This is a genomic window from Aeromicrobium sp. Leaf245 (assembly GCF_942548115.1).
Lineage (GTDB): Bacteria > Actinomycetota > Actinomycetes > Propionibacteriales > Nocardioidaceae > Aeromicrobium.
Genome location: NZ_OW824151.1, coordinates 392572 through 502426, shown reverse-complemented (window position 1 = coordinate 502426; position 109855 = coordinate 392572). Strand labels below are relative to the sequence as shown.

The window sequence follows — 109855 nt, the reverse complement described above, 5'->3', positions numbered from 1 at the left end:
CTTCCCGGCGGGCAGCACCGAGCTCACGCCCGACGCCGCCGAGAGCTGCGACTTCGAGACGCCGACCGAGTACGTCTGCACCATGAAGGACGGACTGACGTTCGCCAACGGCAACGAGCTGACCGCCTCCGACGTGGCGTTCTCGTTCAAGCGGATCGTCGACATCAACGACCCGAACGGTCCGGCGTCGCTGCTGGGGGCCATGAAGGGCGTGGAGGCGCGCGACGACAAGACCGTCGTGTTCACCCTCGCGGCCCCCAACGACGTGACGTTCCCGCAGGTGCTCGTGACCTCGGCCGGACCGATCGTCGACGAGGAGACCTACCCCGCCGACAAGGTGCTCGACGACGACGCCGCCGTGAAGGCCCAGGGCTTCTCCGGTCCGTACACGATCGGGTCGTACACGAAGAACGAGCTCGCCGAGTTCACCAAGAACGAGAAGTACGACGGCGCCTACGGCGAGCCCGAGAACGACGCGGTCACCCTGACCTACTACTCGGACTCCAACAACCTCAAGCTCGACGTCCAGAACGGCAAGATCGACGTGGCGTGGCGCTCGCTCACCCCCACCGACATCGCCAGCCTGGAGAAGGCCGACGGCGTGGAGGTGCACCAGGGCGACGGTGGCGAGCTGCGCTACATCGTGTTCAACCTCAAGACGATGCCCGGCGACGACGACGAGCAGAAGACGGCGATCCGCCAGGCCATGGCCAGCTCGATCGACCGCGCCGAGCTGTCGGAGCAGGTCTACAAGGGCACGTTCACGCCGGCCTACTCGGCCGTCCCCGACGGTCAGCCCGGCGCCACGGAGCCGTTCAAGGAACTCTACGGCGAGAAGCCCGACGCGGCCAAGGCCAAGAAGTTCCTCGACGACGCCGGCGTGGACACGCCCGTCGACCTCAAGCTGCAGTACAACCCGGACCACTACGGCTCCAACTCCGACCAGGAGTACGCCATGGTCAAGCGGCAGCTGGAGGCCACGAAGCTCTTCACGGTGGACCTGCAGTCCACCGAGTGGAACACCTACTCCGAGGAGCGGGTGAAGGACGCCTACCCGATGTACCAGCTGGGCTGGTTCCCGGACTTCCCGGACCCGGACAACTACCTGACGCCGTTCTTCGCGCCGAACAACTTCCTGCAGTCCCACTACGAGGACGACACGACGACCAAGCTGCTCGACACCGAGCGGACCCAGGCCGACGAGGCCGAGCGTGAGAAGACGCTCGCGCAGGTCCAGGAGCGGGTCGCCCAGCAGGTGCCGATCCTGCCGCTGCTGACGGGTGCCCAGGTGGCCGTGGCCGGCGACGACGTCGAGGGCGTGGACGACACGCTCGACGCGGCGTTCAAGTTCCGGTTCTCGTCGCTCTCGAAGGGCTGACGCAGACGGAGGGGTGGGCCGGACCGTGACCTCGGTCGGGCCCACCCCCTTCCGCGTGCCCCTCCCCGGTGACACGAGCACCGTGACGCCGACCCTGTGACACCGCACGTCCCTGCACGACCCCACTCCCCGAGGAGTCCCATGTCTTCCGCCGAGGTGCTCGCCGCAGGCGAGCCGCCCGCCACCCCGTCATCGGGGCCCGCGCCCGCTCGCCGCCGGGGGCTGCCGCCCCTGGCGCGCTACCTGCTGGTGCGTCTGGCCCTCGTGGTGCCGATGATCTGGGTGCTCGTCACCCTCGTGTTCGTGCTGCTGCGGGTGATCGGCGACCCGATCACCGCAGCCCAGGGCGGACGCCTGACCCCCGACCAGATCGCCCAGCGCAAGGCCGACGCCGGCCTCGACCGACCCATGCTCGTGCAGTACTGGGAGTACGTGTCGGGTCTGGTGCGCGGCGACTTCGGCACCACGCTCACCGACAACCAGCCGATCTCGCAGATCCTCAAGGTCAACGGCGCGGCGACCCTCGAGCTCACCCTCTACGCCCTGGTGGTGGCCTTCGCGATCGGCATCCCGCTCGGCCGGCTCGCCGCCCGGTACCGCGACCGCCTGCCCGACGTGACCCTGCGGCTGTTCGCGATCGTCGCCTACGCGGCGCCGGTGTTCTTCGTCGGCCTGCTGCTCAAGCTGGCGTTCACGCCGTTCGGCTGGCCGTCGTCCGGTCGGGCCTCCACGACCACGCTGCTCACCCTGCAGGACGTGAGGCCCCGGACGAACATCCTGCTCGTCGACGCCATCTTGTGGGGTGACCCGGGCTACGTGCTCGAGGTCCTCCAGTACGCGCTGCTGCCGGCGCTGGCCCTGGGTCTGCTGACCGGAGGCGTGTTCCTGCGTCTCGTGCGCATCAACCTGCTGCAGACGCTGCGCGCCGAGTACGTGACCGCGGCCCGCGCCCGAGGGATCTCCGAGGGTCGTGTGGTGCGCAAGGTCGCGTTCCGCAACGCCCTCGTGCCCGTCGTCACCGTCATGGGCATGCAGATCGCCATGCTGCTGGCCGGCGCCGTGCTCACCGAGACCACCTTCGAGTGGAAGGGCATCGGCTACATGCTCGCCGAGTACCTGAAGGCGCGAGACTTCCTGGCCGTGCAGGGCATCGTCACGCTCATCGCGCTCGTGGTCTGCCTGGCCAGCTTCCTCATCGACGTCATCGTGGCGCTCGTCGACCCGAGGGTGCGGTTCTGATGGCGCGGGCGAGGAACCTCGTGCCCGGTGTGGTGCGGCAGAGCCACGGCCTGCAGCGCTTCATGCTGCTCCTCGGCTTCGCGATCGTGATCGCGTTCATCGTCGTCGCCGTGCTCGCGCCGTGGATCGCGCCGTACGGCTTCAACGACGACCGCGGTGCCGACGGCGTCGTGTTCGGCACGCAGCAGGCACCGTCGGCCGCGCACTGGTTCGGCACCAACGTCGGCGGCACCGACGTGTTCTCGCGCGTCGTCTACGGCACCCGCACCGCGGTCATCGTCATCGCGCTGGCCGTGGTGCTGTCGAGCCTCGTCGGCGTGCCGCTCGGTCTGGTCTCGGGCTACCTCGGTGGCTGGCTCGACCGCGTGCTCGTGCTCGTGATGGACGCGCTCTACGCCTTCCCGTCGCTGCTGCTCGCGATCGTCGTCTCGATCGTGCTGTCGGGCGGGTCGAGCGGGGCGTTCGGCGGCATCATGTCGGCCGCCATCTCGATCACCGTGATCTTCGTGCCCCAGTACTTCCGGGTGATCCGCAACGCCACGTTGTCGGTGAAGACCGAGCCGTACGTCGACGCCGCGCGCGTGGTGGGCGTGCGGACGCCGCGCATCATGTTCAAGCACGTGTTCAGCAACGTCGCGCAGAACCTGCCGATCATCGGCACCCTCAACGCCTCCGAGGCGATCCTCACCCTCGCCGGCCTGGGGTTCCTGGGCTTCGGCATCGAGCCGTCCGCTGCCGCGGAGTGGGGCTACGACCTCAACAAGGCGCTGCCCGACGCCACGAATGGCATCTGGTGGACGGGCGTGTTCCCCGGCCTGGCGATCGTGCTGGTCGTGCTGGGCGTGACGCTCGTGGGCGAGAGCCTCAACGACGTGCTCAACCCGCTGCTGCGCACGCGCGGTGGTGACGGCGGATCCGGAGCCACCGAGTCCGAGATCGAGCTGGACGAGCAGGCCTTGGCCGAGCTCGACGCCAGCGGCGGCGTCGAGGAGGTGCCCGACGACGTCCGCAGGGCAGCGGTCCTCTCGCTGGGGGACCTCACCGTCTCGTTCGCGACCGACGGTGGAGCCGTGCGTGCCGTGCGCGGCCTGTCGTTCGACGTCGCGCCGGGCGAGGTGCTGGCCGTGGTCGGCGAGTCCGGGTCGGGCAAGTCCGTCACCGCGCGTGCGGTGCTGGGACTGCTGCCGTCGACGGCGACGGTCTCGGGATCGGCGATCCTGCGGTCGGGGCAGGACCCGTCGCGTGGCGGGACGGCCCCTGTGGGCACGGAGCGGGAGCTGGTCGGGCGCAGCGCCAAGGAGCTGCGGCCCATCCGCGGTGACGAGGTGTCCATGGTGTTCCAGGAGCCGTCCACCGCCCTCGACCCCGTGCGCACCGTCGGCTGGCAGATCGTCCAGGGCATCCGCGCCCACCGCGACGTCAGCGCCAAGGCCGCCCGCGCGCGGGCCGTCGAGCTGCTCGAGATGGTGGGCCTGCCCGACCCCGAGCAGCGTGTCGACTACTACCCGCACCAGCTCTCGGGCGGGCAGAAGCAGCGCGTCGTCATCGCGATGGCCATCTCGTGCGACCCCGACGTGATCGTGGCCGACGAGCCCACGACCGCGCTCGACGTGACCGTGCAGGCGCAGATCCTCGACCTGCTGCTCAGCCTGCGCGACCGGCTGGGCACCGCGATCGTGCTCATCACCCACAACATGGGAGTCGTCGCCGACGTGGCCGACCGCGTGGTGGTCATGTACCGCGGTCGGCTGGTCGAGACCGCACCTGTCGACCGGCTGTTCGCGGCCCCGCGGCACCCCTACACCCGGGCCCTGCTCGACGCGGTGCCGCACCTCGGCCGCGAGGACGGTCCGTCGCTCGTGTCCGAGGAGGCCGACGCCGTGCTCGACGTCGACGACCTGGTCGTCGAGTTCCCCGGGCGTCTCGGGCAACCGGCGTTCACCGCGGTCGACCACGTGTCGCTGCAGGTGCGTCGGGGCGAGGTGCTCGGGCTGGTGGGCGAGTCGGGTTCCGGGAAGTCGACGATCGGACGCACCGCGGTCGGGCTGCAGCAGCCCACGAGCGGGACGATCTCGGTGTCGGGCACCACGGTGTCGGGACTGTCCGACGCGCGGCTGCGGCCCCTGCGGTCGCGCTTCGGCTTCGTGTTCCAGGACCCGGCGGCCTCGCTCAACCCCCGGATGAGCATCGGCGACTGCATCGCCGAGCCGCTGCGGGTGCAGACCGACCTGTCCTCCGCCGACGTGGATGCGAAGGTCGCGTCGCTGCTGGAGTCGGTCGAGCTGCCCGCGTCGTACGCGACGCGGTTCGGCCACGAGCTGTCCGGTGGCCAGCGCCAGCGCATCAGCCTGGCCCGCGCCATCGCGTTGGATCCCGACCTGCTGATCGCGGACGAGCCGACGTCGGCGCTGGACGTGTCGGTGCAGGCGCGGGTGCTCGAGCTGTTCGCCGAGCTGCAGCAGCGGGTGGGCTTCGCGTGCCTGTTCATCAGCCACGACCTGGCCGTGGTCGACTCCCTCGCGAACCGCGTGGCAGTGCTCCAGCACGGCCGTCTCGTCGAGGTCGGCCCGCGCGAGGACGTGCTGCGTCGTCCGCAGCAGGACTACACCCGCCGCCTCATCGCGGCCGTCCCCGTTCCAGACCCCGTCGAGCAGCGGGCCCGCCGCGCGACCCCCACCCCCTGACCGGGTGAGAGATTCCCAGGTCGACCTGGGAATCTCCGACCACGCACGGCTTCCTCACGTCTGCTCGGATTGCTTTCCGTGTCTTCGTGAGGAAGCCGCGCGCGAGTGGTCCGCCGTTCCGGTCGGCGGGTGCAACGCCGCACCCCGGGTGACACTGGAGCGATGAAGCCGCTGACCTCTGCACGCTCGACCCTCGGAGCGACGATCTTCGCGCGAGTCGCGGGCGACGAGGGGCCGGCCCGACGCGAGCGGATCATGTTCGCGCCCGGACCGCGCCGATTCGCTCCCGACTCCGCGATCGCGACGGTCCACGGCGACGCGTCGATGTTCGTGGGTGGCATCCGTGCGCTGCTGCTGCAGTCGCTGCACCCGCTCGCGATGGCAGCGGTCGACCAGCACTCCGGCTTCCGCGGCGACCCTTGGGGCCGGCTCCAGCGCACGAGCGGCTTCCTCGCGGTCACGACCTTCGGCACCGACGCCGACGCAGCGCGGGCCATCCGCGCGGTGCGCGCCGTGCACGACACGATCGAGGGCGTCGCACCCGACGGCCGGCCGTACCGGGCCTCGGACCCGCACCTGCTGCGCTGGGTGCACGTGGCCGAGGTCGACAGCTTCCTGCGCGCCCACGACCGGTACGGACACCAGCCGCTGGACGCCGAGGGGCGCGACGCCTACGTCCGCGAGGCCGCCGTGGTGGCACGCGAGCTCGGGGCGAGCGACGTCCCGGAGTCGGTCGCCGAGCTGGAGGCCGCCCTCGAGGCGTTCCGGCCGGAGCTCGAGAGCACCGAGGCGGCCCGACGAACCGTGCGGTACCTGCTCGTCCACCCGCCCGTGCCGCTGGCCATCCGCGTCCCGTACGGCGTGCTCGCCGCGGCCGGCGTCGGGCTGATGCCGCGCTGGTCGCGCTGGCCGCTTCGCCTGCCCTGGCTCCCGGTGGCCGAGGCGAGTGCCGTCCGGCTGGGCGGCGAGGTGGTGACCCGGTCCATCCGCTGGGCCATGACGCCGCCCGAGCACCCGGTCGAGGCCTGACCCCGGTCTGCTGCACGGCTTTCCCACGTCTGCACGGAAAGCAACCCGTGCAGACGTGGGGAAACCGGGCGGACCGGGAGATTCCCAGGTCGACCTGGGAATCGCCGGGACGTGCGGTGATCGGGGGGCCTGGCAGGATCGGAGGGTGGACCAGAAGAGCTTCGAACCTGACGTGATCGTGGTGGGTGCCGGACTGGCGGGGCTGGTGGCGACGCACGAGCTGGTGCTGGCCGGCCGCAGCGTGCTGGTCGTCGAGCAGGAGAACCGGTCGAACCTCGGCGGGCAGGCCTTCTGGTCGCTCGGCGGGCTGTTCCTCGTCGACTCCCCGGAGCAGCGGCGCATGGGCATCAAGGACTCGCCCGAGCTCGCCCTGCAGGACTGGTTCGGCTCCGCAGCGTTCGAGAGCCCGGCCGACGACGCGACCGGGCACGACGCCTGGGGCCGACGCTGGGCGGAGGCGTACGTGCACTTCGCGGCCACCGAGAAGCGCCAGTACCTGCGCGACCTCGGCCTCAAGGTCCTGCCGATCGTGGGCTGGGCCGAGCGCGGCAGCGGCAGCGCGAGCGGGCACGGGAACTCCGTCCCGCGGTTCCACCTCACGTGGGGCACCGGTCCCGAGGTCGTGCGCGTGTTCGCCGAGCCCGTGCTGGCAGCCGAGCGCGCCGGGCGGGTGCGGTTCGCCTTCCGCCGCCAGGTCGACGACCTGGTCGTCGAGGGCGGATCGGTGGTCGGCGTGCGCGGCACCGAGCTGGAGCCGGACGAGTCCGACCGTGGCGTCGCGTCGTCGCGCACCCCGGTCGGCACGTTCGAGGAGCGCGCCGCCGCCGTGGTGGTCACGTCCGGCGGCATCGGCCACAACCGCGACCTGATGCGGGAGTCCTGGCCCACCCACCGCCTCGGGCCCGCGCCGGAGCACATGATCCTCGGCGTGCCCGCCCACGTGGACGGCCGCATGCTCGCCATCACCGAGTCCGCCGGCGGACGCGTGGTCAACCGCGACCGCATGTGGGCCTACACCGAGGGCGTGCACAACTGGGACCCGATCTGGCCCGACCACGCCATCCGCATCATCCCCGGCCCGTCGTCGCTCTGGTTCGACGCGACCGGGCACCGTCTCCCGGCGCCGAACTTCCCGGGGTTCGACACGATGGGCACGATGAAGGAGATCCTGGCGACGGGCCACGACTACTCCTGGCTCGTGCTCACCCAGTCGATCATCGAGAAGGAGTTCGCGCTGTCGGGCTCGGAGCAGAACCCCGACATCACCGGCAAGGACCTGAAGTTCCTCGCCCAGACGCGGCTCGCGAAGGGCGCACCGGAGCCGGTCGAGAAGTTCAAGCAGCACGGCGAGGACTTCGTCGTCGCGCACACGCTGGCCGAGCTGGTCGAGGGGATGAACGCGAGGAGCCGCGGCGGGGCCACGATCGACCTCGCCACGCTGGAGCAGCAGGTGGTGGAGCGGGACCGTGAGATCGACAACGCGTTCAGCAAGGACTTGCAGCTCATGGCCGTGCACAACGCGCGGCGCTCGCGCACCGACAAGATCGTGCGCGTGGCCAAGCCGCACAAGATCCTCGACCCCGAGCACGGTCCGCTGATCGCCGTCCGGCTGAACATCCTGTCGCGCAAGACGCTGGGCGGGCTGCAGACCGACCTCGAGTCCCGCGTGCTCGACGACAGCGGCATGCCCGTGCCCGGCCTCTACGCGGCCGGCGAGGTCGCGGGCTTCGGCGGTGGCGGGGTCCACGGACACAACGCCCTGGAGGGCACCTTCCTCGGCGGGTGCATCTTCTCCGGCCGTGCGGCGGGGCGATCGCTCGGACGACGTCTGTCCTGAGGCCCCCTCGACGAGCTCGGGGAGCGGCGTGGGGTGGTCCGACTGGCTGGCCACGGCGGAGTGGAGCAAGATGGACGGACCACCACCGAAGGAGGGTCCGACGTGAACAAGCTGCTCATCGCGGCTGCTGGCGTCGCCGGCTACGTGCTCGGCACGAAGGCCGGCCGCGAGCGCTACGACCAGATCCGTACCCAGTCCCAGAAGGTCTGGAACTCTCCCACCGTCCAGAGCGGCGTGGACCATGCCGCCGACGCCGCCAAGAGCGCCGCCGGTGCTGCCGGCAGCGCTGCCGCCGACGCCGCGTCCAGCGCCGCGAGCGCGGCCGGCTCCAAGGTCGTCGACGCGGTCAAGAGCCACCGGTCCGACGACGCGTCCTCCGACGGCGTCTCGGCCGACCCGGCCGACCCCTCGTTCGCGATCGACGAGGTCGCCGACCCCCAGCTCGACGCCGACCTGGCCGAGGCCGACACCGAGGTCCCGAGCTCGCCCTCGGTGACCACGCCGCCCACGGCGGCCGACCTCGCCGAAGACCGCCTGGGTCGCCCGTGACCGCGGCGCCGCAGGACGAGTCCACCGGCCGCCTGATCGCGCAGGCCACCGAGGACATCTCGACCCTCATCCGCGCCGAGATGGCCTTGGCCAAGGACGACCTCGCGCAGGCCGGCAAGCGGGTCGGCGTGGGTGCCGGCCTGTTCGGCGCCGCCGGCGTGATCGCGCTCTACGGCCTCGGCGTGCTGCTCAGCGCCGCCGTGCTGGGTCTGGCCAACGTGACCGACCCGTGGCTCGCCGCGCTCATCGTGGCGGTCGCCCTATTCGTGGTGGCCGGCGCGGCCGCCCTGCTGGGCAAGAGCAACGTCTCGAAGGTCGCGCAGGCTCCTGCCGCGCGCGTCGAGAGCGTGCAGGCCGACGTCGCCGCAGCGAAGGGGAACCCGTCATGAGCGAGCGCGACCAGCTGGAGGCCGAGATCGCGGCCACCCGAGAGCACCTGGCCGAGACGGTCGACGCCCTGGGCGACAAGCTCGACGTGAAGTCGCGCGCGCAGGACGCCGTGGCCGAGGCCGACAAGGGCCGTGTCGCGGTGCTGGCCGGGGCCGCCGTGGCCGCGGTGGTCGGCATCGTGCTGCTGCGTCGCGGCTGAGCCACCTCGCTCAGGTCGCACGCACCCGCTCGACGAACTCGAGCACCCGCGAGCGCAGGTCGTCCACCCGCAGGTCGGGCGCGCCCGTGACCGACTTCTCGTGCGGCTTGAGCGGTCGGCGTACGCGCTTCCAGCAGGCGAGGTCGCCGCACACGTACTGCCCGACCGTGTCACCGGCCCGGCCCCGTGCGCCCGCCCGTCGGGCGACCAGCAGCCGCGCCGTGGACGTGCCGTCGTCGGTGCGGCACCAGTCGCACAAGGTCGTCCGCGCCGGCCCGGCGGACGTGCCGACCCGCAGCTCGATGCCCACGGGCTCGTCACTGATGTCCTCACCCAGCACCACGTAGGCGCGCTGCGGGGCCTTGGCGTCGACCCAGCCGAGGTAGTCGCGCTCCTCGAGGCGGTCGGGCGGCCACGGCGCGGGCAGCGTCATGGAGGCGACCTTGCTGCGCGAGCTGTTCACGAAGCAGGCGCGGACCTGGTCGACGGAGAGCGGTTGCATGGTGCGTCCCTTCATTGCTTCCTAACACCCTTAGGTATACACCTAGCGGTGATAGGTTGGTCGCGTGCCCCGTGCCGGACTCACTCGCTCGCTCGTCCTCGATGCCGCCGCCGACCTCGCCGACCAGGTCGGCTTCGAGGGGGTGACGCCGTCCGCCGTCGCGCGCGCCGTGGGCATCCGCACGCCGAGCCTGTACGCGCACGTCGACGGCGCCGGGGCCCTGCGCGACGGCATCACGGTGAGGGCGCTCGACGAGATGGCCGACGCGGCGTCGAGGAACGTCGCCGGCCGCTCCAGGGGGTCGGCGCTGCGCGCCCTGGCCGACGCCTACCGCGACTACGCGCGCGTCCACCCCGGCCGGTACGCAGCGACCCGACGCCGGCTGGCCCCCGGCCACGACGGCGTCGAGGCGGGGCGACGCCACACCGAGCTGCTCGCCTCGGTGCTGCGGGGCTACGGCCTGCCGGAGGAGGACCACGTGCACGCCGTGCGGCTGATCGGCAGCACCGTCCACGGGTTCATCGCCCTCGAGGCCGCCGGGTCCTTCGACCACAGCGACCCCGAGACCGACGTCAGCTGGGACCGAGTGGTCGACGTTCTGCATGGCGCACTCGACGCCTGGCCCGCCGTCTGAGCCCGCGACAGGCTCAGTGGCCTCGGTCGATCCAGTCCTGCAGCTGGGGCGCCTCGTCACCGATCCGCGTGTCGTCGCCGTGGCCGGTGTGCACGACGGTGTCGTCGGGCAGCGTCAGCAGGTGTTCACGGATGGACGCGACGATCGTGTCGAAGCTGGAGTAGCTGCGTCCCGTGGCACCGGGCCCGCCGTTGAACAACGTGTCACCGCTGAACAGGACGCCGAGGTCCTCGCTGTAGAGGCAGGTGCTGCCGGGGGAGTGGCCCGGGGTGGCGACGGCCCGCAGCGTGCTGCCGGCCACCTCGAACGTCGTGCCGTCGGTGAGGTCGTGGTCCGGTCGCACGTCGGTGCCGTGCTCGGCCTCCCACAGCATCGTGTCGGCCGACGGGAACCAGATGGGGGCGCCGGTGAGCTCGCGCAGCTGCACCGAGGCGTTCAGGTGGTCGTTGTGACCGTGCGTGAGCACGATGGCCCGCACCGTGCGACCGTCGACCGCCGCGGCGATGGCCTCGGCGTCGTGCGGTGCGTCGACGACGACCACCTCGCTGTCGTCACCGACGATCCACACGTTGTTGTCGACGTCCCAGCTGCCGCCGTCGAGCGCGAACTGCCCCGACGTGACGACCTTCGTGACCCGTGCCGACATCAGATCATCACCACCGAACGCAGGACGTCGCCGCCGTGCATCTTGTCGAACGCGGCCTCGACGTCGTCGATGCCGATGCGCTCGGTGACGAAGGCGTCGAGGTCGAGCCGGCCCTGGCGGTACAGGTCGACGAGCATCGGGAAGTCGCGGCTCGGCAGGCAGTCGCCGTACCAGCTGGACTTGAGCGAGCCGCCACGGCCGAACACGTCGATGAGCGGCAGCTCGGGGACCTTCATGTCCGGCGTGGGCACGCCGACCAGGACCACGGTGCCGGCGAGGTCACGGGCGTAGAAGGCCTGCTCCCAGGTCTCGGGGCGGCCGACCGCCTCGATCACGACGTCGGCGCCGAACGTGTCGGTGAGCTCCTGCACCTTGGTGACCACGTCGTCCTTGGACGCGTCGATCGTGTGCGTGGCACCGAGGGCCGTGGCCTGCTCGAGCTTGCGCGGGTCGAGGTCCACGGCGATGATCTTGGCCGCTCCGGCCAGACGTGCTCCGGCGACCGCGGCGATGCCCACGCCGCCGCAGCCGATGACGGCCACGGAGTCACCGCGACCCACGTTGCCGGTGTTGATCGCCGCGCCGATGCCGGCCATCACGCCGCAGCCGAGCAGCCCGACGGCGGCCGGGTCGGCCTCGGGATCGACCTTGGTGCACTGGCCGGCAGCCACGAGGGTCTTCTCGGCGAAGGCGCCGATCCCGAGCGCCGGAGAGAGCTCGGTGCCGTCCTCCAGCGTCATCTTCTGCTCGGCGTTGAAGGTGGAGAAGCAGTACTGCGGGCGGCCCCGCTTGCAGGCCCGGCAGTCACCGCACACGGCACGCCAGTTGAGCACCACGAAGTCGCCCGGGGCCACCTCGGTGACACCCTCGCCGACGGACTCCACGACACCCGCGGCCTCGTGGCCGAGCAGGAACGGGAACTCGTCGTTGATTCCGCCCTCGCGGTAGTGCAGGTCGGTGTGGCAGACCCCGCAGGCCTGGACGGCCACGACCGCCTCACCGGGCCCCGGGTCGGGCACGACGATGTTCTCGACGGTGACGGGTGCGCCCTTGCTGCGGGCGACGACGGCCTTGACGGTCTGCGGCATCGGGTTCCTCCTGGGGGTGGCGTGGCTCACCGCCGACGCTAGCGGAGGCGTGGGCGGCTCGCTCGGTCCCGCTGGGCGGGAGTCGAGGTCTGCCGTGCGGGACGGCCCGAACGGGCCTACCGTTCAGGCACCCACGCGACCGGCGCGTGCGGTCGAAGGAGCGTCCCATGCGCATCGTCCTGCTCATCCTCGTGGTCGTCGCCGTCATCTACCTCGTCCGGATGCTGATGGCCAAGCGCTGAGCCACCTGTTCAGATCCACCCGCTACGCTCCGGCCAGCGACGACGGAAGGACCACATGGGCGTCATCGACCACGGCAAGACCCTCGCGCTCGAGGTGCTCGGCTGGATCATGGTCCTGCTCGGCCTCGCCGCGATCTTCCTCCCCGGGCCCGGCCTGCTGCTGCTGTTCGGCGGCCTGGCCCTGCTGTCGCAGCGCTACGAGTGGGCGCGCCGACGCGTCGAGCCCGTCAAGGACGCGGCCCTGCGCACCGCTGCGCAGGGCGTGCAGACCTGGCCACGGGTCGCGCTGTCGTTGCTCGGCGTCGTGTGGCTCGCGGGGCTCGGCGTCGTGTGGGGGCTGCGTCCGCCGGCCCCCGACTGGTGGCCGCTGCGCGAGTCCTGGTGGCTGCTCGGCGGCTGGGGCACCGGCGCCACGCTCATCTTCTCCGCCGCCATCGCGCTCGCCACGATCGTCTACAGCTTCCGCCGCTTCCGCGGCCGCCCGATGGCCGACGTCGAGCGCGAGATCGCCGAGACCTAAGCCGGACCGAGCCTCAGGCGGGCCAGTCGACGAGGTCGTCGAACCGGCCCTCGTGCTTGCGCAGCCACCCCGCGACGTAGGGGCAGTGCGGCACGATGCGCAGGCCCGCGGCGCGCACGTCGTCGAGGGCGAACTGCACCAGCACCGACGCGAGCCCACGCCCGCCGTAGGCGTCGTCGACCTCGGTGTGCACGAAGTCCCGATGGGTGATGGTTCCGTGCGGCTCCAGCTCGCGGTAGTCGGTGTGGCCGATCACGTCCTCGCCGTCGACGAGCTCGTAGCGGTGCCGCTCCGGGGCGTGGCGGACGACGATGCCGTCGTGCTCGACAGGGAGGCTCATGGATGCTCGCTCTCGCTCGGTGGGTCAGCTGCGGGGTCGGATGCGGGCGTTGGGCAGCTCGGGGGCGGGGAGGGCACGCTCGGGGTCGCCCTCGGGCAGGCCGTACGGACCGTCGGACGAGGCGCCGGCCGCCTTGCCGTCGATCTCGTCCATCCACGCGGCGCGGTACTCCACGACGTCGTCGTGGCTGCGGCCGACGAAGTTCCACCACATGACGATCTGCTCGCCGAACGGCGGCCCGCCGATGAGCAGCACCCGGCTGTCCTCGCTCGCGCGCAGCGTGATGCGGTCACGGCCGGGGGCGAGGTAGCCCAGCTCGTCCTTCGCGATCGGGTCGGCGTCGGCGAGGACGGCGCCGGTGTCGACGAGCACGCCGTGCTCGAACGTCGGGTCGACGTCGAGCTGCAGCACCGTGCCGGCGTCGAGGCGCAGCTCGGCGCCCAGCAGCGGGGTGTGGGTGGAGATCGGGGACGTGGAGCCCAGCAGGCTGCCGAGGAACACCTGCGCGCGCCAGGAACCTCCGTCGGAGCTGCCCTCGAGGGTCGGTGGGGCGTAGTGCTCGAAGGTCTTGTCGACGAAGCGCGCCTCCTGCGGCAGCGCCACCCAGAGCTGGGCACCGTGCAGCACCGTCGTGTCGTGCGTGGAGCGCTCGGAGTGGCTGATGCCGCGGCCCGACGTCATGAGGTTGAGCTCCCCGGGTCGCACGTCGGCGTGGAACCCGGCGCTGTCGCGGTGCTCGATGGTCCCCGAGAACAGCCAGCTGACGGTCTGCAGCCCGGTGTGCGGGTGGGGCGGCACGTCCATGCCGCCGGACTCGGACACGTCGTCCGGTCCGTAGTGGTCGAGGAAGCACCAGGCGCCGATGAGGGAGCGCTGACGCTGGGGCAGCGTGCGGCGCACGGTCATCGCGCGCGGCCCGCCGAGCGGCACGTCGCGCGGGGTGAGGACCTGCAGCTCGGCGGCGGAGTCCTCGCCGCACACCAGCTCGTCGGGCGATGTCTCGGTGTTGCTCATGGGCTGCTCCACCCCTTCGTCGTGACGGTGCGGTGTCGCGTCACCGGTCGTCGCCAGAGTAGCTCCGCGTAGTCTGTGCAGGTGACAGAGCGCGAGCCCGACCCCTCGCGCCGCGCGAGCTCCACCGCCGTGGGTCGCCACCGCGCGGCGAGGCAGCGTGCCATGCGTCGACGTCGCCGCCGTGCGGCAGCGCTCGGCGGATCGGTGCTCGTCACGCTCGTCGTGGTGGTGCTGGCCGCCGTCCGTCCGTCGTCGGACGAGCCCGCCGCCTCGGCCGCCACGAACGTGTCGTGGGCCGACGACGCCGTCATGCCGACGCTGACACCGGCGCCGAAGCCCACCCCCACGAGGACCACACCCGCTCCGGAGCCGACCGACTTCCCGCAGAGCGGCGAGGGCACGTTCGCCACGGCCGCGGTCGCCGACGTGGCGGGGGCCGGCTCCGGTCGTAACCGACGCTACTCGGTGGAGGTCGAGGCAGGCCTGCCCCAGGACCCCGACCGCTTCGCCCGCCAGGTCGCACAGGTGCTCGGCGACGAGCGCGGCTGGCGCTCCGACGGCTGGTCGTTCGAGCAGGTCGAGGGCGGGGGCGACTTCCAGGTGATGCTGGCGAGCCCCGACACCGTCGACCGGCTGTGCGCCCCGCTGCTGACCCGGGGCGAGGTGTCGTGCCGCAGCGGCTCGCGGGTCGTGCTCAACGTCAAGCGCTGGGCGCTGGGCGTCCAGTACTACGGCGACGACCTCAGCGGCTACCGCACCTACCTCGTGAACCACGAGGTCGGGCACGCCCTCGGCAAGTACCACGTCGGCTGCCCGGCACCCGGGGCGAAGGCGCCCGTCATGCTGCAGCAGACCAAGGGCCTGCAGGGCTGCGTGAAGAACCCCTGGCCGTAGTCGCCGACCGCCGGTCCCCGTGCGTCAGGTCCCGTGCTCGCCTAGCGTCGTGCGCATGCGCCGAATCGTGATCAGGCGGAGCATCGCGCTCGACGGCTCATCGCCCCCAGCGCTGCAGGACGACCACTCCGGAAATGATCCACGGCCATGAATCTCAAGATCCTCATCAGCGCGCTCGTAGCGATCGTCGTCGTCGCGACGCTCGACCACGTCATGGGTGTCGACGACCGAGTTCTTCAGGTCGTCGCCTTCATGGGCATCGCCTTCGTCGGTGGGACGCTCGGCGATCGGGTACGACGACGCCGGCGTCATGAAGACCCGAACGGACCCGGGAACCTTACGTGAAGACCGCCGGCAACGCCTGAGGACGAGTGACAGTCGGCGTCACCAGTCGACGCTGTGGCACTCCGGTGCGCGGGCGCCCTCGACCTGCAGGGTCGCGTGCTCGACGTCGTGGCGGTCGCGCAGCGCCGCCCTGGCGTCGGCGAGGATCACGTCGACGTCGGCGCTGCCGTCGGCGACGAGGTGGGCGGTGGCCACGTTCATGCCGGAGGTGAGAACCCAGACGTGCAGGTCGTGCACGTCGCCGACGCCCTCGATCGCCCGCAGGTCGGCGACCACCTCGTCCACGTCGAGGCCCTCGGGGGCGTGCTGGCCGAGCACGGCGAGGACCTGTCGTCCGAGCATCACCCCCCGCACGGCCACGAAGGCCCCGATGGCCAGGGCGACGCCGGCGTCCCACCCGGTCTGCCCCGTGGTGGCCACGAGGACACCGGCGACGACCACGCCGACGGACCCGGCGGTGTCGGCGACGACCTCGAGGTAGGCGCCGCGCATCACGAGCGACTCACCGGCGCCCGCGCGAAGCATCACGAGGGCGACGACGTTCACCACCAGCCCGAGCGTGCCGACGACGATCATCGGCCGGGTCTGGACCTCGACCGTGGAGCCGACCCGGGCCAGCGCCTCGACCACGACGTAGACGGACACCCCGAGCATGACGAGCACGGCGAAACCCGACGCGAACACCTCCGCGCGGTAGGAGCCGAACGTCCGTCGTCCGGTGGTGTCGGGCCGGGTGGCCACCTTGGTGGCGGCGAGCGCGGCACCGAGCGTGACGACGTCGGCGGCCATGTGACCGGCGTCGGACAGCAGGGCGAGGGATGACGCGAGGATGCCGTAGACGAGCTCGACGACGAAGAACGCGGCGATGATGACGAACACCACGGTCAGCCGCCCGCGGTGCCGACCGCTGGCGGGTCCCCCGGCGTGACCGTGCGCATGGCCGTGACCCATCAGGCCGCTCCGGTCGGCTCGGTCGCGTCGGGGCCGGTGGTGCGGTCGAGCAGCAGGCTGCTCGCGCGCAGCAGCGCCTCGGTGGCCTCCGGGTGGGCCAGTCGGTAGTAGGACGAGCGGCCCTCGTGGCGCACGTCGAGCAGGCCGCAGTCGCGCAGGCACGCCAGGTGGGCCGAGACCGTGGACTGGGCGAGCCCCAGGTGGGCGGTCAGCTCGACCACGCGGTGCTCACCGAGCCGGAGGTGCTCGAGGATCCGCAGCCGGCCGGGGTCGGCGAACCCGTGGAGCAGCCGGGCGACGAGGTCGGTGCCGTCGGTCCCGCCGTCGAGGTCGGCGTGCCGGTGCTGCTCGTGGGTCCGCGCGCCCGCTCCGGTCCGCCGGGTGACGTGGCCGTCGGACGGGTGATGCTTCATCGCCATACGACGATGATAGCGCCGTCCGGCGCTGATGCGCCACCCTCGACCCACCTGCCACGAGCCGTACTGCGTCCCGTCGCTCAGGCGAGCGCTACTACAGTGCGTCGTAGCCGACCTGTTCCCGCCGCCGCTCCTGGAGGTAGCCCGTGCGCTCGTTCGTCCTCGGTCTCGTCGCGACCCTTGCGTTGCTCGCCGTGCCGACGCCGGCCCTCGCGCACGCGTCCGTCGAGTCGTCCGACCCCGCCGAGGGCGCCATCCTCAGCGCGCTGCCGCAGACCGTCTCGGTGACGTTGAACGAGGAGATCGGCAGTGGCGCGGTGCTGCGCGTGCTCGACTCCTCGGGCACCCGGCTCGACGACGACGAGGTGACGGTGGCCGGACGTCGGGTCCTCGTGGGCGTGCGCACCGCCGACGCCGAGCCCGGCGCCTACCGGCTCGTCTACCGCGTCGTCTCGGCCGACGGCCACGCCGTGAGCGGCCAGGTCGGATTCACGGTGAGTGCCGGCGCGAGCGCCTCGGAGCCGTCGGCGTCGGCCGGCACCTCCGGCAGCTCCCAGGACGACGTGACCATCACCGAGGTCGAGGACGAGCCCACGCAGAAGTGGGCGCCGCTGTGGGTCCTGGGCTTCCTCGTGATCTCGTCGGCCCTGATCGTCTACATCGTCAAGGCCGGCCTCACGTCGGCCGACGGCGAGGACGAGGCCTGAGCCGGTCCGTCAGCCCCACGCCGAGGTCGGCTGCAGCACGGCCTCGCTGAGCGCCTCGGTCCGCAGGTGGGTGACCTGCTGGTACTCCGGGTCCGCGACCATGCGGGCGAAGGCCGCGCGCGAGGGGTAGCGGACCAGGAGGACGGCGTCCCAGGCCTGACCGTCCTCGGCGACGAGTGCGGCGTGGCCCCGGCCGGCGTACACGACCTCGCCGCCCACCCGCGGCAGGAACGTCGAGACGACGGCCCGGGAGTACTCGGCGTACAGCTCGCGTCCGCCCGGGGCGAAGCGCAGCAGGTTGAGCATCACGACCGGTCCCTCGTCGTCGGCCGCGAGGAAGGCCTTGAGGTCGGAGCCGGTGGGGTCGACGGCCATGGGTGGTCCTCTCGTCGGGGTCGGTCCAGTGTGCCCAAGGGTCAGCCCAGCACCAGGTCAGCCCAGCACCAGGACGACGGCCAGGGCCATCAGCAGCGAGTCGATGCGGTCGAGCAGCCCGCCGGCGCCGGCCATCATCGTGCCGGAGTCCTTCACCTTCGCGCCGCGCTTGACCATCGACTCGAACAGGTCACCCACCGGCCCGCCCACGGCGGCCGCGGCCGCGGTCGGCCAGGTGAGGGCACCCAGCGCGGCCAGGGCTGCCACCGCCGCGAGCGACCCTGCGAGGGTCCCGCTCCACCGCTTCCCCGGGGAGAGGGGAGAGAGGTGTGGACCCTTCAGCAGAGGGCCGGCGAAGTAGGCGACGACGTCGGCCACCGACACCGCCACGAACAGGGCGAGCGCCGTGGTGCCGAGCGAGCCGAGCCCGGCCAGGGGGACCAGCCACGCCAGACCGAGCAACCCGGCCAGGACCCTGCGCAGCCCGTGCTCGGCATCGCCGGTCAGGACGGGCACGGCGACGACGGCGAGGGCGCCACCACCCGCCACCTGGACGACGTGCTCGGGCGCGAGCCACGCGGTCAGCACGACGGCGACGAGCGCGGCCGCGAGCACCAGCCGGTCGGGCCGCGGGACGTCGAGCATGGCGCCCAGCTCCAGCGCGGCCACCACCACGACCACCACGGCGAGCAGCGCCAGGCCGGGCTCGCCCCACCAGAAGAGCGCCAGCACGATCGGCACCGCCACCGCCCACAGGCACCACCGGCGCAGCAGGTCCCGCCGACCCGACACCGCGATCGCGACCCCGGCCACCGCGATGAGGCCCCCGATCCACGGGGCGACCTCGACGACGTCGACCATCAGGAGGCGCCCGCCCGCACCGACGGACGCAGCACCTCCATGGCCCGCAGGCAGGCCGCGACGATCCGCGCGTTCTCGGCCTCCTCGCGCACGGCGATGCGCACGGTGCGCCCCTCGTACGACGGGGAGAGCGGAGACAGGTCACGCACGTACACGTCGTCCTGGCGACACTGCTCGACGAAGCGGGTGGCGCTGGGACCGTCGGCCGGCAGGCGCAGGCACACGAAGTTGGCCACCGACGACTCGACCTGCACCTCGTCGAGGACGGCCAGGTCGGCCACCAGCGCCTCGCGCAGGTCATGGGTGCGCTGCCACAGCGGCGGGTAGTGGTCGACGTCGCGCAGGGCAGCCACCGCAGCGAGCTGGGCGGGAAGACCCAGCTGCCAGGGCGGTGTGAGCCGGCGCATCGTCGCAGCGACGGTGGGCTCGGCGACGAGGTACGCCGCGCGGACGCCCGACAGCGCGTACATCTTCGACATCGACGTGCACACCACCAGTCGCGGGTCGGTGGCCGCGAACGGGGCCAGCGACTCGTGCAGGCCCACGTAGCCGACGTAGGCCTCGTCGACCCACCAGCGGGTGCCAGCAGGGGACGCCTCGACGGCGGCCCGCAGCTCGGCGGCCGGGGCGTGCCGGCCGGTCGGGTTGTTCGGGTTCACCACGACGACGAGGTCGTACGCCCCGTCGCCCACCGCTTCGGCGAGCCGCTCGGTGTCCAGACGCCACCCCTCGGCATGGCGCAGCCGGAACCGGTCGACCTGGCAGCCGATCACCCGCTCCGTCACGTGGGCGTACTCGCCGTAGCCGGGGTCGACCAGGAGCACCCGGCTCTCGCGCGTCAGCCAGTGGCCGAACGCGCGGAAGACCAGGTCCGACGAGCCCGCCCCGACGGCGAGCGAGTCGACCGGGAGGTCGCGTGCCTCGGCGATCGCGTCCAGCAGCCCGCCGGCGTCGGTGGGCGGCGAGCTACGGGTCATCCAGGCGACGTCCTCGGTGAGCGCGGCCTGGGCGTGGGGCGACGGCGGGAACCACGCGTCGAGGACGTCGGCCACCACCACCTCCCGACGTCGCTCCAGCGTGCGGAAGTCGGTGCCGATGGCGCCGAACGAGGCACCACCGTGCTCGCACCCGTCGGCTCGCGGCGCGAGCGGCGTGTCCACCTGCCAGTCGACCTCGTCCCTCCACTGCTGCACCAGCGACGCGAACGGACCGAGTGCGAGCGCCGTGAGGTCGGCCACGGACGCGGTCATCACCTCGAAGCGCACCGTCCCGCTCGTGATGACGCGCCCGGTCGGCACCAGACCCACCCCGCGGTACAGGTCGAGCAGGTCGTCGCGACCCATCGCGACGATGGTGCGCCCGGCCCGCCCGGCGATCCACCGCATCGCGGCGTACATGAGCAACGTGGCCACGCCGGCCGAGCGACGCGCGGGCTCGACGGTGAGGATGCGGACCTCGAACACGTCGGGCTCGTCGAGCAGGGGCAGCTCCTCCCGGCCCAGGTACTTGTCGAGACCGAAGCTGCCCGCCCAGGGCGGCGTCAGGCTGACGAACCCGACGGGACCGTCGGCGTCGGCGGCCACCAGGTAGACGTTGCGGCCGTCGAGCGCGTCGACGAGCAAGCCGTCGGCGTTGACCGGGTGCTGGCCCAGCTCCTCGGCGTAGACCCGGTGACGGAGCTCGTGGATCCACGTCCGGTCCTCGGGCGTGGCGTTGCGGACCTGCACGACTGACCCCCTGCTCGTCGGATCAGGACACGGTAGCGCGGGTGAGGGCCGTCAGAGCCAACCCTGCCGCTCCGCCTCGCGCACCGCCTCGGCGCGGTTGGCGGCCCCGGTCTTGCCGATCGCCGCGGACAGGTGGTTGCGCACCGTGCCCTGCGAGAGGTGCAGGCGCGAGGCGATCGCCGCCACACTGGCGCCGTCGCTCGCCTCTCTCAGCACCTCCGTCTCGCGCTCGGTGAGGGGTGAGTCCCCGCTGACCAGGCTGTTGGCGGCCAGCGTCGGGTCCACGACCCGCAGCCCGGCGTGCACACGGCGCACGGCGTCGGCCAGCTGCGTCGCGGGGACGTCCTTCACGACGAACCCGGACGCGCCGGCCTGCAGCGCCCGGCGCAGGTAGCCCGGCCGTCCGAAGGTCGTGACCACCAGCACCCGCGTCGCGGTCTCGGCGACGACGCCGCGGGTGGCCTCGATGCCGTCGAGTCCCGGCATCTCGATGTCGAGGAGAGCGACGTCGGGGGCGTGATCGCGGACGGCGGCCAGCACGTCGGCACCCGAGCCGACCTGCGCGACGACCTCCAGGTCCTTCTCGAGGTCGAGCAGCGCCGCGAGGGCTCCGCGCACGAGGGCCTGGTCGTCGGCCAGCAGGATCCTGATCATCACTCGCCTCCCGAGACCACACGCAGGCTGAGCCCGGGCTCGAGGTCGCGCAGCACCACGGCGGCCCCGGCCTCTGCGGCGCGCTCGCGCAGGCCGGCGAGCCCGTGGCCGTCGCCGGGAGACGCGGACCGGAGTCCCTGGCCGTCGTCGCGCACCTCGACCGAGGTGGCGTCCACCGTGACCACGCACGCGCGGGCGTCGGCGTGACGCACCACGTTGGTGACCCCTTCGCGCACGGTCCAGGCGAAGAGGTCGCGCAGGTCGCCCGGCACCTCGTCGACCGTGCCGGGCAGGTCTGCCTCGACACCGGCGGCCCGGAGCGCCTCGCGGGCGCGGGAGATCTCGCCGGGCAGCGTGATCTCGCGGTACCCCTCCACGGCGCGGCGCACGTCCGCCAGGGCGTCGCGGCCGAGCCGTTCCAGGTCGGCCACCTCGGCCCGGGCCCGGTCGCGATCGTCCGCGTCGCCGGACTCGAGCAGACGTCGGGCCAGCTCGGCCTTCACGGTGATCACGGTGAGCGAGTGGCCGAGGATGTCGTGCAGGTCGCGGGCGAAGCGGCTGCGCTCGTTCTCCACCGCCAGCTCGGCGTTCTCCTGCTGCGCGACGAGCAGGTCGGCGTTGCGGGCGAGCAGGGCCCGCAGGCCGAAGATGGCCACCGAGCCGGCCAGGGTGCCGAACGCGACGCCGGCCTGGCTGCCCCAGTCCTCGACGGCACCCAGGCCGAGGGACCCGACGACGCAGACCAGGACGACGCCGAGGGCGATCCGTCCGGGGAAGAGCACGACGGAGGAGATGGCGACGTAGACCACGCAGGTGAGGCCGACCTCGCCGAGCAGCGCGATGTCGAGACCGGCGAGCACGACCAGCCCCGCGAACAGGACGAGGGCCGACCGTCCGACGCCCTCCGACGAACCGCGGGTCAGCCAGCGCTCACGCCGCACCCGCACCCACGTGAGCATGTACAACGCGGCGAAGGCGACGGTGACGACCAGCCCGAGCACGCCTGCCAGCTCGTCGCGTCGGTCCCACGCGGCGAGCAGCGGGTCGCCCAGGAAGAACAACCACACCAGCGCGAACCACGGACCCAGGCGTCCTGGGGAGGACTGCCGGGTCTCGGTGGTGCTCACGTCGGGCAGCGTACGACTCACACGCGTCCCGTGTCCTTGCTCATGCGCCACGCCGCGCCGGCGACGAAGACGCTGACCCAGACGAGGGCGTTGACGACGGCGTACCAGGGCAGCTCACCGGTCAGCGGGGCACGGCTGATCTCGGCCACCCCGAACATCGGGGTCAGGGACGCCACGTGCCACATGACGGACCCCTCGGAGATCGGGATGAAGACGTTGCCGAGGAAGGCCAGCACGGCCAGGCCGGGGCCGAGGACCTGCATCGCGTTCTCGCCCGGGACCACGTAGCCGACGAACAGACCCAGCGCGGCGAACACCGACGAGCACAGCAGGGCGAGGACCGCGCAGGCCACCCATCGGACGACCGGCATGTCGGCGTTGCCCTGGGCGATGCCGGCCACGTTGACCGCGCCGACCGCGAGCGCACCCAGCGCGAGCGCGCAGAGCGCCTTCGTGGCGATGTAGGCCATGGGGTGCAGCGGAGTCAGGCGCAGCTGGCGCGACCAGCCCACCGCGCGCTCGAGGGCGACCGACGAGCCGGCCACGGCCGTCGTGATGGCCGCGCCGTACAGCGCCATCGAGACCATGACGTACGCCGAGACGTTGCCGTGGCCCACGCTCTCGTTCATGTCGCTGCCGTTGCCGAAGGCGAAGAGCAGGGCCGGCGGGAACAGCAGCGTGAAGAAGAGGGTGCGCTTGTTGCGCAGCATCCTGCGCAGCTCGAGGCCGAACAACGTGCGGTTGAAGCCGCCGAGGCGCGGGACGCGACGCTGGTCGAGGGTGGCGGGGACGGTGCTCATGCGAGGCTCCTGTCGGACGAGGTGGCGAGGGGCTCGCCCGTGGGATCGGCGGTGAGGGCGACGAACGCGTCCTCCAGGCCGCGCGCGACGATCTCGAGGTCGTGCGCGTCGGTGCGGGTGAGCAGGTGTCGCGCCACGGCGTCGGTGTCGGTCCCGTGGACCATGAGCGTCTCGCCGCGTACGTCGACGCCCTCGACACCGGCGAGCGCGGTGATCTGCGCGACCGCGGCGTCGTCGAGACCGGAGCAGGTGGCGCGCACGGTGCGGCCGGCTGCCCGTGCCTTGACCTGTGCGGCGGTGCCGTCGGCGACGATCCGGCCGCGGCTCACGAGCACGATCCGGTCGGCGTAGGCGTCGGCCTCCTCGAGGTAGTGCGTGGCGAACATGACGGTCCGGCCCTGGCGGGCGTCGTCACGGATCGCGCTCCAGAAGGCGCGGCGGCCCTCCACGTCCATGCCGGTGGTCGGCTCGTCGAGCAGCAGCAGCTCGGGGTCGCTCAGGAGCGCCAGCGCGAACCGCAGGCGCTGCTGCTCGCCGCCGGAGCAGAGGCCGACCGTGCGATCGGCGAGATCGGCGATCCCAGCTCGCTCGAGCACGTCGTCGACCGGACGGGTGTGGGTGAAGAGACTCTTCACGTACCGGACGGTCTCGACGACGGTGAGGTCCTTCAGCAGCCCACCGCTCTGCATGACGGCGGCCACCAGCCCGTTGGCGACGGCGTCGCGCGGGTCCCGGCCCAGGACCTGGACCGAGCCGGACGTGGGCCTGCTGAGGCCGAGGATCATGTCGATCGTGGTGGTCTTGCCGGCCCCGTTCGGGCCGAGGAAGGCGACGACCTCGCCGGGCCGGACGGTCAGGTCGATGCCGCGGACGGCCTCGACGTCGCCGAACGAGCGGCGCACCTGCTCGAGGTGGACCGCGTCGGGCCGGGCGTCGTGCCCGGGCGTCCCCTGCTGGGAGACGGTGCTGGTCTGGTTCATGCTCCGAGCATCGTCCGGCGCCGACCGCCGTGCCCCGTCCGCACGTCACGACCTGACCGTGACGGATGTCAGGGGTGGTGGGGCGGTCCACCTCCGCAGCGATGCATGGCGACCAGGGTGGAGCTGAGGGGACTCGAACCCCTAACCCCCTGCTTGCAAAGCAGGTGCGCTACCAATTGCGCCACAGCCCCTCACGGGATCAGACCGGGTCGGTCGCCTGCTCCCAGGTGGTGCGCGTGGTCGCGGCTCCGTCGTCACGACGGGACCGGACCCACAGCACCCCGAGCGCCGCGAGGACGAGGGCGAGAAGCTTCTTCATCGTGTCCTCCTCGTGCGTCCGGTGGTGGGCCCAGCTGGACTTGAACCAGCGACCTCTTCCTTATCAGGGAAGCGCTCTAACCGAGCTGAGCTATGGGCCCGCAACAGCGATGAACTCTACCCCACCGCCCTCGTGCCGGACCAATCGGGTCAGCGGCACCGTCGTTCCCCACCATCGGTGGATCGTCAACCGCAGACGCGTGGCTGCGGTTGACGATCCACCGATGGGGGCGACAGGCAGATCAGCTGTCGGTGAAGGTGACCTCGATGCCGCCGAGGAGCTGGGCGGCGAGGTTGTACAGGTGGGCGGCGACCGTGGCGATCGCCGTCATGAGCACCACGTTGATGGCGCTGAACACCAGTGTCAGGCCCACGAGTCGGCCGAGGCCCAGGTAGTCGGTGAGGTCGAAGCTGCCCTCGCTGTCGGACAGCACGTTGGTGACCGTGCCGTTCAGCTGGTCCCAGATGCCCGTGAGGTCGAGCACGACCCAGAAGATCGTGACCGCGACGACCGAGACGATCATCAGCGCGACCGACACGACGAAGGCCAGACGGGTGACCGACCACGGCTCGACGTGCGTGAGCCGAAGACGGGCCTGGCGACCCGACGTGGACGCGGCGGAGGCGGCCGGAGCAGGGTTGGTCGCTGCGGGAGCATCGTCCTTGACCGCCGGGATGACGGCGGTGGAGTCCGGGCTCTGGCGCGTGGTGCGGGCGTAGTCGCCCGCCGTCGGCGTCGATGAACGGGACGAGCTGGACGACGTCGTGGTGGACGAGCCCGAAGCAGGAGACTTCGCCGGCGTGGACTCCGGGGTCCTCGGCGACTGCGAGGTCTTCTTGGCCTCGGCGGCCTTCTTGGCCTCGGCGCGCTTCGTGGCCGCCGACGCAGCACTCGATCGCGGTGCGCCGGGTGCGGCCTTGTCGCGCGGCGCGGCCTTGTCGGTGGGCTTCTCGGTCGACTTCGCCGCGGGCGTCCTCGGTGCAGGCTTCGCGGCGCTGCTCTCCGACGAGCTCGAGGACGACGGCCGACCGCTCGCGGCCGGACGTGCCGGGCCCGCCGGTCGGCGGGACGTGCCGTTGGACTCGTTCCTGGTCGACTCCTCCGGGGACTGGCGCGCCTCTCTCAGCGCGTCGGCCACCGTCTTCTGCGAGCGGACGGGCTTGCCGTCGCGACCGAGTCGGGGGATCTGCTGGGTGCGCGCGGCGTCGCCGGCGCCCGGGCGCGGAGCCCGGTCCTCAGGCTTCTGCGGATCGCTCACTCGTCCTGCCCCTCGTCGGTCGTGTCGGGCCCAGCGGCGTCGGCCTCGGGCGTCACGGATTCCACCGTACCGGGAGCAGCCGCCTCGGCATCTGCGTCGGGCTCCGCCGCGCCGCTCAGATCGGTGTTGCGGGCGATCGTGACCACCTGGTCGGAGCCCTTGAACTTCACGAACGTCACGCCCATCGTGCCGCGACCCTTGGCCGGGACCCCGGCCACCTGGCTGCGCGTGACCTGGCCGCTGGCCGTCACCGAGATGACGTCGTCGGTGTCCTTGAGCACGAGGCCGCCGACCAGCTCACCACGGTTCTCGGTGATCTGCATGGCCTTGATGCCCAGACCACCGCGGCCCTGCAGGCGGTACTCGTCGATCGACGTCTTCTTGGCGTAGCCACCGTCGGTGACGGTGAAGACGTAGAGCCGGTCCTCCTCGGGCACGTCCTCGACGGCGACGTCGGCGTGCTCGTGACGGATGACCGTCATCGACAGCAGAGCGTCGTCGCCGCGGAACTTCATGCCCGTGACGCCCGACGTGGCGCGACCCATGGGGCGCAGCTGGTCGTCGTCGGCCCGGAAGCGGATGGCCTGGGCCTTCTTGCTGATCAGCAGCAGGTCGTCGTCGGGGCCGGCCACGTCGGCACCGATGAGCGCGTCGTCGTCGTCGCGGAAGTTGATCGCGATGACGCCGGCCTGGCGCGGGCTGTTGTAGTCGGCCAGGCGGGTCTTCTTGACCAGGCCCTTGCGCGTCGCGAGCACCAGGTACGGCGCCTGCTCGTAGTCGCGGATCGCCAGCACCTGCGCGATCTCCTCGTCGGGCTGGAAGCTCAGCAGACCGGCCACGTGCCCGCCCTTGGCGTCACGTCCGGCCTCGGGCAGCTGGTAGGCCTTGGTGCGGTACACGCGGCCCGCCGTGGTGAAGAACAGGATCCAGTGGTGCGCCGTGGTCGGGAACAGGTGCTCGACGAAGTCGCCGTCGCGCAGCTGGGCCCCGCGCACGCCCTTGCCGCCGCGACCCTGCACCCGGTACAGGTCGGTGCGGGTGCGCTTGGCGTAGCCGCCGCGCGTGATCGTGACGACGACGTCCTCGTCGGGGATGAGGTCCTCCATCGAGAGGTCGCCGTCTGCGGCCACGATGGGCGACCGGCGGTCGTCGCCGTACTTGTCGGCGATCTCGGCCAGCTCCTCGGACACGATGGTCCGCTGGCGCTCCGGCTTGGCGAGGATGTCCTTGTAGTCGGCGATCTCGCGCTCGAGCGCGGCGAGGTCGTCGATGATCTTCTGCCGCTCGAGGGCCGCCAGGCGCCGCAGCTGCATCTCGAGGATGGCGCGGGCCTGCAGCTCGTCGATGTCGAGCAGCCCGATCAGGCCGTCGCGGGCCTCCTCGACGGTGGGGCTGCGACGGATGAGCGCGATGACGTCGTCGAGTGCGTCGAGCGCCTTGACCAGGCCGCGCAGGATGTGGGCGCGCGCCTCGGCGTCGTCGAGCAGGTACTGGGTGCGTCGCTGGATGACCTCGATCTGGTGGCTGATCCAGTGCGTGATGAAGCCGTCGAGGGTGAGCGTGCGGGGCACGTCGTCGACGATCGCCAGCATGTTGGCGCTGAAGTTCGACTGCAGCTCGGTGTGCTTGTAGAGGTTGTTGAGCACCACGCGGGCGACCGCGTCGCGGCGGAGCTTGACCACCAGGCGACGGCCGACGCGCGAGGACGACTCGTCGTTGACGTCGGCGATGCCCTGCACCCGGCCCGTGAGGGCGAGGTCGGCGATCTTCTCGGCGAGGTTGTCGGGGTTGACCTGGTACGGCAGCTCCTTGATGACCAGGCTCAGGCCGCCCTTGACGTCCTCCTCGATGTCGACGATTCCGCGCATCGTGATCGATCCGCGACCCGTGCGGTACATCGTGTCGATGCCCTGGGTGCCGACGATGAGGCCGTGGGTGGGGAAGTCCGGACCCTTGATCCGCTCCATGAGCGCCTCGAGGAGCTCCTCGCGACCGGCCTCGGGGTGGGCCAGCGCCCACTGGGCGCCGTCGGCGACCTCGCGCAGGTTGTGCGGCGGGATGTTGGTGGCCATGCCGACGGCGATGCCGGCCGAGCCGTTGACGAGCAGGTTCGGGAACCGGGCCGGCAGGACCGTGGGCTCCTGGGAGCGGCCGTCGTAGTTGGGCCGGAAGTCGACGGTGTTCTTGTCGATGTCGCGCACCATCTCCATGGCGATGGGCGCGAGCTTGCACTCGGTGTACCGCATGGCCGCGGCGCCGTCGTTGCCTGGCGAGCCGAAGTTGCCCTGGCCCGAGATCATCGGCGCACGCATGACCCAGTGCTGCGCGAGGCGCACGAGGGTGTCGTAGATCGCCGTGTCGCCGTGCGGGTGGTACTGACCCATCACGTCACCGACGATGCGCGAGCACTTGGAGAACCCGCGGTCCGGGCGGTAGCCGCCGTCGTACATCGCGTAGAGCACGCGACGGTGCACGGGCTTGAGGCCGTCGCGCACGTCGGGCAGCGCGCGCGACACGATCACGCTCATGGCGTAGTCGATGTAGGAGCGCTGCATCTCGACCTGCAGCTCGACGGGCTCGGTGCGGTCGTGCTCGGGAGGGGTCTGCGTCATCGGTCGGTGCTCATTTCGGAGAGGTCACGGTGAGGGGCTGGGGCCACGCTGGCGGCCGGCCTAGATGTCGAGGAAGCGGACGTCCTTGGCGTTGCGCTGGATGAAGGAACGACGCTGCTCCACGTCCTCGCCCATGAGGATCGTGAACATCTCGTCGGCCATGGCACCGTCCTCGAGCGTCACCTGGCGCAGCACGCGCTGCGCCGGGTCCATCGTGGTGTCCCACAGCTCGGAGTCGTTCATCTCGCCCAGACCCTTGTAGCGCTGCACCGGGGCCTCCTTGGGCAGACGCTTGCCCGCCTCGGCGCCGGCCGCGAGCAGACCGTCTCGCTCGCTGTCGGTGTAGGCCAGCTCGTGGGGCGAGTTCGTCCACTTGATCCTGTACAGCGGCGGCTGTGCCAGGTACACGTGGCCGCCGTCGATGAGCGGCTTCATGAACCGGAACAGCAGCGTGAGCAGCAGGGTGGAGATGTGCTGGCCGTCGACGTCGGCGTCGGCCATCAGCACGATCTTGTGGTACCTCAGCTTGGCCATGTCGAAGTCGTCGTGGACGCCGGTGCCGAGCGCGCTGATGATCGCCTGGACCTCGGCGTTTTGCAGGATCTTGTCGATCCGGGCCTTCTCGACGTTGAGGATCTTGCCGCGCAGCGGGAGGATCGCCTGCGCGTACGGGTCGCGACCACCCTTGGCCGAACCGCCGGCCGAGTTGCCCTCGACGATGAAGATCTCGCACTCCTCGGGGTTGCGCGACTGGCAGTCGGCCAGCTTGCCCGGCAGACCACCGCCGCCCATGAGGCCCTTGCGGTTGCGGGCGAGGTCGCGCGCCTTGCGCGCGGCGAGACGTGCCGTGGCGGCGTCGATCGACTTGCGCACGATGACCTTGCCCTCGGCGGGGTTCTGCTCGAACCAGGCGCCGATGTAGTCGTTGACGACCGACTGCACGTAGGAGCGGGCCTCGCTGTTGCCCAGCTTGGTCTTGGTCTGGCCCTCGAACTGCGGCTCCTCCAGCTTGATGGAGACGATCGCGGTGAGGCCCTCGCGGATGTCCTCGCCCGAGAGGTTGTCGCTGGCCTTCTTGATGAGGCCCTGCGCGGTGGCGAACTTGTTGACCGTGGTGGTCAGCGCTGCCCGGAACCCCTCCTCGTGCGTGCCGCCCTCGTGGGTGTTGATCGTGTTGGCGAAGGTGTGCACCGACTCGGTGAAGGAGTCGTTCCACTGCATCGCGATCTCCAGCGACAGGCCCTTGGCCTCGTCCTCGGCCTCGATGGAGATGACCTCGCGATGGATCGGCGACTTGCTGCCGACGTTGATGTGCTCGACGTAGTCGACGAGTCCGCGGTCGTAGCGGAACTGCACCTCGCGCTCGATCTCGTCGACGACCGAGTCGTCGGCGGCGGCCTCGACGGCTGCGTCGCGGTCGTCGCGCAGCCGGATCTCGAGGCCCTTGTTGAGGAAGGCCATCTCGCGGAACCGCGTCTTGAGGGTGTCGAAGCTGTACTCGACGGAGTCGAAGATCTCGGCGTTCGCGTAGAAGGTCTGCGCCGTGCCCGTCTCGTCGGTGGCCTCGCCCTTCTCGAGCTCGGCCGTGGGCACGCCGTTGTCGAACGTCTGCCGCCAGACGAAGCCGTCGCGCTTGACCACCGTGTGCATGGTCGTGCTCAGCGCGTTGACCACGGAGATGCCGACACCGTGCAGACCGCCGGACACCTTGTAGCCGCCGCCGCCGAACTTGCCGCCGGCGTGCAGCGACGTGAGCACGAGCGTGACCGCGGGGATGCCCTCGGTGGGGTGGATGTCGACCGGGATGCCACGACCGTCGTCGACGACCTTGACGCCGCCGTCGGCCTGCAGCGTGACCTCGATGTGGGAGGCGTGACCGGCCAGGGCCTCGTCGACGGAGTTGTCGACGACCTCGTAGACCAGGTGGTGCAGGCCGCGCTCACCGGTGGAGCCGATGTACATGCCGGGGCGCTTGCGGACCGCCTCGAGGCCCTCGAGCACCTGGATGTTGCTGGCGTCGTAGGAGCCGGCCACCGGGCCGCCGCGCTGCAGGGCGGTTCCGCCGTCAGCAGCTCCACCCTCGTCCGTCACGGTGCCATCGGTCACGATGTCCTCGTTCGTCGGCGCTGAGTTCTCGGGAGTCACGGCGTCGTCTGGAGTTGTGGTCACCGAATCAGTATACGGGCGATTCTGTGGCTCCCAGCGCACTGTCCCCAGTGTCAGCCGCGGACTTTTCCCGCTCAGATGCCACTGGGAGGCCACAGAGCATGCCTGGGAGCCTCGCGCAGGGTGGTCACCCATGGCCCGATCGCCCGCCGGTCCTGTTCGAGCGTCTGCGGCCACTCTGGCGTCGTTCGACGGAGGTTGCAGCCATGCGTCATCGTTGAGCCATGGCGCTCACCGAACCCGACCCGACCACGGTACCGACGCCGCAGCGTCCGGTCCGCGGCTCCGCGGTGCGGGGTCCGGCCGCTCTCACGGCGGTCGCCGCCGTGGCCCTCGGGGGCGTCCTCGTCTGGTTCGTCCTGCTGACGCCGCTCGGCCAGCGCCTCGACGAGCGCGCCATGAACACCGTGGTCGCCGGGCGCGAGACCCAGCTGCAGGTGCTGAGCGTGCTCGGCTACGTCTCGATCGGTGCCATCGGGATCGTGTCGATCGTCTGCGTTGCGCTGGCGCTGTCGCGTGGACGGGTTCCCCTGGCGGTGGGGGCCCTGACGATCATCGCCGGGGCGAACGTCACGACGCAGGTGCTCAAGCACGTGCTGCTCCAGCGTGCCGACCTCGTCGACGGCGTCGTGGCGTCCAACAGCTTCCCGAGCGGCCACACCACCGTCATCGCCTCGGGCGTCGGAGCGCTGTGCCTGGTCTCCCCGCGGTGGATGCGCCCGCTCGTGGTCCCCGTCGGCGCGTTCGCCGTCGCCCTGACCGGAGCCTCGACCGTGGTCGCCGGCTGGCACCGTCCGTCCGACGTCGTGGGCGCCGTGCTGGTCACCACCGCGTGGACGGCCGCCGTCTCCGTGCTGCTGGGCAGCGACCACGAACGGGTCCCCGGCACCTGGCTGCTCGCCCTCGTCGGATCGATCGGTGCGATCGTCGCACTCGTCGCCATCGGTGTGCGCCCGTCGTACGGGTGGGACGGCTTCACCGACGCCGCGCTCGTGCTCGGCGCCCTGGGTGTGGCCCTCGGCCTCGGCGTCGCCGCGGCCAACCGGGTCACGCCGACGTCGTAGGGGCTGGCCAGCGGAGGTCGGTGACCTCACCCGTAGGTGTCGCGCGGGCCGCGACCCTTGACCGAGCGGAGGCCACGCTTCCACGACGGGGCCTGGGGACCGCGCACCTCGATGCGCAGGACCGAGCCGTCGCCGAGCTCCTCGTTCAGGCGTGCCACGAGGCGCGGGGCGAGCAGACGCAGCTGGGTGGCCCAAGCCGTGGAGTCCGTCTTCACGTGCACGATGCCGTCGGCGTACCCGTCGACGGCCGAGTGCGTGGCGATCTCCGGACCGACGATCGAGGCCCAGTCGGTGAAGACGCGTTGAGCCGAGAGACGTCCGTCCCAGCCCTGCTGGCGCACCAGGTCGCCCAGGGCGTCGGCCACCGACGACGGGTCCTCGCGACCCTTGCGCCGAGCCGGGGTGGAGCCGTGGACCCGACGCCGCCGTGGTCGAACCGGTGCGCCCGTGCCGCGGTAGGAGTCGGCGATCTCGCGCGCCAGGCCGAGCGGGTCCGGCTCGACCGCCCCGGTGTCCGGCCGATCGGGCGGGTCCGTGGGGGCGTGGTCGGCAGGACCGTCCGAGCCTAGGGTGGCCCTGTCGGGTGCGTCCTCGCCGGAGGTGTCGTCACCGGGGGCGTCGTCGTCCGGACCGCTCACGTCATGCTCCGGTGACCTGTCCGCCGTGGACGTCGAACCGCTGCCCGGCGAGCGCCTTGGGAACGTCCTCGGCCACGGCCGCGGTCACGAGCACCTGCTCGGCGTCGCCGACCAGCTCGGCGAGCTGCTCGCGCCGACCCTGGTCCAGCTCGGCGAAGACGTCGTCGAGGATCAGCACGGGGTCGTCGCCGTCGTCGTCGCGCAGGAGCGTGAACGACGCGAGCCGCAGGGCCAGGGCGAGCGACCACGACTCGCCATGGCTGGCGTAGCCCTTGGCGGGCAGGGTGCCGATGGCCAGCTCCACCTCGTCGCGGTGCGGACCGACGAGCGTGACCGCTCGGTCGAGCTCGTCGCGTCGACGCTCCTCGATGCCGGCGAGCAACGCCTCCCGGACCCCGGCGGGCGACTCGTCGTCGGCCGGGGTCGACGCACGGTAGAGGGCGGTGACGTCGCGCCGGTCGGCCGCCGCCTCGGTGGCCACCGTCCGGTACGAGTCGACGAGGAACGGTGCCAGGTCGTGCAGCAGCGCGATGCGCGCGGCCACCAGCTCACCACCCAGGGTCGCCAGCTTGTCGTCCCAGATATCAAGAGTCGACATGTCGACTTGTCGATTCGAGAACCGTCCACTGCGGGCGGACTTCAGCAGCGCGTTGCGCTGACGCAGGACCCGCTCGTAGTCGGCCTTCACGCCGGCGAGCCGCGGGGTGCGCAGCACGAGCAGTCCGTCGAGGAACCGGCGCCGGTCCGACGGGTCGCCCTTGACGAGCGCCAGGTCCTCGGGGGAGAAGGTCACCGTGCGCAGCACGCCGACCAGGTCGCGGGTGCGCGGCAGTGCGGCGCGGTTGACCCGGGCCCGGTTGGCCCGACCCGGCGTGATCTCCAGCTCCAGCAGCGCGGTCCGATCACCCCGCACGACCTCGGCCCGGACCACGGCGCGGTCCGTGCCGGCCCGCACCAGGGGCGTGTCCGACGAGACCCGGTGCGAGTCGAGCCGCGAGAGGTAGTCCACGGCCTCGACGAGGTTGGTCTTGCCCTGGCCGTTCGCCCCGATGAACGCGGTGGGTCCCGGCTCCAGAACGATCTCGACCTCGGGGTAGGACCGGAAGTCGTGCAGCGAGAGACGGGCGACGTGCATGCGTCAGGAGGGGCGTGCGTCCATGTCGGCCGGGTCGTGACCGGCCTCGGACGCAGCCTGCACGGCGTGACCACCGAACTGCTGACGCATGGCCGCGACGGCCTGCATGGCCGGCGACTCGTCCTGGCGCGACACGAACCGCGCGAAGAGCGACGCCGCGATCGTGGGTGCCGGGACCGCGTGGTCGATGGCCGCCTCGACGGTCCACCGTCCCTCACCGGAGTCCTCGGCGTAGCCGCGGATCTTCGACAGGCCGGGGTCGTCCTGCAGGGCCTTGACCAGGAGGTCGAGCAGCCACGAACGGACCACGGTGCCCACGCGCCACGAGTCGAAGACGTCGGTGACGTTGTCGACCAGCTCGGCCTTCTCGAGCAGCTCGAAGCCCTCGGCGTAGGCCTGCATCATGGCGTACTCGATGCCGTTGTGGACCATCTTGGAGAAGTGCCCCGCGCCGACGCTTCCCGCGTGGACGAAGCCGGACTCACCCTCGGGCTTGAGCACGTCGAACGCGGGCTGCACCTTCGCGATGTCGTGCGCGTCGCCACCGGCCATGAGCGCGTAGCCGTTCTCCAGGCCCCACACGCCGCCGCTCACGCCGCAGTCGACGTAGCCGATGCCCTTCTCGGCGGCCAGGGCCGCGTGCTTCTCGTCGTCGGTCCAGCGGGAGTTGCCGCCGTCGACGATGACGTCGCCCTCGCCGAGCAGCCCGATGAGCTCCTCGACCGTGGCGCGGGTGATCTCGCCCGAGGGCACCATCACCCAGACGACCTTGGGCGAGGGGAGCTCGGCGACGAGCGCCTCCAGCGAGTCGACGTCGGTGACGTCGGGGTTGCGGTCGTAGCCCGTGACGGTGACACCACCGTCGCGCAGCCGGGACCGCATGTTGCCGCCCATCTTGCCGAGTCCGACGAGTCCGAGGTGCATGGATCTCCCTCCCAGGAGTCGTGGTGTGCGAGGTGGTGGCGCAGGTCAGCCCTGCAGACGCACCGGCATGATCAGGTAGCGGAAGGCGCCGTCGGGTGAGTCGCCGATCTCGCGGACGCCCGAGATGGCGGCGGGCTTGGTGTGCTGGGTGAACGCGAGGTGCACGACCGGCTCCGACATGACGCCGAGCCCCTCGAGCAGGTAGCCGGGGTTGAACCCGATCGAGATGTCGGCACCGTCGATGGTGGCCTCGATCGACTCCGACGCCTGCGCCTCGTCGCCGCTGCCTGCCTCGAGGAGCACCTGGCCCTCGGAGAAGGTGAGCCGGACCGGGGTGTTGCGCTCGGCGACCAGCGACACGCGCTTGACGGCGTCGACCAGGTCGGACGTGCGTACGTACGCGACCGTCTCGGCCTGCGCCTGGAAGAGCTGACGCACCCGCGGGAAGTCACCCTCGAGCAGGCGGGTGGTGGTGCGGCGGGTGCCGTTGCCCACGGTGCCCTCGAAGCCGATGAGGCCGTCGCCGGCCTCGCCCGAGGAGATCGCGATCGTGATGTCGGAGCCCGACACCAGTGACCGCGCGGTCTCGCCGAGCACGCGGGCCGGCACCAGGGCGTGGCCGGAGGCGTCGCCCGCCTCGGGGAACCACTGCATCTCGCGCAGGCTCGCGCGGAACCGGTCGGTCGCCATCAGCGAGATGGTGGAGCCGTCGATCTCGAGCCGAACGCCGGTCAGCAGCGGCAGCATCTCGTCGCGGCCGGCCGCCGCACTGGCCTGAGCGACCGCGGTGGCGAACTCGTCGGCCTTGATCGTCCCGGACGAGCTGGGCATCTGGGGCAGCTGCGGGTACTCCTCGACCGGCATCGTCGACAGGCTGAACCGGGCACTGCCGCAGGAGACCTGGACCTTGGTGCCGTCGAGGCTGACGTCGATCGGCTTGGCCGGCAGCGACTTCACGATCTCGGCGAGCAGACGCCCCGAGACCAGCGCACGCCCGTCGTCGGCGACCTCGGCGGGCAGGGTCGCTCGCGTGGAGGTCTCGTAGTCGAAGCCCGACAGCGTGAGGCCGTCGCCGGACGTCTCCACGAGCAGGCCGGCGAGGACCGGCACGCTCGGCCGGGTGGGCAGGCTGCGCGCGGTCCACGCCACGGCGTCGGCGAACGTGTCGCGATCGATGCGGAATCTCAAGGATCGAGGCCTTTCGGGCATGAAGAGACTAGGACTGCATCTTGCCACGGACGCGGTGGGACAGGTAGGTCGGGAGAGCACGGGTTCGGCCGTCGGGTCGGTCGTCCACATCCCACCCCGCAGGACACTCTTGCGGAGCATCCGGACATGTAACTCTCTCGTCGTCGTCGTAGCCGGTGTGGATTCGGTGGACAACTGCCGTTCGTGCAGGTCAGATCGTCTGCGAGCCGGTGGACAGGCCTGTGCGTGGTCCGTGGACGGCCCCCGGTGCCCTGTGCAGCGCGTGGCGCCGTTCACATCTCGTTCACACGGACGTCGTGTGTGTCCACCTCGAGTCGAGACTTTCCCACAGAGTCGTCCCCAGGTGTGCATGAACGATGCGGGCGCAGCACGACGAGACCGACGCCCGTGGGGGCGGCGGCCGTGGAGGGGCGACCAGGTCAGTTCTGGCGAGCCTGCTGCTTGATGCGGTTCGTCAGCTCCGTGACCTGGTTGTAGACGGCGTGCTTCTCGGCCATGAGCTTGCGGATCTTGCGATCGGCGTGCATCACGGTGGTGTGGTCGCGGCCGCCGAAGTCGGCGCCGATCTTGGGCAGTGACATGTCGGTGAGCTCGCGGCACAGGTACATCGCGATCTGACGGGCGAGCACGAGGTCGCGGCTGCGGTTCGTGCCGCACAGCTCCTCGATGGAGAACTCCGAGTAGGCCGCGGTCTGGGCGAGGATCACGCCCGAGGTGATCTCGGGCTCCTCACCTTCGGCGACCAGGTCCTTGAGCACGATCTGCGCCAGCTGGAGGTCGACCGTGGTGCCCTGCAGGTTGGCGAAGGCCGTGGCGCGGATGAGGGCGCCCTCGAGCTCGCGGATGTTCGTCTGGACCTTGCTGGCGATGAACTCCAGCACGTCGGCCGGGGCGGTGAGCTTCTCGATGGCCGCCTTCTTGCGCAGGATCGCGATCCGCGTCTCGAGGTCCGGCGGCAGCATCTCGGTCTGCAGGCCCCACTCGAACCGGTTGCGCAGCCGCTCCTCGAGCGTGCGCAGGTTCTTGGGCGGGCGGTCCGACGTCATGACGATCTGCTTGTTGGCGTTGTGCAGCGCGTTGAACGTGTGGAAGAACTCGGTCTGCGTCGACTCCTTGTTCTCCAGGAACTGGATGTCGTCGACCAGGAGGACGTCGATCTCGCGGTACTTCTGGCGCAGCGCCGACGTGCGGTTCTCGCGGATCGCGTTGATCACGTCGTTGGTGAACTCCTCGCTGTTGACGTAGCGCACGCGCGAGGAGGGGTAGAGGTTCAGGACGTAGTGACCGATGGCGTGCAGCAGGTGGGTCTTGCCGAGGCCGGAGTCACCGTGGATGACGAGCGGGTTGTAGGCCTTGCCGGGCGCCTCGGCCGCGGCGACGGCGGCGGCGTGGGCGAAGCGGTTGGACGAGCCGATGACGAAGTTCTCGAAGAGGTAGCGCGCGTTGAGTCGTGCCTCGTGGACGCTCGTGCGTCGCTGGTGGGGGTCGGGCTCCTGGGCCCAGCTGGGCTTGAACTCGTCGGCGTCGATCTCCTCGACATCCTCGTCAGGGGCCTGGTTGACCAACGTCAGTGGATATGTCGACTTGTCGTCTTGTGGACTTCTCTCGACGGGAGCTCGCTGCTCGTCGGGCTGTGCCGTGGCAGCCGACGACTTCTCGCCCAGGGCCGGCTCGATCGTGACGACGAGGCGGACCTGCTCGCCGAGCTCTGCCGAGAGGGCGTGCTCCAGAGCGGGCCGCACCCGCGACTCCAGCTGCGCCCGGCTCAGGTCGTCGGGCACGCCGACGATGAAGATCCCGGGGTGCCGGCTGATCGGCTCGGCGTTGTAGACCCAGACCTTGGCGCCCATCGAGAGCGTGGACACCGCCTGCTCCCACGCGGCAGCGAGGTCGCCGACCTCATTGCTCGGCTCTGAGCCCTCGGTCATGCATCTCTCCCGGATGGTGGTGTGGTCCACAAGGTTTTCCACACGGTGTGCATCCAGCTCCCCGATGGCCGCGCGCTGTGGAAAAGTCGCAGACGGGCGACGCTAGCAGCGCGGCCAAGGCTCGATCAAGCGACTTCGGAACATTCGTGTGGATCGTGCGGCGTGTCGGTTGGACCAGCGTCAGCGTAGTGCCCTATGGGGTCAGTTTGACCGTCGTCCGGCGCCCCCGTACCGTGGAGCAGTCGTGCAACACGACCGTTGCCGCATGCCCACGGATCGAGATCCTCACCGCGGGCGAGCGGTGGCCGTCGATCCCCGGCCCGAAACGTCGAAGGACCTGATTCTCGTGAGCAAGCGTACGTACCAGCCGAACAACCGCCGTCGCGCCAAGAAGCATGGCTTCCGCCTCCGCATGCGCACCCGCGCGGGGCGCTCCATCCTGGCCAACCGCCGCCGCAAGGGCCGCGCGAAGCTGTCTGCCTGAGCCGTGCTCCGACGGGCCCACCGCATGCGTGAGGCAGGTGACTTCAAGGTCGCCGTCCGTCGCGGGGCGAAGGCCTCGACGCCGACCCTCGTCGCGCATCTCTCGATCGGAACCGACGGAGACACCTCCGTCGGTTTCGTCGTGTCCAAGGCCGTCGGTCCCGCCGTGGTGCGCAACCGGGTGAAGCGTCGACTGCGCCATCTGGTGGCGCCTCACCTGGTCGGTGGCACGCCGGCGTCGGTGCCGCAGGGCTCCAAGCTGGTCGTGCGTGCCCTGCCGGCGTCGGCCCGTGCCGACAGCGTGCGGCTCGGTACCGATCTCGACCTCGCGCTGACCACGGTCGTGCGCAAGGCCGAGCAGCGGATGCCGGCCGGAGCCGGTCGATGAGGACCGTGCTGGTGGCCCTGCTGAAGGCGTATCGTTTCGCGATCAGCCCGTTGTACGGCCAAGTGTGCCGGTACTACCCGACCTGCTCGGCCTATGCTCTCGAGGCCGTCGAGACGCACGGTGCGCTGCGCGGTTCCTGGATGGCGGCACGTCGAGTCGGACGCTGCCACCCGTGGGCCGCCGGCGGCGTCGACCCGGTCCCCCCGCACCGTGGGTCGGGCACCCCTGATTCTCTCGCCGTCACGACGGCGACCACCCCCACCCCTGGAGAACCATGTTCGACTTCCTAGGCTCGATCGGCTCGGCCATCATGACGCCGCTGTACTACGCGGTGTCCGGCATCCTGCTGGTCTGGCACGAGCTGTTCACCCGGATCGGGCTCGACCCCGCCGGTGGCTGGTCGTGGGCACTCGCGATCGTCGGCCTCACCGTGACGATCCGCGCCCTGCTGATCCCGCTCTTCGTCAAGCAGATCAAGAGCAGCCGCAACATGCAGCTGCTGCAGCCGCACATCAAGGAGCTGCAGAAGAAGTACGGGCACGACCGGGAGCGTCTCGCCCAGGAGCAGATGAAGCTCTGGAAGGAGCACAACACCAACCCGTTCGCCTCGTGCCTCCCGCTCCTGCTGCAGATGCCGGTCTTCTTCGCCCTGTTCCGGGTGATCGACCAGGCGGCGAAGAACGGTGCCGAGGGCGCCCGCGGCTTCATGACCGAGAAGCTCGCCGAGCAGCTGCAGGACGCGATCTTCCTCGGCGGGCGCATCGCCGACACGCTCGTGAACGCCACGCACGTCGAGACGCGCATCATCGCCATCGTCATGGTGATCACGATGTGCGCCACGCAGTTCCTGACGCAGCGCCAGCTGATGAGCAAGAACATGCCGCCCGACGCTCTGTCCGGCCCGTACGCCCAGCAGCAGAAGATGCTGCTCTACGTTCTGCCGTTCGTCTTCGCGATCGGTGGTGTGGCGTTCCCCGTGGGTGTGCTCATCTACTGGACCACGTCGAACTTCTGGACCATGGGCCAGCAGTTCTACGTCATCCGCAACAACCCCGCTCCTGGCACCCCGGCCTTCAAGGCCAAGCAGGAGCGCGACGTGAAGCATGGCAAGAACGTGGCCGAGGATCCTCTGAAGGAGCTGGAGAAGCCGCACCCCGGCGTGACGCGCAACCAGCCCAAGAAGCAGACCCGCAACCAGCGTGTGTCGGGATCGCGACCCAGCCCGAACAAGAAGAAGAGGAAGTGACCGGCGCATGACGGATGCAGACAAGCTCGAGGCCGAGGGCGACATCGCTGCGGACTTCCTGGAGGAGCTGCTGGACATCGCGGACCTGGACGGCGACATCGACATGGACGTGGAGAACGACCGCGCGTCGGTCTCGATCGTCGGTGGCGACCTGGACCAGCTGGTCGGCCGTGACGGCGAGGTGTTGGAGGCCCTGCAGGAGCTGACGCGTCTCGCGGTGTACCGCGAGACCGGCGAGCGCAGCCGACTCATGCTCGACATCGGCGGTTTCCGCTCGCAGCGTCGTACCGCTCTGGAGTCCGTGGCTGCCGGTGCCATCGAGCGGGTCCGCGCCGGCGAGCCGAGCGTCGCTCTCGACCCGATGAGCCCGTTCGAGCGCAAGGTCGTCCACGACGCCGTTGCGGCAGCCGGCCTGGTCAGCGAGTCCGAGGGCGCCGATCGTTCGCGCCACGTCGTGGTCCTGCCAGCATCGGACGACTGATCTCCGGATGACTGTTTCACGTGAAACACCCCCGCCGCCGCCCGTGGCTGCGGGGGTGTTCCATGACCAGCTGCCGTTGGTCTCCCGGTACGCCGGCATCCTCGCGTCCGACGGTGTCGAGCGGGGGATGATCGGACCCCGCGAGGTGCCCCGTCTCTGGGACCGCCACCTCGTGAACAGCGGCGTCGTGCTGCCTCGCCTCCCCCAGGGAGCCACCGTGGCCGACGTCGGCTCCGGCGCCGGGCTGCCGGGTCTCGTGTGGGCCATCGGCCGACCCGACCTGCAGGTCACGCTGGTCGAGCCGCTGCTGCGTCGCACGACCTTCCTGGACGAGGTCGTGGCGGAGCTCGACCTGACGAACGTGAGGGTGGTGCGCTCGCGTGCGGAGGACGTCGACGAGACCTTCGACGTCGTGACCGCGCGCGCCGTGGCCGCTCTGGAGAAGCTGGCGAAGTGGTGCATGCCCCTGGTGAAGCCGGGAGGGGTGCTTCTGGCACTGAAGGGGCAGTCGGCGCCCGATGAGCTGGAGAGTGCGAAGCGCACCCTCGGACGCCTCGGTGCCACCGATACGCTGATCCGGACGTACGGTGAGGTCGAGGTCCCGACGACGGTGGTGGAGGTGACGAAGTGAACGCCCATGACGGTGAAAGCGGCCTCGGCGGCGTTTCACGTGAAACACACCCCCTGCGCGGCATCTCTGAGCAGGCCAGCCCGGCATCGAGCTACGCCACCACGGCAGCCGAGACGGCCGCAGCGACGCCGATGCCTGACGACTCGACACCTCTGGCCCGTGAGGCCCAGGACCACGTGGACCTGGCGCGCCGGGCGCGCAGCACGAGTCAGCTGCCGCGCCCGTCGTCGACCCGCGTCTTCGTCGTCGCGAACCAGAAGGGTGGCGTCGGCAAGACGACCACCGCGGTGAACGTGGCCGCGGCGCTGGCGCAGAAGGGTCTGCGCATCCTCGTGGTCGACCTCGATCCGCAGGGCAACGCCTCGACCGCTCTCGACATCCCGCACAGCGAGGGCACACCGGGGGTCTACGAGGCCCTCGTGGAGGACGTGCCGATGAGCGACCTGGTGCAGCGCGCACCCCAGCTCGAGGGACTGACCGTCCTGCCGGCCACCATCGACCTCGCCGGCGCCGAGATCGAGCTCGTCTCGCTCGTGGCGCGCGAGACGCGGCTGAAGCGGGCTCTCGAGACCCATCTCGAGGAGCGTGAGCGCGCGGGGGACCGCATCGACTACGTGATCATCGACTGCCCGCCGTCCCTGGGTCTGCTCACGGTGAACGCCCTGGTGGCGGCACGCGAGGTGCTCATCCCGATCCAGTGCGAGTACTACGCGCTCGAGGGTCTGGGTCAGCTGGTGCGCAACATCGAGCTCGTGCGCGCCCACCTGAACCAGCGGCTGGAGATCTCGACCATCCTGCTGACCATGTACGACGCCCGCACCCGCCTGTCGGCCGGCGTCGCCGAGCAGGTGCGCGAGCACTTCGGCCCGAAGGTGCTGGCCACGGCGATCCCGCGCTCGGTGCGCATCTCCGAGGCGCCCAGCTACCAGCAGACGGTCCTCACCTACGATCCCGGCTCGTCCGGGGCGTTGTCGTACCTCGAGGCGGCCCGCGAGATCGCGCAGGCCGCGCACACCAGCGAAGGGGATGCATGATGGCACCACGCCGTGGACTCGGACGAGGTCTGGAGTCGCTGATTCCCTCGACCCCCGCTGAGGCAGAGGCGTCGGGCCTGAAGGAGGTCGCGGGGGCGCGGTTCGCCGAGCTGCCCCTGGACTCCATCGTGGCGAACCCCCGCCAGCCGCGTCAGGTCTTCGACGAGCAAGACATGTCCGAGCTCGTGCACTCCATCAAGGAGGTCGGCCTGCTCCAGCCCGTGGTCGTGCGGGAGGTGTCCCCGGGCTCGTTCGAGCTGATCATGGGCGAGCGCCGGTGGAGGGCGAGCCGCCTCGCCGGCCTCGACACCATCGGCGCCATCGTGCGGGACACGACCGACGAGGACCTCCTGCGCGACGCGTTGCTGGAGAACCTGCACCGCTCGCAGCTGAACCCGTTGGAGGAGGCCGCCGCGTACCAGCAGCTCCTCGAGGACTTCGGCTGCACCCAGGAGGAGCTGGCCGACCGGATCGGTCGCTCACGTCCCCAGGTCACCAACACGCTGCGTCTGATGAAGCTGCCGCCCGCGGTCCAGCGTCGCGTGGCGGCCGGTGTGCTCTCGGCGGGTCATGCTCGTGCGCTGCTCTCGGTGGGCAACCCCGAGGTGCAGGACCGGCTGGCCGCCCGGGTGGTTGCCGAGGGCATCTCGGTGCGTGCGCTCGAGGAGATCGTGAAGTTCGGCGACTCCGAGGACCAGGCCACGTCACGCTCGCGCACGCAGGGCCGCACGGTGACGGCACCGCGCCTCGCCGACCTGGCCTCGCGCCTGTCCGAGCGCTACGACACCCGGGTGAAGGTCGACCTCGGCAAGTCCAAGGGCAAGATCACCGTGGAGTTCGCGACGGTCGACGACCTCGAGCGCATCGTGGCCATGATGGACCCGCCGCGGAACCACTGATCAGCAGATCAGAGAGCATACAAATCGACAAATCGACAAATCGTTTTAGCGTTTCGTTGACTCGATGATCAGCGTTCGTCGTCGCCAGTCGCTACGGCGCTGGGGTGGGCTCTCAGTTGCGGCTGCGTCGCTGTGGCTCCTCCTCGACCCGCGCTCGGAGGGGCCTCGACCGGCGGCGGGGTGCAGGCTCGGGCGGGCTCGCGGAGCGCGGCCTGGGTGACGCAACGTTCTGCGTTCGCGCGTGAGGGAGCAAAGGATGCTGCGTTCGCTACGAGATCCCGTCGCGAACGCAGCACCGTTCGATCTTCTGCGCACAAAGGCAGAATCCTGCGTCCCGGTGGGCGGGGGTGGGCAGTGATTCTTCTTCGTCGTGGACCGTTCCGCACGAAGGGAGGACCTCTGCCCGCACGGGCCCCTGGCCGCGCCCCGCAGACCCAGCCGGCACGAGACCGCTGCTCCGGTCGAGGCCCTTTCGGAGACCACCCTCACTCGCAGTCACAGCGGCGCAGCAGCACGCGAAGACCCACCCGCAGAGACGCAGCACCACGCGAGACCCAGCCCAGCGCCCACCAGGTACGGGCCCACGCGTCCTCGAGGAACGACGAAGCCCCGGCGCGGTGCACCGGGGCTTCGTGACGTCAGGCGCACAGGCGCCTACGGGTCAGGCGTACTCGGACAGCTCGCCGAGGATGGCCGACTTGGGGCGGACGCCGACGATCGACTTCACGACCTCGCCCTTGTAGTAGAGGTTCATCGTCGGCAGGCCGGTGACCCGGTACTGCGACGGGGTGACGGGGTTCGCGTCGGCGTCCATCTTGACGATGGTGAGCGCCTCGCCCTTCTCGGCGGCGATCTCCTCGAGGATCGGGGCGAGCTGGCGGCACGGGCCGCACCAGCTGGCCCAGAAGTCGACGAGCACGGGGCCGTCGGCCTTGAGGACCTTCTCGTCGAAGTCGGCGTCGGTGACGGGGGTGATGTCAGGCATGGGGTTCTCCTTCAGCAGGTGGGGTCGGTGGTCGGTGGGCGTGCAGGTCACTCGGCGTACTGGGCCATGGCGACGTCGGGAGTGGGCAGTCCGGCCTGCTCCATGTCGGCGAGGAACCGCTCGGCGTCGAGCGCGGCCGAGCAGCCGGTGCCGGCGGCGGTGATGGCCTGGCGGTAGGTGTGGTCGACGAGGTCGCCCGCGGCGAACACACCGGGCAGGTTGGTCGCGGTGCTGCCGGGCTTCACCAGCACGTAGCCCTCGTCGTCGAGGTCGACCTGGCCGGTGAGCAGCTCCGAGCGCGGGTCGTGGCCGATGGCGATGAACAGGCCCGTGGCGTCGAGGTCGCGGGTCTCGCCGGTGACCGTGTCGCGCAGGGTGATCTTCTCGAGCCGGCCCTCGCCGTGCAGCTCGGCGACCTCGGAGTTCCAGGCGAACTCGATCTTGTCGTTGGCGATGGCGCGGTCCTGCATGATCTTCGACGCGCGCAGCTCGTCGCGACGGTGCACGAGCGTGACCTTGGAGGCGAAGCGGGTGAGGAAGGTGGCCTCCTCGACGGCGGAGTCGCCGCCGCCGACGACCACGATGTTCTGCTCGCGGAAGAAGAAGCCGTCGCACGTGGCGCACCAGCTGACGCCGTGGCCGGACAGCTCGTCCTCACGGTCGACGCCGAGCTTGCGGTAGCCCGAGCCCATGGCCAGCACGACCGCGTGGGCGCGGTAGGTGCTGCCGTCGGCCAGGCTCACGGTCTTGACGTCGCCGGTGAGGTCGACCTCGGTGACGTCGTCGGAGATCAGCTCGGCACCGAAGCGCTCGGCCTGAGCACGGAAGTTGTCCATGAGCGCCGGGCCCATGATGCCCTCGGGGAAGCCGGGGAAGTTCTCGACCTCGGTGGTGTTCATGAGGGCACCGCCGGCAGTGACCGAGCCCTCGAACACGAGCGGCTCCAGGTTGGCGCGCGCCGCGTACACCGCTGCGGTGTAGCCGGACGGGCCGGAGCCGATGATGATGAGGTTGCGGACGCCATCGGTGGACGACTGAGTACTCATGGATGCCTTCTCGTAGACGGGTCTCTCCCTGCTCCAACGCAGTCTAGGTGCCGAACATTCCAGGCACCGCCGACAGCACGGGTCAGCGTCGGCCCTGCACGGTGACCTCGCGCACCTCGCCCTGGAAGTCGCCGGGCCTGACCTCGGGGAGCCGGGTGAGCCACAGGACGATCCGCCGGGTGTAGGTGCCCTCGGGGAAGCTCACGGTGACGTCGCTGCCGAGGTCGTCGAGCGCCGCGATGCGCTGCAGGTCGGCGAGCCGGGTGGGAACCTCGCCGCCAGGGCTGGAGGCGTACACCGACAGCGACGTGCCGGCACCACCGAGGAGCACGCGCACCGACTCGACCTCGCGCGGGCCGCCGAGGTCGAGCACCAGCCCGACGCCGTCCTTGAGGCCGCCCAGGTCGGCGCGGTTGAAGTAGGTCGTGGTGCGCCAGGCGGTGTCGGGGTCCCCGTCGACGGCCAGCGGCACCTCCTCGGGGTTCTCCTCGCCGTCCTCTCCCTGGGGGTCGAGGTCCTGGACGTCGACCACGGGCAGCGTCTCGACCGCGGCGCGGTCCCCACCGGGGGTGGTGCCCGCGACGGGGGCGTCCTCGTCGGTGGACCGACCCACCACGAAGGCCAGGCCGGCAGCGATCAGGAGCACCATGACGATGCCGGCGAGCACCAGCTTGCGGTCACCGGTCGACGTCGCCCGCCGGGCGCGGGAGACGCCCCGCTCGAAGGTCGTGGGCGGAGCAGGCTCGAAGGCCTTGGGCCGTCGGCGCGGCGGCTCCAGGCCCGGGGGTGGCCCGGCCGGCACGATCACCGGGTCGAGCCGCAGCAGGTCGGGCGACGAGATGTGCAGCGGGCTCGGGTCGTCGACCTCCGACTCGTCCTCACCGGTCAGGCGCAGGGCCCGGGCGATGTCCGCGGCCGTGCGCAGCGGGGTGCGGTGGTGCATCGGTGGACGGCCGAGGATCCGGTCGCACACGGCGTCGACGTCGCGCGAGACGCCGGCCCTCACCTGCCGGGGGCGCAGGAGCCGTCCGTGCTCGACGGGCGCCGACCTCAGGCCGTCGACGGGAACCCCGGGCCACCGGCTCACCAGGCAGGCGTAGAGCAGCTTGCCCAGGGCCTCGACGTCCATCTGCTCGTAGGCCTGCAGGTCGTCGAAGGTGTCACGGTGGCCGGCGGGCGCGAGAGCGGTGGCCACCCCCAGACCCACGATCCGCACGGCACCGGTCTGCTTGAGCAGCACGTGGTGCGGGGTCAGACGTCGGTGGAAGAGGTTCTTCTCGTGCGCGTGGGCCAGCGCCTCGGCGACCTCGGCGACGACCGTGGCAGCACGACGGTTGGGCAGCGCCGACTGCCGCAGCAGCTGGTCGAGGGGGAACGCCCGCGCCCACTCCCGGACGATGACGTGGTGGTCGTGGTCGGACTCCACGAGGTCCAGCACCCGCAGGAACCGCGGGTCGGTGACGGTGGTCGACTGCCGGGCGGCCTCGAGGAAGTTGTCGGCTCGCGGGTCGGTGCTCGGGAGCATCTCGATGCCGACGTTGCGCGCCAGCACGGTGTCGTGAGCGCGCCACGTGGTGGAGCCGAGCTTCTCGGTGACGAGGTCCTGCAGCACGTAGCGTCCGTCGAGCTCGTCACCGGCCCCCAGGGCCCGCCGCTCGGTCATCGCCACCTCTTCCGTGTGCGCTCCCATCGTAGGACGCGGCACCTGGCCCGGTGGACGCCACGCAGCGACGGGACGACCGGTCAGCCGACGAGGAAGCCCGGTGGGGGGACGGCGGGGGTGACGAGCAGCGTCATGCCGGCCTCGGCAGGGGTCCGGTCGGCCTTGCGGTGGTTGCACCGCAGGCACGCGGCCACGGCGTTCTCCCAGGTGAGCGTGCCCCCACGGCTGCGCGGGACGATGTGGTCGACGGTCTCGGCCCGGCCACCGCAGTAGCCGCACATCTTGTCGCGCGCCTTGACGGCCGACTTGGTGCACAGGTGACCCCGACGGTGCCGCCAGCGGGCCACCACGTAGCGCACCAGCCGCAGCACCTTGGGCTTGGGGAACGGGCCGAACGTGCCCTCGTCCTCCTCCTCGATGACCGCCACCTCGCGCACGAGCATCTTGATGGCGTGGCGCAGCGAGACGCGTTGCAGCGGCTCGTAGCTGGCGTTGAGGACGAGCACGTGGTCGGCCATGGGCGCACCCTTTCCGCGACCAGGGTAGCCGCCGCGCCCGACACCGGGGGGTGAAGACTTCGTGTCGGGTGGGTGGTCAGAGCACCCAGAACAGCCCGGCCGCCGAGGGCACGAGCGAGACGAGCGCCCACGGCCAGGAGAGGTAGGGCGTCGCGGCGAGGATGGCGCGGGTCGCGATGCTGATGCCGACGGCGAGCAGGGCGGACATGACCACCAGCACGATCGCACCGCTTCGTCGGTCCTGGCCGGCGATGACCTCGGCCACCACCACGAGGCCGATGACGCCGTGGATCGCCACGACGAAGAAGCAGATGGCGGTCGTACGACGGCGCACCTTCTGCAGCGCGGCCGTCTCCTCGGCACTCATGGTGCGGGACACCGTGCGCCGGACGTCGCCCTCGGCCTGGTCGTTCACAGGCCCAGGGTACGACCCGGCTCAGTCGTCGCGCGTGGACCGGCCGAGGAGGCCTCCGAGCAGGGCGCCCAGGCCGAACCCGACGGCCAGGGGCCGCACGTAGCCGACGTCGGCCGGCTCGACCTCGACCACGTCGTCCTCGACCCACGCCCCGTCGTCGTCGGCGACCCGGTCGCGCCCGTCCTCGCCGAGGCCCGCGCCTTCCAGCGCAGCGATCTCGGCCAAGGTCTCCTCATCGGTGCAGGCCCACGAGACGCCGTACATCACGAGCCGGGAGAAGTAGTAGATCCACACGACCAGGGTCAGCGCGATCGCGAGCGACGCGACGGGCACCGAGCTGGCGCCACGGAGGATCAGGCTGGCGAACTGCTTGATCAGCTCGAAGCCGACCGCCGAGAACAGTGCCCCGCGCCAGAGGGCGGCGCCCAGGAGGTCGGGCTTCGGCAGCAGGCGGAAGATGGCCCAGAACAGCAGGGTGCTGACCGCCACGCCGACCGCGACCGACAGCAGAGTGAGCAGCACGGCGCCGAGCGGCCCGGGCAGCCCGACCGCGTCGAGGATCGTCGACCCGAGCGCGACCGGCAGACCACCGATCGACACCGACGCCACGAGCACGAGCCCCAGGACCACGAGGGTCACGAGGTCGGTTCCCTTGGCCTTGACGATGTTGCCGGCCTCGGTGGTGGGCAGGTCGAGCATCTGGTTGAGGCCGTCGCGCAGTCCGCTGACCCAGTTGAGCCCCGCGTAGAGCGCCGTGGCCAGACCGATCGTGTAGATGGCCGGGGCGTTGGAGGCGATGTCGGACAGGGCGATGCGCCCGGGCGCGGGATCGACCGACACGATCCCCGGCAGCACCCCGCTGAGGGCGTCGACGAAGTCCTGCTGGGCGTCGGGGTAGACCTCGGCGAGCTGGCCGACGACCGCGAACGAGACCGCCAGGAGCGGGAAGAAGCTGAGGAACCCGAAGTAGGTGGCGCCACCGGCGGCCAGGTTCCCGCGGCGCTGGCCGTAGTGGTCGAGCATCCGGATCACGTGGGCCAGGAACGGGCTCGCCGCGGCGATGCGCTCCTTGATGCCGGGCTTCTCGTGCGGTCCGCCCCCGTCGTCGCTCATGCTCCGACCCTAGGAGTCCTGGAGGTCCGGTGCGACTCGGTGGGCGCGAGCCGGATCCCCTGCGGGGGTGCACGGGGCGCCGGGGTCCGCTAGACAGGAGACGAAACATGACCGACACCTCCTCTGCCTAGGGTGGCCACGTGAGCGACGCGCACCTCTTCGACGGCTACGGGCCCGTGGCCGGGTTCGACGAGATGTTCGACGCCGACAGCCTGCGCAACGAGTACGCGCGGGTGCACTCCGCCTTCTCGCAGATGGGCAACGAGGAGATCCGCTCGAGGGCGGAGTCGCTCGCGTCGGCCTACCTCGACCAGGGCGTCACGTTCGGCGTCGGGGGCGAGGAGCGGCCGTTCCCGCTCGACATCGTCCCCCGGATCATCGAGGCGGCCGACTGGGCGCACGTCGACACGGGCGTGCGGCAGCGGGTCAAGGCCCTCGAGGCGTTCCTGGCCGACGTCTACGGCCCCGGCGAGGTGTTCACCGACGGCGTCGTCCCGCGCGAGACGGTGCTGACGTCGCCGCACTACCACCGCGTCGTGGCCGGGCTGGAGCCTCCCAACGGGGTGCGGGTGCACATCTCCGGCATCGACCTCATCCGCGACGGCGACGGCCGGTTCCGGGTGCTGGAGGACAACTGCCGCGTGCCGTCGGGCGTCTCGTACGTGATGACGAACCGGCCGGCCATGTCCGCCGCGCTGCCGGAGGTCTTCGCCGACCACCGCATCCGCCCGGTGCAGCAGTACTCGCGCAACCTGCTCGCCGCGCTGCGGGCGTCGGCACCGTCGGGCGTGAGCGACCCGAACGTCGTGGTGCTCACCCCGGGCGTCTACAACTCCGCCTACTTCGAGCACACCCTGCTCGCGCGCACGATGGGCGTCGAGCTGGTCGAGGGTCGCGACCTGGTCTGCCAGCAGGGCCGCGTGTCCATGCGCACCACCCGCGGCCTGGAGCCGGTGCACGTCATCTACCGGCGCATCGACGACGAGTACCTCGACCCCATGCAGTTCGTCCCCGAGTCGGTGCTCGGCGTCCCCGGTCTCGTGAACGCGGCCCGCGCGGGCAACGTGACGATCGCCAACGCCGTGGGCAACGGCGTGGCCGACGACAAGCTGATCTACACGTACGTCCCCGACCTCATCCGCTACTACCTGGGCGAGGACCCCATCCTCTCCAACGTCGACACCTGGCGCCTTGGCGACGTCGACCAGCGCGAGGAGGTCCTCGACCGGCTCGACGAGCTGGTCCTCAAGCCGGTGGACGGGTCCGGCGGCAAGGGCATCGTCATCGGTCCGGCGGCGTCGGCCGAGGAGCTCGACGAGCTGCGCGGCAAGATCCACGCGGACCCGCGTGCGTGGATCGCCCAGCCGGTCGTGTCGCTGTCCACCGTCCCGACGCTCGTGGACCAGGGCATCCGGCCCCGGCACGTCGACCTTCGTCCGTTCGCGGTCAACGACGGCGACGACGTGTACGTGCTGCCCGGCGGCCTCACGCGCGTGGCCCTGCCCGAGGGCGAGCTGATCGTGAACTCCTCGCGCGGCGGCGGCTCCAAGGACACGTGGGTGCTGGCCGACCCGTTCACGCCCGCCGACCCGAAGGACACGGTCGACGAGGACGACGACGTGCCGGACAAGAAGCCCAAGCGGTCCGCCCAGACGCAGACCCAGGACGGGCAGTCCCAGTCCCAGGGTGGCCAGTCCCAGATCGGTGGAGGTGCCTGATGCTGAGCCGCATCGCCGAGTCGTTGTTCTGTATCGGCCGCTACCTCGAGCGCGCCGACGACCCCCAGCGAGAGGTGGCGGGCGGATGTTGAGTCGCATCGCCGAGTCGTTGTTCTGGATCGGCCGCTACCTCGAGCGCGCCGACGACACCGCGCGCATCCTCGACGTCCAGCTGCAGGTGCTGGTCGAGGACCCGGCCATCGACGAGGCCGCGTCGTGCGAGCAGCTGCTGAGCGTCATGGGCGTCGAGGACTACGCCGGGTCGATCAACCGGTGGACGATCCTCGACCTGCTGGCGCACAACGTCGACTCGCCGAGCTCGATCGCCGCGGCGATCACCGCCGCGCGCGAGGGCGCCCGAGGTGCGCGCGAGACGTTGTCGACCGACATCTGGGCCTCGATCAACACCATGTGGCGCGGGCTGCCGTCGGCACGCACGAAGCGTCCGCCGGACATGTTCGCGTGGGTGCGCAACCGCACGGCCATGATCAACGGCATCGCCGACGGCACCATGCCGCGCGACGAGGGCTGGAACTTCTTCGTGCTCGGCCGCAGCATCGAGCGGGTCGACATGACCGCTCGGCTGCTCTCGACCGCGGCGCTCGCGTCGGACACGCAGGTCGCGTGGCCGACGACGTTGCGCGCGTGCGGGGCCTACGAGGCGTTCATCCGGGCGTACCGCGGGCTCGAAGGCGACCGCCAGGCGGCGGAGTTCCTGCTGCTGGACCGCTGGTTCCCGCGGTCGGTGGTCTCGGCGCTCATGGAGGCCGAACGGGCGCTCAGCCGGCTCGAGGCGCGGGGCCAGCGGTCCGGGTTCGGCGACGAGGCGCAACGTCTGCTCGGTCGGGCGCGCACCGAGCTGGAGTACCGGCCCCTGGCCGAGATCGTCGAGGCGATGCCGATCGAGATGGAGCGGCTCCAGCGCACCTGCGGAGCGGCCAGCGAGGCGGTCTCGGCGCGGTACTTCTCGCACTCGGAGAACCACGCGTGGACGGGAGGGGTGGCGCTGTGAACGGTCAGCTCCAGTCCCAGACGCAGGGCGGTGGCTCGGGTCGGCCCATGCAGCTGCGCATCCGTCACGTCACCGGCTTCACGTACGACGAGGGCGCGGCGGCCTCCTACAACGAGGCGCGCCTGACGCCGCTGACGACGCCCGACCAGTTCGTGCTGCGCTCCCGCATCGAGGTCACCCCCACGGCGTGGTCGCAGGAGTACCGCGACTACTGGGGCACCGTGGTCACGGCGTTCGAGGTGCACGAGCCGCACGATGCGCTCACGGTGGTCGCGACGTCGACGGTCGAGAGCACCCCGCACCCGGTCGACGAGCCGACCGTGGGGTGGGACGCCCTGCCGGCCGTGGCCGACGAGTGGTGCGAGTTCCTGGTGCTCGACGACTGGGTCCGGCCCGACGTCGCCCTCGAGTCACAGCTCGACGGCCTGCGGGCCGGCTCGGCCACGCCGGGCGAGTACGCGGACGCGGTCTTCGGACTCGTGCACGACCACCTGCGCTACCTGCCGGGTGCGACCGTCGTGTCCACCACGGCCGCCGAGGCGTGGCAGGCCGGTGCGGGCGTCTGCCAGGACCTCGCGCACGTGACGGTCGGCGCACTGCGACGGGCGGGCATCCCGGCCCGGTACGTGTCGGGCTACCTGCACCCCGCGTCCGAGCCGGTCGTGGGCGAGACGGTGCAGGGCGAGTCGCACGCGTGGATCGAGTACTGGGACGGCGACTGGCGCGGCTACGACCCGACCAACGCCGTGGTGCCCGGAGAGCGGCACGTGCTCGTGGCCCGCGGACGCGACTACTCCGACAGCACCCCGCTGCGCGGCATCTACTCCACGCAGGGGGAGTCCGAGCTGTTCGTCTCGGTCGAGATCACGCGCCTGCGTTGAGCCCCGGGCGTACGTTCGGCCCATGGCACTCCTGCACGGCGGCGCGCAGATCCGTCCGACGAAGCCCGAGGTCCTCGCGACCTACCTCGCGGACCGACCCTGGGCGAGCGATGGCGAGATCGAGGTCCTCGGCGCCTACCGGCTGGAGGATCCCGACGGCGAGGTCGGCCTCGAGACGCACCTCGTCCGCACCGCTGACGGCACGGTCGTGCAGGTGCCGCTGACCTACCGGGGTGCGCCGCTGGCCGGTGCCGACCCGTATCTCGTGGCCACCATGGAGCACTCGGTGCTCGGCCCGCGCTGGGTGTACGACGGGTGCGGCGACCCCGTCCACGTGGCGGCGCTCGCGGCGTCCGTCCTCGCCGGTGGCACCCAGGCCGAGCTGGTGCGCGAGCTCCCGGACGGCTCGTCGAGCGTCGTCGACCCGTCGGTCCGGGTGCGTGGGACCGGCCACGAGGCCCACCCGGGGTCGGTGGGGCTGGTCGACGTGCGCGAGGAGGGTGACGTGACCGTCGTGGTCACCTCCGTCGGCGACCTGCTCGTGCGGCGAGTGCTCGACGAGGCGGTGCCCGAGGGCGGACCGGTCCTCGAGGGTACGTGGCCGGGTGTGGAGCAGCCGGTCCCGCTCGTGGTGCTGCGCCCTCACTGATCGGTCCCGCCTGATCGTTGCCGCCAGACCGGCCGGGACCTCGGTCCGGGCTCGTCGGCGTCGGGGGTCAGACGCCGGTGTTGAGCGGGGTGGTCTCGGCTCCGGGCCGGTCCCGGCCGGGCATCGACGAGGCGGAGCCGGCGACCACCAGGAGCGCGGCGAGCGCGAGCGCAGCCGTGGACGAACCGAGGTCGACCATCGAGTCGATCGCGTCGGGAGCGCCACCGACCGCGTTGTCGTGCCCGAACCCGCGCAGCCAGGCGAGCCACGCGACGATCGCACCCGCGGAGCCGACGGTGGTCAGGGCCACGGCGGCCGTGCGGGCCGACCGGGCGGCCGACGGCTGGGCGAGGACGGCGAGCATGGCCACGCCGATGAGGCCGACGCCCCACGGGGTCGGCAGCACCAGGAGCGGCGCCTTGCCCAGCGCCGCGGCGGCGACGAGCGCGACGGCGCAGACGCCGAGCATCACCCCGATCACCGTCTTCATGGGTCCAGGGTGACGGGTCGGGGACGATACGTCACGTCGAGTCGGAACCCGTTCCACCCGGCCGGTCCCTCCGTTTCGGACGGTTGCGGGGCATGGGCGACACCCCGAGTGCCCCGGACGTGTCCGAGACGCAGGGACGGCGGTCACTGAACCGGGTCGCGGAGCGCCACCCATGCGGCGACACCGGCGCAGACCGTGAGGGCCGGCAGGAGCGCCAGCTGGGTGACGGCGAGCGGCTGGAACGCGGCGTGGGTGGCGAGCAGCCGCACGATCCAGGTCGCCGCGAACAGCGCGGTGGTCAGGTCGAGCCAGACGTAGCGAGGACGGTCCCCGAGCGGGACACCCCTGGCCCGCAGCGCCGCGTCGACCCGTGGTGCCGATCCACGCCCGGCCGCACCGAGCGCCACCGCCGCACCCGCACCCGCGGCCCAGAGGGTCCAGGACCCGTCGAGCGACGCGAACGCCGACCCGCAGGCGACCACGCACACCGCGAAGGCGCTCGCGGGCAGCACCGCGTCGCGTCGGCGCAGGAACGGTGCGGCTCGTCGCAGCTCCTCGTCGTCGAGACGGCGCGCGCGGCGGGCCAGCAGGGTGGGCTGCAGCACCTTCACCACCGCCAGGAAGGTCAGCGCACCGAGCACCGCGACCGCCACGACCATGCCCGCACCCTCCCACGGTCGGCTCGACGGGTGAGGAGTGGCGTACCTCGGTAGCGTCGGGTCCATGACCGAGGAGCGCTACTGGGCCGACGCCGTGCCCGAGACCCACCGTCCGTACGTCGCCGCCGAGGACCGGTACACCCACCTCGACTACCGCCGGGTCGGCACGAGCGGCCTGCTGCTGCCGCCGATCTCGCTGGGGCTGTGGTGGAACTTCGGTGACGACCGGCCGTTCGCGACGCAGCGCGAGATCCTGCGGCACGCGTTCGACAAGGGCGTCACCCACTTCGACCTCGCCAACAACTACGGCCCGCCGTACGGCTCGGCGGAGGAGAACTTCGGGCGGATGATGCGCACCGACTTCAAGCCGTACCGCGACGAGCTGGTGCTCTCGAGCAAGGCCGGCTGGGACATGTGGCCGGGCCCCTACGGCAAGCTCGGGTCGCGCAAGTACCTGCTCAGCAGCCTCGACGCGTCGCTGGAGCGGATGAGCGTCGAGTACGTCGACATCTTCTACTCCCACCGCACCGACCCCGGCACGCCGGTCGCGGAGACGATCGGCGCGCTCGACACCGCGGTGCGCCAGGGCAAGGCGCTCTACGTCGGCATCTCGTCGTACTCGCCGGAGATGACGGCCGAGGCGGTGGCGGTGGCCCGCGACCTGGGCACGCCCCTGGTCATCCACCAGCCCTCGTACTCGATGCTCAACCGCTGGATCGAGTCCGGCAGCACCGACGCGCGCCCCGCCGGGTTCGGCGCGACCGGTGGCGCCGGGAGCGGGTCGAGCCTGCTGTCGGTCCTCGACGAGCACGGCATGGGATCGATCGGCTTCACCCCGCTCGCCCAGGGCCTGCTCACGTCGAAGTACCTGGGCGACGAGCCGGCGGAGCGCTCGGGCGAGCGTGGCTCCTTCACCGACGACGTCGTCACGCCCGACATGGTCGAGCGTCTGCGCGGGCTGAACGCGATCGCCGAGGAGCGCGGCCAGACCCTCGCGCAGCTCGCGATCTCGTGGGTGCTCCGGCCCGGCGGCGTCACGTCGGCGCTCATCGGCGCCTCGTCGACCGAGCAGCTCGACGAGAACCTCGCCGCCGCGGCGAACGTCGACTTCAGCGACGAGGAGCTGTCGCGCATCGACGACCTCGCCGGCAGCGTCGACGGCGTCAACATCTGGAGCGTCTCCAGCGACCTCTGACCCGTCCTGGTGATTCCCATCGGCTGATGGGAATCGCGAGCCCACCATGGTGCTCCCCCACCCACCTGCGGATGCATCCCGTGGTGAGTGGGGGTGAACGGTGGTGAGTGCGGGTCAGGCCCCCAGCCGGGCGGCCCGCTCGGCGACGTCGGTCGGCACGACGTCGTGCGAGTCCGCCGCCGACACCGGGCTCGACGCGACGACCGACAGCGGCACGACGCCGGCCCACGCGCCGACCTCGACGTCGGCGTCGTCGTCGACCGGGTCCCCGGCGCGCACCTTCACCGACGCCTCGCGCAACGGGACGGCCAGCACGGCGGTGGCCGCGACCTCCTTGCGGGTGGGCCGGCGCAGGGTGGCCGACCGGCCCGGCACGACGTGGTCGACGGTCAGGTCGAGCGCGCGCGCCTTCTCGTCCGGGTCGTCCACGATCCGCGCCTCCCCCACCACCACCGCGGAGCGGTAGTTCATCGAGTGGTGGAAGCCCGACCGCGCGACGACGAGCCCGTCGAGCAGCGTCGCCGTGACGCAGACGGTGCGTCGGCGCGATCGGGTCATCCACCGCGCGGCGACCGAGCCGTGCACGTAGAGGGTGCCGTCGGCGTCGGGGCCCTCGGGATCGACGGCGATGGCGACCGGCAGGACCACGGGATGGTCGCCGACGTCGACGCCCAGGTGCGCGACGAGCGCCTCGTCGAGGATCGCGTGCAGCGCGGCACGGTCGGTGAGCCCGCGCTCGCGCGAGCGACCCAGGGTCGTGCGTGGGGTGGGGGAGAGCGGTGACGTGTCGATCGCGGCCATGACCTCAGCGTGCCGACCAAGTGGTCCGACGTCGAGGGCCACTATCGTCGGGGTTGTGCAGACCACTTCGCGCTCGCCCGCGCTGCCGGTGCACCTCGACCGAACCGCCGCCACGCCCCTGCCGGCGCAGCTCGCCGCCGACGTGCGGCGGCTCGTCGCGGCCGGCACGCTGCGGCGGGGCGTGCGGCTGCCGGCGAGTCGCGCCCTCGCCCTCGAGCTCGGGGTCTCCCGCTCCGTGGTCACGCAGGCGTACGAGCAGCTGGTCGCCGAGGGCTGGCTCGACGCGAGCCACGGCTCGGGCACCTTCGTCGCGGGGACGGCGACGGCCCACCCCTCGCCCGCCGTCGCTCAGCAGGCAGCGGCGGCGACGACGGACCCGCGCCTCGTACGACTCGACACCGGCACGCCGTGGATCGATCCGCGCCACCGGGCGGGATGGAGCCGAGCCTGGCGCGACGTCGCCGCCGCCACGCCACCGGCCGGCTACGACGACCCCTGCGGCATCCCCGACCTGCGCGCCGCGATCGCCGAGCGGCTCGGTCGGCTCCGCGGCGTGGAGTGCGGGGCCGACGACGTCGTCGTCACGCAGGGCACCACCGACGGCCTGCGCGCCCTGCTCGAGGTGCTGCCCGCCGGTGCGGTCGCGGTCGAGGACCCCGGCTACCGGGCGGCGGTCGCCACGGTCCGTTCCACGGGGCGGACCGTGGTCGACGTGCCGGCCCGGGGGACCCCGACCGTGCCACCCGACGTCGTCGCGACCTACGTGACCCCCGCGCACCAGCACCCGCTCGGCCACGTGCTGCCCGCCGCCGACCGCGTGGCGCTGCTCGCGGCGGCGAGGGAGCGGGGCGCCGTGGTCGTCGAGGACGACTACGACTCCGAGTTCCGCTACGACGTAGCGCCCGTCCCCGCGCTCGCGTCGCTCGACCGCACCGGCGTCGCCTATCTCGGCACCGCCTCGAAGTCGGTCTCGCCGAGCCTGCGCCTCGGCTGGCTCGTCCCTCCCCCGCACCTGCTCGACGCCGTCCGCTCCGCTCGCGCGGTGCGGCACGAGGGCATCTCGTGGCCGGTCCAGCGCGCGTTCCTGTCGATGCTGCGCGACGGGTACGTCGACCGGGTGGTCCGCTCGGCCCGACGGGTCTACGCCGACCGGGCGCCGCGCGTCGCGGGCGTGCTCGCACCGCACGCCGAGCCGGCGGGTCCGAGCGCCGGCATGTACTCGACCTGGCTGCTCCCACCGGACCGGGCCGACGCCGCCGTCCGCTCGGCGGCCCGTGCCGGGTTCGACGTACCGCTGCTGTCCGACTACGCGCGCAGCTCCGGGCTCACCGGGCTGGTGGTCGGCTTCGGCGGCGTGAGCGACCGCGAGCTCGACGCCGCCCTGGGCGCCCTGGTCCGGGGTCTCGACGACCGTCCGTCCCGACGTCGGCCCCGCTGACGCGGCTGCACCCACGACAGGTCTGGGGTTCACTGGGGACATGGCTGACGACGCCTCCACCATGCCGTTGCCCGGTGGCGGGCACGCCGACCCGCCGGACCGGCTCACGCCGTTCCAGCAGCGCGTCGCCGACGTGGTCGGCGCCCTGCCGCCCGGCGAGCTGCTGACCTACGGCGAGGTGGCCCTGGAGGCTGGTCACCCCGGGGCGGGCCAGGCGGTCGCGAACGTGCTGCGTCGCGTCCCGGGACTGCCCTGGTGGCGCGTCCTGCCCACGAACGGCCGGCTCTACCGCCAGCACCGCGAGGCGGCCACCTCGCTCCTGCAGGCGGAGGGGCATCGCGTGGACGACGAGGGGCGGGTCCGGCCGGCGCGCGGCTGAGCCGGGGTCGACGTCAGCCGCGTCGGGCCGCCGCCAGCGCCTCGCGCCGCAGCTGCGCCGCGTCGTCGGGGCTCAGGTGTCGCACCGCCACCAGCCGCGCCGGGCCGACGGCCAGCTCGCCGTCGTCGAGCGGCTCGGACCGGATGCCCGCGTGCCCCCGCATGGCCTGGTGGGCCCCCGGCGCCAGCACGACGTCCATCCACGCGCAGGGGTTGGCCCGGGTGAGCGAGCGGAAGGTCAGGCGGGCCCCGCCGACCTCGAGCGTGAACTCGCTGTGCACCAGCGACTCGACGTCGAGCCCCCGGGTGAGCACGTTGCGACGCGTGAGGAACGGGTCGAGCCCGGAGGCATCGAGGTCGGCGCCCACCCGGGCGAGCTCCTCCACGGCGAGGAACGTGACCGCGGCGAAGCGGTGCCGGGTGCCGAAGTAGCGGTCGCCCACCAGACCCTTGCCGGCTCGCACCTGCACCGACGACACCCGCTCCGTGCCGCCGGTGGCCTCCGCGACGGACGGCCTCGGTCCGTCGGAGGGGCGCCCGTCGTAGCGGTGCCGTGGAGAGACGACGAGCCCGACGATCTCGAGGTCGACCGGCTCGAAGCCGGTGGGTAGCGCGTCCTGCACCCCGCCACGCTAGCGCCGACCCCCACCGACCGGGGGGTGCGACGGGGACGTGCGACCGGGTCTGGGCCGGATTTGGCCTGCGATCACCGGCACGGCTAGACTTCCGTGGTTGCCCGTTCTGGGCACACCTCCTGCTGCGGACCGTCCGTAGCCGTTCAGACCGAAGGAGGACGCACCTTGTCGTTGCGTCACTACGAAGTCATGGTCATCCTCGACCCCGATCTCGACGAGCGCACGGTCGCTCCGAGCCTCGACACCTACCTCAACGTCGTGAAGAACGACGGAGGCAGCGTGGAGAACGTCGACGTGTGGGGCAAGCGCCGCCTCGCGTACGAGATCGACAAGAAGAACGAGGGCATCTACGCCGTCATCGACTTGACCGCCACCCCCGACACGGTCAAGGAGCTCGACCGTCAGCTCGGGCTCAACGAGTCCGTCGTCCGCACGAAGGTCACCCGACCCGACGTGAAGTAAGGGCTCTCGAGCTCCCTGTGGACGACGGCACCGCCGTTGTCCGCGCCCTGGGGTTGACTGGCGTCGACCCCCACCCAGCACCGCAACCACAGCCACACCGAAAGGCTGGTCCCATGGCAGGCGAGACCGTCATCACCGTCGTCGGCAACATCACCGACGATCCCGAGCTGAAGTTCACCCCGTCCGGCGCGGCGGTCGCGAACTTCACCGTCGCCTCGACGCCCCGGTCCTTCGACCGGCAGTCGAACGAGTGGAAGGACGGCAACCCGCTGTTCATCCGCTGCTCGGTGTGGCGGCAGATGGCCGAGAACGTCGCCGAGTCGCTGCAGAAGGGCCAGCACGTCATCGTGCACGGCGCCCTGAACGTGCGTCAGTACGAGCGGCAGGACGGCGGCCGGGGCACCAGCGTGGAGATGAACGTCTACGAGGTCGGAGCATCCCTGCGCTTCGCCACGGCCAAGGTCACCAAGGCCTCCCGTGGCGGTGGCGGCGGTGGCGGCGGCGACTTCGGTGGCGGCTCCGGCGGTGGCGGTGGCTACGGCGGCGGACAGGGCGGCGGAAACGCCGGTGGCGGCAGCGCCAACCCCTGGTCCTCGCCGCAGGCTGCACCGCAGGGTGGGAACGACGCCTGGGGCGGCGGCGGCGCCGCTGCCGAAGAGCCCCCGTTCTGAGTCACACACCCCGTTCTTAGATTCACAGTTCAAGGAGAACCATGGCGAAGCCAGTCATCCGGAAGCCGAAGAAGAAGAGCAACCCGCTCGCGGCCGCCGGTGTCACCACGATCGACTACAAGGACACGGCGCTGCTGCGCAAGTTCATCTCGGACCGCGGCAAGATCCGCGCGCGCCGGGTGACCGGTGTGTCCGTGCAGGAGCAGCGTCAGATCGCCAAGGCGATCAAGAACGCCCGCGAGATGGCGCTCCTGCCCTACACGTCCAGCGGACGCTGAGAGAGGGCTGATCCGATGAAGCTCATCCTCACGCACGAGGTCACCAACCTCGGCGAGCCCGGCGACATCGTCGAGGTCAAGGACGGCTACGGCCGCAACTTCCTGCTCCCCCGCAACTACGCCATCCGGTGGAGCAAGGGCGCAGCCAAGCAGGTCGAGTCCATCAAGGCCGCGCGCGACTCGCGCGCCGTGCACGACCTCGAGGAGGCCCAGCAGATCAAGGGTCGCCTGGAGGCCGAGCCGGTCAACGTCCCGGTGCGCGCCGGCGAGAGCGGTCGCCTGTTCGGCGCCGTCACCGTCTCCGACATCGCCTCCGCCCTCGAGGCGGCCGGCGGCTCGGTCGACAAGCGTCGTATCGAGGTCGGCAACCCGATCAAGTCGCTCGGTGCCCACCAGGTCACCGTGCGCGTCCACCCCGAGGTGACCGCCGAGGTCCGTCTCAACGTGGTGGCCTCCAAGTAGTTCGACGTCGGGGTCCGGATCGGCAGCGCCGGTCCGGACCCCGTCCTCGTTCCACGAGCCCTCTCCTCATGTCGCAACGCCGAGCGCACCCGCGCCGCACGCGCACCGTCGCCGCCGTGGCAGGTTCGATCCTGCTGGTCGGCGGCTGCTCGTGGTTCTCCGGCGACACCGAGCAGCCCGAGGGTGCGACCACGCAGCAGGCCGCCGACACCCGCACGGCGTGGGAGCGCGCCGACGTCGCCGACGTCGAGCCCGGCGGCACCCTGCGGCTGGCCGTCGCGGAGCAGCCCACGAACTTCAACCCCGCCCACGCCGACGCCGCCGGCAGCGAGGTCGAGCGCCTGCTGGGACCCACCAGCGGCAACGCCGTCCGCATCACCGCCGACGGCGGCTGGGAGGTCGACCCCGACTACGCGCGCGACGTCGAGGTCGTCGACGAGGACCCCTTCACGGTCCGGGTGCGGCTCAACCCCGACGCCGTGTGGCAGGGCGGCACCGCCATCACGGCCCGCGACATGACGGCCTACTGGAAGGCGCTGCGCGGCAGCGACGACGCCTACCAGGTCGCGAGCAGCGACGGCTGGGACGACATCGAGGACGTCACCACCGACGACGACCCGTACGAGTACGAGGTCGAGTTCGAGGACCGCCGGCCCGACTGGCCGCTGTTCGTCTACCCGCGCCTGCCCGCCAACGCCTCGTCGAAGCCCAAGACGTTCAACACCGGCTTCGTCGACCGGCCGACCTCGTCCAACGGTCCGTTCGTGGTCACCTCGGTCGACGAGTCCACCGGCACCATCACGCAGGAGCGCAACCCGCGGTGGTGGGGCGAGAAGCCTCGGCTGTCGAAGGTCGTGTGGCGGGTGGCCCAGCCCGCGGTGCAGGCGGCAGCCTTCGACGCCGACGAGCTCGACGTCGCGACCCTCGACGCCGAGGGCTACGACAAGGTCGACGAGGACCGGGTGCAGCACGCCGGCGGCTCGCAGTGGTCGCACCTGACCGTCAACGCCGGTCGCGGGGCGCTGCGCGACGTCGAGGTGCGTCGCGCCGTGGCGGCCGCGCTCGACCGCGAGGCCCTCGCCGCAGCCGTGGCCACCCCGGTCGGGGCCGAGCCCAGCACCGCCGACAGCGTGCTGGTCCTGCCCGGACAGGCCGGCTACGACGAGGTCGCCGAGCCACGGAAGCGCGACCTCGCCGAGGCCCGGTCGCTGCTCGAGGAGGCCGGCTACGAGGTCTCCGGCGGCGAAGCACCGAAGGCCACGAAGGACGGCGACCAGCTCACGCTGACCCTCCCCGTGGTGGGTGGCTCACCGTCCATCGCCGCCCGGGCCAAGAGCATCGCCGCGCAGCTGGCCGAGGTCGGCATCGCCGTCGAGGTGCGGTCGGTCGAGCCCGACGCCTTCACCGCCGACGTCCTCGTGCCGCTCGACTTCGACCTGCTCACCTTCAGCTGGGGCCCGTCGCTGCTCGGCGCCGAGGCCGCCCGCGACCGGTTCCGCCCGATCACCTCCACCTCCAACTTCACGGGCGTCTCGTCGCCGGCGAAGCCGTGGAACGTCGCCCGCGACGCCGAAGACGAGGACGCGCTCGTCGACGCCCTGCGCGACCTCGAGGCCGACCTGCGCAAGGACGCGGTCGTGGTGCCGCTGGCGGTCACGCCGTCGGTGGTCGCGGTGCGCGAGGGCGTGGTGAACGTCGGCGCCACCTCCTTCGAGCAGCCGCAGTGGACCACCGTGGGCTTCCGGGCCGGCGACTGACCCGCACCGCCTAAGGTGTCGGCGTGCCGAAGCTGAGACGGACCACGACCACCCACCTCGCGGTGCTCCGCGAGCTGGAGGTCGTCCGCGTCCACGACGTGACGCCGGGGATGCGTCGGCTCACGGTGGCCGGTCCGGCGCTCGGGGAGCGGGTCGTCGAGGGACCGGACGGGCAGCCGGTGACGCTGCCCGCGTTCACGTCACCCGGCTTCGACGACCACGTGAAGGTGTTCGTGCCGCCGTCGGGTGCCGAGCGTCCCGTCCTCCCGCGGCAGCGGCCCGACGGGCTCGACTTCACGACCGAGGGCGTGCGTCCGCTCGGCAAGGACTACACGCCCCGGCGGGTGACGCCTGAGGAGGTCGAGCTCGACTTCGTGCGCCACGGCCACGGGCAGGCGGCCGGCTGGGCCGAGCGGGTGCGTCCGGGCGACCTGGCGTGGATCGCCGGGCCCACGATCGGACAGGCGTTCCCGCACGGTGTGGACGCGTTCGTGGTCGCCGGAGACGAGACCGCCCTGCCGGCGATCGGACGGTTCCTGGAGGAGCTGCCGCCGGGGGTGCCCGCCCAGGTGGTGGTGGAGGTCGCGGGACCGCAGGACGAGCAGGATCTCATGGTCCGGGAGGGCGTCGACGTCACGTGGCTGCACCGCGGTGCGGGGGTGGAGCCGGGCACCACGACGCTCCTGGCCGACACCGTGCGCGCCCTCCCGTGGCCGGCCGGGGACGTGTACGCCTGGATGGCCGGTGAGTCCACCGCCGCGCGCGACGTGCGCACGCACTGGCGCTCCGACCGCCGCGTCCCCCGTGACTGCCTCGACGTCTCCGGCTACTGGCGCCGCTGAGACCTCCCGGCGCGAGGACTCAGGCCCCCAGGACCAGCCAGGCGTCACCACGCTGCCGGAGCCACAGGGTGACGAGCCGGGCCAGCTGGAACATGCCGTAGGCCGCCCACAGCCAGGCCAGCCCGGCGCCGAGCGACCCGGCGAGCAGGGCGAGCGGGGCGTACGCGACCAGCACGGCGAGGCCCGCCCAGGCAAGGTAGACCCCGTCGCCGGCGCCGATGAGCACGCCGTCGAGCACGAACACCACGCCGGAGATCGGCTGGACCAGGGCGACCACGACCAGGGCGGGCACGAGCGCGTCGTGGACGGTGGCGTCGGGGGTGAACCAGCCACCGACGAACGGCGCGAGCACGAGCAGCAGCACCGCCGCGACCACGCCGGTGCCGAGGCCCCAGACGATCATGCGCCGGGTCAGGGCACGGGTTCCCTCCGCGTCACCCGCGCCCAGGGTGCGGCCGGTGAGGGTCTGCCCCGCGATCGCGACGGCGTCCAGCGCGAAGGCGAGGAACGACACGAGGGACGTCGCGATCTGGTGCGCGGCCAGGGGTGCGTCACCGAAGGTCGCCGCGACGGCCGTGCCGAGCAGCAGGGCCGCGCGCAGCGTGGCCGTGCGGGCGAGCAGCGGGACCCCCTGACGGGCCGCGGCGACCACGCCCGCGACGTCGGGGCGTCCGGAGGAGCCGGCGGCCCGCGCGCGCCGCAGCACCACGGCGACGAGACACAGTGCCGCGGCCCACTGGGCGATCGCGGTGCCGGCGGCCGAGCCACCGATGCCGAGGTCGAACCCGTGCACCAGCAGCAGGTTCAGCGCGATGTTCAGGAGGTTGGCGAGGATCGTCACGACGAGCGGCGTGCGCAGGTCGAGCACGCCACGCAGGGCGCCGGTGGCCGCGAGCACGAGCAGCATCGCCGGGACCGCGGCCGCGGACACGACCAGGTAGGTGACGGCGTGCCCCTCCACCTCGGGCGAGCTGCCGAGACCCCGGGCGACGGGTCCGGCCGTCGCCGCGACCAGGGCGCCGAGCACCACCCCGAGTCCCACGGCCAGCCAGAGCCCACCGGCGGCACCGTCGTAGGCTGCACGTTCCTGCCCCGCGCCGTGCAGCCGACCGACGGTGGCGGTGCTGCCGTAGGCGAGGAAGACGCAGAGCCCGACGACGGTGAGCAGCACGCTGGAGGCGACCGCCAGACCACCCAGCTCGGAGGTGCCGAGCCGACCGACGATCGCCGTGTCGGCGAGCAGCATGAGGGGTTCGCTGACGAGCGCGAAGAACGCGGGCACGGCGACCGCGACGATGCGCCGATCTTGTTCACCAAACTTGTTCACTCTGCGTCCTCAGCCTGTGGATTTCGTGGGGAGGACGGGGTTCTGTCGACATGTCGATGCGACGGGCGGGTGGACAGAACGTGGCGGGAAAGTATTCCGGCTCCACACTGTGTGCATCGTGTCTGCGCAGGTCAGAGGCCTGATGCTCATGCTTTTCCCCCACTTCTCCACAGTGTCGTCCACTGGCTGTGCACAGCGTGTGCGGCGTTTTCCACACTCTCCCCAGGGTTGTCCCCAGCCGTTGTGCAGCGCGCGCTTTGATCCGACCCCGTCGGGCACCTAGTCTGACGCGTCGGCAGACGTGCCGAGGGAGGGACCCGCCCGGCCGGTGAGGCTGTGCGCCATCACCAGGGGCGGCGGTGTCCGAGGTCCGACCTACCGTGGGGTGGGCGAAGAGAGGAAGGATGCCGGTGACTGTCGCCGATCTGCACGCGATGGGGCCTGAGCCCGACGACGTCCCCGCCGGACGCGTCCCGCCGCAGGACCTCCCGGCCGAGCAGAGCGTCCTGGGCGCCATGCTGCTCAGCAAGATGGCGATCGACCCGGCGGCCGACCTCCTCGAGGGCCGCGACTTCTACCGCCCCGCCCACGAGGCCATCTTCGAGACGATCGTCGACCTCGCCCAGCGCGGCGAGCCCGCCGACGCCATCACGGTCTCCGCCGAGCTGCAGCGCCGCGGCGACCTCACCCGCGTGGGCGGCGCCCCGTACCTGCACACGCTCGTGGCCGGCGTGCCCATCGCCTCCAACGTCGACTACTACGCCGAGATCGTCCGCGAGAAGGCCATCCTGCGCCGCCTCATCGAGGTCGGCCAGAAGATCGCCGGCCTCGGCTGGGCCGAGACCGGCGAGATCGCCGAGATCGTCGACCGCGCCCAGGCCGAGGTGCTCGACGTCGACGGCAGCAGCGGCACCGACGACTACCGGGTCATCTCCGAGCTGATGGCGCAGACCATCCAGGAGATCGACGACATCCAGAGCCGCGACGGCGACATGGCCGGCCTGGAGTCGGGGTTCCCCGACCTCGACAAGCTCACCACCGGCTTCCGTGGCGGCCAGATGATCGTCGTCGCCGCCCGGCCCGGCGTCGGCAAGAGCACCCTCGGGCTCGACTTCTGCCGCGCCGCCTCCATCAAGAACAACGTCCCGTCGGCCATCTTCAGCCTGGAGATGTCGGGCGCCGAGATCGCCATGCGTCTGCTCTCGGCCGAGGCCAAGGTCGCCATCCACCACATGCGCGGCGGCGGCATGACCGACCGCGACTGGGACTCGGTCAGCCGGGTCATGCCGCGGGTGCAGGGTGCGCCGATCACCATCGACGACTCGCCCAACATGACGATGCCCGAGATCCGGTCGAAGGCCCGGCGCATCCAGAAGGCGGCCGACGGCAAGCTGGGGCTCATCGTCATCGACTACCTGCAGCTCATGACGTCGGGCAAGAAGGTCGAGAACCGCCAGGTCGAGGTCTCGGAGTTCAGCCGCCAGATCAAGCTGCTGGCCAAGGAGATCAACGTCCCGGTGATCGCCATCAGCCAGCTGAACCGTGGCTCGGAGCAGCGCACCGACAAGACCCCGCAGATCTCCGACCTGCGCGAGTCCGGATCGATCGAGCAGGACGCCGACATGGTCTTCCTCATCAACCGGCCCGACGCCACGAGCGCGGGCGAGTCCGAGCGGCCCGGCGAGGCCGACATCATCGTGGCCAAGAACCGTTCCGGACCGACCAACAAGGTCGCCGTCAGCTTCCAGGGCCACTACTCGCGCTTCACCCCCATGGCTCGCGACGCCGAGCCGTCGCCCGGTGCTGCCGCAGGCGAGTTCTACGGCGGCTGACGTGACGGCCCCGGCAGGTGTCGCGGAGCTGGCCGGCGCGCTGCGTCGAGCCTGGGGGCCGGACACCTGCGCCCCGGAGGACCGGTCGGTGTGGCACCCGGGCAACCCCGCGCGGGGGCAGTGCATCACCACGGTCCTGGTGGTCCACGACCACCTGGGCGGAGAGCTGGTCAGGGGCGAGGTGCACGTCGACGGCGAGCGCGTCGACTTCCACTGGTGGAACCGTCTGCCCGACGGCTCGGAGGTCGACCTCACGCGCGAGCAGTTCGCGCCCCACGAGATCGTCTCCGGTGGCACCACGGTCGCACGCCCGGCCGATCCCGGGCGGGTGGCGCCTCAGTACGCCGTTCTCGTGCAGCGGCTGGCCGAGCTCAGCGTGACGTGACGGGCACGGCGGCCGGCGACGCGTCGGCCGGCTCGTCGGCGAGGTCGGTGGAGTCCTCGACCGCCTCCTGGTCGACGGCGCGGATGTCGGGGATGCGGAGCGAGGCCAGGGCGGCCACGAACATCGCACCGGCGAGCACCAGGAAGCCGACGGTGTAGCCGCGTTCGAGCGGGAACCCGCCGACGCCGGTGCTGCTCGTCACGATGGCCGCCATGACGGCGGACCCGATGGACCCGCCGATCGTGCGGATGTTGGCGTTCATGCCGCTCGCCACCCCGGTCTGGTGCGCCGGGACCGACGCGATCACGACGTTGGCCAGGCTCGAGAACACCAGACCACCACCGATGCCCTGCACGGTGATCGCCGCGTAGAGCTGCCAGGTCTGGTCGTGGAACAGGGCGATGGACGCGAAGGCGAGGCCGTTGAGCAGCGTGCCGGTGAGGATCACGGTCCTGGCGCCGAGGCGGGCGACGAGCTGGGCCGTGACGAACCCGACGAGGAACGACGCGAGCGCCGACGGTGCGATGAGCCGACCCGACTCGGTGGTCGTGGCCCCGAAGCCGTACCCGGCCTCGGTGGGGGTCTGCAGCAGCTGCGGGAGGAAGCCGAAGGCCGCGAACATGCCGAAGCCGACGCCGGCCGCGACCAGGTTGGCGGTCCAGACACCACGCCGGCGCATCATCGCCATGTCGATGAGCGGCACGTCGGCGCGCAGCTCGACCACGACCCAGACGACGAGCAGGACCACGGCCAGCGCCGGGAGGACGAGCACGGGCCACGACGTCCAGCCCCACACGTTCCCCTGGCTGACCGGCAGCAGCAGGCAGACGAGCCAGGCGGCGAGCAGCACGGCCGGCGTCGCCGGGATGCCACCGGGGGTGAGGACCGGCGACTCCGGCACGAGGAACGCCGCCCCGAGCGCCGCGATCGCGGTCGCGATCATCGGCAGCCAGAACAGCCAGGCGTAGCCGAGCACCTCGACGATCGGGCCGCCGAGCACGATGCCGACGCCGAAGCCCACGGCGGCCAGGGAGGCGATGACGCTGAGGGCGCGCCCGCGGCGCTGGTCGTCGAACTCGTCGCGGATGATGCCGAACGAGAGCGGCAGCACGCCGCCGCCGAGTCCCTGCACCACGCGGGCCACGAGCAGCCAGCCGATGCTGGGCGCGAGCGCCGCCATGAGCGAGCCGATCGCCAGCGCCACGAGGACGATGACCATCATCCGCTTCTTGCCGTACGCGTCGCCGATGCGGCCGAGCAGCGGCGTGCAGACCGACGCGGACAGCAGGTAGGCGGTGAGCACCCACGTGCTGGTGCTCTGGGTGGTGTCGAAGTGGTCCTGGATCAGCGGCAGGACCGGGATGATGAGCGACTGCAGGAGCGTGAACGACGCGACGGCGAGGGTGAGGACGGTGAACGTGACGAGCTGACGTCGGCGCGGCGTCGTCACGGGCGGGTCCTCCGGGTCTTCAGATGGCGTCGGGAGTGGTTGCGGATCGCAACCCTGCGAGGCTACCGGGCGCGTGGTGACCGGAGCAGGGCGACGGGGCGCGGGGTGGGAGGGCACCGGGCGCCAGGGCGGCGACAACAGCCCGACCGGCGGGTCTGGCACCATGGTCGCCATGGGAACCCTGATCGGAGCGGCCATGGTGGCCGCCACCCGCACGGTCCGCGAGCGCCGCGCCTGACGGCGCCGCTGCTCGACACCGTCGCACGTACGCGCCGCCGCAAGCGTCCTGACCCGACGACGCCACGGAGCGTTCACGCATGCCCACTCACCGTTCCCAGCACGGTGGCCGAGCCGAGCTCGGCCAGAACGACCTGCACGACCCTCGCACCGTCGAGGCGATCATCCGACTCGTGCGCCGCACCCGCGGGCCGATCCTCGAGATCGGCGCCGGACGAGGCGCCCTGACCCGTCCCCTCGCCGATCTCGGCCGGCCCCTCACCGCCGTGGAGCTCGACGAGCACCGGGTCGCCGCGCTCCGTCGGGAGCTGCCGGGCGTGGAGGTGGTGCACGCCGACGCCACGCAGCACCGGTTCGGACCCCGCAGCCGCGTGGTGGTCGGCAACCTGCCCTTCCACCTCACCACCCCGTTGCTGCGGAAGGTCCTGGCAGCACCCGTCTGGACCGATGCGGTCCTGCTCGTGCAGTGGGAGGTCGCTCGCAAGCGGGCCGGTGTGGGTGGGTCGACCATGATGACCGCCCAGACGGCCCCGTGGTTCACCTTCGCGCTGCACGACCGCGTCCCGGCCGCTGCGTTCCGTCCCCGCCCGAGCGTCGACGGTGGGCTGCTGGTGGTGCGGCGCCGACCGGAGCCGTTGGTCCCCCCGACGGACCAGCGGCGCTACGCCGAGCTGGTGCGGCGCGTGTTCACCGGCCGTGGCCGCGGGCTCGCCGAGGTGCTGGCGCGCGCCACGTCGACACCGGTCGCGACGACCCGACGGTGGTGCGTCGGTGCCGGGGTGGACCCGAGGGGGCTCCCGCGCGACGTCAGCCCCGAGCAGTGGGCCACGTTGTGGCGGTCGGCGTCGGGCTAGGTGGGGTCGGTGGGAGCCGGGTCGGGGGAGGTCTGGTCGGCCGGTCGTCGCGCCGCGGGATCGGCCCGGCCGAAGGAGCGCGCCAGCAGGAGGATCGGTGCCACCAGCACCAGCGGCACGACGAAGGCCCAGCGCAGACCACCGCCCTCGGCCACCGCTCCGATCAGACCGCCGCCGAGGATCGCCCCCACGTAGTTGGCGATGTTCATCCGGGCGATCGCCGCGTCGGCGGCCTCGGGCGGCACGGCGGCACCGAGCGCGGCGAAGCCGAGCGGCGCGACGACCGCGAGCCCGAGACCGACCACGAAGAAGGCGACCACCGCGGCCACCGCCGACGGTGCGACGAGCACGGCGACGTAGCCGACCAGTCCGAGCGCCGTCCCGGCGGCGACCACCGAGGCCGCGCCCGCGCGACGCACCAGGTGGTCGCCGCAGAGACGGGAGACCAGGGCGCCCGCCTGGTAGGCGGCGTAGCCGAGCGGGACGAGCCCGGCCGAGGCGTCCATCGCGTCCTCCAGGTACACGCTGCTCCACGTCCCCGTGCCGGTGTCGGCGGCGTAGAACAGGCAGATGACCAGGCCGAACAGCAGCACCGGCCGCCACGGCACGCGGACCGTCGCGGCCGCGACGAGGTCCTCGACGTGGCTGCCCGGAGCGTCGAAGACCAGGTCGCGACGCACGACCAGCGCGGCTGCGACGACGAGGACCGCCGCCACCGTCAGGTTCGCGGCGACCGAGACGTCGAGTCGCGAGGCCAGGGCCGCGTAGCCGGCGCCCACGATGCCGCCGATGCTCCAGCAGGCGTGGAACCCCGTCATCATGCTGCGGCCGCGCAGCCCCTCCACGCGGACCCCTTGCATGTTCATCGTGGCGTCCACCCCGCCCAGAGCGATCCCGTAGACCACGAACCCCGCGAGCAGCAGCGGGTGGCTGGGCGCCCAGCCGATGGCCGCAGCACCCACGCCGATGCCCACGAGCGACGTGGTGAGCGCCGCGGCACTGGACCGTCGCGTCGCGAGGATCCCGGCGAGCACGCTGCCGAGGCCGGCGATCGCCGCGACGACGACGAGGATCAGCGTCACGTCCGCCTCGTCGAGGCCGAACCGGTCCTGCTGACGGGGCGTCTGGGTGACGATCGCGGCGAAGACGAAGCCCTGGAGCAGGAATCCAGTGCTGACGGCGACGCGCGATCGGTCCACGAGCGTCAGCGTAGGACCGGGCGGGGGTCGCCCGGTCCCGTTCGCAGGGTCAGGCCGCCGACCGGAGCTTCAGCGTCACCGAGCGGCCGCTCGCGCGAGCGGCTTCGTGCGACTCGGCCAGCTGCTCGCGGGCGAGGTCGCGGAGCTCGGCCATCTGGGGCGTCACCTCGGCGAGCGTCAGCTCGGTCTCGATGACGTCGAGGTCGAGGCCCCACACGTCCTCGAGGATGCGGCGCAGGTAGGCCGTCGCGTGGTCCCAGCCGGCGCGGGGGGTTCCCTCGCCGTAGCCGCCACCCTTCGCGACGACGAGGAAGGCGGGCTTGCCCTTCACCGTCTCGGTGCCGGGCGCGAAGCGCGGGTCGGAGATGACGGTGTCGATCCAGAGCTTGAGGTGGGCCGAGACGCCGAAGTTGTAGAGCGGTGTGGCGATGATCAGGACGTCCGCCTCGACGACCTCGTCGGCGAGCTGCGCGGCCTGCGCCTTGGCCGCGCGCTGCTCGGGCGTCCACGACTCCTCGGGCACGAAGCCCGCGAACGCGGAGGTGGCCCAGAGCGAGCCGTCGAGGGGCTGCGTGCCGACGTCGCGTCGGGTGACGGTGACCCCGTCGCCCTCGGCCTCGACGATGGCGGCCTCGAGGGTGTCGGCGACGGCGCGGCTCGTCGAGCCCTCGACGCGGATGCTGGAGTCCAGCCGGAAGATGGTGGTCATGGGGTGCTCCTGAAGTCGGAAGAGATCGTCTGTCGCACAGATCATATACACAGACGATGATCGTCAATCGTGATGATCGTCACGGACGCAGGTCGCGCTACGATGGGGTCATGACCGAGACCCCTGCCCTCGCACGGGAACCCGCCGCCGCGCGGGTCGACCTCGGCCAGGCTCTCGGCGCGGTGCTGCGGCGCTACCTCGACGCGGCCCACGACGCCGTGGCCGAGCTGCCCGGTGGACCGCGGGGGTTCCAGGTGCTGTCGCTCGCCGGTCAGGGGGAGTGCAGCAACCAGGCCACGCTCGCCGCGAGCCTGGGCATCGACCGCACCGTCATGACCTACCTGGTCGACGACCTCGAGCGCGCCGGCCTGGTGGAGCGCCGGCCGGACCCCGCTGACCGGCGAGCCCGTCAGGTCGTGCTGCGGTCGGACGGCGAGACGGTCCTGCGCGAGACGACCGATCGCATCCAGGAGGTCGAGCGCAGCGTGCTGGCCGGCCTGTCCGCCGACGAGGCCGACGTCTTCAGGTCGCTGCTGGCGCGTGTCGCGGCCGACGCACCCGCGGACCACTCGCTCTGCTCGGCCGACCCGCCGGCGTGCTGAGCGCCCTACGCTGACGCCGTGCGCGTCGATCTCTGGTGGGCCACGGTCGCCCCCGGCGAGCGGCGCCCCGGTCAGCAGCTGCTGGAGCGCGCGGCGGCCGAGCGTCTCGGCCGCGCCGACGTGGAGGTCGTGCGGACGTGCCCCGGGTGCGGCTCGAGCGGCCACGGGCAGCCGGTCGTCACCGACGAGCCCGCCCTCGGCCTGTCACTGGCGCACGCCGGTGGGCTCGCCCTCGTCGCGGTCGTGCAAGGAGCCCGGGTCGGGGTCGACATGGAGCCGCTCGACACCGACGTCGAGCACCTGGCCGACGTCGCCCTCGGGCCGCACGACGCCCCTGCACCGACGTCGTCGGCACTGCTGCGCACGTGGACCCGCAAGGAGGCCGTGCTGAAGGCGGTCGGTGTGGGGCTCGCCGCGGACCCGTCCCAGCTGGCGGTGTCCGCGGCTCACGACCCTGCGGAGCTCGTCTCGTGGTCGGTCGTCGACGTCGCCGACCCGCGGCCGGTCCACCTGGTCGACCTCGGTCCCGCGCACGGGGTGCCCGCGGGCGTGGTGGCCTCCCTGGCCGTCACTGGTACGTCACGAGGTCCGGACGTGGTCGTACGTTCCAGGTCTGCCGGGCCGTGAGCATCGGCTCGTCCTCGTCGTGGAAGTTCTTCCAGCCCCAGTGCACGCCGTCGGGTGCTCCGCGGCGGATGGTCGCCCAGGTGCCCTTCTTGGCGGCCGGAGTGCCCTGACCGTCGACGTGGATGACGGTGGCGAGCTCCGGGTGGGTGGTCACGACCGTCGCGCGGTCCTTGATCATCGACGTCGAGAACTGGTGCAGCACGAAGAGCTTCTGCGGCAGCCGCTGCTCGCGGGTCAGCCTCGAGAGCCACGCGGAGACGCGGTTGACCTCGGCCGCCTTCACGGACCCGATCTGGCGCAGGTGCTTCTGGCCCTTCTTCAGCCGCCACTCCGGGTCGAGCGCCAGGCCCACGTGCGGCCGGAGCAGCAGCGACCGGTAGCGCTTCGCCTGGGTCAGGAAGTCGGTCCGACCCGGCTGCAGGTCGATCACCACGTACTGCCCGGCCTTCTCGGCGGCGCGCACGAGCGGCAGCAGGTCCTTCACGTCGGCCTCGGCGGAGTAGTCGCCGTCCTTGCCCTTCGATGCCGACGCGACGGTCGCGATGATCTCGAGCGCGGGCACGATCTTCGCCTTCGTCTGCGCGCGGTACCGGTCGGCGACCCGTTCGGCACGCTTCACGGTGGCACCCACCCCCTGCTCGCCGAGGAGGCCGAGCGACGGGGTCCCCGGGTGGCCGTAGAGCGCGACGACGTGCCGACCGGGGAAGGCGAGCAGCCCGCCGCCGGGCTGCTCCAGGTTCCGCCGGACGGCCATCACCTGGTACCCGAGCCCGTGGCGGAACGGGCGTCCGAGGCCGATCACCGCCGCCTTCGGCCGGTCGCGGAGGGCCGCCACCACGTCGGGGGCGGAGCGCGGGTCGGCGTCGGGTGCGCGCAGCACGGTGGCCCCGGCCATGCGCGCCGTCGTCACGGCGGCGCGGTTGGGACCCGGTGCGCGGGTGAGCACGACGACGTCGCGTGGCTCGACGTCCGCGCGGGGGAGGTCGTCCACGGCCGCGCCGACCGCGGCGGGTGTGGGCTCGACCTCTTGGAGCCCGGCGACGTCGGGAGCCGTGCCGATGCCGAGCACGGTGCGCGCGCCCAGGCGCTCGATCTCGGCCGGCACGGCAGGTCCGGGCAGCAGCATCGGCACGCCCAGGCGCCGCGCGGCCCGTTCGGCGAGCTGCTGGACCTCCGGGTCCGGTGACGAGAGGACCACCACCTCGGACCTGTCGAACAGGCGGCGACTCACCCCGAGGGCAGCGCTGGCCGGGGTCGGGACGTCGATGACGTCGACGCCCTTCGCGGGCGAGCGCGTGACCACCGGACCGTCCTCGGCGCCGGCGGACCGTCCACCGGTGCAGCCACCGGCCACGAGAGCCACCACGACGAGGGCAGCCGTCAGGGTCGCGCCCACAGATCGCATGCTCCGACCGTAACGACGCCGTCGGCGCAGGAAGGCGACCGGGGCGGGTGGGCCGACGCAGGTACCCTCGGCACCGTGATCAGCGCCCTGTCGACCGCACTCGTGCAGTCCGCCACCTCCACGGGTCCCGACAGCGGCCTCGCCGGCTGGACCGTCGACCTGATGGACCGGCTCGGGCTGGTGGGTGCGGCCATCGCCGTGGGGGCCGACAACCTGTTCCCACCGATCCCGAGCGAGATCATCCTGCCCCTGGCCGGCTTCGCCGCCGCGCAGGGCACGTTCTCCCTGGCCGGTGCGTTGTTCGCGACGACGGCAGGGTCGGTCATCGGTGCCGCGATCCTCTACTGGTTGGGTCGCGGCTACGGACGCGACCGCACCGTGTGGGTGTTCGAGAAGGTCCCGCTGCTCAAGGTCAGCGACCTCGAGCGCACCGAGGCCTGGTTCGCGAGGCACGGGACGAAGGCGATCTTCTTCGGCCGGATGGTGCCGATCTTCCGCAGCCTGATCTCGTTGCCGGCGGGCGTGGAGAAGATGCCGTTCGCGCTGTTCCTCCTTCTCACGACGGCCGGCAGCCTGATCTGGAACAGCATCTTCGTCATCGCCGGCTACCGGCTGGGCGAGAACTGGGAGCAGGTGGAGCCCTACGCCGACACGTTCCAGAAGGTCGTCATCCTCGGCGTGCTGCTCGTCATCGCGGTCTTCGTCGTGGTGCGGGTCCGTCAGCTGCCGCGCTTCCACCGGGAGCGCTGACCGTGGGCGACGTCGTGGCCGTCTCGCGGATCGCGTCGCTGCTGCCGTCGGCCACCGAGATCGTCTACGCCCTCGGCCTCGGCGACCGGCTCGCGGCCGTGACCTTCGAGTGCGACGAGCCGGCCCGGGCGCGGCTGGACCACCGGGTGGTGGTGACCGGCGCCGACACGAGCGGCTGGACGCCCGGTGAGATCGACGCGTACGTCCGGGAACGTCGAGCCGCCGGTGTGGACCTGTACACCCTCGACGAGGGAGCACTGGCCGACGTCGAGCCCGACCTGGTGCTCACCCAGGACCTGTGTCGCGTGTGCGCGCTGCCGACCGACCGGGTCGACGAGGCGCTGGCGCACCTGGGCTGCAGCGCCGACGTGCTGACGCTCGACCCGCACACCCTCGAGGACGTGCTGGCCTCGGTGGAGCGGGTCGCCGCCGCGGCGGGTGTGCCCGGTCGCGGGCGCGACGTCGTGGCCGGACTGCGTGAGCGGCTCGCTGCGGTCGCCGCCGCGGCGCAGGGCCGGCCACGGCCGAGGGTGGCCGTGGTCGAGTGGGTGGACCCGCTGTTCACGGGTGGCCACTGGATCCCCGACCAGGTGGCGGCTGCCGGCGGCGAGCCGGTGGGCATGCACCCGGGGACCCCGTCCGGCCCGTCGGCGTGGGACGGCCTGCGGGCGGAGCGGCCCGACGTCGTCCTCGTGGCGCCGTGCGGCTACGGGCTCGACGGCGCGGCCGAGCAGGCCGCGGTGGTGGTGCGGGAGCTGCCCGACGCCCAGGTGTGGGCGATCGACGGCAACGCCGTGGTGGTGCGACCGGGTCCTCGGCTGGTCGACGGCGTCGAGGCGATGGCCTCGGTGCTTCACCCGGACGTCGTCGAGCCCTCGCTGCACGTGCGGCGGGTGTCGTAGGGCGGTCCCGGTCCTGCGGCGCGTTTCGCCCAACGGTCCAGGTAGGTGGCGCGCGGATACGGGCGTCGTATCCGCGCGCCACCTACCGCCGGGGGCTCCGGTAGCGCGGGCCATCTACCGCCCGCCTCCCAGCTGTCGAGGTCGAGGACGGCGTGCTCGCCTGCCGCGGTGACGCGCCGTTCGGCGATCGACCGGTGATGAGGTGCGCGCGAGGGCAGCAGGTCTAGCCTCGAACCATGACCTCCTCAGCCCTCCCCGACGTCCCCACCCAGCTGTTCATCGGCGGTTCCTGGCGCGACGCGAGCGGCGGCTCGACGTTCGCGGTGGAGAACCCCGCCGACGGCTCCACGCTCGTGCAGGTCGCGGACGCCACGGTCGACGACGGCAAGGCCGCGATCGACGCCGCCGTGGCCGCGCAGGCGGGCTGGGCGAAGGTGCCGCCGCGCGACCGCGGCGAGATCCTGCGCTCCGCCTTCGAGACGGTCACGGCTCGCGCCGACGAGCTGGCCACGATCATGACCCTCGAGATGGGCAAGCCGCTCAGCGAGAGCAAGGCCGAGATCACGTACGGCGCGGAGTTCCTGCGCTGGTTCTCCGAGGAGGCGGTGCGCATCTCGGGCCGCTACTCGGTGGCACCCAACGGCGCCACGCGTCTGCTCACGCTGAAGCAGCCGGTGGGCCCGTGCCTGATGATCACGCCCTGGAACTTCCCGCTCGCGATGGGCACCCGCAAGATCGCGCCGGCCATCGCCGCCGGCTGCACGATGGTGGTCAAGCCCGCGGGCCTCACGCCGCTCACCATGCTGTGGCTCGCCAAGGTGCTCGAGGAGTCGGGCGTGCCCGAGGGCGTGCTCAACGTCGTCACCACGAAGAGCACCGGCGAGGTGATGGAGCCGATCATCCGCGACCCGCGTCTGCGCAAGCTCACGTTCACCGGCTCCACCGAGGTCGGCCGGTCGCTGGTCGAGCAGAGCGCCGAGGGCCTGCTCCGCGTCTCGATGGAGCTCGGCGGCAACGCCCCGTTCCTGGTGTTCGGCGACGCCGACGTCGACGCGGCCGTCGAGGGCGCGATGCTCGCCAAGATGCGCAACATCGGCGAGGCGTGCACCGCCGCCAACCGGTTCATCGTCCACGCCGACGTCGCCGAGGAGTTCTCCACCAAGCTCGCGGACAAGATGGCCGCGCTCAAGGTCGGCGACGGCCTCGAGGACGACGTCAAGGTCGGCCCCCTCGTCGAGGAGAAGCAGCGCGACAAGGTGGCCGAGCTCGTCGACGACGCCGTGGAGAAGGGCGCCACCGTGCTCACCGGAGGCCAGGTGCCCGACGGTCAGGGGTGGTTCTACCCGCCGACGGTCCTCACCGACGTCCCGCTCTCGGCGAAGGTCACCACCGAGGAGATCTTCGGCCCGGTCGCCCCGATCTTCACCTTCACCGACGAGGACGAGGCGCTGCGCCTGGCGAACGACACCGAGTACGGGCTCGTCGCCTACGCCTTCACCACCGACTACGCCCGCGCGGTCCGCGTGTACGAGGGCCTGGAGACCGGCATGGTCGGCATCAACCAGGGCATCGTCTCCAACCCCGCCGCCCCGTTCGGCGGCGTGAAGGCCTCCGGCTTCGGCCGCGAGGGCGGCGCCGAGGGCATCGAGGAGTACCTCGAGACGAAGTACGTGGGGCTCGGTGGGCTCTGAGTCTGCGTCGGCCCGCGTCCTCCGGCGGTCGCTGACCTGGCGCGGGCGCACCGTGGCGTGGGACCGGTTCGGCGACGGCCCGCCGCTCGTCCTGCTGCACGGGACCCCGTGGTCGTCGGCCCTGTGGCGCCCGATCGCGAACGCGCTGGCGCGCGACTTCACGGTCCACCTGTGGGACATGCCGGGTTTTGGTTACTCCTCGAAGCGGCCGGAGGACGCCGTCGACCTCGGCACCCAGGGTGAGCTGTTCGCCGACCTGCTCATGGAATGGGGTCTGGACCGACCTCACGTCGTGGCCCACGACATCGGTGGCGCCGTCGCCCTGCGCGCCCGTCTCCTGCACGACGTCCGCTACGCGTCGTTGTGCCTCGTCGACGTGGTCGCCCTCTCGCCGTGGGGGTCGGACTTCTTCACGCTCGTGCAGCAGCACGCGGACGTCCTCGAGCAGCTTCCTCCCGCGGTCCACCGAGGGGCGGTGGAGGCCTACGTCCGCGGCGCCGCGTCGCGGTCACTGCGCGACGACGACCTCGCCATGCTCGTCGACCCCTGGACCGGCGACCTCGGACAGCCGGCGTTCTACCGCCAGATCGCCCAGGCCGACGAGCGGCACACCGACGAGGTCGAGCCGCGCTACGGCGACATCGACGAACCGGTGCACGTGGTCTGGGGGTCGGCCGACGCCTGGATCCCCGTGGACCGTGCTCACCGGCTCGTGGAGCTCATGCCTCACGCCGGCCTCACCGTGCTGGACGGGGCGGGTCACCTGGTCCAGCTCGACGCACCGGAGGCGCTCGCCGCCGACCTGACCCGCTGGCTGGGGTCGGTCACACGCTGACGTCGGCCCGGCGGTCGTCGGGACGCTGCGGACCCCGGCCGGACTGGAACTGCTCGACGTAGAGCCGGGCGTACAGCCCGCCGGCGCTCAGCAGCTCGTCGTGGGTGCCCTGCTCGACGAGGACGCCGTCCTCGATGCCGAAGATGACGTCGGCGTCGTGGATGGTGGAGAGCCGGTGCGCGATGGCGATGGTGGTGCGGTTGGCGCGGGCCCGCTCCAGGGCCTGCTGCACGAGCCGCTCGGTCTCGGTGTCGAGCGCCGACGTGGCCTCGTCGAGGATGAGGATGCGGGGGTCGGCGAGGAGCACGCGGGCGATCGCGAGCCGCTGCTTCTCACCGCCGGACAGCCGGTAGCCGCGCTCGCCGGTGATCGTCTCGTAGCCCTCGGCGAAGCTGAGGATGCGGTCGTGGATGTTCGCGTCGCGGGCCGCCTGCTCGATCTCGGCGGCGGTGGCGTCGGGACGGGCGTAGGCGAGGTTGTCTCGGATCGTGCCGTGGAACAGGTACGGCTCCTGCGTGACCATGCCGACGGAGCCGGTCACCGAGTCCAGGGTCAGGTCGCGCACGTCGTGGCCGTCGATCAGCACGGCACCGCGGGTGACGTCGTAGAACCGCGGCACCAGGTAGGTGGCAGTGGTCTTGCCCGACCCCGACGGCCCGACGATGGCCGCGAGCTGGCCGGGTCGGATCCGCAGCGACACGTCGCGCAGAGCCCACGTGTCGTCGACGGACGGCGCCGTCGACCCGTCGGGACGGGAGATCCGCACCGTCGACTCACCGAACCGGTCACCTCCGCGGCCACCGGTGAGGGACCTCGGCTCCGGGTAGCGGAACCAGACGTCACGGAGCTCGACGTCGCCGCGCACCGCGGGCAGCGCCACGGCGCCGGGCTTCTCCTTCACGGCGGGCTCGAGGTCGAGGTACTCGAAGATGCGACGGAACAGCGCGAGCGAGGTCTGCACGTCGAGCGTGACGCGCATGAGCTGCAGCAGCGGCATCTGCAGCCGGGCCTGAAGCGTGGTGAACGCGACGAGCGTGCCGGCCGTCAGCGCCTCCGACCCTCCCGGCAGCCCGCCGGTGATCATCAGCCCGGCGAGCAGGTAGATGAGCGCGGGCGTGATGGCGAAGAACGTCTGGACCGTCGCGAAGAACGTGCGGCCGGTCATCGCCTGCGCCACCTGGAGGCGCGCCTGCACCCGGTTCGCCTCGCGGTACCGCTCGGTCTCGGACTCGCCGCGCCCGAACACCTTCGACAGCAGGATGCCCGAGACGCTCAGCGACTCCTCGGTGATCGCGGTCATCTCCGACAGCGACTCCTGCGTGCGTCGCGCCAGCTTCTGGCGGCGTCGGCCGACGCGCAGCTGGATGGCGATGAACGCCGGCATGAGGATCAGCGTCAGGACGGTCAGCTGCCACGAGAGCAGCACCATCGACACGACGGCCGCGATCACGGTGACGGTGTTCTGCAGGATCGTCGTGGCGGTGTCGGTGAGCACCGTGCGCACGCCCGCGACGTCGTTGGCCAGCCGTGACTGGATCGCGCCGGTCTTCGTGGCCGTGAAGAACGCCAGCTCCATCGTCTGCAGGTGCGCGAACAGCTGGCTGCGCAGGTCGGCCATGGCCGAGTTCCCGATCGTGGCGGTCAGCCAGTTCTGGCCCACCGAGATGAGCGCGGTCACGACCGGGATGAGGCACATGAACGCGACGAGCTTGCCGAGCAGGCCGAGGTCGGCCGCGCTGCCGTCGGTCGGGAACAGGGCGTCGTCGAAGACCGCCCGGGTGAGGAACGGGATCACCGACGTGAGTGCGGCGGCGGCGACCACCGCCACGCACACGAGCACGAGCTGACCACGGTAGGGGCGCAGGAGCGACGCGATGCGGCCGAGCACGGGTGCATCGGCCGCGGCGATCTCCTCCTTCGTCAGGTGGGTGACCTGTGCGCCCCGCGGCATCAGGCGTCGACCCGCGACAACATCAGCTCCTCGCGGACGGAGACCAGCTCGGGCGTGCCCCACACGCCGACGTCGGTGCGCAGCATGGCCCACAGGCGCACGGCGTCGGGGTCGGGCACGAGCGCGGGGTCGGCGGAGAGCTCGAACGGGGTCGGTCCGTCGGTGGCCTTCACGGCGACGGCGGCCAGCACCTCGCCGTCGGGCGAGACGAGCTTGACCGAGAGGACTCCACCGCCGGGCAGGGCGATCTTCTCGCGGATCGCAGCGGTTCCGGTCACGGAGAGGACGTCGAGGGAGCTCATGCACCGAGCCTAGGCCTTTGGCCCTGGGTGAACATCCCTGGCGCCGGGCGGCCCCGGCGTGGTCGGGTGGGGCATGGAACGGTGGCTGGTCCTCGGCGGCACGGCGTGGCTCGGACGCGAGATCGCGCGTGAGGCGCTCGCGCGGGGCCACGAGGTGACCTGCCTGGCGCGTGGCGAGAGCGGCGGTGTGGTCGAGGGTGCGCAGTGGGTGCGGGCCGACCGCGACGACGCCGACGCGTACGACGACGTCGAGGGCCCGTGGGACGCGGTGGTCGACGTCGCCCGTCAGCCGGGCCACGTGCGGTCGGCGCTCGCCGCGCTCGGTGCCGACGCGCGGCGCTGGACCTTCGTCTCGACCGGCAACGTCTACGCCGATCCCGCCCTCCCGATGCACGAGGACGACCCGCTCCGCCCTCCCGCGGTCGGGGACACGGTCGACCCCGACCAGTACGGGGAGGGCAAGGTCGCGTGCGAGCAGGCGGTACGCGCCCACCCCGGAGCGCTGGTGCTGCGAGCCGGCCTGATCGCCGGACCGGGCGACCCGTCGGACCGCTTCGGCTACTGGCCCGCGCGCCTCGGCTCGGCCGGTGAGGACGACGTGCTCGTGCCCGACCCGCCCGACGGTCGGTGCCAGGTGGTCGACGTGCGCGACGCCGCCGCCTTCGCGGTCGACGCCACGGGGCGCTCGATCACGGGCGTGCTCAACCTGGCCGGGGAGTCGTTGCCGCTGGGCGACGCGCTCGTGCGGATCGCCGCTGCGGTGGGCCACCGGGGCCGGCTCGTGCCGGTGCACCCGGCGCGTCTCGAGGAGCTCGGCGTGCAGCCGTGGTCGGGTGAGCGGTCCCTGCCGCTGTGGCTCCCGGAGGAGGACGGCGGCATGGTCCGCATGGACACGAGCCACGCCGGGCACGCCGGTCTGCGTCGTCGTTCCCTCGAGGAGACCGCCGTCGACACCCTCGCCGACGAGCGGGCCCGCGGCATCGACCGGCCGCGGAGGGCCGGCCTCACCCGCGCCGAGGAGCGGGAGCTGCTCGCGCTCCTCTAGCTCCCGTCCCTCAGGCCATCGCTAGTGCGCTGCGGCGGCGACCGCGTCGGCGAACGACGTCGCCGGGCGACCCAGCAGACGCTCGACGTCGCCGCTCACGGCAGCGAGCTCACCGTCGCGGATCGCCGTGTAGGTGCTGATCCACGCGTCGAGCTGCCAGTCGGGCGCGCCGTAGTGGGCGCGGCTGGCGCGGGCCTCGTCGAGGGTCTCGTCCTCGAAGCGGTGCGGACGTCCGGTCACCTGCGTGAGCGCGGCAGCCACCTCGTCGAGCGTGAGGGCGTCGGGACCGGTCAGGTCGTAGGCACGGCCCGCGTGGGTCGCCGGGTCCTGCAGCACGTGCGCGGCCACGGCGGAGACGTCGCGCTGGGACACCGCGGCCACCCGGCCGGCGCCGGCAGGTCCTCGGATCACGCCGTCGGCGTCGGCGAAGTGGGTGAACACCTCCGCGTAGAAGTTGTCGCGCAGGAACGTCCAGCCGAGGTCGGACTCGCGCAGCAGGTCCTCGGTGGCGCCGTGGTCGCGGCCCAGCGTGAAGGTGCTGTCGGCGGACGCCCCGACGAACGACGTGTAGACCACGTGCCCGACGCCGGCGTCCTGTGCGGCCTCGATGACGGACCGGTGCTCGTCGACCCGAGCGTCGCTCTCGTGGGCCGACACGAAGAAGAGCGTGTCCACGCCGGCGAGCGCCTCACGCAGGTTCGGTCCGTCGGAGTAGCTGCACTCCCACAGGCTGAACCCGAGGTCGGGGGCGCGGCTCGGGTCGCGCACGAGAAGCCGCACGTCGGCACCGCCGGTCGACGCCGCGTCGGCGAGGTGGCGTGCGGTGAGCCCACCGAGGGTGCCGGTGGCTCCGGTGACGGCGATGGTGGTCATGCCCTGCTCAACGAGCGGCGAGCGTGGCCTGTTCCCAGCGGTGTCAGTCGACGGCGACCGTCGCGAGCCGTTCGAGCGCCGACGTCAGCAGCGCGTCGAGCCGGGTGTCACGTGCGTAGGACGCGACCGCGGCGGCCGAGAACGCGGCCATCGTGCGCGCCCGCAGGACGGTGTCGTCGTCCACGTCGCCGTACTCGGCCCAGAACGCCGCGCGGTGCTGGGGCGCGAGGGCGCTGAACACGAAGGCGAGGTCGACGCCGGGGTGCGCCACGCACAGGTCGCCCCAGTCGATCACGCCGCACGCCTGGCCGGCGTCGTCGACGAGGACGTGCCTGGCGTAGAGGTCGCCGTGGCTGGTGACCACCTGGTCCGGCGCCGGTGGTGCGCCGTCCGCGCGCTCGAGCAGGGCGTCGAGCGCGGTGTCGTCGCGCCAGACCTCGGCGGACCGCAGGTCCGTGAGCATGACCCGGGTGCGTGCGGCGCGGTCGACGGCGTCGGCCCGCCCCATGGGGTCGACCGGGAGCGTCGGGTCGAGCGGCACGTCGTGCAGGGCCCGCACGAAGCGGCCGAGTGCGCCGGCGACGGACTCGACGTCGGCGTGCGGGGTCACGGCGAGCTCGGTCCCGGGCAGCACCTCGGCGCCCCAGAACGGCCAGGGCGGCTCGCCGTAGGTGCCGTGGTGGCGGGGGATCGGGATCGGCAGCGGCAGCAGCGGTGCCAGACGCGGAAGGTGGAGCGCCTCCCGCTCCACCCCGGGCAGCGCGATCGAGCGTCGTGGGAAGCGGAACAGCCACGTGTGGTCGACGGCGACGATCGAGTTGTCCCACCCCGCCGCGACCTGGCGGACGTCGTCACCGGCGAGTCCCAGCTCGCGCACGGCAGCGGTGGCCTCGGCGACGGTGATCTCGCGCTCAGGACGCCACGGGTGGGTCATCGCGTCAGTATCCACCCGCTACGGGTGCACGGGTCGGTGGACGTGGCACGATCGCGCCGTGAACGCCGAGCCCGTCGTCCGTCCTGCCACGATCGACGACGACGCCGAGCTGCTCGAGATCGACCACGTCACGTGGAGCCCGAGGTGGTCGCCCGGCAGCCCGCCGGACCGGGAGCGGGACCCCGCGTTCTTCCGTGAGCAGCACGGCGGGCCCGAGGGCTTCCTGGTGGCTGAGCTCGACGGCGTCGTCGTCGGCTACGTCGCCCTGCATCCTGCCGGCGACCTGGCGAGCCACTCCCACGTGCGGATCATCGACGGACTGGGCGTGCTGCTGGCTGCGCAGGGTCGTGGCGTGGGCGAGGCCCTCGTGCGCGCCGCCGTCGAGCGGGCCCGCGCCGAGGGTGCGGCCAAGGTGACGCTGCGCGTCCTGGGCACCAACCCGACCGCGCGTCGTCTCTACGAGCGGTGCGGGTTCGCCGTCGAGGGCGTGCTGGTCGGCGAGTTCGTCATCGACGGCTCACCCGTGGACGACGTGTGGATGGCCATCCACCTCGACAGGTGAGGCGCGCGGGCCGGGGTCAGATCGTCTGGGCGACGACGTCGAGCTCGAGCGGGACGGCGCAGGCACTCGAGCCGGCGCTGATCCACAGGCCCACGGTGCGGGCGGCGTCGGGCTCGCTGGGCATCCACTCGGCGATCCACGCGGCGACGGCGCGGTCGGCGGCGCCGGGCCACACCCGGTGCACGGTCACGCGCGCCGGCGTGTCGAGCTCGGGCAGCGCGACGTCGGGCTCGATCTCCACGACCACCTGTCCGTAGACGTCGGAAGGAAGCATCGCGAGCACCGACTGCAGGACCACCAGGTCGTCGGCGCAGCCGGCCAGCAGCACGTGCTGCAGCGGGGTGCGACGGCGGTGGGACCTCATGAGGTGAGTATAGGCTTACCTGCCTCGTGTGAGGCAAGGGTGGCCTATGTCACTTCGATTCGCGGCGTGGGGCTCGTGGGGTCGGGTCGGGGTCGGGGCTGCGCTGCCTCGGCTGGTGCTGGGTGCGGTCTCCGAAAGGGCCTCGACCGGGCGACTCCCAGCGACCCGGCCGAGCTCCCGGGCCACCGCCTTCTCTACCCCGAGCGGTGACTTCTCCACCGAATGCCGGGTGCGGGCGGGAGGAGCGGTGCGGATTCCACCGTGTCAGCGCTGGGACGGTGGAATTCGCACCGCTCGGGCCGGCGATCGGTGGAATCTGCACCGCTCGCGCCGGCCCCTTCCCCCAATCGGTGGATCCTCAACCGCAGGGCGGCGCGTGAGGTTGCAGATCCACCGATGGGGCGGCCCTGACTCACCCATCGGTGGATCCTCAACTGCAGGAGTGCTCCTGAGGTTGAGGATCCACCGATGACAGGCACGGACGGCAGGCTCGAGCAGGCCATGGGCCCCTGCTCCGTCGAGGCCCTTTCGGAGATCGAGACCAGAGCCAGCCGAGGCGACGCAGCCCCACCCCCTCCGCAGCTCGACGTCGCAGATCAGCGACTCCGGCCTGGAACGCAGCGAGCCCGACCCGCAGCAGCGGATCGGGCTCGACGAGCGGGCGAGGCTCAGGCGGCGATGTGCGCCTGGAGCAGCCAGCGGTCCTTGGTGAGGCCACGCTCGATCTCGATGGCGACGTCCTGGCTCGACAGGTCGATGTCGTCGAGGCCGGCGACGGCCGCGCGCACGGTCACGAGGGCCGCGTCGATCTGCGCGACGGTCTGCGCGACGGTGGTCTGCCAGGGCTGGAAGCCGTCGGACAGCGCCGGCAGCGTCGACTTGGCGGCCACGGTGGCCAGACGCGAGTCGAGCGGGAGGCCGAGGGCGACGATGCGCTCGGCGGCCGTGTCGGCGAAGTCCTGCGCGTGGGCGACGAGGTCGTCGAGTAGTGCGTGGACGCCGGCGAAGCTGCCGCCGCGCACGTGCCAGTGGGCCTGCTTGCCATCGACGACGAGGGCCTCGAGGTCGTGGACGACGGGGGTGAGGAACTGGGCGACGCCGGCCGCGATCTCCGACGTGGTCGCGAGGGCCGAGGGGGCGTCGGTGTGGGTGGTCGAGGTCATGTGGTGCACGTCCTTCTCAGTCAGGTTCTTCCTTCTACAACCACCACCCTCGCGGGAAATTCCATCGTGCGCAACGAAGATCAGCCTCCCCTCACGGAGCCCAGGCTCACCTGTCCTGGCCGCGGAACCGACGCAGGCGCAGGCTGTTGGTCACGACCAGGACGCTGCTCGCGGCCATCGCCAGACCGGCGATCATCGGGTTGAGCAGGCCGGAGACGGCGAGCGGGATCGCGGCCACGTTGTAGGCGAACGCCCAGAACAGGTTCGTCTTGATCGTGCGCAGGGTCGCGCGGGCCAGCCGGACCGCGTCGACCGCGGAACCGAGGTCGCCGGAGACGAGCGTCAGGTCGGACGCCGCGATGGCCACGTCGGTGCCGGTGCCCATAGCGATGCCGAGGTCGGCGGCGGCGAGCGCGGCGGCGTCGTTCACGCCGTCGCCGATCATGGCCACCGCGCGGCCCTCGGCCTGCAGCCGCTGCACGGTGCGGAGCTTGTCGTCGGGGGTCACCTCGGCCTCGACCTGCTCGATGCCCACCTCCTGCGCCACCGCGTCGGCGACCACCCGGGCGTCACCGGTGAGGAGCACGGGCTCCAGACCCAGGTCGCGCAGGTCGGCCACGGCCTGGCGCGACGTCGGCTTGACCGTGTCGGCCACCGTCACGGTGCCGATCAGCGCACCGTCCGCCTCCACGGCGATGGTGGTGCCCACGTGCGCCGACGACGCGACGTCGTGGCCGAGCCAGCCCCGACGACCGGCCCGGACCATCACCCCGTCCACGACACCGCTCACGCCCATGCCGGGGTGGTTGGCGAAGTCGGTGACCGGAAGCGGCTGGTCGACGAGCGCGGCGACGGCGCGCGCCACCGGGTGCTCCGACGCGTGCTCGACGCCGGCGGCGAGCGCCCGGAGCCGTCCGATCTCGACGCCGGGTGCCGGGGCGACGTCGACGACCCGCATCTCGCCCGTCGTGACGGTGCCGGTCTTGTCGAGCACCACGGTGTCGATGCGCCGGGTCGACTCCAGCACCTGCGGGCCCTTGATGAGGATCCCCAGCTGCGCGCCGCGACCGGTGCCCACCATGAGGGCGGTGGGCGTGGCCAGCCCGAGGGCGCAGGGGCAGGCGATGATGAGCACGGCCACCGACGCGACGAACGCCTGCGTGAGGGTCCCGCCGATCACGAGCCACCCGGCGAAGGTCAGCAGGGCCAGCGCGATGACGCCGGGGACGAACCAGGCGGACACGCGATCGGCGAGGCGCTGCACCTCGGCCTTGCCCTCCTGCGCCTCCTCGACGAGCCGGGCCATCTGCGCCAGACGGGTGTCGGACCCGATGGCGGTGGCGCGCACTACGAGCCGGCCACCGACGTTCACGGTCGCGCCGGTGACGGCGTCGCCCTCGCCGACCTCGACGGGCACGGACTCGCCCGTGAGCATCGACTCGTCGACCGCGGACGCGCCGTCGACGACCTCGCCGTCGGTGGCGATCGTCTCGCCGGGCCGCACCACGAACACGTTGCCGACCGCGACGTCGTCGACGGGGACCTGCTCCTCGCGGCCGTCCCGCAGGAGCGTGACGGTCTTCGCGCCGAGGTCCATGAGTGCCCGCAGCGCAGCGCTGGACTGCTTCTTGGCGTTGGCCTCGAGGTAGTGCCCGGCGAGCACGAAGGTGGTGACCACGCCGGCGACCTCGAGGTAGATCTCGTGGGACCCGCCACCGGTCAACGACCACTCCATCCGCATGCCGAGCATCCCGGCACCGCCGAAGAACAGCGCCCACAGCGACCACAGGTAGGCCGCGCCGACGCCGACGGACACGAGGGTGTCCATGGTCGCGGCGCCGTGCCTGGCGTTCGTCGCGGTGGCGCGGTGGAAGGGCCAGGCACCCCACGTGACGACAGGTGTGGCGAGGGCCAGGGCCACCCACTGCCACCCGGTGAACTGCGTGGCCGGGACCATCGACAGCACGAGGACCGGCAGGCTCAGGACCGCCGACACGACGGCTCGCCGCCGCATCGAGGCGGCCCCGTGGAGACCTTCGTGCCCGGCGTGGTCGCCGTGTCCGCGATGGGCGTCGGGCAGCGTGGCCTCGTAGCCGGTGGCCGCGACGGCGTCGAGCAGCACCTGGTGGTCGGTGCCCTCGGGCACGTGCACGGTGGCCTTCTCGGTGGCGTAGTTGACGCTCGCCTCCACGCCGTCGAGCTGGTTGAGCCGCTTCTCGACGCGCATCGCGCACGACGTGCAGCTCATGCCGTGCACGTCGAGGCGGACGGTCTCCTGGGTGTTCACGACGCGGGTCCTTCCAGGGTGTAGCCCGCCTCGGCCACGGCCGACGCGACGGCGTCGAGCGACGGCTCGGAGGGGCCGGTGACCGTGACGTCGGACGTGCCGCCGGGGACGAGCGCGACGGTGACGTCGGTGACGCCCTCGACGGACGAGAGCTCCTGGGTGACCGCGGCGACGCAGTGCTCGCAGGTCATGCCGGTGACGGCGTAGGTGGTGGTGCTCATGGTGTGCCCTCCTTCGGGCGGGGAATCGGTGGGCTGCTGATCAGGACCGGACGAGCCGGGCGATCGCGGCCGAGGCCTCGGCGACCTTGGCGTCGGCCTCGGGTCCGCCCTTGCGGGCGGCGTCGACGACGCAGTGCGCGAGGTGCTCGTCGAGCAGCTTCAGCGCGACGGCCTCGAGGGCCTTGGTGGTGGCGCTCACCTGGGTGAGCACGTCGATGCAGTAGGTGTCGTCCTCGACCATGCGGGTGAGTCCGCGCACCTGGCCCTCCACACGACGCAGCCGGGCCAGCACCGCCTTCTTGTCGTCGGAGTAGCCGGGGACGACGCCGGCCTCGGCGGTGGGATCGTGGATCTCGGTCATGCCAGCAGCCTCGTCATCTCGGTGATCTCGGCGCGCTGGGCGTCGATGATCGCCCGCGCGAGGGCCTTGGCCCGGGAGTCCTGACCGTCGGCGATCTCGGTCTCGGCCATCTCCACGGCGCCCTCGTGGTGCTCGATCATCATCTGCAGCCACATCCGGTCGAAGTCGGTGCCGGTGGCCGCGGCGAGCGCACTCATCTGGTCGTCGCTCATCATGCCGGTCATGCCACCCATGTCGTGGTCGCCGTGGTCCTCGGCCTTCGCGTCCCAGTCCTCGAGCCAGCCCTGCATGGTCTCGATCTCCGGCTGCTGGGCGTCGCCGATGCGGCCGGCGAGGTCGCGCACCGGCTCGGACGCCTCACGGGCGGGGTCGAGCGCCAGCTCGGACATCTCCACCGCCTGCTGGTGGTGCGGGATCATCTGCTGGGCGAAGGTCACGTCGGCGGGGTCGGCCGAGACGGTGTTCGGCGAGCCGCAGCCCGCGAGCGCCACGGCGGCGAGGAGGACGAGGATGAGTCGGTGCATGCCTCCTGTATACCCCTAGGGGGTAGGGGTTTCAAGTCGCCCGCTCGTCGATCGATCCGTCAGAGGTCCTACGCTCGCCCCATGAGCGACGTTCCCGGCCTCGACGGCGTGCTCGGCGTGGAGCACGTCGAGCTGACTCCCGACAAGGTGGTCGTGCGGTTCACGATCACCGAGCACCACCTCCAGCCCTTCGGCATCCCGCACGGCGGCATCTACTGCGCGGTCCACGAGTCGACCGCGAGCGTGGCCGGGCAGATGTGGCTGGGCGAGAAGGGTGTCGTGGTCGGCACCAACAACTCGACCGACTTCATCCGTCAGGCCAAGGTCGGCGACACGATCACGGTCACCGCGACCCCCATCCACCGAGGCCGCACCCAGCAGCTCTGGCACCTCGACTCGACCGGGGCCGACGGCAAGCTGATCGCGCAGGGCCAGGTGCGTCTGGCCAACCTCGACCAGCCCATCCCGCCCGAGGTGCTCGAGAAGTTCGTGGGCTCCTACCGCACCCCGTAGACTGGGGTGGTCGGCGCGACTGGCGTTGAGGTGGATACCACCAGGGAGCCCGACCTCCGCACGACTGCACCAGACAAGGGACCGTTCGCCTGGGCCCCGCGTCAGCCCCGACACCGCTGACCCGAGGACGTCCCCCATGATGATGACCGTGAACCCCCACGCCACCCAGCCGGCCACGACGATCGACGACGCCGACGTCAAGGTCCTGCTGCTCGAGAACATCCACGCCGACGGACGCGACTTCCTGCGCGGCAAGGGATACGACGTGCAGACCAACGCCGGTGCGCTCGGCGAGGACGAGCTGATCGAGGCGATCCAGGGCGTCCACCTGCTCGGCATCCGTTCCACCACCTACATCACGCCGAAGGTGCTGGAGGCCGCCGAGGACCTCATCGCCATCGGTGCCTTCTGCATCGGCACCAACCAGATCGACCTCGAGGCCACGAGCGCCAAGGGGGTGGCGGTCTTCAACGCGCCCTACTCCAACACGCGCTCGGTCGTCGAGCTCGCCATCGCCGAGATCATCTCTCTCGCCCGTCGCCTGCACGAGAAGTCCACCGACATGCACCGCGGCGTGTGGAACAAGTCCGCCGCCGGCAGCCACGAGGTGCGCGGCCGCACGCTCGGCATCGTCGGCTACGGCAACATCGGCAGCCAGCTGTCGGTCGTGGCCGAGGCGCTCGGCTTCAAGGTCGTCTTCTACGACATCGACGACAAGCTCGCCCTGGGCAACGCCCAGCGCTGCTCCACGCTGGAGGAGCTGCTCGAGCAGGCCGACGTCGTGACGCTGCACGTCGACGGCCGCCCGGGCAACGCGGGCCTGTTCGGCGACGAGCAGATGCGCCTCATGAAGCCGCGAGCGCTGTTCCTCAACCTCAGCCGTGGCATCGCCGTCGACACGACGGCCCTGCGCGCGCATCTGGAGTCCGGTCACATCGCCGGCGCCGCGCTCGACGTGTTCCCGGTCGAGCCCAAGCGCCAGGGAGACCCGTTCGAGTCCGAGCTGCGCGGCATCCCGAACGTCATCCTCACCCCGCACGTGGGTGGCTCCACCGAGGAGGCGCAGCAGGACATCGGCCGCTTCGTCGCCTCGAAGCTCCGCTCCTACGCGGCGTTCGGCAGCACGTCGCTGAGCGTGAACTTCCCGGAGATGAACCTGCCGGCCGACAACAGCCGACAGCGGATCGCGCTCGTGCACCAGAACGCTCCCGGCGTGCTGGCCACCATCAACGGCCTGCTCGGCGAGCGGGGCGTCAACATCGAGGCGCAGTCGCTGTCGACCCGCGGCCAGCTGGGCTACGTCGTGACCGACGTGGCCGAGGCCGTCACGGCCGACGTGCTCGGCGAGCTCGCCGCTCTCCCCGAGACCGTCCGGCTGCGGCAGCTCAGCTGATCGGGTGAGCCCGCTGCCGGTGGCGCTGCGCCCCAACCTGATCGACCACTTCTACCGAGGTGGTGGTCGGATCGCGGCGCTGCGCGGCATCACGACGACGTCGGACCACCAGCCCGAGGAGTGGATCGCCGCCACGGTCTCCCGCGAGGGCGACACACGCCTCGGCCTGTCGTCCACGCAGGACGGCACGCTGCTGCGCGACCTCGTGGTCGCCGACCCGCAGACGTGGACGGGAGGCGTCGGCGCGTGGCCCGGCGACGTCGGCCTGTTGCTCAAGCTGCTCGACGCCGGACAGCGGCTGCCGGTGCACGTCCATCCGGACCGTTCCTTCGCCGCCCGGCACCTCGACTGCCCGTACGGCAAGACCGAGGCGTGGCTGGTGCTCGACGCCGAGCCCGGCGCCGCCGTCCACCTGGGCTGGGTCGACGACGTGGACCCGCGCGACGTGGTCCGCGCCCGCGACGAGCAGGACGGCGCGTGGATGCTGCGGCACATGCACCGCATCGAGGTGCGCCGAGGTGACGGGATCCTGGTGCCGGCCGGCATGCCGCACGCCATCGGCGAGGGCGTGTTCGTGGCCGAGGCGCAGGAGCCGACCGACTTCTCGATCCTGCTGGAGTGGTCGATCACGACGTCCACCCGCGACGAGTCGCACCTGGGGCTCGGCTTCGACCTGGTCATGCAGGCCCTCGAGCACGCCGCCACGTCGAGGGGGCGTCTGGCCGAGCTGTCGGTGCACCACGACCTCGACGCCGCCGCGGACCCGCTCACGTCGCTGCTGCCGACGGAGGCCGACCCGTTCTTCCGCCTTGACCTCGCCGTCGACGGTGCGGTCGTCCCGGCCGGCTTCGCCGCCCTCGTGGTGCTCGACGGATCGGGGACGCTCCGCTGCGCCGGGGGTGACCTGGCGATCGCCAGGGGCCAGACCTACGCCGTGCCCGCCGCGGCCGGCGACTGGCACGTGACCGGCTCGGCCCGCGTGCTGGTGGCGCGTCCTGGCACGGCCTGACCGCGAGGCGTCACCGCTTCCGCCGCCGGCGAGCCCGTCGTCTCAGCGCAGGCTGAACGGCGGGTAGTCGTCGGTCAGCAGGTAGGCGTAGGCCGAGACGCGCTGGTTCCAGCGCAGCCACCCGACGACGAAGTCACGCATCCCCTCGGGCCAGCGGCCGAGGACGATGACCGCGAAGAAGCCGATGACGTGCACCACGGCCGCCGCGATGGTGACGAAGTACAGCACGAACATCTGAGGGATCAGCATCAGGATGCGGAAGAAGATCGTCAGGCGGCTCCGTCCCTCGACCCGGGGCACCACGTCGACGTGCACGTGCGGGTCGGTGCCGGGGTCGGCGGTCGACGCGTCGATCGCGAACTTCGGGTACGTCCCGTGCAGGAATCCTGCGTAGGCGCTGACGCTCGCCGAGTAGCGCAGGTACATCGCGATGAGGTCGAGCAGGGCACGCGGAACCCGTCCGAGGATCACACCGCAGAACCACGCGGCGATCACGGCCAGGCTCGCAGCGATGCCGATGACCCACAGCACCACGAAGTGCGGGATCGCCAGGATCCACTGCACGAGGGGACGCCAGCGTGCCACGTGATCCGGCAGGTCGAAGGTGATCGTGACCGGGTAGCCGCCGGGCGCCGGCGACGTCGGCGGTGTGGTCGGGGGAGGGGGCGGCTGCACGCTCATGCTGGATCCTTCTCTCGGTTCACGCGAAGGCTATCGCCAGATCGCCGAGCGTCTCGGCACATCCGGCGTCGATCTTCACGGTCGCGAGCGGGTCGCCGCGCGTGGGCCCGCGGTTCACGACCACCACGGGGGTGCCGAGGGCCGCGGCGCGTCGCACGAAGCGCAGCCCGCTCATCACGTGCAGGCTCGAGCCCAGCACCAGCACAGCCGACGCCTGCGCCACGAGGTCGAAGCAGTGCTCGACCACCGGCTTGGGCACGCTGCCGCCGAAGAACACGACGTCGGGTCGCAGCCGGCCACCGCACACCCGGCACGGGGCGACGACGAAGCCGGACGTGTCGTCGAGCTGCACGTCGCCGTCGGGTCCGTGCACGACGGTCTGGTCGCTCCAGCCGGGGTTGAGCTCCTCGTGCCGCCGCTGCACCTCCTCGCGCGGGGTGACGTCGCCACAGTCCATGCAGAGCACCCGGTCCACCCGACCGTGCAGGTCCACGACGTCCTGGTGCCCGGCGCGCTCGTGCAGGCCGTCGACGTTCTGCGTGACGAGACCGACCAGCCGACCCTCGCGCTCCCACTCCACGAGGGTGTGGTGGGTCGCGTTCGGCTCCGCGTGCCCCATCCGTGACCACCCGAGGTGCGCCCGCGCCCAGTACCGCTGCATCGCCTCGGGGCCCGAGCGCAGCTGCTGGATGGTCATCGGCGTGGGCGTCGAGAGACGGCCCGGCCCCCGGTAGTCGGGGATGCCGGAGTCGGTGGACACGCCGGCCCCGGTCAGGACCAGCAGGCGCCCTGCGGACACGATCCGGGCTGCCTGCTCCACCCCACCGCGATCCGTGCCGACGTCCACGCCGTCGAGCCTACGTCCGGCCCGGCGTCAGCGCCCGGTCCACACGGGCGGTCGCTTCTGCGCGAACGCCGCCACCCCTTCGCGGGCGTCGTCGGACAGCAGCACGGGGCTGGCCAGCTCGCTCTGGCGCGCGAAGCCTTCGTCGGGCGACCACCCGGGTGCCGCGTCGACCATCCGCTTGCCCACGGCGACCGAGAGCGGGGCGTTGGCGGCGATCCGATGCGCGAGGTCGAGGGCGTGCTCCAGCGCCTGGCCGCGCGGGACGACGGCGTTGACGAGGCCGACCTCGGCCAGTCGGGCGGCCGGAAGCGCGTCCCCGACCAGGGCCAGCTCGAGCGCGACGGCGCGGGGCAGCCGGGTCGACACGCGCCACAGCCCGCCCGCGGCCGCGAGCAGCCCCCGCTTCACCTCGGGCAGGCCGAAGGTGGCGTCGTCGGCCGCGACCACGAGGTCGGCGCACAGGGCCAGCTCGAACCCGCCCGCCAGGGCGGCACCCTCCACGGCGGCGACCGTCGGCTTCGTCGGTGGTTCGGCGGTGAGCCCCAGCGGACCGCGCCGGTCCGTCACGGGGACCTCGCCCCGGTTCGCCCCGGCCAGGTCCATGCCCGCGCAGAACGTGCCTCCTGCGCCGGTGAGCACGATGGAACGGATCGTGTCGTCGGCCTCGGCGTCGTCGACGGCACGCTCCAGGAGCTGGGCGGTGAGCCGGTCGATCGCGTTGCGCACCCGCGGGCGGTCGAGCGTGACCACCCAGACGTCGTCGCCGTCGCGCGCGGTGCGCACGGGGGCGGGCGGCGGGCCGGGCAGCGGCTGCCGGTCGCCGACGAGCACCAGTCGGTCGCCGTCGATCCGGAGCGCGCGTCGCAGGGGATCGGCCGAGGTGAGCAGGGCCACGTCGTCGGCGCTCTCGCGACGCAGCAGCACCCGGGCGCCGTCGGCGGTGAGTGCCGCGACGATGGCGGCCTCCGCGCTGCCGTCGCGGTCACGCAGGACCGTCACCGCCTCGACGACCGCGTCCCCGTCGAGGTCGGTGAGGGCGGGTCGTGGCGAGGGTCGGTCGAAGGCCGGGCGCAGGTGCGCGAAGCGCCGCTCCGGGGGTCGGGCGGAGTAGACGCCCAGGGCGTGCTTGGTGGCGTACCAGCCGAGCGAGCTCGACAGGCCGTACGCGTCGGGCTGGTCGCGGAGCAGCGGCACGAGCGACGCCACCGCGTGCAGCCCGTATCCGTTGCCCGGCCCGCCCGCTGACGTCAGCCCGCCGGTGACGCTGAGCGGACGCGTCGGGTCGTCCCACGGCAGGCCGAGCGCCTGCGCGCCCAGCTGCACCGCCGCGGGGAAGCACGAGTACAGGTCGACCGGTCCGAGGTCGTCGGCGGTGATGCCGGAGTGGTCGAGCACGGCAGCGCCTGCGGCTGCGATGGCCGGCGACGTGGCCAGGTCGGCACGTTCGGAGACGAACCACTCGTCCGTGGCGCTGGCCCCCGCGTGCAGGAAGACCCACCGATCCTGGGCGATGCCGAGGGCGTGCGCTGCGGCGACGCTCGTGACGACGACCCCTGCGGCGAGGTCGACCTGCAGGTTCGCGCACATCAGCTTCGTGTACGGGTCGCTGACCGCTCGGTTGTCCGGGGTCGCGGTCGCGATCTCGTCGGCGGTGCGCTCGGTCCGGTCCCACGCGTAGGGGTTGTCGACGGCCACGGCGCTGTGCCGGGCCCACAGGTCGGCGATCCGGGCGCGGTGCGCGGCCTCGTCGGTCCCGGCGGCACCACGCAGCGCCGACTCCAGCAAGGCGTAGGCGTAGATCGGGGCCCCGAGGCCGACGCTCGTCTCGGCCTCGTTGTTCGCGGGACGGTCGGTGCCGATGACCCGGTCCGGTGCGGCGTCGGCCGGCTGACGGGTCCAGTCCGGCTCCCGGCCCTGCGCCTGCAGGGCGGCGACCGTGGCGCCGGCCTCGGCACCGCTCACCAGCACGACGTGCGCGCGACCTTCGGCCACCTCGTGGGCTGCGTCGTTCAGCGCGAGCTGTCCACCGTCGCCGCCGTAGGGCGAGGTCTGGACGGTGCCGGCGTCGTCGGCTCCCGCGAGCCGAGCCACGAGCCCGGCCTGGTCGGGGTAGGTCCAGGAGGCGCTCGGCACGGCGTGGACCAGGTCGGCCCGGGCGAGCAGGTCGGAGCCGATGCCGCTGTCCTCGGCCGCGGCGCGCAGTGCCTGTGCCGCCATGGCCGCCGGTTCGATCGGGTCGGCCAGGTCCGGCGTGCGGACCACGACCTGGCCGACGCCGACGAGGACCGGCGTCGTCGGGTCGAGCAGCCGCCCGCTCGACTCGTGCAGCACGGGCTCGTCGGGGATGCGCGCGGGCCCGCCGCTGCCGGTCAGCAGTCCGGCGAGCGCGTCGAGCGACGTGGCCAGCGCGGTCTCGACGCTGCGCACGGCGGTGAGGCCCACCGGCCCCCGCACCGGCGGTCCGTCGAGTGCTCCGTCGAGCCGGACGGCCGAGCCGACGTGGTGCGCCACGACCGTGCACCACAGCCCCACGGTGATGCCCATCGGGCCCGTGCCGCGCAGGGCGAAGCCGTCGGCGTCGGCGCGCTCGACCTGCCAGCGCGCCTGCGCCGGGATGTCCATGAGCGAGATCTGCTGCACGAACTCCGTGCCCTCGACCATCCGGTCCGGTCGGTCGCCGCGCCAGCTGAGGTGGAGGGTGAGCCACTCGTGGGCGCGGTCGAGGTCGGTGGCGAGCGCGACCACGTCGGCGGGTGGGGCGGCCACGTCGCGCTGGGCGTGCACGTGCCGCGCGTAGCCCTGGGCGCCGGCGGGCGCGGGAACGTCGACCGTCGGTGCCGGTGGGGCCGACGCCGGCCGCACGCGCGCGACCAGGTCGGTCGCCATCACCTTCGCGGTGCTCGCGAGGACCGGCGCGACCGTGCGTGCGCCTTCGATCCATCGCGTCCCACGGGACCTCGGTGCCATGGTCACTCCTTGATCCCGTCCGACCAGACTGTTTCGTCGATCATCGCTGGTCGCCCCCTCGCGCGCAAGGCGCCCGCCCCACGCTGCCGGGTAGGGTCGCGGCCATGTCGACGTCCCGGCGCCCTCAGCAGGAGCGGTCCGTCGCCACGCGCGAGCGCCTGCTCGAGGCAGCCTTCACCTGCCTGCTCGAGGGCGGGTACGGCGCGACCACGGTCGGTCACGTGCAGCAGCAGGCCGGTGTCGCGCGCGGCACGCTGCTGCACCACTTCCCGACCCGCAGTGCGCTCATGGGCGCCGTCGTGGAGGACGTCGTCGAGCGGCGGCTCGAGCTGCTCACCACCGCTCGCGACGACGACCCCGCCCCCGCCAGCTGGGACGACGTGGTCGACCTGGTGTGGCGCGAGCTGCAGTCGCCGGCGTTCGCCGTCGCGCTGGAGCTGTGGGTGGCCGCTCGCACCGACGACGACCTCCGCGCCGCGCTGCTGCCGCTGCAGGAACGCATCTACCGGACGGTCCACCGGGGCGTCACGCGGCTGGTCGGCGCCGACCACCCCCGGAGCCCGATGCTGGTGCAGTTCACGATCGACCTGCTCACCGGTGCGCACCTCGCCGGGATCCTGAGTCCGCGGGCAGGTACCTCCGACGTCGTCGACGCCTGGAAGGTCGCGCTGCGCGAGCTGGCGACCTCCGATCAGTCGGACGTGCGCCGGCTGTAGGCGATCGCCGCCGATCCCAGCGCCACGAACACCGCCGTCAGCACGACGCACACGACGGCGACGGCCCCCGCGCTGGACTCCGCTGCGTCGAGGAAGCCGTAGGGCACCGGCGCGGTCTGGGTGGGCGTGAGCAGGAACGTCGGCTCGGCCACCTGCGCGCGGACGAGCGTGTAGGTGAGCCACAGCACCGGGAACGCCAGTCCACCCAGCGCCGACCAGTCGAGGCGGGTGCGGGGTCGCAGCACGAGGAAGCCCACGACCGTGAGGATCGGGACGACGTAGTGGAAGATCTTGTCGAGCCACCACTCCACGCCCGTCATGTCGACGTTGCCGGCCAGCACCGTCGCGTAGACGACGCCGGTGACGGTGATGCCCGTCAGGCTCGCCAGCCTGAGCATGCCGAAGACGCGACCGCCCCGGTCGGGCCGGATCGCGAGCAGCGCGCACGTGACGACGACCAGGATGTTCGACTCGATGGTGAAGTAGCTGAACAGGTTCACGAGGCTGCGACCCTCGTCCGCCGTCAGGATCGTCTGGCCGACCAGGGCGACGAGGCCGAGGACCGCGGTGGTGGCGTGCCAGAGTCGGGTCACAGCGCCACGGTCCCACGGATCCCGACGACGGTCCGTCCGCCGACCCACGTCGTGTCCCCGTCGCGCTCCACGTGCACGCGGCCGCGTCGACCGAGTGCGGTGCCCTGGGCGGCCACGTAGCGGTCGGGCAGCGTCCCCTCGGCGACGAGCCACTGGGCGACCGCGGCGTTGAGGCTCCCGGTGACCGGGTCCTCGCCCACCCCGCCGGGGAAGAAGGCACGGACCTCCAGCGCCACGTCGCCGTCGGGGTGCAGGCCGACGAGACCGACCTTGTCGTGGGCGCCGCTCGCCCCGAGCAGGTGGGCCCGGTCGCCGTCGACGGCGAGAACCGTGGCCGCGTCACGGAGCAGCAGTCCCATCCAGCCGGGGCCGTTGTCGCACCAGTGAGCCGCGACCACGTCGTGGGCGTGCAGGCCGAGCGCCGACGTGACGGCCTCGACCTCGGCGGGATCGACGGGACCGGAGCGCATGCGTTCCGGAGCAGCGAAGGCCAGCAGGTCGTCGTCCGGGCGCACGGCCACCAGACCGACGCCGCACTCCTGCACGAGCCGGTCGCCTGACCGCGGCTGCCCGCCGGCCTCGAGCCAGGCGCGGGCCGAGCCGAGCGTGGGATGACCGGCGAACGGGAGCTCACCGCCGGGGGTGAAGATCCGCAGCCGGTAGTCGGCGTCCGGGACGGTGGGGGTCAGCAGGAAGGTGGTCTCGCTCAGGTTGGTCCACCGGGCGAACGCGGCCATCGCGTCCTCGTCGAGGCCGTCGGCGTCGTGCACGACGGCGACCGGGTTGCCGAGCCCGAGGGTGTCGGTGAAGACGTCGACCTGCGAGAAGGGGAGCATGCTCGAACCCTAGGCGTCCGCGAGCTCGACCAGCTTCGCGACGGTGAGCAGGTTGCGGCCCGTGCCGTGGTGCCCGAGCAGCTTCGCGATGCGGGCCGGGGTGAGCCTCGTGCCGGCCACGCCGTCGGAGTAGCGGATGTGCAGGTCGCGGCCGATCACACGCACCTCGTCGCCACCCCAGTCCGTGCTCTCGAAGGCCTGGACCGCGTCGGGAGCGGGTTCGGCGAGGAGGAAGTAGACGTGCGAGAACTTCGCCTCCATCACCTCGAACGGGTGGGCCTGCAGCGCCGCGCGAAGCTCGTCGACGTCGCGGGAGACGACCTCGCGGAAGAACCCGAACCTCTCCTGCACCGCCTGCTCGAGGGCGCGGTCGAAGGTGGCCGGGTCGCCCGGGGGCGTGCAGAGCAGGTTGCCGGACGCGATGTAGGTGCTCACGTCGGCCGCGCCGAGGCCGGACGCGAGGTCCCGCAGCTCGGCCATGGGCAGCTTCGCGCCGCCGACGTTGACCGCTCGCAGCAGGTGGATCCGTGTCATGGACCCAGTATGTCGACGGTCGTCCTGATCGCGCCAAGATGCGGATCGCCGCGAAACCCGTACGTTGAAGGGCGCCCCACGACGAAATACGTCAGGGCAGAGGGAGGGAACCGCATGATCATCCTCGGAGTCATCCTGCTGATCCTGGGCGCAGTCCTGGACATCTCGATCCTGTACACGATCGGCGGCATCCTGCTGGTCGTCGGTGTGATCCTCTGGATCCTCGGCGCCACGGGCCGCGCGGTCGGCGGCCGGAACCATTGGTTCTAGGCCCGACGAGCACGACGACGCCCCCGCACCGAACGGTGCGGGGGCGTCGTCGTGTGCGGGTGACGCTCAGGCGCGAGCGCGCACCTGGCGGTAGATCAGCAGGGCGACGATGGCGCCGACGATCGACAGGATGAGACCGCTCGTGGAGAGGTCCGTGACACTGCGGTCGGACGAGAACAGCGCGCCGATGAGGCCACCGACGAACGAGCCGACGACGCCGAGCACGATGGTGGCGAGGATGCCCATCGAGTCCTTGCCGGGGACGATGGCGCGGGCCAGGAGGCCGGCGACGAGACCGATGATGAGAAGCCAGATGAGGCCCATGATGGGGGTCCTTTCGGTTGGGTACGGACGGATCACGTCCGACGATCAACGCTAGGGATTCCTGACGAGATCGCACCTCGAGAGAATTCTGAGGGGGTCCACATCGTCCCCTCACGCACTCCTCATCAGGCGTTCCTAGCGTCGTGGTCATGGACGTCCGTACCCTGATCGACCGACCCGAATCCACCGTGGCCCTCGTCGTCAACACCAACGCACGGCAGGGCGCGCTCGCCCTCGACCGTGCCGAGCGTCTGGTGCTGGAGCATCCCCCCGCCTCCTTGCGCAGCCATGCGGTGCACTCGGGTGCCGAGCTCGTCGCCACCCTCGACCGCGTCATGGCCGACGCCCCCGACGTGCTCGTCGTCGGCGGCGGCGACGGCACGGTCTCGTGCGCGGCGGCGCGGGTCGCCGGCACGAGCACCGTGCTCGTGGTGCTGCCGCTCGGCACGGCCAACGACTTCGCCCGCACGCTCGAGATCCCCGTCGACGTCGAGGCGGCGGTCCGCGCCGTCCTCACCGGCGAGGTCGTCGACGTCGACCTGGGACGCGTGAACGGCCACGCCTTCGTCAACGTCGCGTCCCTGGGGCTCTCGGTCGCGGTCACCGAGCGGCTCACGCCGGGTCTCAAGCGTCGGCTCGGGCCGGCGGCCTACCCGGTCGCGACCCTCGCGGCGTTCCGTGGGCACCGGGGATTCTCGGCCCGGCTCGAGCTCGACGGCCACGAGTCGCTCGAGCTCGACGACCTGCTGCAGGTCGCCGTCGGCAACGGCCGGCACTACGGCGGCGGGAACACGGTGGCGCCGAACGCCTCGCTCGACGACCACCTGCTCGATGTGTACGCGATCGAGAGGGGGCGTCTCGCCGACCACGTCTCGATCGCGCGGCTGCTGAGGAGTGGCCGGTTCGTCGAGCACGAGCGCGTGCACCACCTGACGACCCGCCGCGTGCGGGTGGTCACCGACGATCCGATGCCGATCAACCTCGACGGCGAGCTGCTCGCGACCACGCCGGCGGAGTTCACCGTGGAGCGCAACGCGGTGCGCGTGGCGGTTCCCCGGGGAAGCCGCGCCGCCCGCCTCGACGACGCGGCCTGAGGGTCAGAGGGTCGGGTCCTCCCCGACCTTGACCAGCAGCTTGCCGACGTTGCGGCCGGTGAGCAGACCACGGAAGGCGTCGACCGCGTTGTCGAGTCCGTCCACGACGTCCTCGAGGTAGGCCACCTTGCCCTCGGAGACCCACTGGCCCATCTCGCGGGCGAAGTCGGCGCCGTGGCTCTGCGTGAACTCGTCCTGGATGAAGCCGCGGACAGTGAGGCTGCGCGACAGCACGAGGTTCATGAACCCGGGGAAGCTCAGCGACGACTCCGGGGCCGACGTGGCGTTGTAGTTGGCCACGAGCCCGCACACCGGCACGCGCGCGTAGGTGTTGGTGCGGCGCAGCACCGCCTCGCCGACCGGCCCGGCGACGTTCTCGAAGTACACGTCCACCCCGTCGGGCGTGGCGGCCTCGAGGTCGTCGGCGAACGTCGGCGAGCGGTGGTCGAGCGCGACGTCGAAGCCGAAGTGCTCACGCAGCAGCCGCACCTTCTCCTCGCCGCCGGCGATGCCGACGGACCGGGCGCCCTTGAGTCGGGCGATCTGGCCGACGGCCGAGCCGACCGGGCCGGCGGCCGCGGCCACCACCACGGTCTCGCCCTCGGCCGGCTTGCCGATCTCGAGCAGACCCGCGTAGGCCGTGAAGCCCGGCATGCCCAGCACGCCCAGCGCCGTCGAGATGGGCGCGACCGACGGGTCCAGGCCCTTCATCTGACGCGCGTCGACGACGGCGTGCGTCTGCCAGCCGATGAACGCGAGCACCAGGTCGCCGACCTTCCGGTTCTCCGCGCGGGACTCCACGACCTCGCACACGGTCCCGCCGAGCACGACGTCGCCGAGCGCGAGCGAGGCGGCGTACGACTTCGCCTGGCTCATCCGGCCGCGCATGTACGGGTCGAGCGACAGGTACACCGAGCGCAGCAGCACCTGGCCCTCCTGCAGCTCGGGCAGGTCGACCGTGACGGTCTCGAAGTCGCTGTCCTTCGGCTCGCCGACGGGGTAGGCCGCGAGGCGGATCTGGGTGGTCTCCATGATGTGTTCTCCCTCGATGTGGATGGTTCAGATGCGCGCAGCGAGCTCGGTCGCCTGCTTGATGGCGCGCTTGGCGTCCAGCTCGGCGGCGACGTCGGCGCCGCCGATCACGTGCGTGGTCACGCCGGCGGCCTCGAGCGGCTCGACGAGGTCGCGCACGGACTCCTGACCGGTGCACACCACGATGGTGTCCACCCGGAGCAAGAGCGCCTCCCCGGTCTCGTCCTTCTCGTCACGACGGACGGTCACGTGCAGGCCGTCGTCGTCGATGCGGTCGTAGGTGACGCCACCCACGAACTCGACCCCGGAGTCCTTCAGGGTCTGGCGGTGCACCCAGCCGGTGGTCTTGGCCAGGCCCTTGCCGTGCGCGGAGTGCTTGCGCTGCAGCAGGAACACCTGCCGGCGCGGCGGCGCCTGCACCTTGGTCGTGAGTCCGCCGCGCTCCAGGGCGGGGTCGGTCACGCCCCAGCGCTGCATCCAGTGCTCGAGCGACTCGTGCACGTCGTGCAGCAGGAACTCCGACACGTCGAAGCCGATGCCGCCGGCGCCGAGCACGGCCACCGTGTCGCCGACGGGTGCACCGTTCACGACCTCGTCGTAGCGCAGGACGCTCGGGTGCTCGATCCCCGGGATCGTGGGTATCCGAGGCTCGACGCCCGTGGCGAGGACGACCTCGTCGAACGCTCTGCCCTCCTCCGCCCGTGGCCCGGAACCCCCGCCGGTCAGGTCGTCCAGGTCGGCCCGACGCCCGAGGTGCACGGTCACGCCGCGGACCTCGAGCATGCGCGTGTAGTAGCGGAGGGTCTCGACGAACTCCTCCTTGCCGGGGATGCGCGCGGCGAGCTTGAACTGCCCGCCGATCGTCGCGTCGGACTCGAACAGCTCCACGGCGTGGCCGCGACCCGCCAGCTCGACGGCGGCGGCGAGCCCGGCCGGACCCGCACCGACGACGGCCACGCGCTTGGCCGCGCGCGTGGGCAGCAGCACCAGCTCGGTCTCGTGCCCGGCCCGCGGGTTGAGCATGCAGGTGGCGCGCTGGTTCTTGAACGTGTGGTCCAGGCAGGCCTGGTTGCAGGCGATGCAGGTGATGATCTCGTCGCTGCGGCGCTCGGCGGCCTTCGCCACGAAGTCGGGGTCGGCGAGCAGCGGACGGGCCATGGAGACCAGGTCGGCCTGGCCGGACGCGAGCACCTGCTCGGCGACCTCGGGGGTGTTGATGCGGTTCGAGGCGACGACCGGCACGGCGGCGCCGTTCTCGGCCAGGGCCTCGCGCAGCCGCCCGGTGAGCGGCGCGAAGGCCGCGCGCGGCACCGACGTGACGATGGTGGGCACGCGGGCCTCGTGCCAGCCGATGCCGGTGTTGATGATCGAGACGCCGGCCTCCTGGACCTTGAGCGCCAGCTCGACCGTCTCGTCCCACGACTGGGCGTCGTCGACGAGGTCCAGCAGGCTCTGGCGGTACATGATGATGAAGTCGTCGCCGACCAGCTCGCGGGTGCGCCGCACGATCTCGACGGGGAACCGCATGCGCTTCTCGGCCGTGCCGCCCCACGCGTCGTCGCGGGTGTTCGTGCGGGCGGTGATCATCTGGTTGATCAGGTAGCCCTCGGAGCCCATGATCTCGACGCCGTCGTACCCACCGCGCTGGGCCAGCGCCGCCGCCTTGGCGAAGTCGGTGGCGGTGCGGTCGATCTCCTTGGCTGAGAACGCACGCGGCCGGAAGGGGCTGATGGGCGACTTGCGACGCGACGCGCTCTTGACCAGCGGGTGGTAGCCGTAACGACCGGCGTGCAGGATCTGCATCGCGATCTTGCCGTCGTGCTCGTGCACGGCGTCGGTGACCACGCGGTGGGCGTCGGCGAACGAGCCGTTGTTCATGGTGCCGCCGAACGGCAGCAGCCAGCCCGTGCGGTTGGGCGAGAAGCCGCCCGTGACCGACAGCGCCACGCCACCCTTCGCGCGCTCGGCGAAGTAGGCGGCGAGCTTCGGCAGGTCCTTGCGCCGGTCCTCGAGCTTGCTGTGGATCGAGCCCATGATCACGCGGTTGCGCAGCGTCGTGTGGCCCAGGTCGAGCGGGCTCAGCAGGTGCGGGTAGTCCTGGTGGTCGGGCTGGGTGAACGGGCTGGGCTGCGACGACGGGGGCTGGGTCGGGGTGCTCATACTGGTCCTGTGATCTCGAGAGTCTCGGCGTGGGTGCTCGTGGTGGCAGGCGTCTTCAACGTGGTCATCTGGCCGCGGTTCGCGAAGGCGATCGTCGACGACGAGCGCGCGTGGGCCGGCGAGGCCTGGAGCAGTGCGCCCACCGCGTTCTTCTGGGTGCACGCGGTGCTCATCGGCACGGCCGTGACCCTCGGACTCTGCGTGCTCGTCATCGGGGTGCGGGCCCTTCGAGCCGGGCGAGGATCTCGTCGCACCAGCTGATCGCGGTCTGCTCGCCGAGGATCCCGCCGCGCAGCACGAGCCACGGGCCGACGTCGGCGACGTCGAGGGCGTCGGGGTCGGGGTAGAAGCGCTCGGCGCTGGCCTCGTAGTAGCCGAGCTTCTCGGCGTGCTCGGCACGCTTGCGGTGCACGTCGGCCAGGATCGCGTCGCGGTCGCCGTGCTCGAGGGCACGCAGCTTGACCGCGAAGGCCGACCGCAGCGGCTCCATGGTCGACGGCTCGGTGGTGAACCGGACCAGCTCCGCACGGCCGGCGTCGGTGATGGCGTAGACCTTCTTGTCGGGCCGTCCGTCCTGGGCCACGACCTGCGACGTCACGAGGTCGTCGGCGTCCATGCGGCCCAGCACCTTGTAGATCTGCTGGTGGCTGGCCTTCCAGAAGTTGCCGATCGAGGCGTCGAAGCGGCGCGCCAGCTCGTAGCCCGTGGCGGAGCGTTCCGCGAGGGACACGAGGATCGCGTGCTCGAGCGCCATGGTCCGAGAGTACATATGCAACCAGTTGCACAGCAACAGTGACGCCTAGAGTGACGTGCATGTCGATCTTCGCCGTGACCTACACCTACGGAGCGCCCGAGGAGCAGCTCGCGACGCTGCGCACCGAGCACCGCGACTACCTCGCGAACCTGCCCGAGCTGCTGATCAGCGGCCCGGCGTCCGACAGTCGCGAGGCGGTGCTGGTGTTCCGCGCCGACTCGCGCGAGCAGGTCGAGGCCCTCGTGGCCGCCGACCCCTTCGTGGCTGCGGGATTCGTCGGTGAGCACGTGGTGCGCGACTGGAAGCCGATCCTCGGCTCACTGGCCGGGCACTTCACGGCCTGACGACGGGCGCGCCGTACGATTTCGCCCATGCGCCTGACCCCCCTCCCCATGGTTGCTGCTGCCGCTGCTGCAGCCACGCTCGCCCTCGCCACCGCCTGTGCCCCCGCCGACGAGTCGGACTCCTCCGACGACTCCGCCGGCGCCGTCTCGCTGGACCAGTGCCAGGGCGACGACCTCGACCTGCACGAGGCCGGAACCCTGACGATCGCCACCGACACCCCCGCGTACGAGCCGTGGTTCACCGACGACGACCCGACGAACGGCAAGGGGTACGAGGGCGCCGTCGCCCGCGCGGTCGCCCAGAAGCTGGGCTTCGGGCCCGACGAGATCACGTGGATCACGCAGGGCTTCAACGAGGCGGTCAAGCCGGGCGACAAGGCGTTCGACTTCGACGTCAACCAGTTCTCGATCACGAAGGAGCGCGAGAAGGTCGTCGACTTCTCCAGCCCGTACTACAAGGCCCAGCAGGGCGTGATCACCCTCGAGGACTCCGAGTACGCCGACGTCACGAGGCTGGCGGACCTGAAGGACGCCAAGGTCGGTGCCCAGGTCGGCACCACGTCGCTCGAGGCCACCGAGCAGCTCGGCCTCTCGTCGGACCCGCTCGTCTACGACGACACCTCCAAGGCCGCGCAGGCGCTGCAGAACGGCCAGGTCGACGCGATCATCGCCGACGTCCCCACCGCGTTCTACCTCGTGTCCGCCGAGCTCGACGGTGCGACGCTCGTCGGCCAGTTCGAGCCGCGCACGGGTGAGTCCGAGGAGTTCGGCCTGCTGCTCGACAAGGACTCGCCGCTGACCCCGTGCGTGAGCGCCGCGGTCGACGCGCTCGCCGACGACGGCACCCTCGAGAAGCTGCAGACGCAGTGGCTGTCGACCGAGGTCGACGTGCCCGAGCTGAGCCAGTCCTGAGCACCCACCACCAGCCCAGCGAGCGCCAGCAGGCCCGGGAGCGGTACCGCCGCTCCCGGGCGCTGCGTCGCGGGGGCGTCGCGGCGGGGTCCACCCTCGTGGTCCTCGCCGTGGTGGTCCTCGTCGTGCTGAACGCCCCCGGCTGGGAGCGGGTGCAGCGCACCTTCTTCGACTGGCAGGATGCGAAGGACTCCGCCGGACCGATCGCCGAGGCCTTCTGGCTCAACGTGCGGCTGTTCCTCGTGTGCGAGGTGCTGATCCTCGTCGTCGCCCTCGTGGTCGCGGTGGTGCGCGTGGTCCCGTCGCCGGCCATGGCCCCGCTGCGGCTCATCGCCACGGTGTACACCGACGTCTTCCGCGGCACGCCGACTCTGCTGGTGGTGCTGCTCGTGGGCTTCGGCGTCCCGGCGCTCAACCTGACGGGACTGCCGACCAGCCTGTTCTGGCTCGGCGTCGTCGCGCTCACGCTCAGCTACGGCGCCTACGTGGCCGAGGTGATCCGCGCCGGCATCCTGTCGGTCCACCCGACGCAGTGGGCGAGCGGCCGCGCCCTCGGGCTGTCCTACGGGCGCACGCTCCGTCATGTCGTGCTGCCGCAGGCCCTGCGCCGCCAGGTGCCGCCGCTGCTCAACGACTTCGTGTCGCTGCAGAAGGACACCGCCCTGCTGTCGACCATCGGCCTGGTCGAGGCGCTGCGGCAGGCCAACATCATCTCGAACCGCGACTTCGTGTTCACGCCGCTCGTGGTCTCCGCCGTGCTGTTCATCGCGGCGACCATCGTCATCGCGCGGGTCGCCGACTGGCTGTCGATACGCAGCATGCGCAGGGAGGCGGGTGCCTGATGCTGAGGATCGAGCAGCTGCGCAAGTCGTTCGGCTCCACCGAGGTGCTGAGGGGCATCGACCTCGTGGTCGAGCCCGGCCAGGTCGTGTGCCTCATCGGTGCGTCCGGCAGCGGGAAGTCGACGTTGCTGCGGTGCATCGACCTGCTGGAGACCGTCGACGACGGGACCGTCTGGCTGGCCGACGACGCCGGGTCCGAGCAGGACATCACCGATCCCCGCGTCGACATCGACGCGATCCGACGCCGCATCGGCATCGTCTTCCAGGCCTACAACCTCTTCCCGCACCTCAGCGTGCTGCAGAACCTCGTGCTCGCGCCGACGAAGGCGGCGGGCGTGTCGACGGCCGACGCCCGGACGCGGGCCCTCGCGCTGCTCGACCGGGTGGGCCTGGCCGACAAGGCGTCGGCGTACCCGGACTCCTTGTCCGGTGGTCAGCAGCAGCGAGTCGCGCTGGCCCGCGCCCTGGCGATGGATCCCGAGGTGCTGCTGCTCGACGAGATCACGTCGGCGCTCGACCCCCTGCTGGTCGGTGAGGTCCTCGACGTCGTCCGCGGCCTGCGGGCCGACGGCATCGCCGTGGTCATGGCCACGCACGAGATGTCGTTCGCACGCGAGGCGAGCGACGTCGTGGCCTTCCTGGCCGACGGCGAGATCGTCGAGATCGGTCCGCCGGAACAGCTGTTCGAGGCCCCGCAGGACCCGCGCACCGCGGCGTTCCTCGCGCGGTTCCGCGCGTGACCTAGCCTCGAGCCATGGACCTCGAGGACCTGCTCGGCGCGGGCGCGCACGGCTACTTCGCGGGCGGTGCGGGGGACGAGATCACGCTGCGTGCCAACGAGACCAGCTGGAGCGACGTGCGGCTCGCGCCGCGGGTGCTCGTCGACGTCGGTGAGCGGGACCTGTCGGTCGACCTGCTGGGCCGACGTCGCTCGCACCCGGTGGTGGTGGCGCCGATGGCCTACCAGCGGCACGCCCACGAGGACGCCGAGCGCGGCACGGCCCGGGCCGCGGCCGCCACCGGCTCCACGTTCGTGCTGTCGTCGCAGACCACCACGTCGCCGGCCGACGTCGCGCGGGTGGCGGGCCCGGACCGTTGGTTCCAGCTCTACGTGTTCAAGGACCGGCAGGTCTCGCTCGACCTGGTGGCCGAGGCGAAGGAGTCCGGCTACGAGGCGCTCGTGCTCACGGTCGACTTCCCCGTGGCGGGGTGGCGCGAGCGCGACAGGCGCACGGGGTTCAGCGTCACGCACCCGATCGCGCTCAACCCCGGCGGTGCTCCGCTCACCACCGAGCAGATCTTCGCCATGCACGACCCCACGCTCACCTGGGACGACGTGCACACCTTCGCCGAGGCCGCCGGGATGCCGCTGCTGCTGAAGGGGATCCTGCGCCCGGACGACGCCGCTCGGGCGGTCGACGTGGGGGCGGCGGGTGTGATCGTGTCCAACCACGGAGGACGCCAGCTCGACACCGTGCTGACCGGGGCCGAGGCGCTGCCCCCGGTCGTCGAGACCGTCGACGGTCGGGCCGCGGTGCTCGTCGACGGAGGCATCCGGCGGGGCTGGGACGTGGCCAAGGCGTTGTGCCTCGGTGCCGACGCCGCGCTGGTCGGACGGCCCGTGCTCTGGGGCCTGGCGCGTGACGGTGCCGCCGGGGCGCAGGCGGTGCTGGAGCAGCTGGTGGCCGAGCTCGACTCGACGCTGGCCCTGCTGGGCTGCCCGCGTGCGGAGGACCTCGACGCGTCGTTCCTCGTCAGGCGCTGAGCTTCCTCGTCAGGCGCTGAGCCGCTCGCCCGACGCGGTGTCGAACACGTGCACCGCGTCTGGGTCAGCGACGAGGGTGACCTTCTCGCCGGGCGCGATCCCGGCACGACCGTCGATCCGGGCCACGACGCGCTGACCGCCGGCGGGCGGACGGCCGTACAGGTAGGCCTCGGACCCCAGCTCCTCGACGAGGTCGACCACGACGTCGAGACCGGTCTCCTCCGGCCCGGCGAGCCGCAGCGCCTGGGGCCGGAGCCCGAGGGTCACGCCGTCGGCACCGGCGCGGGCGACCGCCGTGCGATCGAGGGGCACGTCGAGGACGTCGGGCGGGAGCAGGTTCATCGACGGCGACCCGATGAAGCCGGCGACGAACAGGTTCGCCGGCCGGTCGAACAGCGCGAGCGGGGTGTCGACCTGCTGCAGCACGCCGTCGTTCAGCACGGCGACCCGGTCGCCCATGGTCATCGCCTCGACCTGGTCGTGGGTGACGTAGACGGTCGTGGTGCCGAGGCGACGCTGCAGGGCCGAGATCTGGGTCCGGGTCGAGACCCGCAGCTTGGCGTCGAGGTTCGAGAGCGGCTCGTCCATGCAGAACACCTGCGGCTGCCGCACGATCGCCCGGCCCATCGCGACCCTCTGGCGCTGGCCACCGGAGAGGGCCTTGGGCTTGCGGTCGAGGACCTTCGTCAGGTCCAGCATGGTGGCGGCCTCGGCCACCCGTGCGGCGCGCTCGCTCTTGGGGACGCCGGCGACCTTGAGGGCGAACGCCATGTTCTCGCCCACGCTCAGGTGGGGGTACAGGGCGTAGGTCTGGAAGACCATGGCGATGTCGCGGTCCTTCGGCGCCACGTGGGTCACGTCCCTGTCGCCGATCCAGATGCTGCCGCCGCTGATCTCCTCGAGCCCGGCCAGCATCCGCAGCGACGTGGACTTCCCGCAGCCCGACGGACCGACGAGCACGAGCAGCTCGCCGTCGTCGACCGTGAGGTCGAGGTCGGCCACGGCCGGGCGCTCGGCACCCGGATACGTGTGTCTGGCCTGGACGTACCGCACCTGTGTCATGGCTCACAGTGGATCACATCGTGGGCCGAAGTGGAAGCGCTTCCATCTATTTTGTGGTGAGCGTTGACAAATCCCCGTGGAGCGCGGCACAGTGACGGCCATCACATCATGGAAGCGCTCTCACCCCGCTGGGCGAGGGGTGTTTCCCCACCCCGCCCCCAGGAGACCATCGTGCGCAAGACCACCCACCGACTCGCCCTCGGGCTGGCCACGGCCGCCCTCGGCCTGACCGCCGCCTGCGGTGGTGGCGGCGGCGACGACGACGCCACCGGCACCATCGAGCTCACCACGTTCGGGGAGTTCGGCTACGACGACCTCGTGAAGCAGTGGAATGAGGACAACCCCGACACCCCGGTCAAGCAGACCAAGGTCTCCAAGTGGGACGACTGGAAGAACGAGCTCAACACCATGCTCCAGGCCGGCACCGGCCTGCCCGACGTCGTGGCGGTCGAGGGCGACTTCATGCCCGCGATCGTCGCCGCGCCCGATCGCTGGGTCGACCTCGCCAGCGACGACGTGAAGGGCCGCTGGCTCGACTTCAAGGAGAAGGAGGCCACCACCGCCGACGGCGCCCTCCTGGGCTACGCGACCGACGCCGGGCCCGAGGCCATCTGCTACCGCGCCGACCTGTTCGAGAAGGCCGGCCTGCCGAGCGACCGCGAGGAGGTGGCCGCCCTGATGTCCACCTGGGACGACTACTTCGCCCTCGGCGAGAAGTTCACGAAGGCCAGCCCCGACGTCGCCTGGTACGACGCCTCCGGCTCGATCGCCCAGGCCATGCTCAACCAGGTCGAGTTCCCGTTCGAGCAGGAGGACGGCACGGTCGACGTCGACAACGCCGAGCTCAAGGAGGTCTGGGAGACCGTCACGAGCCGCTCCGACTCCCTCTCGACGCAGACGGCGCAGTGGAGCGACGACTGGAACGCCGGCTTCGCGCGCGACGGCTTCGCGACGATCCCGTGCCCGGGCTGGATGCGCAACCCCATCAAGGACAACACCGGCGACCCCGCCCCCGACGGCGTCGTGTGGGACATCGCCGACGTCTTCCCCGGCGGTGGCGGCAACTGGGGCGGCTCCTACCTCGCGGTCCCGCAGACGTCGAAGAAGCAGGACGCGGCCCGCGAGTTCGCCGCCTGGATCACGGCGCCGGAGCAGCAGCTGACGATCTTCGAGACCCTCGGCAACTTCCCGTCGCAGGTGGAGG

120 protein-coding genes and 2 tRNA genes (2 of these 122 running past the window's edge) are annotated in these 109855 nt (G+C 71.8%); 60 read left to right on the top strand and 62 right to left on the bottom strand.

Features of this window, described 5'->3' with window-relative positions; genetic code table 11:
- The 8 genes from NBW76_RS02505 to NBW76_RS02470 all read left to right on the top strand — a co-directional run.
- Positions 1-1378 carry the 3' portion of an ABC transporter substrate-binding protein gene (locus NBW76_RS02505; protein WP_056556815.1) on the top strand. The gene continues 206 nt to the left of window position 1, outside the view, so the window shows 1378 of its 1584 coding nt (coding positions 207-1584); its start codon lies beyond the left edge, outside the window; the stop codon is at positions 1376-1378.
- Between the two features lie 141 nt (positions 1379-1519).
- Positions 1520-2617, top strand: coding sequence for an ABC transporter permease (locus tag NBW76_RS02500; RefSeq protein WP_082482068.1), 1098 nt, complete (start codon positions 1520-1522; stop codon positions 2615-2617).
- The gene (locus NBW76_RS16925) at positions 2617-5301 is read left to right on the top strand and encodes a dipeptide ABC transporter ATP-binding protein (RefSeq protein WP_082482069.1); all 2685 of its coding nucleotides are present in this window, start codon (positions 2617-2619) and stop codon (positions 5299-5301) included. Before NBW76_RS02500 ends, NBW76_RS16925 begins: the two co-directional genes overlap by 1 nt.
- 162 nt (positions 5302-5463) lie before the next feature.
- Positions 5464-6330 carry an oxygenase MpaB family protein gene (locus NBW76_RS02490; protein ID WP_055962519.1) on the top strand — a complete coding sequence of 289 codons (867 nt, stop codon included), beginning with the start codon at positions 5464-5466 and terminating at the stop codon, positions 6328-6330.
- 145 nt (positions 6331-6475) lie between these two features.
- On the top strand, positions 6476-8167 hold the full coding sequence (locus tag NBW76_RS02485; protein WP_056556819.1) for an FAD-binding dehydrogenase: 1692 nt from the start codon (positions 6476-6478) through the stop codon (positions 8165-8167).
- Between the two features lie 102 nt (positions 8168-8269).
- Complete coding sequence (locus NBW76_RS02480) at positions 8270-8716, top strand: hypothetical protein (protein WP_055962513.1); 447 nt, start codon at positions 8270-8272, stop codon at positions 8714-8716.
- Complete coding sequence (locus NBW76_RS02475; protein ID WP_056556824.1) at positions 8713-9105, top strand: phage holin family protein; 393 nt, start codon at positions 8713-8715, stop codon at positions 9103-9105. The genes NBW76_RS02480 and NBW76_RS02475 overlap by 4 nt, the downstream gene beginning before the upstream one ends.
- Entirely contained in the window at positions 9102-9305 is a 204-nt protein-coding gene (locus NBW76_RS02470; RefSeq protein WP_056556826.1) for a DUF3618 domain-containing protein, read from the top strand. Before NBW76_RS02475 ends, NBW76_RS02470 begins: the two co-directional genes overlap by 4 nt.
- 10 nt (positions 9306-9315) lie before the next feature.
- On the opposite strand, the gene NBW76_RS02465 is transcribed toward NBW76_RS02470, so the two are convergent.
- Positions 9316-9807: an FBP domain-containing protein gene (locus tag NBW76_RS02465; RefSeq protein WP_200932696.1), complete on the bottom strand. Its 492-nt coding sequence runs from the start codon at positions 9805-9807 to the stop codon at positions 9316-9318.
- Positions 9808-9871: 64 nt separating this feature from the next.
- Between NBW76_RS02465 and NBW76_RS02460 the strand changes: the two genes are divergently transcribed.
- Complete coding sequence (locus tag NBW76_RS02460) at positions 9872-10441, top strand: TetR/AcrR family transcriptional regulator (RefSeq protein ID WP_056556831.1); 570 nt, start codon at positions 9872-9874, stop codon at positions 10439-10441.
- Between the two features lie 13 nt (positions 10442-10454).
- Here NBW76_RS02460 and NBW76_RS02455 read toward each other — a convergent pair whose 3' ends face one another.
- Together NBW76_RS02455 and NBW76_RS02450 are read right to left on the bottom strand one after the other, a co-directional pair.
- Positions 10455-11087: an MBL fold metallo-hydrolase gene (locus NBW76_RS02455; RefSeq protein WP_056556834.1), complete on the bottom strand. Its 633-nt coding sequence runs from the start codon at positions 11085-11087 to the stop codon at positions 10455-10457.
- Complete coding sequence (locus NBW76_RS02450) at positions 11087-12175, bottom strand: S-(hydroxymethyl)mycothiol dehydrogenase (protein WP_055962495.1); 1089 nt, start codon at positions 12173-12175, stop codon at positions 11087-11089. The genes NBW76_RS02455 and NBW76_RS02450 overlap by 1 nt, the downstream gene beginning before the upstream one ends.
- A gap of 297 nt (positions 12176-12472) precedes the next feature.
- On the opposite strand from NBW76_RS02450, the gene NBW76_RS02445 reads away from it, so the two are divergent.
- Positions 12473-12937 carry a PGPGW domain-containing protein gene (locus tag NBW76_RS02445; protein ID WP_055962492.1) on the top strand — a complete coding sequence of 155 codons (465 nt, stop codon included), beginning with the start codon at positions 12473-12475 and terminating at the stop codon, positions 12935-12937.
- 13 nt (positions 12938-12950) lie between these two features.
- On the opposite strand, the gene NBW76_RS02440 is transcribed toward NBW76_RS02445, so the two are convergent.
- Positions 12951-13277 (bottom strand): GNAT family N-acetyltransferase, encoded by a 327-nt coding sequence (locus tag NBW76_RS02440; protein WP_056556837.1) that lies wholly within the window; start codon positions 13275-13277, stop codon positions 12951-12953.
- Positions 13278-13301: 24 nt separating this feature from the next.
- Positions 13302-14291, bottom strand: coding sequence for a pirin family protein (locus tag NBW76_RS02435; protein ID WP_056557260.1), 990 nt, complete (start codon positions 14289-14291; stop codon positions 13302-13304).
- Between the two features lie 81 nt (positions 14292-14372).
- Here NBW76_RS02435 and NBW76_RS02430 point away from each other — a divergent pair, with 81 nt between their 5' ends.
- On the top strand, positions 14373-15185 hold the full coding sequence (locus NBW76_RS02430; protein WP_056557263.1) for a DUF3152 domain-containing protein: 813 nt from the start codon (positions 14373-14375) through the stop codon (positions 15183-15185).
- Positions 15186-15209: 24 nt separating this feature from the next.
- On the opposite strand, the gene NBW76_RS02425 is transcribed toward NBW76_RS02430, so the two are convergent.
- The 3 genes from NBW76_RS02425 to NBW76_RS02415 all read right to left on the bottom strand — a co-directional run bounded on the left by NBW76_RS02425 (position 15210) and on the right by NBW76_RS02415 (position 16900).
- Positions 15210-15497, bottom strand: a complete 288-nt coding sequence (locus tag NBW76_RS02425; protein WP_056556845.1) for a hypothetical protein — start codon at positions 15495-15497, stop codon at positions 15210-15212.
- A 72-nt stretch (positions 15498-15569) separates the two neighbouring features.
- Positions 15570-16481, bottom strand: a complete 912-nt coding sequence (locus NBW76_RS02420) for a cation diffusion facilitator family transporter (RefSeq protein ID WP_056556848.1) — start codon at positions 16479-16481, stop codon at positions 15570-15572.
- The gene (locus tag NBW76_RS02415; protein ID WP_235493073.1) at positions 16481-16900 is read right to left on the bottom strand and encodes a metalloregulator ArsR/SmtB family transcription factor; all 420 of its coding nucleotides are present in this window, start codon (positions 16898-16900) and stop codon (positions 16481-16483) included. Before NBW76_RS02415 ends, NBW76_RS02420 begins: the two co-directional genes overlap by 1 nt.
- A 143-nt stretch (positions 16901-17043) precedes the next feature.
- Between NBW76_RS02415 and NBW76_RS02410 the strand changes: the two genes are divergently transcribed.
- The gene (locus NBW76_RS02410) at positions 17044-17604 is read left to right on the top strand and encodes a copper resistance protein CopC (protein WP_056556850.1); all 561 of its coding nucleotides are present in this window, start codon (positions 17044-17046) and stop codon (positions 17602-17604) included.
- Positions 17605-17613: 9 nt separating this feature from the next.
- On the opposite strand, the gene NBW76_RS02405 is transcribed toward NBW76_RS02410, so the two are convergent.
- The 13 genes from NBW76_RS02405 to gyrB form a co-directional block, all read right to left on the bottom strand.
- Positions 17614-17979, bottom strand: coding sequence for a DUF1330 domain-containing protein (locus NBW76_RS02405; RefSeq protein ID WP_056556852.1), 366 nt, complete (start codon positions 17977-17979; stop codon positions 17614-17616).
- Positions 17980-18036: 57 nt separating this feature from the next.
- A complete protein-coding gene (locus NBW76_RS02400; RefSeq protein ID WP_200931187.1) occupies positions 18037-18840 on the bottom strand; it encodes a phosphatidate cytidylyltransferase in 804 nt (267 codons plus the stop codon).
- Positions 18840-20567, bottom strand: coding sequence for a histidinol-phosphate aminotransferase family protein (locus tag NBW76_RS02395; protein WP_056556854.1), 1728 nt, complete (start codon positions 20565-20567; stop codon positions 18840-18842). Before NBW76_RS02395 ends, NBW76_RS02400 begins: the two co-directional genes overlap by 1 nt.
- Before the next feature lie 51 nt (positions 20568-20618).
- On the bottom strand, positions 20619-21221 hold the full coding sequence (locus NBW76_RS02390; RefSeq protein WP_056556857.1) for a response regulator transcription factor: 603 nt from the start codon (positions 21219-21221) through the stop codon (positions 20619-20621).
- Complete coding sequence (locus tag NBW76_RS02385) at positions 21221-22348, bottom strand: sensor histidine kinase (protein ID WP_164468784.1); 1128 nt, start codon at positions 22346-22348, stop codon at positions 21221-21223. The genes NBW76_RS02390 and NBW76_RS02385 overlap by 1 nt, the downstream gene beginning before the upstream one ends.
- A gap of 17 nt (positions 22349-22365) precedes the next feature.
- Positions 22366-23148, bottom strand: coding sequence for an ABC transporter permease (locus tag NBW76_RS02380; protein WP_056556860.1), 783 nt, complete (start codon positions 23146-23148; stop codon positions 22366-22368).
- The gene (locus tag NBW76_RS02375; protein ID WP_056556862.1) at positions 23145-24128 is read right to left on the bottom strand and encodes an ABC transporter ATP-binding protein; all 984 of its coding nucleotides are present in this window, start codon (positions 24126-24128) and stop codon (positions 23145-23147) included. Before NBW76_RS02375 ends, NBW76_RS02380 begins: the two co-directional genes overlap by 4 nt.
- A gap of 118 nt (positions 24129-24246) precedes the next feature.
- A tRNA-Ala gene (locus NBW76_RS02370) sits at positions 24247-24319 on the bottom strand.
- 8 nt (positions 24320-24327) lie between these two features.
- Positions 24328-24447 (bottom strand): DLW-39 family protein, encoded by a 120-nt coding sequence (locus tag NBW76_RS02365; RefSeq protein ID WP_235493074.1) that lies wholly within the window; start codon positions 24445-24447, stop codon positions 24328-24330.
- Between the two features lie 22 nt (positions 24448-24469).
- Positions 24470-24547: transfer RNA gene (locus NBW76_RS02360), tRNA-Ile, on the bottom strand.
- A gap of 141 nt (positions 24548-24688) precedes the next feature.
- On the bottom strand, positions 24689-25705 hold the full coding sequence (locus NBW76_RS02355) for a DUF3566 domain-containing protein (protein WP_235493075.1): 1017 nt from the start codon (positions 25703-25705) through the stop codon (positions 24689-24691).
- Positions 25702-28317: a DNA gyrase subunit A gene (gene gyrA / locus NBW76_RS02350; protein ID WP_056556865.1), complete on the bottom strand. Its 2616-nt coding sequence runs from the start codon at positions 28315-28317 to the stop codon at positions 25702-25704. The genes NBW76_RS02355 and gyrA overlap by 4 nt, the downstream gene beginning before the upstream one ends.
- Before the next feature lie 60 nt (positions 28318-28377).
- A complete protein-coding gene (gyrB, locus tag NBW76_RS02345) occupies positions 28378-30462 on the bottom strand; it encodes a DNA topoisomerase (ATP-hydrolyzing) subunit B (RefSeq protein WP_369797002.1) in 2085 nt (694 codons plus the stop codon).
- 245 nt (positions 30463-30707) lie between these two features.
- Between gyrB and NBW76_RS02340 the strand changes: the two genes are divergently transcribed.
- Complete coding sequence (locus NBW76_RS02340; protein WP_055962458.1) at positions 30708-31547, top strand: phosphatase PAP2 family protein; 840 nt, start codon at positions 30708-30710, stop codon at positions 31545-31547.
- 26 nt (positions 31548-31573) lie between these two features.
- Here the strand turns inward: NBW76_RS02340 and NBW76_RS02335 are convergent, their stop codons facing one another.
- The 5 genes from NBW76_RS02335 to dnaA form a co-directional block, all read right to left on the bottom strand.
- Positions 31574-32185 carry a DUF721 domain-containing protein gene (locus NBW76_RS02335; protein ID WP_082482070.1) on the bottom strand — a complete coding sequence of 204 codons (612 nt, stop codon included), beginning with the start codon at positions 32183-32185 and terminating at the stop codon, positions 31574-31576.
- A gap of 1 nt (position 32186) precedes the next feature.
- Positions 32187-33320, bottom strand: a complete 1134-nt coding sequence (gene recF, locus NBW76_RS02330; RefSeq protein ID WP_055962455.1) for a DNA replication/repair protein RecF — start codon at positions 33318-33320, stop codon at positions 32187-32189.
- Positions 33321-33323: 3 nt separating this feature from the next.
- Positions 33324-34244, bottom strand: a complete 921-nt coding sequence (gene gnd / locus NBW76_RS02325) for a phosphogluconate dehydrogenase (NAD(+)-dependent, decarboxylating) (RefSeq protein WP_055962451.1) — start codon at positions 34242-34244, stop codon at positions 33324-33326.
- 45 nt (positions 34245-34289) lie between these two features.
- Positions 34290-35432, bottom strand: a complete 1143-nt coding sequence (gene dnaN / locus NBW76_RS02320) for a DNA polymerase III subunit beta (protein ID WP_055962449.1) — start codon at positions 35430-35432, stop codon at positions 34290-34292.
- A gap of 440 nt (positions 35433-35872) precedes the next feature.
- Positions 35873-37381 carry a chromosomal replication initiator protein DnaA gene (gene dnaA / locus NBW76_RS02315; protein WP_056556868.1) on the bottom strand — a complete coding sequence of 503 codons (1509 nt, stop codon included), beginning with the start codon at positions 37379-37381 and terminating at the stop codon, positions 35873-35875.
- A gap of 346 nt (positions 37382-37727) precedes the next feature.
- Here dnaA and rpmH point away from each other — a divergent pair, with 346 nt between their 5' ends.
- The 8 genes from rpmH (at position 37728) to NBW76_RS02275 (ending at position 42543) form a co-directional block, all read left to right on the top strand.
- Entirely contained in the window at positions 37728-37865 is a 138-nt protein-coding gene (gene rpmH / locus NBW76_RS02310; RefSeq protein WP_055962443.1) for a 50S ribosomal protein L34, read from the top strand.
- A 3-nt stretch (positions 37866-37868) separates the two neighbouring features.
- Entirely contained in the window at positions 37869-38252 is a 384-nt protein-coding gene (gene rnpA, locus NBW76_RS02305; RefSeq protein ID WP_082480388.1) for a ribonuclease P protein component, read from the top strand.
- Positions 38249-38542 carry a membrane protein insertion efficiency factor YidD gene (yidD, locus tag NBW76_RS02300; RefSeq protein ID WP_082482071.1) on the top strand — a complete coding sequence of 98 codons (294 nt, stop codon included), beginning with the start codon at positions 38249-38251 and terminating at the stop codon, positions 38540-38542. Before rnpA ends, yidD begins: the two co-directional genes overlap by 4 nt.
- Positions 38527-39498: a membrane protein insertase YidC gene (gene yidC, locus NBW76_RS02295; RefSeq protein WP_055962440.1), complete on the top strand. Its 972-nt coding sequence runs from the start codon at positions 38527-38529 to the stop codon at positions 39496-39498. Before yidD ends, yidC begins: the two co-directional genes overlap by 16 nt.
- 7 nt (positions 39499-39505) lie before the next feature.
- Complete coding sequence (locus NBW76_RS02290; RefSeq protein ID WP_055962437.1) at positions 39506-39979, top strand: R3H domain-containing nucleic acid-binding protein; 474 nt, start codon at positions 39506-39508, stop codon at positions 39977-39979.
- 55 nt (positions 39980-40034) lie between these two features.
- Positions 40035-40610, top strand: a complete 576-nt coding sequence (rsmG, locus tag NBW76_RS02285; RefSeq protein WP_235493076.1) for a 16S rRNA (guanine(527)-N(7))-methyltransferase RsmG — start codon at positions 40035-40037, stop codon at positions 40608-40610.
- A 131-nt stretch (positions 40611-40741) separates the two neighbouring features.
- Complete coding sequence (locus NBW76_RS02280) at positions 40742-41644, top strand: ParA family protein (protein ID WP_055962430.1); 903 nt, start codon at positions 40742-40744, stop codon at positions 41642-41644.
- Positions 41641-42543, top strand: a complete 903-nt coding sequence (locus NBW76_RS02275) for a ParB/RepB/Spo0J family partition protein (RefSeq protein ID WP_055962427.1) — start codon at positions 41641-41643, stop codon at positions 42541-42543. The genes NBW76_RS02280 and NBW76_RS02275 overlap by 4 nt, the downstream gene beginning before the upstream one ends.
- A 661-nt stretch (positions 42544-43204) precedes the next feature.
- Here the strand turns inward: NBW76_RS02275 and trxA are convergent.
- From trxA to NBW76_RS02245, 6 genes are all read right to left on the bottom strand, one after another.
- Entirely contained in the window at positions 43205-43528 is a 324-nt protein-coding gene (gene trxA / locus NBW76_RS02270) for a thioredoxin (RefSeq protein ID WP_055966076.1), read from the bottom strand.
- A 47-nt stretch (positions 43529-43575) separates the two neighbouring features.
- On the bottom strand, positions 43576-44574 hold the full coding sequence (gene trxB / locus NBW76_RS02265; RefSeq protein ID WP_056556873.1) for a thioredoxin-disulfide reductase: 999 nt from the start codon (positions 44572-44574) through the stop codon (positions 43576-43578).
- An 82-nt stretch (positions 44575-44656) separates the two neighbouring features.
- Positions 44657-46237, bottom strand: a complete 1581-nt coding sequence (locus tag NBW76_RS02260; RefSeq protein ID WP_055962418.1) for a protein kinase family protein — start codon at positions 46235-46237, stop codon at positions 44657-44659.
- An 80-nt stretch (positions 46238-46317) separates the two neighbouring features.
- On the bottom strand, positions 46318-46755 hold the full coding sequence (locus tag NBW76_RS02255; RefSeq protein WP_056556876.1) for an HNH endonuclease: 438 nt from the start codon (positions 46753-46755) through the stop codon (positions 46318-46320).
- 76 nt (positions 46756-46831) lie between these two features.
- The gene (locus NBW76_RS02250) at positions 46832-47170 is read right to left on the bottom strand and encodes a hypothetical protein (RefSeq protein ID WP_055962411.1); all 339 of its coding nucleotides are present in this window, start codon (positions 47168-47170) and stop codon (positions 46832-46834) included.
- 21 nt (positions 47171-47191) lie between these two features.
- Positions 47192-48283, bottom strand: coding sequence for a YihY/virulence factor BrkB family protein (locus NBW76_RS02245; protein ID WP_056556880.1), 1092 nt, complete (start codon positions 48281-48283; stop codon positions 47192-47194).
- A gap of 194 nt (positions 48284-48477) precedes the next feature.
- On the opposite strand from NBW76_RS02245, the gene NBW76_RS02240 reads away from it, so the two are divergent.
- Genes NBW76_RS02240 through NBW76_RS02225 form a run of 5 tightly spaced genes read left to right on the top strand, consistent with a single transcriptional unit; the run spans position 48478 to position 52543 of the window.
- Entirely contained in the window at positions 48478-50001 is a 1524-nt protein-coding gene (locus NBW76_RS02240; RefSeq protein ID WP_056557273.1) for a circularly permuted type 2 ATP-grasp protein, read from the top strand.
- Positions 50001-50093: an alpha-E domain-containing protein gene (locus tag NBW76_RS16920; protein ID WP_156364902.1), complete on the top strand. Its 93-nt coding sequence runs from the start codon at positions 50001-50003 to the stop codon at positions 50091-50093. The genes NBW76_RS02240 and NBW76_RS16920 overlap by 1 nt, the downstream gene beginning before the upstream one ends.
- Complete coding sequence (locus tag NBW76_RS02235) at positions 50087-51013, top strand: alpha-E domain-containing protein (protein ID WP_056556882.1); 927 nt, start codon at positions 50087-50089, stop codon at positions 51011-51013. The genes NBW76_RS16920 and NBW76_RS02235 overlap by 7 nt, the downstream gene beginning before the upstream one ends.
- Before the next feature lie 47 nt (positions 51014-51060).
- The gene (locus NBW76_RS02230; RefSeq protein ID WP_056557276.1) at positions 51061-51894 is read left to right on the top strand and encodes a transglutaminase family protein; all 834 of its coding nucleotides are present in this window, start codon (positions 51061-51063) and stop codon (positions 51892-51894) included.
- A 22-nt stretch (positions 51895-51916) separates the two neighbouring features.
- Positions 51917-52543: a hypothetical protein gene (locus tag NBW76_RS02225; protein ID WP_056556885.1), complete on the top strand. Its 627-nt coding sequence runs from the start codon at positions 51917-51919 to the stop codon at positions 52541-52543.
- 67 nt (positions 52544-52610) lie between these two features.
- Here the strand turns inward: NBW76_RS02225 and NBW76_RS02220 are convergent, their stop codons facing one another.
- Entirely contained in the window at positions 52611-53033 is a 423-nt protein-coding gene (locus tag NBW76_RS02220; RefSeq protein ID WP_056556887.1) for a hypothetical protein, read from the bottom strand.
- Positions 53034-53176: 143 nt separating this feature from the next.
- Complete coding sequence (locus NBW76_RS02215; protein WP_056556890.1) at positions 53177-53692, bottom strand: hypothetical protein; 516 nt, start codon at positions 53690-53692, stop codon at positions 53177-53179.
- Between the two features lie 64 nt (positions 53693-53756).
- On the opposite strand from NBW76_RS02215, the gene NBW76_RS02210 reads away from it, so the two are divergent.
- Positions 53757-54887 (top strand): aldo/keto reductase, encoded by a 1131-nt coding sequence (locus NBW76_RS02210; RefSeq protein WP_056556894.1) that lies wholly within the window; start codon positions 53757-53759, stop codon positions 54885-54887.
- Positions 54888-55001: 114 nt separating this feature from the next.
- Here the strand turns inward: NBW76_RS02210 and NBW76_RS02205 are convergent, their stop codons facing one another.
- On the bottom strand, positions 55002-55688 hold the full coding sequence (locus tag NBW76_RS02205; RefSeq protein ID WP_055962388.1) for a pyridoxamine 5'-phosphate oxidase family protein: 687 nt from the start codon (positions 55686-55688) through the stop codon (positions 55002-55004).
- Between the two features lie 55 nt (positions 55689-55743).
- Here NBW76_RS02205 and NBW76_RS02200 point away from each other — a divergent pair, with 55 nt between their 5' ends.
- Both NBW76_RS02200 and NBW76_RS02195 read left to right on the top strand, forming a co-directional pair.
- On the top strand, positions 55744-57126 hold the full coding sequence (locus tag NBW76_RS02200; RefSeq protein WP_055962385.1) for a PLP-dependent aminotransferase family protein: 1383 nt from the start codon (positions 55744-55746) through the stop codon (positions 57124-57126).
- 40 nt (positions 57127-57166) lie between these two features.
- Positions 57167-57505: an MGMT family protein gene (locus NBW76_RS02195; RefSeq protein WP_055962382.1), complete on the top strand. Its 339-nt coding sequence runs from the start codon at positions 57167-57169 to the stop codon at positions 57503-57505.
- 13 nt (positions 57506-57518) lie between these two features.
- Here NBW76_RS02195 and NBW76_RS02190 read toward each other — a convergent pair whose 3' ends face one another.
- On the bottom strand, positions 57519-58127 hold the full coding sequence (locus NBW76_RS02190; protein ID WP_056556897.1) for a hypothetical protein: 609 nt from the start codon (positions 58125-58127) through the stop codon (positions 57519-57521).
- Positions 58128-58310: 183 nt separating this feature from the next.
- Between NBW76_RS02190 and rpsF the strand changes: the two genes are divergently transcribed.
- The 6 genes from rpsF to NBW76_RS02160 all read left to right on the top strand — a co-directional run bounded on the left by rpsF (position 58311) and on the right by NBW76_RS02160 (position 62611).
- Positions 58311-58601: a 30S ribosomal protein S6 gene (rpsF, locus tag NBW76_RS02185; protein WP_055962375.1), complete on the top strand. Its 291-nt coding sequence runs from the start codon at positions 58311-58313 to the stop codon at positions 58599-58601.
- Between the two features lie 113 nt (positions 58602-58714).
- A complete protein-coding gene (locus NBW76_RS02180) occupies positions 58715-59272 on the top strand; it encodes a single-stranded DNA-binding protein (RefSeq protein WP_055962371.1) in 558 nt (185 codons plus the stop codon).
- Positions 59273-59313: 41 nt separating this feature from the next.
- Positions 59314-59550: a 30S ribosomal protein S18 gene (rpsR, locus tag NBW76_RS02175; protein WP_055962368.1), complete on the top strand. Its 237-nt coding sequence runs from the start codon at positions 59314-59316 to the stop codon at positions 59548-59550.
- A gap of 15 nt (positions 59551-59565) precedes the next feature.
- On the top strand, positions 59566-60012 hold the full coding sequence (gene rplI, locus NBW76_RS02170; RefSeq protein WP_055962365.1) for a 50S ribosomal protein L9: 447 nt from the start codon (positions 59566-59568) through the stop codon (positions 60010-60012).
- A 116-nt stretch (positions 60013-60128) separates the two neighbouring features.
- Positions 60129-61769 (top strand): ABC transporter family substrate-binding protein, encoded by a 1641-nt coding sequence (locus NBW76_RS02165; protein ID WP_156364903.1) that lies wholly within the window; start codon positions 60129-60131, stop codon positions 61767-61769.
- A 23-nt stretch (positions 61770-61792) separates the two neighbouring features.
- Positions 61793-62611 (top strand): siderophore-interacting protein, encoded by an 819-nt coding sequence (locus NBW76_RS02160; RefSeq protein WP_056556903.1) that lies wholly within the window; start codon positions 61793-61795, stop codon positions 62609-62611.
- 19 nt (positions 62612-62630) lie between these two features.
- Here NBW76_RS02160 and NBW76_RS02155 read toward each other — a convergent pair whose 3' ends face one another.
- Entirely contained in the window at positions 62631-63938 is a 1308-nt protein-coding gene (locus NBW76_RS02155; protein ID WP_056556906.1) for an MATE family efflux transporter, read from the bottom strand.
- Positions 63939-64372: 434 nt separating this feature from the next.
- Here NBW76_RS02155 and dnaB point away from each other — a divergent pair, with 434 nt between their 5' ends.
- Together dnaB and NBW76_RS02145 are read left to right on the top strand one after the other, a co-directional pair.
- Positions 64373-65770: a replicative DNA helicase gene (gene dnaB / locus NBW76_RS02150; RefSeq protein ID WP_200931213.1), complete on the top strand. Its 1398-nt coding sequence runs from the start codon at positions 64373-64375 to the stop codon at positions 65768-65770.
- Position 65771: 1 nt separating this feature from the next.
- On the top strand, positions 65772-66155 hold the full coding sequence (locus NBW76_RS02145) for a hypothetical protein (protein WP_055962354.1): 384 nt from the start codon (positions 65772-65774) through the stop codon (positions 66153-66155).
- On the opposite strand, the gene NBW76_RS02140 is transcribed toward NBW76_RS02145, so the two are convergent.
- On the bottom strand, positions 66142-67605 hold the full coding sequence (locus tag NBW76_RS02140; RefSeq protein ID WP_056556908.1) for an MFS transporter: 1464 nt from the start codon (positions 67603-67605) through the stop codon (positions 66142-66144). The genes NBW76_RS02145 and NBW76_RS02140 overlap by 14 nt on opposite strands.
- Positions 67606-67678: 73 nt before the next feature.
- Between NBW76_RS02140 and NBW76_RS02135 the strand changes: the two genes are divergently transcribed.
- A complete protein-coding gene (locus NBW76_RS02135; RefSeq protein WP_156366867.1) occupies positions 67679-67843 on the top strand; it encodes a hypothetical protein in 165 nt (54 codons plus the stop codon).
- A gap of 79 nt (positions 67844-67922) precedes the next feature.
- Positions 67923-68696, top strand: a complete 774-nt coding sequence (gene erm / locus NBW76_RS02130; RefSeq protein ID WP_056556911.1) for a 23S ribosomal RNA methyltransferase Erm — start codon at positions 67923-67925, stop codon at positions 68694-68696.
- Here the strand turns inward: erm and NBW76_RS02125 are convergent.
- Entirely contained in the window at positions 68693-69895 is a 1203-nt protein-coding gene (locus NBW76_RS02125; protein ID WP_162239235.1) for an MFS transporter, read from the bottom strand. The two genes, erm and NBW76_RS02125, sit on opposite strands and share 4 nt — an antisense overlap.
- 49 nt (positions 69896-69944) lie before the next feature.
- On the bottom strand, positions 69945-70604 hold the full coding sequence (locus NBW76_RS02120) for an FMN-dependent NADH-azoreductase (RefSeq protein WP_056556916.1): 660 nt from the start codon (positions 70602-70604) through the stop codon (positions 69945-69947).
- Positions 70605-70714: 110 nt separating this feature from the next.
- Between NBW76_RS02120 and NBW76_RS02115 the strand changes: the two genes are divergently transcribed.
- Positions 70715-71206, top strand: a complete 492-nt coding sequence (locus tag NBW76_RS02115) for a MarR family winged helix-turn-helix transcriptional regulator (protein ID WP_055962339.1) — start codon at positions 70715-70717, stop codon at positions 71204-71206.
- A gap of 18 nt (positions 71207-71224) precedes the next feature.
- Complete coding sequence (locus NBW76_RS02110) at positions 71225-71833, top strand: 4'-phosphopantetheinyl transferase superfamily protein (RefSeq protein ID WP_056556919.1); 609 nt, start codon at positions 71225-71227, stop codon at positions 71831-71833.
- Here the strand turns inward: NBW76_RS02110 and NBW76_RS02105 are convergent.
- The gene (locus NBW76_RS02105; RefSeq protein ID WP_156364905.1) at positions 71775-73238 is read right to left on the bottom strand and encodes a hypothetical protein; all 1464 of its coding nucleotides are present in this window, start codon (positions 73236-73238) and stop codon (positions 71775-71777) included. The two genes, NBW76_RS02110 and NBW76_RS02105, sit on opposite strands and share 59 nt — an antisense overlap.
- A gap of 75 nt (positions 73239-73313) precedes the next feature.
- Between NBW76_RS02105 and NBW76_RS02100 the strand changes: the two genes are divergently transcribed.
- From NBW76_RS02100 to NBW76_RS02085, 4 genes are all read left to right on the top strand, one after another.
- Positions 73314-73988: a DedA family protein gene (locus NBW76_RS02100; RefSeq protein ID WP_235493078.1), complete on the top strand. Its 675-nt coding sequence runs from the start codon at positions 73314-73316 to the stop codon at positions 73986-73988.
- A 2-nt stretch (positions 73989-73990) separates the two neighbouring features.
- Entirely contained in the window at positions 73991-74890 is a 900-nt protein-coding gene (locus NBW76_RS02095; protein ID WP_056556925.1) for an ABC transporter substrate-binding protein, read from the top strand.
- 236 nt (positions 74891-75126) lie between these two features.
- Complete coding sequence (locus tag NBW76_RS02090; protein WP_055962327.1) at positions 75127-76581, top strand: NAD-dependent succinate-semialdehyde dehydrogenase; 1455 nt, start codon at positions 75127-75129, stop codon at positions 76579-76581.
- Complete coding sequence (locus tag NBW76_RS02085) at positions 76571-77416, top strand: alpha/beta fold hydrolase (RefSeq protein WP_056556928.1); 846 nt, start codon at positions 76571-76573, stop codon at positions 77414-77416. The genes NBW76_RS02090 and NBW76_RS02085 overlap by 11 nt, the downstream gene beginning before the upstream one ends.
- Here the strand turns inward: NBW76_RS02085 and NBW76_RS02080 are convergent.
- Positions 77406-79367: an ABC transporter ATP-binding protein gene (locus NBW76_RS02080; protein WP_056556930.1), complete on the bottom strand. Its 1962-nt coding sequence runs from the start codon at positions 79365-79367 to the stop codon at positions 77406-77408. The two genes, NBW76_RS02085 and NBW76_RS02080, sit on opposite strands and share 11 nt — an antisense overlap.
- The gene (locus NBW76_RS02075; RefSeq protein ID WP_056556933.1) at positions 79367-79669 is read right to left on the bottom strand and encodes a YbaY family lipoprotein; all 303 of its coding nucleotides are present in this window, start codon (positions 79667-79669) and stop codon (positions 79367-79369) included. Before NBW76_RS02075 ends, NBW76_RS02080 begins: the two co-directional genes overlap by 1 nt.
- Positions 79670-79742: 73 nt before the next feature.
- Here NBW76_RS02075 and NBW76_RS02070 point away from each other — a divergent pair, with 73 nt between their 5' ends.
- A complete protein-coding gene (locus NBW76_RS02070) occupies positions 79743-80714 on the top strand; it encodes an NAD-dependent epimerase/dehydratase family protein (RefSeq protein WP_056556936.1) in 972 nt (323 codons plus the stop codon).
- Positions 80715-80735: 21 nt separating this feature from the next.
- Here NBW76_RS02070 and NBW76_RS02065 read toward each other — a convergent pair whose 3' ends face one another.
- Positions 80736-81587, bottom strand: a complete 852-nt coding sequence (locus tag NBW76_RS02065) for an SDR family oxidoreductase (protein WP_056556938.1) — start codon at positions 81585-81587, stop codon at positions 80736-80738.
- A 43-nt stretch (positions 81588-81630) separates the two neighbouring features.
- Positions 81631-82521 (bottom strand): phosphotransferase, encoded by an 891-nt coding sequence (locus NBW76_RS02060; RefSeq protein WP_056556941.1) that lies wholly within the window; start codon positions 82519-82521, stop codon positions 81631-81633.
- Positions 82522-82579: 58 nt separating this feature from the next.
- On the opposite strand from NBW76_RS02060, the gene NBW76_RS02055 reads away from it, so the two are divergent.
- Positions 82580-83083, top strand: a complete 504-nt coding sequence (locus NBW76_RS02055) for a GNAT family N-acetyltransferase (protein ID WP_056556944.1) — start codon at positions 82580-82582, stop codon at positions 83081-83083.
- A gap of 16 nt (positions 83084-83099) precedes the next feature.
- Here the strand turns inward: NBW76_RS02055 and NBW76_RS02050 are convergent, their stop codons facing one another.
- The 6 genes from NBW76_RS02050 to NBW76_RS02025 all read right to left on the bottom strand — a co-directional run bounded on the left by NBW76_RS02050 (position 83100) and on the right by NBW76_RS02025 (position 88003).
- Positions 83100-83447 carry a hypothetical protein gene (locus NBW76_RS02050; protein WP_056556947.1) on the bottom strand — a complete coding sequence of 116 codons (348 nt, stop codon included), beginning with the start codon at positions 83445-83447 and terminating at the stop codon, positions 83100-83102.
- A 668-nt stretch (positions 83448-84115) separates the two neighbouring features.
- Positions 84116-84610 carry a Dps family protein gene (locus NBW76_RS02045; protein WP_055962296.1) on the bottom strand — a complete coding sequence of 165 codons (495 nt, stop codon included), beginning with the start codon at positions 84608-84610 and terminating at the stop codon, positions 84116-84118.
- Between the two features lie 106 nt (positions 84611-84716).
- Positions 84717-86897 carry a cation-translocating P-type ATPase gene (locus tag NBW76_RS02040; protein WP_255353977.1) on the bottom strand — a complete coding sequence of 727 codons (2181 nt, stop codon included), beginning with the start codon at positions 86895-86897 and terminating at the stop codon, positions 84717-84719.
- Complete coding sequence (locus tag NBW76_RS02035) at positions 86894-87118, bottom strand: heavy-metal-associated domain-containing protein (protein WP_055962293.1); 225 nt, start codon at positions 87116-87118, stop codon at positions 86894-86896. The genes NBW76_RS02040 and NBW76_RS02035 overlap by 4 nt, the downstream gene beginning before the upstream one ends.
- Positions 87119-87158: 40 nt before the next feature.
- Entirely contained in the window at positions 87159-87479 is a 321-nt protein-coding gene (locus NBW76_RS02030) for a metal-sensitive transcriptional regulator (protein ID WP_056556950.1), read from the bottom strand.
- Positions 87476-88003 (bottom strand): DUF305 domain-containing protein, encoded by a 528-nt coding sequence (locus tag NBW76_RS02025; protein WP_056556953.1) that lies wholly within the window; start codon positions 88001-88003, stop codon positions 87476-87478. Before NBW76_RS02025 ends, NBW76_RS02030 begins: the two co-directional genes overlap by 4 nt.
- 81 nt (positions 88004-88084) lie before the next feature.
- Here NBW76_RS02025 and NBW76_RS02020 point away from each other — a divergent pair, with 81 nt between their 5' ends.
- From NBW76_RS02020 to NBW76_RS02010, 3 genes are all read left to right on the top strand, one after another.
- Positions 88085-88516: a PaaI family thioesterase gene (locus NBW76_RS02020; protein ID WP_055962284.1), complete on the top strand. Its 432-nt coding sequence runs from the start codon at positions 88085-88087 to the stop codon at positions 88514-88516.
- A 136-nt stretch (positions 88517-88652) separates the two neighbouring features.
- Positions 88653-89909 (top strand): phosphoglycerate dehydrogenase, encoded by a 1257-nt coding sequence (gene serA / locus NBW76_RS02015; RefSeq protein WP_055962281.1) that lies wholly within the window; start codon positions 88653-88655, stop codon positions 89907-89909.
- A 4-nt stretch (positions 89910-89913) separates the two neighbouring features.
- Positions 89914-90918 (top strand): class I mannose-6-phosphate isomerase, encoded by a 1005-nt coding sequence (locus NBW76_RS02010; RefSeq protein WP_056556955.1) that lies wholly within the window; start codon positions 89914-89916, stop codon positions 90916-90918.
- A gap of 42 nt (positions 90919-90960) precedes the next feature.
- Here NBW76_RS02010 and NBW76_RS02005 read toward each other — a convergent pair whose 3' ends face one another.
- The 3 genes from NBW76_RS02005 to NBW76_RS01995 are packed head-to-tail and all read right to left on the bottom strand — an operon-like array spanning position 90961 to position 95413.
- Positions 90961-91599, bottom strand: a complete 639-nt coding sequence (locus tag NBW76_RS02005; RefSeq protein ID WP_056556959.1) for a DUF4389 domain-containing protein — start codon at positions 91597-91599, stop codon at positions 90961-90963.
- Positions 91600-91618: 19 nt separating this feature from the next.
- Entirely contained in the window at positions 91619-92446 is an 828-nt protein-coding gene (locus tag NBW76_RS02000; RefSeq protein WP_056556962.1) for an NAD-dependent protein deacetylase, read from the bottom strand.
- A 27-nt stretch (positions 92447-92473) separates the two neighbouring features.
- Positions 92474-95413, bottom strand: coding sequence for a crotonase/enoyl-CoA hydratase family protein (locus tag NBW76_RS01995; RefSeq protein ID WP_156364906.1), 2940 nt, complete (start codon positions 95411-95413; stop codon positions 92474-92476).
- Between the two features lie 104 nt (positions 95414-95517).
- On the opposite strand from NBW76_RS01995, the gene NBW76_RS01990 reads away from it, so the two are divergent.
- The gene (locus NBW76_RS01990) at positions 95518-96129 is read left to right on the top strand and encodes a TetR/AcrR family transcriptional regulator (RefSeq protein WP_056556965.1); all 612 of its coding nucleotides are present in this window, start codon (positions 95518-95520) and stop codon (positions 96127-96129) included.
- On the opposite strand, the gene NBW76_RS01985 is transcribed toward NBW76_RS01990, so the two are convergent.
- The 3 genes from NBW76_RS01985 to NBW76_RS01975 are packed head-to-tail and all read right to left on the bottom strand — an operon-like array spanning position 96105 to position 98092.
- Positions 96105-96722, bottom strand: a complete 618-nt coding sequence (locus tag NBW76_RS01985) for a Pr6Pr family membrane protein (RefSeq protein WP_056556968.1) — start codon at positions 96720-96722, stop codon at positions 96105-96107. The genes NBW76_RS01990 and NBW76_RS01985 overlap by 25 nt on opposite strands.
- On the bottom strand, positions 96719-97558 hold the full coding sequence (locus tag NBW76_RS01980) for a PhzF family phenazine biosynthesis protein (RefSeq protein ID WP_056556971.1): 840 nt from the start codon (positions 97556-97558) through the stop codon (positions 96719-96721). The genes NBW76_RS01985 and NBW76_RS01980 overlap by 4 nt, the downstream gene beginning before the upstream one ends.
- A gap of 9 nt (positions 97559-97567) precedes the next feature.
- A complete protein-coding gene (locus NBW76_RS01975; RefSeq protein ID WP_056556974.1) occupies positions 97568-98092 on the bottom strand; it encodes a DUF1697 domain-containing protein in 525 nt (174 codons plus the stop codon).
- A 114-nt stretch (positions 98093-98206) separates the two neighbouring features.
- Between NBW76_RS01975 and NBW76_RS01970 the strand changes: the two genes are divergently transcribed.
- Complete coding sequence (locus tag NBW76_RS01970; protein ID WP_164468785.1) at positions 98207-98362, top strand: DUF6131 family protein; 156 nt, start codon at positions 98207-98209, stop codon at positions 98360-98362.
- Positions 98363-98428: 66 nt separating this feature from the next.
- Here the strand turns inward: NBW76_RS01970 and NBW76_RS01965 are convergent, their stop codons facing one another.
- Positions 98429-98686: a GlsB/YeaQ/YmgE family stress response membrane protein gene (locus NBW76_RS01965; RefSeq protein ID WP_055962257.1), complete on the bottom strand. Its 258-nt coding sequence runs from the start codon at positions 98684-98686 to the stop codon at positions 98429-98431.
- A 149-nt stretch (positions 98687-98835) separates the two neighbouring features.
- On the opposite strand from NBW76_RS01965, the gene NBW76_RS01960 reads away from it, so the two are divergent.
- A complete protein-coding gene (locus NBW76_RS01960; protein ID WP_055962254.1) occupies positions 98836-99780 on the top strand; it encodes a lipid kinase in 945 nt (314 codons plus the stop codon).
- Between the two features lie 3 nt (positions 99781-99783).
- Here the strand turns inward: NBW76_RS01960 and NBW76_RS01955 are convergent, their stop codons facing one another.
- Entirely contained in the window at positions 99784-100812 is a 1029-nt protein-coding gene (locus tag NBW76_RS01955) for an NADP-dependent oxidoreductase (RefSeq protein ID WP_056556977.1), read from the bottom strand.
- 27 nt (positions 100813-100839) lie between these two features.
- Positions 100840-102972: an NADPH-dependent 2,4-dienoyl-CoA reductase gene (locus NBW76_RS01950; protein WP_082482074.1), complete on the bottom strand. Its 2133-nt coding sequence runs from the start codon at positions 102970-102972 to the stop codon at positions 100840-100842.
- Positions 102973-102981: 9 nt separating this feature from the next.
- On the opposite strand from NBW76_RS01950, the gene NBW76_RS01945 reads away from it, so the two are divergent.
- Positions 102982-103233 (top strand): SCO4848 family membrane protein, encoded by a 252-nt coding sequence (locus NBW76_RS01945; protein ID WP_055962249.1) that lies wholly within the window; start codon positions 102982-102984, stop codon positions 103231-103233.
- On the opposite strand, the gene NBW76_RS01940 is transcribed toward NBW76_RS01945, so the two are convergent.
- The gene (locus tag NBW76_RS01940; RefSeq protein WP_056556980.1) at positions 103181-103726 is read right to left on the bottom strand and encodes a PadR family transcriptional regulator; all 546 of its coding nucleotides are present in this window, start codon (positions 103724-103726) and stop codon (positions 103181-103183) included. The genes NBW76_RS01945 and NBW76_RS01940 overlap by 53 nt on opposite strands.
- Before the next feature lie 59 nt (positions 103727-103785).
- Between NBW76_RS01940 and NBW76_RS01935 the strand changes: the two genes are divergently transcribed.
- Genes NBW76_RS01935 through NBW76_RS01915 form a run of 5 tightly spaced genes read left to right on the top strand, consistent with a single transcriptional unit; the run spans position 103786 to position 107589 of the window.
- Entirely contained in the window at positions 103786-104070 is a 285-nt protein-coding gene (locus NBW76_RS01935) for a YciI family protein (protein ID WP_055962246.1), read from the top strand.
- Between the two features lie 27 nt (positions 104071-104097).
- On the top strand, positions 104098-104982 hold the full coding sequence (locus NBW76_RS01930) for an ABC transporter substrate-binding protein (RefSeq protein ID WP_056556982.1): 885 nt from the start codon (positions 104098-104100) through the stop codon (positions 104980-104982).
- Positions 104937-105824, top strand: coding sequence for an amino acid ABC transporter permease (locus NBW76_RS01925; RefSeq protein WP_235493080.1), 888 nt, complete (start codon positions 104937-104939; stop codon positions 105822-105824). The genes NBW76_RS01930 and NBW76_RS01925 overlap by 46 nt, the downstream gene beginning before the upstream one ends.
- Positions 105824-106564, top strand: a complete 741-nt coding sequence (locus NBW76_RS01920; RefSeq protein WP_056556984.1) for an amino acid ABC transporter ATP-binding protein — start codon at positions 105824-105826, stop codon at positions 106562-106564. Before NBW76_RS01925 ends, NBW76_RS01920 begins: the two co-directional genes overlap by 1 nt.
- A 14-nt stretch (positions 106565-106578) precedes the next feature.
- Positions 106579-107589, top strand: a complete 1011-nt coding sequence (locus tag NBW76_RS01915; protein ID WP_056556987.1) for an alpha-hydroxy acid oxidase — start codon at positions 106579-106581, stop codon at positions 107587-107589.
- 9 nt (positions 107590-107598) lie between these two features.
- Here the strand turns inward: NBW76_RS01915 and NBW76_RS01910 are convergent, their stop codons facing one another.
- Positions 107599-108651 carry an ABC transporter ATP-binding protein gene (locus NBW76_RS01910; RefSeq protein ID WP_056556990.1) on the bottom strand — a complete coding sequence of 351 codons (1053 nt, stop codon included), beginning with the start codon at positions 108649-108651 and terminating at the stop codon, positions 107599-107601.
- 171 nt (positions 108652-108822) lie between these two features.
- Between NBW76_RS01910 and NBW76_RS01905 the strand changes: the two genes are divergently transcribed.
- Positions 108823-109855, top strand: the 5' portion of a protein-coding gene (locus NBW76_RS01905) for an ABC transporter substrate-binding protein (RefSeq protein ID WP_235493082.1). It continues 230 nt past the right edge of the window; only the first 1033 of its 1263 coding nucleotides appear in the window; its start codon is at positions 108823-108825; the stop codon falls past the right edge of the window.

Excerpts from the sequence above, each read along its gene's own strand:
- NBW76_RS02235 (WP_056556882.1), top strand. The coding sequence starts at position 50,087 with ATGTTGAGTCGCATCGCCGAGTCGTTGTTCTGGATCGGCCGCTACCTC.
- NBW76_RS02215 (WP_056556890.1), bottom strand. The coding sequence starts at position 53,692 with ATGGTCGTGGCGGTCGCGGTGCTCGGTGCGCTGACCTTCCTGGCGGTG.
- NBW76_RS02080 (WP_056556930.1), bottom strand. The coding sequence starts at position 79,367 with ATGCCGCGGGGCGCACAGGTCACCCACCTGACGAAGGAGGAGATCGCC.
- NBW76_RS02005 (WP_056556959.1), bottom strand. The coding sequence starts at position 91,599 with ATGAGCGTGCAGCCGCCCCCTCCCCCGACCACACCGCCGACGTCGCCG.
- NBW76_RS02465 (WP_200932696.1), bottom strand. The coding sequence starts at position 9,807 with ATGCAACCGCTCTCCGTCGACCAGGTCCGCGCCTGCTTCGTGAACAGC.
- yidC (WP_055962440.1), top strand. The coding sequence starts at position 38,527 with ATGTTCGACTTCCTAGGCTCGATCGGCTCGGCCATCATGACGCCGCTG.
- NBW76_RS02400 (WP_200931187.1), bottom strand. The coding sequence starts at position 18,840 with ATGGTCGACGTCGTCGAGGTCGCCCCGTGGATCGGGGGCCTCATCGCG.
- NBW76_RS02105 (WP_156364905.1), bottom strand. The coding sequence starts at position 73,238 with ATGCGATCTGTGGGCGCGACCCTGACGGCTGCCCTCGTCGTGGTGGCT.
- NBW76_RS02115 (WP_055962339.1), top strand. The coding sequence starts at position 70,715 with ATGACCGAGACCCCTGCCCTCGCACGGGAACCCGCCGCCGCGCGGGTC.
- NBW76_RS01955 (WP_056556977.1), bottom strand. The coding sequence starts at position 100,812 with ATGGAGACCACCCAGATCCGCCTCGCGGCCTACCCCGTCGGCGAGCCG.
- NBW76_RS02225 (WP_056556885.1), top strand. The coding sequence starts at position 51,917 with ATGGCACTCCTGCACGGCGGCGCGCAGATCCGTCCGACGAAGCCCGAG.
- NBW76_RS02120 (WP_056556916.1), bottom strand. The coding sequence starts at position 70,604 with ATGACCACCATCTTCCGGCTGGACTCCAGCATCCGCGTCGAGGGCTCG.
- NBW76_RS02260 (WP_055962418.1), bottom strand. The coding sequence starts at position 46,237 with ATGACCGAGCGGCGGGCCCTGGGGGCCGGTGACGAGCTCGACGGACGC.
- NBW76_RS02075 (WP_056556933.1), bottom strand. The coding sequence starts at position 79,669 with ATGAGCTCCCTCGACGTCCTCTCCGTGACCGGAACCGCTGCGATCCGC.
- NBW76_RS02020 (WP_055962284.1), top strand. The coding sequence starts at position 88,085 with ATGAGCGACGTTCCCGGCCTCGACGGCGTGCTCGGCGTGGAGCACGTC.
- NBW76_RS02450 (WP_055962495.1), bottom strand. The coding sequence starts at position 12,175 with ATGCCGCAGACCGTCAAGGCCGTCGTCGCCCGCAGCAAGGGCGCACCC.
- rplI (WP_055962365.1), top strand. The coding sequence starts at position 59,566 with ATGAAGCTCATCCTCACGCACGAGGTCACCAACCTCGGCGAGCCCGGC.
- NBW76_RS01975 (WP_056556974.1), bottom strand. The coding sequence starts at position 98,092 with ATGACACGGATCCACCTGCTGCGAGCGGTCAACGTCGGCGGCGCGAAG.
- NBW76_RS02180 (WP_055962371.1), top strand. The coding sequence starts at position 58,715 with ATGGCAGGCGAGACCGTCATCACCGTCGTCGGCAACATCACCGACGAT.
- NBW76_RS02045 (WP_055962296.1), bottom strand. The coding sequence starts at position 84,610 with ATGACCTCGACCACCCACACCGACGCCCCCTCGGCCCTCGCGACCACG.
- NBW76_RS02470 (WP_056556826.1), top strand. The coding sequence starts at position 9,102 with ATGAGCGAGCGCGACCAGCTGGAGGCCGAGATCGCGGCCACCCGAGAG.
- NBW76_RS02050 (WP_056556947.1), bottom strand. The coding sequence starts at position 83,447 with ATGAGGTCCCACCGCCGTCGCACCCCGCTGCAGCACGTGCTGCTGGCC.
- rpsR (WP_055962368.1), top strand. The coding sequence starts at position 59,314 with ATGGCGAAGCCAGTCATCCGGAAGCCGAAGAAGAAGAGCAACCCGCTC.
- NBW76_RS02435 (WP_056557260.1), bottom strand. The coding sequence starts at position 14,291 with ATGAGCAACACCGAGACATCGCCCGACGAGCTGGTGTGCGGCGAGGAC.
- NBW76_RS02455 (WP_056556834.1), bottom strand. The coding sequence starts at position 11,087 with ATGTCGGCACGGGTCACGAAGGTCGTCACGTCGGGGCAGTTCGCGCTC.
- NBW76_RS01940 (WP_056556980.1), bottom strand. The coding sequence starts at position 103,726 with ATGGCGCTCGAGCACGCGATCCTCGTGTCCCTCGCGGAACGCTCCGCC.
- NBW76_RS01995 (WP_156364906.1), bottom strand. The coding sequence starts at position 95,413 with ATGGCACCGAGGTCCCGTGGGACGCGATGGATCGAAGGCGCACGCACG.
- NBW76_RS02440 (WP_056556837.1), bottom strand. The coding sequence starts at position 13,277 with ATGAGCCTCCCTGTCGAGCACGACGGCATCGTCGTCCGCCACGCCCCG.
- NBW76_RS02365 (WP_235493074.1), bottom strand. The coding sequence starts at position 24,447 with ATGAAGAAGCTTCTCGCCCTCGTCCTCGCGGCGCTCGGGGTGCTGTGG.
- recF (WP_055962455.1), bottom strand. The coding sequence starts at position 33,320 with ATGCACGTCGCCCGTCTCTCGCTGCACGACTTCCGGTCCTACCCCGAG.
- NBW76_RS01980 (WP_056556971.1), bottom strand. The coding sequence starts at position 97,558 with ATGCTCCCCTTCTCGCAGGTCGACGTCTTCACCGACACCCTCGGGCTC.
- NBW76_RS02290 (WP_055962437.1), top strand. The coding sequence starts at position 39,506 with ATGACGGATGCAGACAAGCTCGAGGCCGAGGGCGACATCGCTGCGGAC.
- trxB (WP_056556873.1), bottom strand. The coding sequence starts at position 44,574 with ATGAGTACTCAGTCGTCCACCGATGGCGTCCGCAACCTCATCATCATC.
- dnaB (WP_200931213.1), top strand. The coding sequence starts at position 64,373 with ATGGGGCCTGAGCCCGACGACGTCCCCGCCGGACGCGTCCCGCCGCAG.
- NBW76_RS02025 (WP_056556953.1), bottom strand. The coding sequence starts at position 88,003 with ATGCACCGACTCATCCTCGTCCTCCTCGCCGCCGTGGCGCTCGCGGGC.
- NBW76_RS02255 (WP_056556876.1), bottom strand. The coding sequence starts at position 46,755 with ATGGCCGACCACGTGCTCGTCCTCAACGCCAGCTACGAGCCGCTGCAA.
- NBW76_RS02065 (WP_056556938.1), bottom strand. The coding sequence starts at position 81,587 with ATGACCACCATCGCCGTCACCGGAGCCACCGGCACCCTCGGTGGGCTC.
- NBW76_RS01910 (WP_056556990.1), bottom strand. The coding sequence starts at position 108,651 with ATGACACAGGTGCGGTACGTCCAGGCCAGACACACGTATCCGGGTGCC.
- NBW76_RS01915 (WP_056556987.1), top strand. The coding sequence starts at position 106,579 with ATGGACCTCGAGGACCTGCTCGGCGCGGGCGCGCACGGCTACTTCGCG.
- NBW76_RS01950 (WP_082482074.1), bottom strand. The coding sequence starts at position 102,972 with ATGAGCACCCCGACCCAGCCCCCGTCGTCGCAGCCCAGCCCGTTCACC.
- NBW76_RS02060 (WP_056556941.1), bottom strand. The coding sequence starts at position 82,521 with ATGACCCACCCGTGGCGTCCTGAGCGCGAGATCACCGTCGCCGAGGCC.
- NBW76_RS02220 (WP_056556887.1), bottom strand. The coding sequence starts at position 53,033 with ATGAAGACGGTGATCGGGGTGATGCTCGGCGTCTGCGCCGTCGCGCTC.
- trxA (WP_055966076.1), bottom strand. The coding sequence starts at position 43,528 with ATGCCTGACATCACCCCCGTCACCGACGCCGACTTCGACGAGAAGGTC.
- NBW76_RS02405 (WP_056556852.1), bottom strand. The coding sequence starts at position 17,979 with ATGGCCGTCGACCCCACCGGCTCCGACCTCAAGGCCTTCCTCGCGGCC.
- NBW76_RS01970 (WP_164468785.1), top strand. The coding sequence starts at position 98,207 with ATGATCATCCTCGGAGTCATCCTGCTGATCCTGGGCGCAGTCCTGGAC.
- NBW76_RS02030 (WP_056556950.1), bottom strand. The coding sequence starts at position 87,479 with ATGACCGAGATCCACGATCCCACCGCCGAGGCCGGCGTCGTCCCCGGC.
- NBW76_RS02090 (WP_055962327.1), top strand. The coding sequence starts at position 75,127 with ATGACCTCCTCAGCCCTCCCCGACGTCCCCACCCAGCTGTTCATCGGC.
- NBW76_RS01960 (WP_055962254.1), top strand. The coding sequence starts at position 98,836 with ATGGACGTCCGTACCCTGATCGACCGACCCGAATCCACCGTGGCCCTC.
- NBW76_RS16920 (WP_156364902.1), top strand. The coding sequence starts at position 50,001 with ATGCTGAGCCGCATCGCCGAGTCGTTGTTCTGTATCGGCCGCTACCTC.
- NBW76_RS02035 (WP_055962293.1), bottom strand. The coding sequence starts at position 87,118 with ATGAGCACCACCACCTACGCCGTCACCGGCATGACCTGCGAGCACTGC.
- yidD (WP_082482071.1), top strand. The coding sequence starts at position 38,249 with ATGAGGACCGTGCTGGTGGCCCTGCTGAAGGCGTATCGTTTCGCGATC.
- NBW76_RS02195 (WP_055962382.1), top strand. The coding sequence starts at position 57,167 with ATGGCTGACGACGCCTCCACCATGCCGTTGCCCGGTGGCGGGCACGCC.
- NBW76_RS01965 (WP_055962257.1), bottom strand. The coding sequence starts at position 98,686 with ATGGGCCTCATCTGGCTTCTCATCATCGGTCTCGTCGCCGGCCTCCTG.
- serA (WP_055962281.1), top strand. The coding sequence starts at position 88,653 with ATGATGATGACCGTGAACCCCCACGCCACCCAGCCGGCCACGACGATC.
- NBW76_RS01920 (WP_056556984.1), top strand. The coding sequence starts at position 105,824 with ATGCTGAGGATCGAGCAGCTGCGCAAGTCGTTCGGCTCCACCGAGGTG.
- erm (WP_056556911.1), top strand. The coding sequence starts at position 67,923 with ATGCCCACTCACCGTTCCCAGCACGGTGGCCGAGCCGAGCTCGGCCAG.
- gnd (WP_055962451.1), bottom strand. The coding sequence starts at position 34,244 with ATGCACCTCGGACTCGTCGGACTCGGCAAGATGGGCGGCAACATGCGG.
- NBW76_RS02230 (WP_056557276.1), top strand. The coding sequence starts at position 51,061 with ATGCAGCTGCGCATCCGTCACGTCACCGGCTTCACGTACGACGAGGGC.
- NBW76_RS02390 (WP_056556857.1), bottom strand. The coding sequence starts at position 21,221 with ATGATCAGGATCCTGCTGGCCGACGACCAGGCCCTCGTGCGCGGAGCC.
- NBW76_RS01990 (WP_056556965.1), top strand. The coding sequence starts at position 95,518 with ATGTCGACGTCCCGGCGCCCTCAGCAGGAGCGGTCCGTCGCCACGCGC.
- NBW76_RS02240 (WP_056557273.1), top strand. The coding sequence starts at position 48,478 with ATGTTCGACGCCGACAGCCTGCGCAACGAGTACGCGCGGGTGCACTCC.
- NBW76_RS02425 (WP_056556845.1), bottom strand. The coding sequence starts at position 15,497 with ATGACGCCGGCGTCGTCGTACCCGATCGCCGAGCGTCCCACCGACGAA.
- NBW76_RS02445 (WP_055962492.1), top strand. The coding sequence starts at position 12,473 with ATGGGCGTCATCGACCACGGCAAGACCCTCGCGCTCGAGGTGCTCGGC.
- dnaA (WP_056556868.1), bottom strand. The coding sequence starts at position 37,381 with ATGACCGAGGGCTCAGAGCCGAGCAATGAGGTCGGCGACCTCGCTGCC.
- NBW76_RS02070 (WP_056556936.1), top strand. The coding sequence starts at position 79,743 with ATGGAACGGTGGCTGGTCCTCGGCGGCACGGCGTGGCTCGGACGCGAG.
- NBW76_RS02205 (WP_055962388.1), bottom strand. The coding sequence starts at position 55,688 with ATGGCCGCGATCGACACGTCACCGCTCTCCCCCACCCCACGCACGACC.
- NBW76_RS16925 (WP_082482069.1), top strand. The coding sequence starts at position 2,617 with ATGGCGCGGGCGAGGAACCTCGTGCCCGGTGTGGTGCGGCAGAGCCAC.
- NBW76_RS02275 (WP_055962427.1), top strand. The coding sequence starts at position 41,641 with ATGATGGCACCACGCCGTGGACTCGGACGAGGTCTGGAGTCGCTGATT.
- NBW76_RS02490 (WP_055962519.1), top strand. The coding sequence starts at position 5,464 with ATGAAGCCGCTGACCTCTGCACGCTCGACCCTCGGAGCGACGATCTTC.
- NBW76_RS02210 (WP_056556894.1), top strand. The coding sequence starts at position 53,757 with ATGACCGAGGAGCGCTACTGGGCCGACGCCGTGCCCGAGACCCACCGT.
- NBW76_RS02245 (WP_056556880.1), bottom strand. The coding sequence starts at position 48,283 with ATGAGCGACGACGGGGGCGGACCGCACGAGAAGCCCGGCATCAAGGAG.
- NBW76_RS02415 (WP_235493073.1), bottom strand. The coding sequence starts at position 16,900 with ATGGCGATGAAGCATCACCCGTCCGACGGCCACGTCACCCGGCGGACC.
- NBW76_RS01935 (WP_055962246.1), top strand. The coding sequence starts at position 103,786 with ATGTCGATCTTCGCCGTGACCTACACCTACGGAGCGCCCGAGGAGCAG.
- gyrA (WP_056556865.1), bottom strand. The coding sequence starts at position 28,317 with ATGACGCAGACCCCTCCCGAGCACGACCGCACCGAGCCCGTCGAGCTG.
- NBW76_RS02280 (WP_055962430.1), top strand. The coding sequence starts at position 40,742 with ATGCCTGACGACTCGACACCTCTGGCCCGTGAGGCCCAGGACCACGTG.
- NBW76_RS02340 (WP_055962458.1), top strand. The coding sequence starts at position 30,708 with ATGGCGCTCACCGAACCCGACCCGACCACGGTACCGACGCCGCAGCGT.
- NBW76_RS02380 (WP_056556860.1), bottom strand. The coding sequence starts at position 23,148 with ATGAGCACCGTCCCCGCCACCCTCGACCAGCGTCGCGTCCCGCGCCTC.
- NBW76_RS02500 (WP_082482068.1), top strand. The coding sequence starts at position 1,520 with ATGTCTTCCGCCGAGGTGCTCGCCGCAGGCGAGCCGCCCGCCACCCCG.
- NBW76_RS01930 (WP_056556982.1), top strand. The coding sequence starts at position 104,098 with ATGCGCCTGACCCCCCTCCCCATGGTTGCTGCTGCCGCTGCTGCAGCC.
- NBW76_RS02420 (WP_056556848.1), bottom strand. The coding sequence starts at position 16,481 with ATGGGTCACGGCCATGCGCACGGTCACGCCGGGGGACCCGCCAGCGGT.
- NBW76_RS02375 (WP_056556862.1), bottom strand. The coding sequence starts at position 24,128 with ATGAACCAGACCAGCACCGTCTCCCAGCAGGGGACGCCCGGGCACGAC.